The sequence below is a fragment of the Pseudomonas sp. NPDC079367 genome (assembly GCF_044542195.1).
GTDB lineage: Bacteria > Pseudomonadota > Gammaproteobacteria > Pseudomonadales > Pseudomonadaceae > Aquipseudomonas.
Genome location: NZ_JBITTW010000022.1, coordinates 1 through 84,620, shown reverse-complemented (window position 1 = coordinate 84,620; position 84,620 = coordinate 1). Strand labels below are relative to the sequence as shown.

73 protein-coding genes and 2 pseudogenes are annotated in these 84,620 nt (G+C 60.1%); 42 read left to right on the top strand and 33 right to left on the bottom strand.

The window, feature by feature from the left end:
* Together ACIGDJ_RS17760 and ACIGDJ_RS17755 are read right to left on the bottom strand one after the other, a co-directional pair.
* Positions 1-1,043, bottom strand: a 1,043-nt coding sequence (locus ACIGDJ_RS17760) for a PhoH family protein (RefSeq protein ID WP_397504580.1), incomplete at its 3' end; no start/stop codon positions are given.
* Positions 1,044-1,379: 336 nt separating this feature from the next.
* Entirely contained in the window at positions 1,380-2,504 is a 1,125-nt protein-coding gene (locus tag ACIGDJ_RS17755; protein WP_312995327.1) for a polysaccharide deacetylase family protein, read from the bottom strand.
* 267 nt (positions 2,505-2,771) lie between these two features.
* On the opposite strand from ACIGDJ_RS17755, the gene yaaA reads away from it, so the two are divergent.
* The 15 genes from yaaA to ACIGDJ_RS17680 all read left to right on the top strand — a co-directional run bounded on the left by yaaA (position 2,772) and on the right by ACIGDJ_RS17680 (position 22,627).
* Positions 2,772-3,551 carry a peroxide stress protein YaaA gene (gene yaaA / locus ACIGDJ_RS17750; RefSeq protein ID WP_101159314.1) on the top strand — a complete coding sequence of 260 codons (780 nt, stop codon included), beginning with the start codon at positions 2,772-2,774 and terminating at the stop codon, positions 3,549-3,551.
* Between the two features lie 809 nt (positions 3,552-4,360).
* Positions 4,361-5,677: a nucleotide sugar dehydrogenase gene (locus tag ACIGDJ_RS17745; RefSeq protein WP_016771595.1), complete on the top strand. Its 1,317-nt coding sequence runs from the start codon at positions 4,361-4,363 to the stop codon at positions 5,675-5,677.
* A gap of 230 nt (positions 5,678-5,907) precedes the next feature.
* Entirely contained in the window at positions 5,908-7,389 is a 1,482-nt protein-coding gene (alg8, locus tag ACIGDJ_RS17740; RefSeq protein ID WP_371918389.1) for a mannuronan synthase, read from the top strand.
* A 35-nt stretch (positions 7,390-7,424) separates the two neighbouring features.
* Positions 7,425-8,594, top strand: coding sequence for an alginate biosynthesis protein Alg44 (locus ACIGDJ_RS17735; RefSeq protein WP_090281864.1), 1,170 nt, complete (start codon positions 7,425-7,427; stop codon positions 8,592-8,594).
* A 15-nt stretch (positions 8,595-8,609) separates the two neighbouring features.
* Positions 8,610-10,115, top strand: coding sequence for an alginate biosynthesis TPR repeat lipoprotein AlgK (gene algK / locus ACIGDJ_RS17730; protein ID WP_178081200.1), 1,506 nt, complete (start codon positions 8,610-8,612; stop codon positions 10,113-10,115).
* Positions 10,112-11,593: an alginate export family protein gene (locus tag ACIGDJ_RS17725; protein ID WP_101159312.1), complete on the top strand. Its 1,482-nt coding sequence runs from the start codon at positions 10,112-10,114 to the stop codon at positions 11,591-11,593. The genes algK and ACIGDJ_RS17725 overlap by 4 nt, the downstream gene beginning before the upstream one ends.
* Positions 11,594-11,619: 26 nt before the next feature.
* Positions 11,620-13,191, top strand: coding sequence for a mannuronan 5-epimerase AlgG (algG, locus tag ACIGDJ_RS17720; RefSeq protein ID WP_101159386.1), 1,572 nt, complete (start codon positions 11,620-11,622; stop codon positions 13,189-13,191).
* Positions 13,192-13,202: 11 nt separating this feature from the next.
* Entirely contained in the window at positions 13,203-14,669 is a 1,467-nt protein-coding gene (locus tag ACIGDJ_RS17715) for an alginate O-acetyltransferase (RefSeq protein ID WP_312995313.1), read from the top strand.
* A gap of 8 nt (positions 14,670-14,677) precedes the next feature.
* Entirely contained in the window at positions 14,678-15,802 is a 1,125-nt protein-coding gene (locus ACIGDJ_RS17710; protein WP_101159310.1) for a mannuronate-specific alginate lyase, read from the top strand.
* 209 nt (positions 15,803-16,011) lie between these two features.
* Positions 16,012-17,577: an MBOAT family O-acyltransferase gene (locus ACIGDJ_RS17705; protein ID WP_397504579.1), complete on the top strand. Its 1,566-nt coding sequence runs from the start codon at positions 16,012-16,014 to the stop codon at positions 17,575-17,577.
* 10 nt (positions 17,578-17,587) lie between these two features.
* A complete protein-coding gene (locus tag ACIGDJ_RS17700) occupies positions 17,588-18,760 on the top strand; it encodes an alginate O-acetyltransferase (protein ID WP_397504578.1) in 1,173 nt (390 codons plus the stop codon).
* A 14-nt stretch (positions 18,761-18,774) separates the two neighbouring features.
* Positions 18,775-19,431 carry an alginate O-acetyltransferase AlgF gene (locus ACIGDJ_RS17695; protein WP_101159307.1) on the top strand — a complete coding sequence of 219 codons (657 nt, stop codon included), beginning with the start codon at positions 18,775-18,777 and terminating at the stop codon, positions 19,429-19,431.
* A 210-nt stretch (positions 19,432-19,641) separates the two neighbouring features.
* Positions 19,642-21,093, top strand: coding sequence for a mannose-1-phosphate guanylyltransferase/mannose-6-phosphate isomerase (locus ACIGDJ_RS17690; RefSeq protein WP_101159306.1), 1,452 nt, complete (start codon positions 19,642-19,644; stop codon positions 21,091-21,093).
* Between the two features lie 209 nt (positions 21,094-21,302).
* Positions 21,303-21,767 (top strand): multidrug transporter, encoded by a 465-nt coding sequence (locus tag ACIGDJ_RS17685; RefSeq protein ID WP_397479361.1) that lies wholly within the window; start codon positions 21,303-21,305, stop codon positions 21,765-21,767.
* 35 nt (positions 21,768-21,802) lie between these two features.
* Complete coding sequence (locus ACIGDJ_RS17680) at positions 21,803-22,627, top strand: SDR family oxidoreductase (RefSeq protein ID WP_101159304.1); 825 nt, start codon at positions 21,803-21,805, stop codon at positions 22,625-22,627.
* A 180-nt stretch (positions 22,628-22,807) separates the two neighbouring features.
* On the opposite strand, the gene ACIGDJ_RS17675 is transcribed toward ACIGDJ_RS17680, so the two are convergent.
* From ACIGDJ_RS17675 to ACIGDJ_RS17660, 4 genes are all read right to left on the bottom strand, one after another.
* Positions 22,808-23,674: an efflux RND transporter periplasmic adaptor subunit gene (locus ACIGDJ_RS17675; protein ID WP_397479360.1), complete on the bottom strand. Its 867-nt coding sequence runs from the start codon at positions 23,672-23,674 to the stop codon at positions 22,808-22,810.
* 25 nt (positions 23,675-23,699) lie between these two features.
* On the bottom strand, positions 23,700-23,900 hold the full coding sequence (locus tag ACIGDJ_RS17670; RefSeq protein WP_041479478.1) for a DUF1656 domain-containing protein: 201 nt from the start codon (positions 23,898-23,900) through the stop codon (positions 23,700-23,702).
* Positions 23,890-26,082, bottom strand: coding sequence for an FUSC family protein (locus tag ACIGDJ_RS17665; RefSeq protein WP_312995291.1), 2,193 nt, complete (start codon positions 26,080-26,082; stop codon positions 23,890-23,892). The genes ACIGDJ_RS17670 and ACIGDJ_RS17665 overlap by 11 nt, the downstream gene beginning before the upstream one ends.
* Before the next feature lie 139 nt (positions 26,083-26,221).
* The gene (locus ACIGDJ_RS17660; protein ID WP_397479359.1) at positions 26,222-27,721 is read right to left on the bottom strand and encodes an efflux transporter outer membrane subunit; all 1,500 of its coding nucleotides are present in this window, start codon (positions 27,719-27,721) and stop codon (positions 26,222-26,224) included.
* 275 nt (positions 27,722-27,996) lie between these two features.
* Here ACIGDJ_RS17660 and ACIGDJ_RS17655 point away from each other — a divergent pair, with 275 nt between their 5' ends.
* The 4 genes from ACIGDJ_RS17655 (at position 27,997) to ACIGDJ_RS17640 (ending at position 32,045) form a co-directional block, all read left to right on the top strand.
* Positions 27,997-28,965: a LysR family transcriptional regulator gene (locus ACIGDJ_RS17655; protein ID WP_039759257.1), complete on the top strand. Its 969-nt coding sequence runs from the start codon at positions 27,997-27,999 to the stop codon at positions 28,963-28,965.
* Positions 28,966-29,356: 391 nt separating this feature from the next.
* Positions 29,357-29,731, top strand: a complete 375-nt coding sequence (locus ACIGDJ_RS17650) for a DUF6124 family protein (RefSeq protein WP_312995283.1) — start codon at positions 29,357-29,359, stop codon at positions 29,729-29,731.
* A gap of 681 nt (positions 29,732-30,412) precedes the next feature.
* The gene (locus ACIGDJ_RS17645) at positions 30,413-31,387 is read left to right on the top strand and encodes a D-glycerate dehydrogenase (protein ID WP_101159298.1); all 975 of its coding nucleotides are present in this window, start codon (positions 30,413-30,415) and stop codon (positions 31,385-31,387) included.
* A gap of 148 nt (positions 31,388-31,535) precedes the next feature.
* Positions 31,536-32,045: a DUF2165 domain-containing protein gene (locus ACIGDJ_RS17640; RefSeq protein WP_101159297.1), complete on the top strand. Its 510-nt coding sequence runs from the start codon at positions 31,536-31,538 to the stop codon at positions 32,043-32,045.
* A gap of 17 nt (positions 32,046-32,062) precedes the next feature.
* Here ACIGDJ_RS17640 and ACIGDJ_RS17635 read toward each other — a convergent pair whose 3' ends face one another.
* Positions 32,063-32,965, bottom strand: a complete 903-nt coding sequence (locus ACIGDJ_RS17635) for a DMT family transporter (RefSeq protein WP_397479358.1) — start codon at positions 32,963-32,965, stop codon at positions 32,063-32,065.
* A gap of 136 nt (positions 32,966-33,101) precedes the next feature.
* On the opposite strand from ACIGDJ_RS17635, the gene ACIGDJ_RS17630 reads away from it, so the two are divergent.
* The gene (locus tag ACIGDJ_RS17630) at positions 33,102-33,977 is read left to right on the top strand and encodes a helix-turn-helix domain-containing protein (protein WP_101159295.1); all 876 of its coding nucleotides are present in this window, start codon (positions 33,102-33,104) and stop codon (positions 33,975-33,977) included.
* Between the two features lie 117 nt (positions 33,978-34,094).
* Here the strand turns inward: ACIGDJ_RS17630 and ACIGDJ_RS17625 are convergent, their stop codons facing one another.
* From ACIGDJ_RS17625 to ACIGDJ_RS17600, 6 genes are all read right to left on the bottom strand, one after another.
* Positions 34,095-36,524 (bottom strand): TonB-dependent siderophore receptor, encoded by a 2,430-nt coding sequence (locus tag ACIGDJ_RS17625; RefSeq protein ID WP_397479357.1) that lies wholly within the window; start codon positions 36,522-36,524, stop codon positions 34,095-34,097.
* Positions 36,525-36,732: 208 nt separating this feature from the next.
* Positions 36,733-37,722, bottom strand: a complete 990-nt coding sequence (locus ACIGDJ_RS17620) for a FecR family protein (RefSeq protein ID WP_397479356.1) — start codon at positions 37,720-37,722, stop codon at positions 36,733-36,735.
* Complete coding sequence (locus ACIGDJ_RS17615) at positions 37,719-38,285, bottom strand: RNA polymerase sigma factor (protein WP_371918388.1); 567 nt, start codon at positions 38,283-38,285, stop codon at positions 37,719-37,721. The genes ACIGDJ_RS17620 and ACIGDJ_RS17615 overlap by 4 nt, the downstream gene beginning before the upstream one ends.
* A gap of 1 nt (position 38,286) precedes the next feature.
* The gene (locus tag ACIGDJ_RS17610; protein WP_397479355.1) at positions 38,287-38,613 is read right to left on the bottom strand and encodes a DUF3325 domain-containing protein; all 327 of its coding nucleotides are present in this window, start codon (positions 38,611-38,613) and stop codon (positions 38,287-38,289) included.
* Entirely contained in the window at positions 38,613-40,196 is a 1,584-nt protein-coding gene (locus ACIGDJ_RS17605; protein WP_397479354.1) for a PepSY-associated TM helix domain-containing protein, read from the bottom strand. Before ACIGDJ_RS17605 ends, ACIGDJ_RS17610 begins: the two co-directional genes overlap by 1 nt.
* Positions 40,193-40,498, bottom strand: a complete 306-nt coding sequence (locus ACIGDJ_RS17600; protein ID WP_101159384.1) for a DUF3649 domain-containing protein — start codon at positions 40,496-40,498, stop codon at positions 40,193-40,195. Before ACIGDJ_RS17600 ends, ACIGDJ_RS17605 begins: the two co-directional genes overlap by 4 nt.
* Before the next feature lie 188 nt (positions 40,499-40,686).
* Here ACIGDJ_RS17600 and ACIGDJ_RS17595 point away from each other — a divergent pair, with 188 nt between their 5' ends.
* The 3 genes and pseudogenes from ACIGDJ_RS17595 (at position 40,687) to fecA (ending at position 44,584) form a co-directional block, all read left to right on the top strand.
* Entirely contained in the window at positions 40,687-41,175 is a 489-nt protein-coding gene (locus ACIGDJ_RS17595; RefSeq protein ID WP_397479353.1) for a sigma-70 family RNA polymerase sigma factor, read from the top strand.
* Positions 41,172-42,104 carry a FecR domain-containing protein gene (locus tag ACIGDJ_RS17590; protein WP_397479352.1) on the top strand — a complete coding sequence of 311 codons (933 nt, stop codon included), beginning with the start codon at positions 41,172-41,174 and terminating at the stop codon, positions 42,102-42,104. The genes ACIGDJ_RS17595 and ACIGDJ_RS17590 overlap by 4 nt, the downstream gene beginning before the upstream one ends.
* A 146-nt stretch (positions 42,105-42,250) precedes the next feature.
* A pseudogene (gene fecA, locus ACIGDJ_RS17585) lies at positions 42,251-44,584 on the top strand (TonB-dependent Fe(3+) dicitrate receptor FecA).
* A gap of 88 nt (positions 44,585-44,672) precedes the next feature.
* Here fecA and ACIGDJ_RS17580 read toward each other — a convergent pair.
* Both ACIGDJ_RS17580 and ACIGDJ_RS17575 read right to left on the bottom strand, forming a co-directional pair.
* Entirely contained in the window at positions 44,673-45,080 is a 408-nt protein-coding gene (locus ACIGDJ_RS17580) for an HPF/RaiA family ribosome-associated protein (protein ID WP_016771629.1), read from the bottom strand.
* A 200-nt stretch (positions 45,081-45,280) separates the two neighbouring features.
* Positions 45,281-46,228 carry a LysR substrate-binding domain-containing protein gene (locus ACIGDJ_RS17575; RefSeq protein WP_397479351.1) on the bottom strand — a complete coding sequence of 316 codons (948 nt, stop codon included), beginning with the start codon at positions 46,226-46,228 and terminating at the stop codon, positions 45,281-45,283.
* A 135-nt stretch (positions 46,229-46,363) separates the two neighbouring features.
* On the opposite strand from ACIGDJ_RS17575, the gene ACIGDJ_RS17570 reads away from it, so the two are divergent.
* Together ACIGDJ_RS17570 and ACIGDJ_RS17565 are read left to right on the top strand one after the other, a co-directional pair.
* Entirely contained in the window at positions 46,364-47,740 is a 1,377-nt protein-coding gene (locus tag ACIGDJ_RS17570; protein WP_397479350.1) for an L-serine ammonia-lyase, read from the top strand.
* A 263-nt stretch (positions 47,741-48,003) separates the two neighbouring features.
* Positions 48,004-48,321: a DUF3509 domain-containing protein gene (locus tag ACIGDJ_RS17565; RefSeq protein ID WP_016771632.1), complete on the top strand. Its 318-nt coding sequence runs from the start codon at positions 48,004-48,006 to the stop codon at positions 48,319-48,321.
* On the opposite strand, the gene ACIGDJ_RS17560 is transcribed toward ACIGDJ_RS17565, so the two are convergent.
* Positions 48,318-48,818: a phosphate-starvation-inducible protein PsiE gene (locus tag ACIGDJ_RS17560; RefSeq protein ID WP_101159285.1), complete on the bottom strand. Its 501-nt coding sequence runs from the start codon at positions 48,816-48,818 to the stop codon at positions 48,318-48,320. The genes ACIGDJ_RS17565 and ACIGDJ_RS17560 overlap by 4 nt on opposite strands.
* Before the next feature lie 347 nt (positions 48,819-49,165).
* On the opposite strand from ACIGDJ_RS17560, the pseudogene ACIGDJ_RS17555 reads away from it, so the two are divergent.
* Positions 49,166-49,405: pseudogene (locus ACIGDJ_RS17555) on the top strand (YebG family protein); the annotation flags it as partial.
* Between the two features lie 172 nt (positions 49,406-49,577).
* Here ACIGDJ_RS17555 and ACIGDJ_RS17550 read toward each other — a convergent pair.
* On the bottom strand, positions 49,578-50,597 hold the full coding sequence (locus ACIGDJ_RS17550; RefSeq protein WP_397479349.1) for a Glu/Leu/Phe/Val dehydrogenase dimerization domain-containing protein: 1,020 nt from the start codon (positions 50,595-50,597) through the stop codon (positions 49,578-49,580).
* A gap of 185 nt (positions 50,598-50,782) precedes the next feature.
* On the opposite strand from ACIGDJ_RS17550, the gene ACIGDJ_RS17545 reads away from it, so the two are divergent.
* On the top strand, positions 50,783-51,586 hold the full coding sequence (locus tag ACIGDJ_RS17545) for a SirB1 family protein (RefSeq protein WP_101159283.1): 804 nt from the start codon (positions 50,783-50,785) through the stop codon (positions 51,584-51,586).
* Positions 51,587-51,659: 73 nt separating this feature from the next.
* On the opposite strand, the gene maiA is transcribed toward ACIGDJ_RS17545, so the two are convergent.
* Genes maiA through hmgA form a run of 3 tightly spaced genes read right to left on the bottom strand, consistent with a single transcriptional unit; the run spans position 51,660 to position 54,920 of the window.
* Positions 51,660-52,295: a maleylacetoacetate isomerase gene (gene maiA / locus ACIGDJ_RS17540; protein WP_101159282.1), complete on the bottom strand. Its 636-nt coding sequence runs from the start codon at positions 52,293-52,295 to the stop codon at positions 51,660-51,662.
* 12 nt (positions 52,296-52,307) lie between these two features.
* On the bottom strand, positions 52,308-53,612 hold the full coding sequence (gene fahA, locus ACIGDJ_RS17535; protein ID WP_397479348.1) for a fumarylacetoacetase: 1,305 nt from the start codon (positions 53,610-53,612) through the stop codon (positions 52,308-52,310).
* A 3-nt stretch (positions 53,613-53,615) separates the two neighbouring features.
* The gene (hmgA, locus tag ACIGDJ_RS17530; RefSeq protein ID WP_101159280.1) at positions 53,616-54,920 is read right to left on the bottom strand and encodes a homogentisate 1,2-dioxygenase; all 1,305 of its coding nucleotides are present in this window, start codon (positions 54,918-54,920) and stop codon (positions 53,616-53,618) included.
* 164 nt (positions 54,921-55,084) lie between these two features.
* Here hmgA and ACIGDJ_RS17525 point away from each other — a divergent pair, with 164 nt between their 5' ends.
* Positions 55,085-55,864: an IclR family transcriptional regulator gene (locus ACIGDJ_RS17525; RefSeq protein ID WP_312995238.1), complete on the top strand. Its 780-nt coding sequence runs from the start codon at positions 55,085-55,087 to the stop codon at positions 55,862-55,864.
* Positions 55,865-55,990: 126 nt separating this feature from the next.
* Here ACIGDJ_RS17525 and ACIGDJ_RS17520 read toward each other — a convergent pair whose 3' ends face one another.
* The 3 genes from ACIGDJ_RS17520 to ACIGDJ_RS17510 form a co-directional block, all read right to left on the bottom strand.
* The gene (locus ACIGDJ_RS17520) at positions 55,991-58,546 is read right to left on the bottom strand and encodes a LuxR C-terminal-related transcriptional regulator (RefSeq protein WP_397479347.1); all 2,556 of its coding nucleotides are present in this window, start codon (positions 58,544-58,546) and stop codon (positions 55,991-55,993) included.
* Between the two features lie 138 nt (positions 58,547-58,684).
* Positions 58,685-60,052, bottom strand: a complete 1,368-nt coding sequence (locus tag ACIGDJ_RS17515; RefSeq protein ID WP_397479346.1) for a DUF1329 domain-containing protein — start codon at positions 60,050-60,052, stop codon at positions 58,685-58,687.
* Positions 60,053-60,075: 23 nt separating this feature from the next.
* Positions 60,076-61,869, bottom strand: a complete 1,794-nt coding sequence (locus ACIGDJ_RS17510; protein WP_101159277.1) for a DUF1302 domain-containing protein — start codon at positions 61,867-61,869, stop codon at positions 60,076-60,078.
* Between the two features lie 785 nt (positions 61,870-62,654).
* On the opposite strand from ACIGDJ_RS17510, the gene ACIGDJ_RS17505 reads away from it, so the two are divergent.
* Entirely contained in the window at positions 62,655-64,652 is a 1,998-nt protein-coding gene (locus ACIGDJ_RS17505) for an S-type pyocin domain-containing protein (RefSeq protein WP_397479345.1), read from the top strand.
* Positions 64,649-64,909: a hypothetical protein gene (locus ACIGDJ_RS17500; protein ID WP_101159276.1), complete on the top strand. Its 261-nt coding sequence runs from the start codon at positions 64,649-64,651 to the stop codon at positions 64,907-64,909. The genes ACIGDJ_RS17505 and ACIGDJ_RS17500 overlap by 4 nt, the downstream gene beginning before the upstream one ends.
* Positions 64,910-64,952: 43 nt before the next feature.
* Here ACIGDJ_RS17500 and ACIGDJ_RS17495 read toward each other — a convergent pair whose 3' ends face one another.
* The 4 genes from ACIGDJ_RS17495 to ACIGDJ_RS17480 all read right to left on the bottom strand — a co-directional run bounded on the left by ACIGDJ_RS17495 (position 64,953) and on the right by ACIGDJ_RS17480 (position 68,335).
* Positions 64,953-65,864 (bottom strand): SDR family oxidoreductase, encoded by a 912-nt coding sequence (locus ACIGDJ_RS17495; RefSeq protein WP_101159275.1) that lies wholly within the window; start codon positions 65,862-65,864, stop codon positions 64,953-64,955.
* A gap of 155 nt (positions 65,865-66,019) precedes the next feature.
* Complete coding sequence (locus ACIGDJ_RS17490; protein WP_101159274.1) at positions 66,020-66,922, bottom strand: alpha/beta fold hydrolase; 903 nt, start codon at positions 66,920-66,922, stop codon at positions 66,020-66,022.
* Positions 66,922-67,704, bottom strand: a complete 783-nt coding sequence (locus tag ACIGDJ_RS17485) for a class II aldolase/adducin family protein (protein WP_397479344.1) — start codon at positions 67,702-67,704, stop codon at positions 66,922-66,924. Before ACIGDJ_RS17485 ends, ACIGDJ_RS17490 begins: the two co-directional genes overlap by 1 nt.
* Before the next feature lie 175 nt (positions 67,705-67,879).
* Positions 67,880-68,335 (bottom strand): flavodoxin, encoded by a 456-nt coding sequence (locus tag ACIGDJ_RS17480; protein ID WP_397479343.1) that lies wholly within the window; start codon positions 68,333-68,335, stop codon positions 67,880-67,882.
* Positions 68,336-68,488: 153 nt separating this feature from the next.
* Between ACIGDJ_RS17480 and ACIGDJ_RS17475 the strand changes: the two genes are divergently transcribed.
* On the top strand, positions 68,489-68,965 hold the full coding sequence (locus ACIGDJ_RS17475) for a PAS domain-containing protein (RefSeq protein ID WP_101159271.1): 477 nt from the start codon (positions 68,489-68,491) through the stop codon (positions 68,963-68,965).
* A gap of 54 nt (positions 68,966-69,019) precedes the next feature.
* The gene (locus tag ACIGDJ_RS17470; protein WP_101159270.1) at positions 69,020-69,625 is read left to right on the top strand and encodes a hypothetical protein; all 606 of its coding nucleotides are present in this window, start codon (positions 69,020-69,022) and stop codon (positions 69,623-69,625) included.
* Positions 69,626-69,628: 3 nt separating this feature from the next.
* On the opposite strand, the gene ACIGDJ_RS17465 is transcribed toward ACIGDJ_RS17470, so the two are convergent.
* Positions 69,629-70,588 (bottom strand): MerR family transcriptional regulator, encoded by a 960-nt coding sequence (locus tag ACIGDJ_RS17465; protein ID WP_397479342.1) that lies wholly within the window; start codon positions 70,586-70,588, stop codon positions 69,629-69,631.
* Positions 70,589-70,799: 211 nt separating this feature from the next.
* Between ACIGDJ_RS17465 and ACIGDJ_RS17460 the strand changes: the two genes are divergently transcribed.
* The 5 genes from ACIGDJ_RS17460 to ACIGDJ_RS17440 all read left to right on the top strand — a co-directional run bounded on the left by ACIGDJ_RS17460 (position 70,800) and on the right by ACIGDJ_RS17440 (position 73,309).
* Complete coding sequence (locus ACIGDJ_RS17460; RefSeq protein ID WP_101159269.1) at positions 70,800-71,369, top strand: antibiotic biosynthesis monooxygenase; 570 nt, start codon at positions 70,800-70,802, stop codon at positions 71,367-71,369.
* Positions 71,370-71,427: 58 nt separating this feature from the next.
* On the top strand, positions 71,428-72,138 hold the full coding sequence (folM, locus tag ACIGDJ_RS17455; protein ID WP_101159268.1) for a dihydromonapterin reductase: 711 nt from the start codon (positions 71,428-71,430) through the stop codon (positions 72,136-72,138).
* 72 nt (positions 72,139-72,210) lie between these two features.
* On the top strand, positions 72,211-72,582 hold the full coding sequence (gene folX / locus ACIGDJ_RS17450; RefSeq protein ID WP_101159267.1) for a dihydroneopterin triphosphate 2'-epimerase: 372 nt from the start codon (positions 72,211-72,213) through the stop codon (positions 72,580-72,582).
* Between the two features lie 99 nt (positions 72,583-72,681).
* A complete protein-coding gene (locus ACIGDJ_RS17445; RefSeq protein WP_056782977.1) occupies positions 72,682-72,978 on the top strand; it encodes a DUF1244 domain-containing protein in 297 nt (98 codons plus the stop codon).
* The gene (locus ACIGDJ_RS17440; RefSeq protein ID WP_101159266.1) at positions 72,971-73,309 is read left to right on the top strand and encodes a HopJ type III effector protein; all 339 of its coding nucleotides are present in this window, start codon (positions 72,971-72,973) and stop codon (positions 73,307-73,309) included. Before ACIGDJ_RS17445 ends, ACIGDJ_RS17440 begins: the two co-directional genes overlap by 8 nt.
* A 189-nt stretch (positions 73,310-73,498) precedes the next feature.
* Here ACIGDJ_RS17440 and trxB read toward each other — a convergent pair whose 3' ends face one another.
* Positions 73,499-74,461: a thioredoxin-disulfide reductase gene (gene trxB, locus ACIGDJ_RS17435; protein WP_016771656.1), complete on the bottom strand. Its 963-nt coding sequence runs from the start codon at positions 74,459-74,461 to the stop codon at positions 73,499-73,501.
* A 312-nt stretch (positions 74,462-74,773) separates the two neighbouring features.
* On the opposite strand from trxB, the gene cysZ reads away from it, so the two are divergent.
* Complete coding sequence (gene cysZ, locus ACIGDJ_RS17430; RefSeq protein WP_101159265.1) at positions 74,774-75,526, top strand: sulfate transporter CysZ; 753 nt, start codon at positions 74,774-74,776, stop codon at positions 75,524-75,526.
* Positions 75,527-75,566: 40 nt separating this feature from the next.
* Positions 75,567-76,766 carry a glycosyltransferase family 1 protein gene (locus tag ACIGDJ_RS17425; protein WP_312995206.1) on the top strand — a complete coding sequence of 400 codons (1,200 nt, stop codon included), beginning with the start codon at positions 75,567-75,569 and terminating at the stop codon, positions 76,764-76,766.
* A gap of 64 nt (positions 76,767-76,830) precedes the next feature.
* Here the strand turns inward: ACIGDJ_RS17425 and ACIGDJ_RS17420 are convergent, their stop codons facing one another.
* The 3 genes from ACIGDJ_RS17420 to ACIGDJ_RS17410 all read right to left on the bottom strand — a co-directional run bounded on the left by ACIGDJ_RS17420 (position 76,831) and on the right by ACIGDJ_RS17410 (position 79,237).
* Positions 76,831-77,934: an NADH:flavin oxidoreductase gene (locus tag ACIGDJ_RS17420; protein WP_397479341.1), complete on the bottom strand. Its 1,104-nt coding sequence runs from the start codon at positions 77,932-77,934 to the stop codon at positions 76,831-76,833.
* A 211-nt stretch (positions 77,935-78,145) separates the two neighbouring features.
* Positions 78,146-78,628 carry a glutathione peroxidase gene (locus ACIGDJ_RS17415; RefSeq protein WP_101159262.1) on the bottom strand — a complete coding sequence of 161 codons (483 nt, stop codon included), beginning with the start codon at positions 78,626-78,628 and terminating at the stop codon, positions 78,146-78,148.
* 123 nt (positions 78,629-78,751) lie between these two features.
* Positions 78,752-79,237: a peptidylprolyl isomerase gene (locus ACIGDJ_RS17410; RefSeq protein WP_101159261.1), complete on the bottom strand. Its 486-nt coding sequence runs from the start codon at positions 79,235-79,237 to the stop codon at positions 78,752-78,754.
* Between ACIGDJ_RS17410 and ACIGDJ_RS17405 the strand changes: the two genes are divergently transcribed.
* From ACIGDJ_RS17405 to ACIGDJ_RS17395, 3 genes are read left to right on the top strand one after another with little or no spacing between them, the layout of a single operon-like run.
* Entirely contained in the window at positions 79,206-79,532 is a 327-nt protein-coding gene (locus tag ACIGDJ_RS17405; protein ID WP_073473919.1) for a DUF3565 domain-containing protein, read from the top strand. The two genes, ACIGDJ_RS17410 and ACIGDJ_RS17405, sit on opposite strands and share 32 nt — an antisense overlap.
* A gap of 51 nt (positions 79,533-79,583) precedes the next feature.
* Positions 79,584-81,683 carry a phosphate acetyltransferase gene (gene pta / locus ACIGDJ_RS17400; RefSeq protein ID WP_397479340.1) on the top strand — a complete coding sequence of 700 codons (2,100 nt, stop codon included), beginning with the start codon at positions 79,584-79,586 and terminating at the stop codon, positions 81,681-81,683.
* Positions 81,684-82,589, top strand: coding sequence for an acyltransferase (locus tag ACIGDJ_RS17395; protein WP_101159259.1), 906 nt, complete (start codon positions 81,684-81,686; stop codon positions 82,587-82,589).
* 180 nt (positions 82,590-82,769) lie between these two features.
* On the opposite strand, the gene cysN is transcribed toward ACIGDJ_RS17395, so the two are convergent.
* Positions 82,770-84,620 (bottom strand): sulfate adenylyltransferase subunit CysN (cysN, locus tag ACIGDJ_RS17390; protein WP_397504577.1); only part of this gene is annotated, 1,851 nt, incomplete at its 5' end.

Genomic DNA, 84,620 nt, shown 5'->3' with positions numbered 1-84,620 from the left:
AAAAATACCAAATAATAGATAATGACACTTATGTCGACAAGACAAGGCTCCATTTTTTCCGCTTCGGTGCCGGGCAGGAAACCGATTTCCTGGTCCAGGCCCTGCACGCTGCGGGTGGCGATGATGCGGCGATAACGTTTGCTGACCATGGTCTGCTCGATCGCCGCGGCCAGCGCCAGAATGGTTTTGCCGGAACCGGCGGCGCCGGACAGGTTGACCAGATGAATGTCCGGATCAAGCAGCGCGTACAGCGCCAGACTCTGATAGATGTCGCGCGGCTTCAGCCCCCACGCCTCCTGATGCAGCAGCGGTTCCTGATGCAGGTCGAGGATCAGCAGCCTGTCTTCCTGGATTTCCTTGATCCAGCCGACAAAGCCCTGCTCGTCAATGATGAACTCGTTGATGTGCACGGCCGGCAGGTTGTCGATCAGTTGCACCTGATGCCAGGTGCGGCCGTGGTCCTGCCGGGTTTCGACCTTGCTCACGCGGTCCCAGAAGGAGCCGGTCATGTTGTGGTAGCCGTTGGGCAGCAGGGATACGTCATCGACCAGTTGGTCGGTGCTGTAGTCCTCGGCGTCGATGCCACAGGCGCGCGCCTTCAGGCGCATGTTGATGTCTTTGGTGACCAGCACTACCGGTTTCTGCGGGTCGCGGGTGTGCAGATCAATCAGTTGGTTGATGATTTTGTTGTCGTTCAGGTGCTCGGGCAGAATCAGGTTCGACTCGGCCTGCTTGCTCATCAGAATTGACAGCAAGCCCTTCGGCCCGCCCTTGCCGCGCTGGATCGGCACGCCCAGTTCGACGTCCTCGGGGGACGCATCGCCCAGGGTCTTATCGATCAGGCGGATCGCCTGGCGGCATTCGGCGGCCACGCTGTGGTGGCCGCTCTTGAGCTTGTCCAGCTCTTCCAGCACGGTCATCGGGATGGCGACGTGGTGTTCTTCGAAATTCAGCAGGGCATTTGGATCGTGAATCAATACGTTGGTATCGAGTACATACAGGATTGGCTGGTTGGAGGAAGGGCTGCGTCCGTGATCATCCATACTCGGTCACCTTTGTGGGAGCCATTCGACGCAATACCTTGACAGTGCTGCGCCTCGAGGTGACTGCCGATTCATCCACGAGGGCCTGGATGAACTGCACACAGTAGGAGTCTGGGAAGACGCCACCTGTGTTGCAGGTTTCGGCGGTCTGTCTTCGTAATACTCCAAAACCGATGACATAAAAAAGCACTTTGACGGTTTTTTTAAGTTTATTTTGCAGAGTGACGAAAAGCCCTTGGCGGACTCCCCGGACACCGCTAAAGTCGGAAGTCCGCCTGCATCGAACCCCCTACAAAAATCACCCCAAACCCAATGTTTTCGGGCCTTTCGTCTTTCTCAACGAAAGGCGTCCTGACAGTCTTCCCACCCAATGCCGCTCTGCGCAGTCTGGGTGATCAGCCACGGCAGCGACGTCTTCACTGCATCCTGTTTCATGTTGAAATTGATCACCCCGTGCCGCCACAGCAGCATCAGGGTCAACACCCGCTGCGCGCTTGCCGGGCCCTTGAGCTTGCCGGCACCGTCCTGGGCATCGATGTCCCACAGCGCTACTTGCAAGCCCTGGCTATTGAAGAAACCTTGTGCGTCACTGCGGCGCTGGCCATCCGGTGGACGGAACAGCGGCACGTAGTTTTCCGGCAACTTGTTCTTCACCAGATCGGCACTGCGCCGTACCGAATCCTGCCAGTCCTGCCAATGGCTGTGGGAGCGGAACTCCCAGCCCTGGACGCCAACGCACTGCCGGGAAAAGCTCGCCTGCAGACTGCTGACCGAACGGCCAGCGAGTCGTCCCTGAATATCCTTGCCCAGCACAAAGAACGTTGCGCTCAGATTGGACTTGCGCAGGTACTCGGTCAGCCAGTCAGTATTGTCCGGTTGCACGTTGGCGCCGCTGTCGAAGGTCAGCAGAAACAGTCGGTCGTGCATCTCGTCGCCGTTACGCTCGTAGTCGCCGAAACGATCGAACTCATTACTCGTTTGCGGTGACAGCGCGGCCTTGCGCATCAACTCGTCGAGGTACTGCAAATGGAAGATCCGGCTCGGCTCGGCCCACTTGGTGTAATAGCTGTCGTCGCTGACCACGAACTTGGCCGCTTGCTCACGCAGGGTCGGCAGGTCTTCGACGAGGAAGCAGAACGAGGCGTCCTGATCGCAGCTTTGCTGGGCGTAGTTGTAGTTGGCCAGCAAGCGCTGCCAGAGACGTTGGCGCAGCTGATTGACCGCATCGATATTGACCGTACGCAGCCCCAGGCGCTGGGCCAGTGCGGCCTCGTCGATGGATTCGGTACCGAGCAGGCCGCGAGCGAACATGAGGATTTCCGCTCGCGATGCGACGTCGAACAGGGTCGGATTGCCGAGCTGCTCCGGCCAGGTTGTGCGATCCAGCGTCGCCGCCTCACCGGGCGCCGCCACGGCCCCGAAGCTCAGCAGCCACGCGGTAAATAAAAGAACAATGCGCAAAGGGATGTCTCCATAACAAAACCCGCGCGGCACTATATCGCGGGTGGATCAAAAGAAAGATCAAAAGATCGCAGCCTTCGGCAGCTCCTACCTGTCCCCCATTGGATTCATTGCGGTTTCATGTCGTGCGCAATCTGTAGGAGCTGTCGAGCCCCGGCGAGGCTGCGATCTTGTTCCATGGCACCACCGATCACCTATCATGCTCATAGCTGGAGTCAACAAGAACAACCCCCTAGAATCGCCCCCACGATTAAAGGAGACGACTTCATGCTGATGGTGATTTCCCCCGCCAAGACCCTCGACTACGAAACACCGCCGGCGACCCAACGCTTTACCCAGCCGCAGTACCTCGACCATTCGCAGGAACTGATCCAGCAACTGCGCGAACTGAGCCCGGCGCAGATCAGCGAGTTGATGCACGTGTCCGACAAGATCGGTGGCCTCAACGCCGCGCGTTTTGGCAGTTGGACACCCGCTTTCACCCCGGAAAACGCCAAGCAGGCCCTGCTCGCATTCAAGGGCGATGTGTACACCGGCCTGGACGCGCAGTCCTTCAGCGAAGCGCAATTCGATTACGCGCAAAAGCATCTGCGTATGCTCTCCGGCCTTTATGGACTGCTGCGCCCGCTGGACCTGATGCAACCTTATCGTCTGGAGATGGGCACCAAACTGGCCAACGGCCGTGGCAAGGATTTGTACGCGTTCTGGGGCACACGCATCAGCGAATGGCTGAATGAGGCGCTGGCTGAGCAAGGCGATGATGTGCTGCTCAATCTGGCTTCCAACGAGTACTTTTCTGCGGTCAAGCGCAGCGCGTTGAATGCGCGAATCATCAACACGGAGTTCAAGGATCAGAAAAACGGCCAATATAAAATCATCAGTTTCTATGCGAAGAAAGCACGCGGTCTGATGAGTCGTTTTGTGATTCAGGAGCGCATCAACGACCCCGTTCAGCTCAAGCAATTTGACGTGCAGGGCTATCGCTACAGCGCCGAGCAATCGAAACCTGACAATCTTGTGTTTTTGCGCGACCACGCCCCGGAATAAAGCATGCCCAATGCACGACTCTTTCCATACAGAGTCGTGCACCTCGCACGATGTCAGAAATCCCCCGCCACATTTCGCCAGTTTAATGGCGCCAAAAAAATACCCCTGTCTTTTCTAAGATTTCTTTCACTCGACACTCGTCAGTTTTTTCAGTAGTGGCACCTAAATTTTTTTGCAGTAGTGGCACAAAACTATCGAGCACGCTTTTAGCCCCAGAACTAAAGGGCGAAATAGCAAGTGCTATCAATTTGCATCCAGTGCCATCTTTATCAATATTTCAAAAAATTTCGGCTGGCACGATGAGCGGGCTGGAACTATGTCCAAATGCGTTGCTCATACCACCGGTAACGATTCTCGCCGAGTTTGTACGAGATAACTTACGCAGAGCTGATAGCCATGTAACCAAGTTGTCACAGCAACTTGCCTGAGTGACTAACGAGTCTCAAAACAATCGAAGGACAGGAGATACGCACCATTAATATCCCCTACAAAGGCCAAGGCCGCGCCCCTATAAACGTGCTCGCCTGAGCACCTAACTGCTTGATTTAACGGCTCCCTACCGGACGTCGAGCAGGCTACACGACAGCACTAGAGTCTTCCCGCACGGAAGATCGGCTGCATAACAGGGCAAGTCATAACAACAAGGCCTAGTTGCGCACATCTTGAGTGCACTTATTAGACACTCGGAACTTTGTATGCCTGCACACGGCATTGTGGCGCCTGTAAGCCGCACTTCCGAGTGCACTAGTGACCGCTGAACACCATTAACTCCGGCCTTCTAAGGCCTGATATATACAGAGGTAATTGCGATGCGCATCAGCATATTTGGTTTGGGTTACGTTGGCGCAGTATGTGCCGGTTGCCTGTCTGCACGGGGCCATGACGTAGTTGGCGTCGATGTTGCCAAAGACAAGATCGACATGATTAACGCCGGCAAATCGCCGATCGTTGAACCAGGCCTGGGCGAACTGCTGCAGCAGGGTATCCAGACCGGTCGTCTGCGCGGCACGACCAACTTCGCCGAGGCGATTCGTGATACCGACCTGTCGATGATCTGCGTCGGCACGCCGAGCAAAAAGAACGGCGATCTGGAACTGAACTACATCGAGGCCGTGTGCCGCGAGATCGGTTTCGTCCTGCGTGAAAAAACCACCCGCCACACCATCGTCGTGCGCAGCACCGTGTTGCCAGGCACCGTGGCCAACGTGGTCATCCCGATTCTGGAAGACTGCTCCGGCAAGAAAGCCGGCGTCGATTTCGGCGTTGCGGTCAACCCTGAATTCCTGCGTGAATCCACCGCCATCGCTGACTACGATCAGCCACCGATGACCGTTATCGGCGAGTTCGATACCGCGTCGGGCGACGTTCTGCAATCGCTGTACGAAGAACTCGACGCACCGATCATCCGCAAGGACATCGCTGTTGCCGAAATGATCAAGTACACCTGCAACGTCTGGCACGCGACCAAAGTGACCTTCGCCAACGAGATCGGCAACATCGCCAAAGCGGTCGGCGTCGATGGCCGTGAAGTGATGGAAGTGGTCTGCCAGGACAAGACCCTCAACCTGTCCCAGTACTACATGCGCCCAGGCTTCGCCTTCGGCGGCTCGTGCCTGCCAAAAGACGTCCGCGCCCTGACCTACCGCGCCGGTTCGCTGGACGTCGAAGCGCCGCTGCTCAACTCGCTGATGCGCAGTAACGAATCGCAAGTGCAGAACGCTTTCGACATCGTTGAAAGCCATGAAAAGCGCAAAGTCGCCCTGCTCGGTCTGAGCTTCAAGGCCGGCACCGACGACCTGCGCGAAAGCCCGCTGGTCGAACTGGCCGAAATGCTGATCGGCAAGGGTTACGACCTGAGCATCTACGACAGCAACGTCGAGTACGCCCGTGTTCACGGCGCTAACAAAGACTACATCGAGTCGAAAATCCCGCACGTATCGTCCCTGCTCAATTCGGACTTCGATTCGGTGATCGACAACTCCGACGTGATCATCCTCGGCAACCGCGACGAGAAATTCCGTTCGCTGGCTCAGGAAGCGCCGCAGGGCAAGCAAGTCATCGACCTGGTGGGCTTCATGTCCAAGGCCACCAGCGCCGGTAGCCGCACCGAAGGGATCTGCTGGTAAGCAGACATTGCGCGGCACCGCATACCGCGTCGCCGCGCACTGACTGTGTGAACCCGTGGTAGGAGCTGACGAGTGAAACGAGGCTGCGATCTTTACCGGGGTCACTTGAGTCGTGAGTGAACACCCAGAAGATCAAAAGATCGCAGCCTTCGGCAGCTCCTACAGTGGGCCATTGATGAGCCTGCCTTAACCCCATCGGGCCCAGCCCGAGATAGAGACGGATGCAGATTATGCACAGGCTAAAACACGGCCTACTTCAGGCCGCCGGTTGGCTGTTTTACCTAAGTTTGTTGATGGGCCTGGCCTTGATGCTGCCCACGTCCACATTCGACTCCGAGTCGAAGGACTTCATTTTCCTGATTGGCGCCGTGGGTATCTGGCGCTACTCGATGGGTGCAACGCACTTTGTGCGCGGCATGATTTTTCTCTACATCGTCTACCCGCACCTGCGTCGCAAAGTACGCAAGCTGGGTAAAGCGGCCGACCCGTCGCATGTATTTCTGATGGTCACGAGCTTTCGTATTGACGCGCTGACCACCGCGCAGGTCTACAGCTCGGTGATCCGCGAAGCCATCGACTGCGAACTGCCGACCACCATTGTCTGCTCGATCGTGGAAATGTCCGACGAGCTGCTGGTCAAGGCGCTGTGGGCGCGGATGAATCCGCCGGAGCGGGTCAAGCTCGACTTCGTGCGTATTCCCGGTACCGGCAAGCGCGATGGTCTGGCCTTCGGTTTCCGCGCGATCTCCCGTCACCTGCCGGACGACCGTGCAGTAGTGGCCGTGATCGACGGCGACACCGTGCTCGGCGAAGGCGTCGTGCGCAAGACCGTGCCGTGGTTCCAGCTGTTCGGCAACGTCGGCGGCCTGACCACCAACGAATTCTGCGAAGTACGCGGCGGCTACATCATGAGCGAATGGCACAAGCTGCGTTTCGCCCAGCGCCACATCAACATGTGCTCGATGGCCCTGTCCAAGCGCGTACTGACCATGACCGGTCGGATGTCGGTGTTCAAAGCGTCCGTGGTGACCAACCCGGAATTCATCGCCGACGTTGAAAGCGACTCGCTGCAGCACTGGCGTCTGGGCCGCTTCAAGTTCCTGACCGGTGACGACAAGTCGAGCTGGTTCAGCCTGATGCGCCTGGGTTACGACACCTTCTACGTGCCGGACGCCGCGATCAACACCGTTGAGCATCCGCCGGAAAAGAGCTTCATCAAGGCCAGCCGCAAGCTGATGTTCCGCTGGTACGGCAACAACCTGCGCCAGAACTCCCGTGCACTGGGTCTGGGTATCCGCCGCCTCGGCGTATTCACTTCGGTGGTGCTGTTCGACCAGCGCGTGTCGATGTGGACCTCGCTGCTCGGCCTGACCGTCGCACTGATCGCCAGCTTCAAGTACGGCACCGCGTTCATCCTCGTGTACCTGCTGTGGATCGGCATCACCCGCCTGATCCTGACGCTGTTGCTGTCGTGTTCCGGTCACCGTATCGGCCCTGCTTACCCGGCGATTCTGTATTACAACCAGATCGTTGGCGCCCTGGTGAAGATCTACGTGTTCTTCCGCCTCGACCAACAATCCTGGACTCGCCAGCCCACATCCCTGACCCGTGATCTCGCCAGCTTTCAACGTTGGTTCAACACCTGGTCGTCTCGGACCATGACCTTCTCCGCCGGCAGCATTTTTGTCGCCGTGCTGCTGATGATGGTCTGACCCGCTCCTATTGAATTAACAAGGAAATCGCCCCTATGAATACCGCCGTCAACGTCAACGTAGTGCATGAATCCGAAGCCCAGCGCCAGCACGCTCGCGTGAAAATCCCGGCCAAGCTGCGTTTCTTCGGCCCTGACCGGACTCCGGTCGAAGCGCGGGTATTGGACCTGTCGGCTGGCGGTCTGGCGTTCAACGCCGGGCAGATGCCGCTGACCATCGGCGAGGTGTATAAGGCGCGTCTGCAATTTGTCATCGACAACCTCGGCCTGGCCATGGACGTTGAACTGCAGGTGCGTTCCTTCGATCGCGCCACTGGCCGCGCCGGTTGCCAGTTCCAGAACCTCGAGCCGCAGGACATTTCCACCCTGCGCCACTTGATCACCTCGCACCTGGCCGGCGACATCGTCAGCATCGGCGAAGTGCTGGCGACCCTGCAGCGCGACAACTTCACCAAGGCGCGCAAGAACAAGAGCAACGACACCGGCATGACCGCGTTCGGCCGTCTGAAAGCCGTGACGTTCAGCGCCGGCATCTTTGCTGTTGGCCTGGTCGCTGCCGGTTTCATCTTCAAGTCGGTGTACGGCATGTACTTCGTCAGCCACGCGCAGGCCGGTCTGGTCAGCGTGCCGGGGATGAACATCACCATGCCGCGCGATGGCACCGTGCAGAGCCTGGTCAAGTCCGACGGTGTTGCCGCCAAAGGCGCCCCGCTGGCGACTTTCAGCACCAGCATGCTCGACGTGCTCAAGGGTCATCTGGCCGAAGACCAACTGGCCCCGGCCAAGGTTGAAGAACTGTTCGGCAAGCAAATGACCGGCACCCTGACCTCGCCGTGCGACTGCACCGTGGCCCAGCAACTGGTCGCCGACGGTCAGTACGCGAGCAAGGGTGACGTGATCTTCCAATTGGTGCCGCGCAACACCCAGGCCACCGTTGATGCACGCTTCTCCTATCGCCAGTTCGGCGATGTGCGTCCGGGTACGCCAGTGAGCTTCCAGATCGCCGGCGAAGACAAGACCCGCACCGGCAAGATCGTCAGCAGCACCAGCCTGAAGAGCGCCGACCTGTCCTCCGACATCCGCGTGCAGATCCAGCCTGACGAGCCGCTGGACAGCAGCTTCGCCGGCCGCCCGGTGGAAGTGAACAGCGACCGTGGCCCGAACCTGAACTGGCTGATCGACAAAGCCATGGCTGCCGGTCTTTAAGTCGAGGACATGCCTGTGACTACTCCAACTGTCTCGAACACGCCGCAGCCCTTGTGGGAGCGGGCTTGCTCGCGAATGCGGTTCAACATTCAAAATCAGTATGGGCTGACACACCGCCTTCGCGAGCACGCCCGCTCCCACATGGGGCCTCTGTGTGCAGTTGCATTGGCAGTTTCTCTGGCCGGTTGCGCCGGGCTGCCCGATCAACGTCTGGCCAATGAAGCGCTCAAGCGTGGCGACACCGCCACCGCTGCGCAGAATTACCAGCAACTGGCCGATCTGGGTTACAGCGAGGCGCAAGTCGGCCTGGCCGATATCCAGGTCGACAGCCGCGACCCGGCGCAGATGAAACAGGCCGAAGCGACCTATCGCGCAGCGGCCAGCGTGTCGCCGCGCGCCCAGGCCCGTCTTGGTCGTCTTCTGGTGGCCAAACCAGGCTCCACCGAAGCCGAGCATCACGAAGCCGAAACCCTGCTGAAAAAAGCCGCCGCCAATGGCGAAGGCAACACGTTGATCCCGCTGGCGATGCTGTACCTGCAATACCCGCACAGCTTTCCGAACATCAACGCCCAGCAGCAGATCGATCAGTGGCGCAAATCCGGCTACCCGGAAGCCGGTCTGGCGCAGGTGCTGCTGTATCGCACCCAGGGCACTTACGACCAGCATCTGGATGACGTGGAAAAGATCTGCAAGGCCGCGCTCAACACCACCGACATCTGCTACGTCGAGCTGGCCACCGTTTACCAGAAACGCGGCCAGCCGGAACTACAAGCCGAGCTGATCAAGCAGATGCAGGCCGGTTACAGCCGTGGCACCGTCACCGCACAGCGCGTTGATTCGGTCGCCCGTGTGCTGGCCGACTCGACCCTGGGCAAGACTGACGAGAAAACCGCGCAGTCGCTGCTCGAGCCGATCGCTCCGGGCTACCCGGCGGCGTGGGTCAGCCTTGCACAACTGCTCTACGACTTCCCGGAACTGGGCGACGTCGATCAGATGATGAAGTACCTGGACAACGGCCGCGCCGCCGACCAGCCACGCGCCGAGCTTTTGCTGGGCAAGGTCTACTACGAAGGCAAACTGGTCCCGGCCGACGCGAAAGTCGCCGAGGAACATTTCCAGAAAGCCGTTGGTCGTGAAGTCGCCGCCGATTACTACCTCGGCCAGATCTATCGCCGTGGCTACCTGGGCAAGGTCTATCCGCAGAAGGCCCTCGACCATTTGCTGACCGCTGCGCGCAACGGTCAGAACAGTGCCGACTTCGCCATCGCCCAACTGTTCTCCCAAGGCAAGGGCACCAAGCCCGATCCGCTGAACGCTTACGTATTCAGCCAACTGGCCAAGGCCCAGAACACTCCGCAAGCCGACGAACTGGCAGCGACCCTCGAGGCGCAATTGCCGCCCGAGCGTCTGCCCGAAGCCCGCCGCCTGTTGCAACAGGAACAGGCCAGCCGTGGCGCCCTGAACTCGAACACGCTGCAACTGCACGCCCTGCAAGAAGAAGACGGCGAGGAAAAACTATGAAGCTGAACCCATTCGTGAAGGCCGGTATTGGCCTCACCTTCGCGCTGCTCTGGTCTTGCCCGACACTGGCTGCGATGACTGAAAGCAAGAACTTCGGTCTGGATGTCAAACTCACCGGCCAGTCCGAAGACGACCGTGACCTCGGCACCGCCGGTGGCGGCGACGTCAACGGCGTGGGCCTCGACCTGCGTCCGTGGATCTACGGCGAAAGCGGCGCGTGGAGCGCTTATGCGATGGGTCAGGCCGTAACCTCGACCGATATCATCGAGACCGACACCCTGCAGCAATCGGACGGCGAACAGACCACCGACAGCGGCGATCGCGAAACCAAGAAAAACTACCTGGCGATGCGTGAATTCTGGGTCGGCTACAGCGGCTTCACGCCCTACCCTGGCGAGATTCTCAAGTTCGGTCGTCAGCGTCTGCGCAATGACGATGGTCAATGGCGCGACACCAACATCGAAGCGTTGAACTGGACCTTCGACACTACCCTGCTGCGGGCCAATGCCGGTGTTGCCGAGCGCTTCAGCGAATACCGCACCGACCTGAAAGAGCTGGCGCCCAAAGACAAGGATCGCCTGCACGCCTACGCCGACGCCGCTTACCAGTGGACGCCGGGCCAGTGGGTCGGCATTCGCGGTCATCACACCCACGATGACGGCAAACTCGATTACGCCGAGCCGGGTGTTCCGCGCGACTCGCTGGACAAGACCGAGAACGGTGACATCAGCTGGATCGGCCTGACCGCCGACAGCGACGCCTACAACTGGCGCAACACCAACACCGTCAACTACTGGGGCAGCATCACCGGCATGAGCGGCGACCGCGACACGGTCAACGCGCTGAATGCCGATGGCACGCGCCCGACACAAGCCAAACGCAGCGATGACATCAGCGGCTGGGCAGCCGATATCGGCGTGCGTCTGCGCCTCGATCCGCAATGGCAGGTCGGCGGTGCCTACGCCCGCGCCAGTGCCGATTACGAGCAGAACGGTCTGGAGAGCAACCGCTCCAACTACACCGGTACCCGCTCGCGCGTGCACCGTTTCGGTGAAGCGTTCCGTGGCGAAATGAACAACATGCAGACCGCCACACTCTTCGGCTCATGGATGGTCAACGACGAGTACGACGCCAGCCTGATCTACCACAAGTTCTGGCGTGTCGACGGCAACAAGCCGGTCGGCAGCAACGGTATCAACGCGGTGGAAAACAACACCGACGACGTCACCGGCGCCATCCTCTCCAGCACCTCACTGCCGCTTGAAGATGGCAACAAGGACCTGGGTCAGGAAATGGACCTGGTCGTCACCAAGTACTTCAAGCAAGGCCTGTTGCCGGCGGCATTGAGCCAGTCGATCGACGAGCCTTCGGCACTGGTGCGTTTCCGTGGCGGTGTGTTCAAACCGGGCGATGCCTATGGCAGCCAGGTTGATTCGTACATGCACCGCGCATTCATCGACGTGATCTGGCGCTTCTGATGCAAACCGCCAAGGGAGTGCCCGACATGATCAGCACCAGAACAGGCTCACTCAGCCTGCTGGCCGGCGCGATGCTGCTGGCCAGCGCCGGCGCCTTCGCCAATGTTGAACCGGCGAAACCTGCGACCGTAGCCAAGGAACTGCAACAGGCCAAGACCTACACCGTCAGCAGCGCGCCAACCGACGCGCTGCAACTGGCCAAGCCGACACTGCCCGACCTGTCCGGCTTCACCGCCGAAGCCGCTGCCGCGAAGATCGTGCGCAGCAAGCCGGGCAAGATCAGCGTGCGCCGGATGATGCAGGAAAACGCCCTGAAGGACTTCATCGGCGGCGATAACAAGATGGCCGAATGGGTGGTGCGTCAGCACGGCATTCCGCAAGCGATCTTCATCGACGACGGCTACATGAACCTCAAGGATCTGGCGAAGAAACTGCCCAAGCAGTATTTCAGCGAGACCGCTCCGGGCGTGTACCTAGCTAAATTGCCGATCGTGGTCGGCGAGAAAGGCACCCTCGAAATCGACGGTCAGACCCAGGAACTGCGCCTGTCGCAAGAGGCCGGTTCGTTCCTGGTCAACGACGGCAAACTGTTCGTGCGTGACACCAAAGTCACTGGCTGGCGCGAGAAGGACAACGGCCCGGCAACCTTCCGTTCGCCGAAGGAATTCCGTCCGTTCCTGCTCGCCTGGGGTGGCACCGAGACCTACATCGTCAACAGCAAAATGGCCAGTTTCGGTTACGCCAACAGTAAGTCGTACGGGGTGAGTATTTCCCAGTACACGCCGAACATGGCGAAGGTGCTCAAGCGTCCTGAGCCGACCGGCTGGATCGTCGGCTCCGAGTTCTCGGACATGTGGTACGGCTTCTACTGCTACGAAACCAGCGACTTTGTGGTCAAGGGCAACACCTACAAAGACAACATCGTCTACGGCATCGACCCGCATGACCGTTCGCATCGGCTGATCATTGCCGAGAACACCGTGTACGGCACGAAGAAGAAGCACGGGATCATTATTTCCCGTGAGGTCAACGACAGCTTCATCTTCAACAACAAGAGTTTCGACAACAAGTTGTCGGGCCTGGTGATCGACCGGAACAGCATCAACAACATCATTGCCTACAACGAGATCTACAAGAACCACACCGACGGCATCACGCTCTATGAGTCTGCCGACAACCTGTTGTGGGGCAACAAGGTCATCAGCAACCGGCGCCACGGCATTCGTATTCGTAACAGCGTAAACATCCGCCTCTACGAAAACGTTGCCATGACCAACGGCCTGACCGGCATTTACGGCCACATCAAAGACCTGACCGACACCGACCGCGACATAAAGCTCGACCCGTTCGACGCGCAGGTCTCGCTGATCGTCGTCGGCGGCGAACTGGCAGCCAATGGCAGCGGCCCGCTGTCGATCGACTCGCCGTTGAGTGTCGAGCTGTATCGCGTGTCGATGCTGGCGCCGACCAAGTCCAGCGGCATCAGCTTCAACGGCATCCTCGGCGAGCGCCAGGATGAAATTCTCGATCTGTTGGTGCGCCAGCAGAAAGCCGTGCTGATCGACCCTGTCGAACGCCAGACCGAAATGCAGGACTGAGGATAATTTTTATGCACCCACACATGATCAAACTGCTCAGCCTCTCGGCCCTGACCCTCGGCATTCTCGCTGCCGGCAACGCCCGCGCCGACGCTGAAGGCGCAAGCGCCACGCCACCGAAGTTCACCGCCGAGCCATGCTGCAACCTGTGCCCGGCTGCGCATGACGCGAAGAACTACACCACGCGTTATCAGCAGAACTTCACCACGCTGGTGCAGGCTCAGGGCGACTGGCTGTTCCGTACCCAGGAAGACCTGCGCACCGAGTTCAACACCACACCGGCCGGCTACAAGCGCTTGCAGCAGTTGCACGATGCGTTCAAGAGCAAAGGCGTGGAACTTGTGATCGTTTACCAGCCGACCCGTGGCCTGGTGAACCGCAACAAGCTCAACCCGCAGGAAAAAGCCGCGTTCGATTACGAGAAAGCGCTGGGCAACTACAAGACCATGCTCGGCCGTTTCGCCAAGATGGGTTACGTGGTCCCGGATCTGTCGCCACTGACCAACGAATCGCTGCCGGACACCCTGCCCGCCCACGATTTCTACTTCCGTGGCGACCAGCACTGGACGCCGTACGGTGCCCAGCGCACGGCCAAAATTGTTGCCGAGAAGGTCAAGCAGATCCCGGCCTTTGCCGACATTCCCAAGCGTGAATTCGAGACCAAGCGCTCCGGACGCATGGGCAAGACCGGCACCCTGCACAACATGGCCGGGCAGCTGTGCGGCACCAGCTACGCGATCCAGTACATGGACCAGTTCACCACCGAGCCGAAAGGCGAAGCTGGCGACGGCGACCTGTTCGGCGACTCCGGCAATCCGCAGATCACTCTGGTCGGCACCTCGCACAGCGGCAAGAACTACAACTTCGCCGGTTTCCTCGAAGAAGCCATCGGCGCCGACATTCTCAACGTGGCCTTCCCCGGCGGCGGTTTCGAAGGTTCGATGCTGCAATATCTGGGCAGCGAAGAATTCCAGAAGACCCCGCCGAAGATTCTCATCTGGGAATTCTCGCCGCTGTATCGCCTCGACCAGGAAACCATCTATCGCCAGATGATGGCGCTGCTCGATAACGGCTGCGAAGGCAAAGACGCGCAGATGACCGGCAGCGCCACGCTGAAGCCGGGCAGCAAACAGGAACTGCTGGTCAACAGCAAGAACCTGAACCTGCAGAACGCCAACCATCAGGTCGACATCCGCTTCGCCGACACCTCGGTGAAAACCCTGCAAGCCACCCTCTGGTACATGAACGGTCGCCACGAGGACATCAAGATAGAGAAACCGGAAACCTCCGACACCGACGGTCGTTTCGCCTTTGAGCTGCGCACGGACGAAGACTGGGCCTCGCAAAATTTGCTGGCCGTGGAAGTCCAAGGCCCCGAAGCCGGTCCTGGCGCCGCGCCACAAAAAGTCGAAGCGAAAATCTGCAAACGCAACGTATTCCCGGGCGCCGGTCAACAGACCGCGCAGCTTGGGCAATGAGGTCTGCTATGCGAAATCGAACGATCAAACACCTGCTCGCGCCTTCCCTGCTGACCCTGGCGATGTTCGCCGGGGCGACTCAGGCCGCCGCGCCACTGCGTCCGCCACAGGGCTACTTCGCCCCGGTGGATAAATTCAAGAGCGGCGACAAAAGCGACGGTTGCGATGCGATGCCGGCGCCGTACACCGGCCCGCTGCAATTTCGCAGCAAATACGAAGGTTCGGACAAGGCCCGCGCGACACTGAACGTCAAGTCGGAACAAGCCTTTCGCGACACCACCAAAGACATCACCACGCTGGAACGCGGCACCGCCAAGCGCGTCATGCAGTTCATGCGCGACGGTCGTGCGGAGCAGCTCGAATGCACGCTCAACTGGCTGACCGCGTGGGCCAAGGCCGATGCGTTGATGTCCAAAGACTTCAACCACACCGGCAAGTCGATGCGCAAATGGGCGCTGGGCAGCATGGCGTCTTCGTACATTCGCCTGAAGTTCTCCGACTCGCATCCACTCGCGCAGCATCAGCAGGAAGCGCAGTTGATCGAGGCGTGGTTCAGCAAAATGGCCGATCAGGTGGTCAGCGACTGGGACAACCTGCCGCTGGAAAAAACCAACAACCACTCGTACTGGGCCGCCTGGTCGGTGATGGCCACCGCCGTCGCCACCAACCGCCGCGACCTGTTCGACTGGGCCGTGAAGGAATACAAGGTCGGCGTCAATCAAGTCGATGCCGACGGTTTCCTGCCTAACGAACTCAAGCGCCAGCAACGCGCCCTCGCCTATCACAACTACGCCCTGCCGCCGCTGGCGATGATCGCCAGTTTCGCCCAGGTCAACGGTGTCGATCTGCGTCAGGAAAACAACGGCGCGCTCAAGCGTCTCGGTGATCGTGTGTTGTCCGGGGTGAAAGACCCGGATGAATTCGAGGAAAAGAACGGCAAAGAGCAGGACATGACCGATCTGAAAGAGGACATGAAATTCGCCTGGCTCGAACCGTTTTGCACGCTCTACACCTGCGCTCCTGATGTGATTGAGAAGAAGCGCGACATGCAACCGTTCAAGACTTTCCGTCTTGGCGGCGACCTGACCAAGGTCTACGACCCGTCGCATGAAAAGGGCAATAAAGGTTCGTAAGGCCAGACGCAAAACCCTGTAGGAGCTGCCGAAGGCTGCGATCTTTTGATCTGGCTTTTGAAGATCAGGATCAAAAGATCGCAGCCTTCGGCAGCTCCTACAGGGATCGGTGTCAGGTTTGAGATTTTTGAGTTGACCCTCCGGTTTTACGTGGGGGGTTTGGGGGGGCTTTGGCCCTTGACTGTTGGTTCAAACATGGAGAGATCGGGATGGTATTTTCATCCAACGTGTTCCTGTTTCTGTTCTTGCCGATCTTTCTCGGCTTGTACTACTTGAGCGGGCAACGCTATCGCAACCTGCTGCTGCTGATCGCCAGCTACGTGTTCTACGCCTGGTGGCGTGTGGACTTCCTCGCGCTGTTCGCAGCCGTCACGCTGTGGAACTACTGGATCGGCCTGAAAGTCGGTGCCGCCGGCGTCAGGACCAAACCGGCCCAGCGCTGGCTGCTGCTCGGCGTGGCCGTCGACCTGTGCATCCTGGGCTACTTCAAGTACGCCAACTTCGGTGTCGACAGCATCAACGCGATGATGACGTCGGTGGGTCTTGAGCCGTTCATCCTCACGCACGTGCTGCTGCCGATCGGTATTTCGTTCTACATCTTCGAATCGATCAGCTACATCATCGACGTTTACCGTGGTGACACCCCGGCGACGCGTAACCTGATCGACTTCGCAGCGTTCGTGGCGATCTTCCCGCACCTGATTGCCGGCCCGGTGCTGCGCTTCCGCGACCTGGCCGACCAGTTCAACAACCGCACGCACACCCTCGACAAGTTCTCCGAGGGCTGCACGCGGTTCATGCAGGGTTTCATCAAGAAAGTCTTCATCGCCGACACCCTCGCCGTTGTTGCGGACCACTGCTTCGCCCTGCAAAACCCGACCACGGGCGATGCCTGGCTCGGCGCGCTGGCGTACACCGCGCAGCTGTACTTCGACTTCTCCGGTTACAGCGACATGGCCATCGGCCTGGGCTTGATGATGGGTTTCCGCTTCATGGAAAACTTCAAGCAGCCGTACATCAGCCAGTCGATCACCGAGTTCTGGCGCCGCTGGCACATCAGCCTCTCCACCTGGCTGCGTGACTATCTGTACATCACCCTCGGCGGTAACCGTAAAGGCACGCTGATGACCTATCGCAACCTGTTCCTGACCATGCTCCTGGGTGGTCTGTGGCACGGCGCGAACATCACTTACATCATCTGGGGCGCCTGGCACGGCATGTGGCTGGCGATCGAAAAAATGCTCGGCCTGAACACTTCGCCGCGCAGCCTCAACCCGATCCGCTGGGCACTGACTTTCCTGCTGGTAGTGATGGGCTGGGTGATCTTCCGTGCCGAGAACCTGCACGTTGCCGGGCGCATGTACGGCGCGATGTTCAGCTTCGGTGACTGGTCGCTGTCGGAACTCAATCAGGCCAGCCTCACCGGTCTGCAAGTGGCGACTCTGGTGGTGGCTTACGTGACCCTGGCGTTCTTCGGCCTGCGTGATCTGTACACCAATCAGCCGCCAGCCAAGACCAAACCGGAAGTCAACGTCGAGGCCGATGGTCCTGCCACGGCGACGCCGGGAATGATCAAGGCAGCACCTGGGGAAAATCCGGCGAGCATCCACGAACCTGGCTACACCGTCGGCGTCGAAGCCCAGGTGCAACCGGCTTACTGGACCGCTGACTGGTCGCGCTACGTGATGCGCGGGCTGATCCTGCTGCTGTTCATCGCCTCGATTCTCAAACTCTCGGCGCAAAGCTTCTCGCCGTTCCTTTACTTCCAGTTCTGAGGGATCTGACATGACCCGCTCATTACGCATCTTCTACATCGCCCTGTTCCTGGTGACGTTGTTGGTCCTCGGTCTGTGGTCGATTCGCAGCTTCTTCGGCTTCAGCACCAACGCCGACGCGACGGTGCTCAATGGCCGCTGGACCAAGGCGGTGGAAACCCACTACGACGATGAATTCCCGATCAAGCGTCTGGGCACCAACCTCTGGGCCGCGCTGGATTTCAAACTGTTCAACGAAGGTCGTCCGGGCGTCGTGCTCGGCCGCGACCAGTGGCTGTACAGCGACGAGGAATTCAACCCGATCGTCAATGAAGAGCAGAACCTGCAAGGCAACTACGCGCTGGTCGAAGGCGTGCGCCAGACCCTGAAAGAAAAAGGCGTGAAACTGGTCATGGCGATCGTTCCAGCCAAGGTGCGTCTGTACCCGGAGCATCTGGATGAAGTGAAGCCTTCGAGCATTCACCAGAACCTGTATCAGGATTTCCACGCCCGTGTCGCGGCCGACAAGATCCTCGCCCCTGACCTGCTCGGCCCGCTGCAACAGGCCAAGCAGAACGGTCAGCAAGTGTTCCTGCGCACCGACACCCACTGGACGCCGGAAGGCGCCGAAATCGCCGCCAACACCCTGGCCAAAACCATTGCCGAGAAATTCCCGCTCAGCGGCGAGCCACAGCGCTTCGTTACCACGCCAGCAGAGAAGGTCACGCACAAGGGCGATCTGCGTCTGTTCCTGCCGCTCGATCCGCTGTTCGAAAACATGATGCCGGCGCCTGAGCCACTGCTCAAACGCAACACCGTGGCCGCCGAGCAACCTGCCGGTGACGACGCCCTGTTCGCCAACAGCGAAGTACCGGTCGCACTGATCGGCACCAGCTACAGCGCCAACCCGAACTGGAACTTCGTCGGTGCGCTCAAACAAGCGCTGCACAGCGACGTGGTCAATTACGCCGAAGACGGCCATGGCCCGATCCTGCCGATGCTCAGCTACCTGAAAAGCGATGACTTCAAGAACAGCCCGCCACAGGTGCTGATCTGGGAGTTTCCTGAACGATATCTGCCTGTGAACAACGAAATCGGCGACGCCGACCCGCAGTGGGTCGCAGAGCTCAAACAAGCCGGCGCCCGCCAACAAAACGTAGCCATCAACACTAAATCCGAGACGCCCGATCGGGCGCAAAACTGAAAGAGAGGTACACCATGACTTTCACTACTACTCCTCGTCGTCTCGCAAAACGCATTGCACTGGTTGCAGGTCTGAGCGTGCTGTCGGTTCAAGCTTTCGCCGGTGGCGACGCTGCGCTGTACGGTCCGACCGCACCGAAAGGCTCGACCTTCGTGCGCGTCTATAACGCCAGCAACGCTGAAGTCAGCGCCACCGTCGGCAGCACCAACCTGAGCGACATCGCGCCACTGGCCAGCAGCGATTTCAGCTTCATGCCGGGCGGCGACTACAGCGCCAAAGTCGGCAGCCAGACCCTGCCGGTGAAACTGGCTGGTGACCACTACTACACCCTGGTCAACAACGCTTCCGGCGCGCCACAACTGATCGAAGAGCCGCCGTTCAAGAACAAGCAGAAGTCCCTGGTTCGTGTACAGAACCTCAGCGACAAACCGCTGACCCTGAAGACCGCTGACGGCAAGACCGAAGTGGTGCCGAACGTGGCCGCCAAGGGCCGTGGCGAACGTGAAATCAACCCGGTGAAAGTCAGCCTGGCACTGTACGAAGGCGACAAGAAAGTCGGCGACGTGAAACCAGTCGCCCTGGAGCGCGGTGAGGCAGCGGTGCTGTACGTCACCGGCAACGGCAGCAACCTGTCGCCAGTCTGGGTGAAACGCCCAGTGTCGACTCGCTAACCAATTTTCCACAGAGACGCTGATCCCTGTAGGAGCTGTCGAGTGAAACGAGGCTGCGATCTTTTGATTTTGAAGATCAAGATCAACAGATCGCAGCCTTCGGCAGCTCCTACAGGTGACCCCACCCGCCTCTGGGTACGAGACAAAAACAAGAGTGAAACGACACAACGTTCGTTGCTCTAACCAAATTGATTTTATGGAGTAAACATTATGATTCCGGTGATCTTGTCAGGTGGTAGCGGTTCGCGTCTGTGGCCTCTTTCGCGCAAGCAATTCCCCAAGCAATTCCTCGCTCTGACCGGCGAACACACCCTGTTCCAACAAACCCTCGAACGCCTGGTGTTCGAAGGCATGGACACGCCGATCGTGGTCTGCAACAAAGAGCACCGTTTCATCGTCAACGAGCAACTGGCCGCTCGCAAACTCGAATGCCAGCGCATCCTGATGGAACCTTTTGGTCGCAACACCGCGCCGGCCGTGGCGCTGACCGCGATGATGCTGGTCAATGAAGGCCGTGACGAGTTGATGCTGGTGCTGCCGGCCGACCACGTGCTGGAAGACCAGAAAGCCCTGCAACGCGCCCTCGCCCTGGCCACCGTTGCCGCTGAAAATGGCGAAATGGTGCTGTTCGGCGTGCCGGCGACCAAACCGGAAACCGGTTACGGCTACATCAAATCCACGGGCGATTCGCTGCTGCCGGAAGGCGTCAGCCGCGTCTCGCACTTCGTCGAAAAACCTGACGTCAAGCGCGCCACCGAATACGTCGAGTCCGGCGGTTACTACTGGAACAGCGGCATGTTCCTGTTCCGCGCCAGCCGCTTCCTCGAAGAGCTGAAAAAGCACGATCCGGACATCTATGACACTTGCCTGTTGACCCTTGAGCGCAGCCAGCAGGATGCCGACACCGTCACTCTGGACGAAGCCACTTTCGCCTGCTGCCCGGACAACTCCATCGATTACTCGGTGATGGAAAAAACCCAGCGCGCCTGCGTCGTGCCACTGAGCGCCGGCTGGAGCGATGTCGGCTGCTGGTCGTCGCTGTGGGAAGTCAACGAGAAAGACGCCAACGGCAACGTCAGCAAAGGCGACGTGGTCATTCAGGACAGCAAGAACTGCATGATCCACGGCAACGGCAAACTGGTCTCGGTGATCGGTCTGGAAAACATCGTCGTGGTCGAAACCAAAGACGCCATGATGATCGCTCACAAGGACAAGGTTCAGGGCGTCAAGCAGATGGTCAACACGCTCAACGAGCAGGGCCGCAGCGAAACCCAGAACCATTGCGAAGTCTATCGTCCGTGGGGCTCCTACGATTCGGTGGACATGGGCGGGCGCTTCCAGGTCAAGCACATCTCGGTCAAGCCGGGCGCATGCCTGTCGCTGCAGATGCACCACCACCGCGCCGAACACTGGATCGTGGTCAGCGGCACCGCTGAAGTGACCTGCGACGAGAACGTGTTCCTGCTCACCGAAAACCAGTCGACCTACATCCCGATCGCCTCGGTGCATCGCCTGCGCAACCCGGGCAAGATCCCGCTGGAAATCATCGAAGTGCAATCGGGTTCGTACCTGGGTGAAGACGATATCGAACGCTTTGAAGATATCTACGGCCGCTCCACCCCGATCGAACGCGGCGTATCAGTGAAAACCATCGCGCAGTGATCGCTCGCTGAAACAAGAAGCCCTCGTCCAGCCCGTTGCGTCCCCTATCCGCAGCGGGTTGGGCGGGGGCTTTTTTTGTCCTGATTCTGTATTGCCTGTAATGGCCTGCTCGCGAAAAGGCCGGGTCAGCTCCCCAAGTCCCGATGCCCATCGCCAACCTCCCCCACGCTTAGGTAGGATGCCTCTCTGTCTCTGCGAGGTTATCCGACATGTTCATCGGCATTCTGCTGGTCATCACCTGGCTGATCCTGCTGCTGCGCTACCCGGCCAAAGCGCTGCCGGTATCGGTGGCCGCTGCCATCGGCCTGGGCTTCGTGGCCATGTGGGTGGTGTGGCTGGACAATCGCGAGATCAAGCAACTGGCGCGTCTGGAACTGCGCATTGCCTACGCTCCCGAACACTGCCCGGCCGATCGTCCGCTGCAATTGAAAATGAACAACGGCAACGATGTGCCGCTGACCGAGCTGCGCTGGCGCATCGCCGCCTACGCGCCGGGCGATACGGTCAACCTGGCCGACAATCAATACACTGCCCCTCGCTATCGTGGCCCCGGCGAACTGCAGGCCGGCGCGACCTGGGAAGATTGCCTGCCACTGCCGCCGCTGCGCCCCGGTTATCGCCCGCAAACCCTGGAGTTTCGCGCCGAGCACTTGCAGGGCAGTTTCTCTGACTGATCCCCTCCCCCTACTTTTTGCACAAGGAATGCGCCATGCCCGTTGCGTTGATTACCGGTTGTTCCAGCGGCATCGGCCGCGCCCTCGCCGATGCGTTCAAAGCAGCCGGCTACGAAGTCTGGGCCAGCGCACGCAAAACTGAAGACGTCGCTGCGCTCAGCGCCGCCGGTTTCACCGCGATTCAGCTGGACGTCAACAATGGCGCCGCGCTAGAGCAACTCGCCGAGCGCCTGAACCAGCAACACGGCGGCCTCGATGTGCTGATCAACAACGCCGGTTACGGCGCGATGGGGCCGTTGCTCGATGGCGGTGTCGCGGCCATGCAGCGCCAGTTCGAAACCAATGTGTTTTCGATCGTCGGTGTCACCCGCGCGCTGTTCCCGGTGCTGCGGCGGGCCAAAGGATTGGTCGTGAATATTGGCAGCGTGTCCGGTGTTTTGGTCACGCCCTTTGCCGGTGCCTATTGCGCGTCGAAAGCGGCGGTGCATGCCTTGAGCGATGCACTGCGCATGGAACTGGCACCGTTTGGCATTCGTGTGATGGAAGTGCAGCCGGGGGCGATTCAATCAAGCTTCGCCAAAAATGCCGGGCATGAAGCCGAGCAACTGATCAACGAGCAATCGCCGTGGTTTCCCCTGCGTGAAGGCATTCGCGCACGGGCCAAGGCCTCGCAGGACAAGCCGACCCCTGCCGTAGAGTTTGCCGCTGAGCTGCTGAAGGCCGTGCAGCAGAGCAAACCGCCGCGGTTGATCCGCGTCGGCAACGGCAGCCGGGCGTTGCCGTTGTTGGCGACGTTGTTGCCCAAAGGACTACTTGAATGGACCTTGACGAAACGCTTCGGCCTGCGCGCAAAGCTCTAGGAAAAGATCGCTCCCACGCTCTGCGTGGTAGCGCGATGCCCGGGACGCTCTGCGTCCCAATTCGTGACGCAGAGCGTCACAGGCTGCATTCCCACGCGGAGCGTGGGAACGATCAATCTTCAGCGCGCCGGAGATTCAGCTTAGGAGCGAGCCTGCTCGCGATTCAGGCGACCCGGTCTTTCAGAGATCCGCAGTAGCCTGATTCACCACCACCGTACAAGTAATCCCCGCCGCCAGCAAAACGCCCTCTGGCACTTCATCAATGTGAATCCTTACCGGCACCCGCTGCGCCAACCGCACCCAGTTGAACGTCGGGTTCACATCCGCAATCAGTTCGCGGCTTTCCGGGTTGTCGCGGTCGTAAATACCGCGCGAAATACTTTCGACATGGCCCCTGAGCACTTCGCCGCTCATCAATTGCATGTCGGCTTTGTCACCGACTTTGACGTGAGGCAGTTTGGTCTCTTCGAAGAAGCCGTATACCCAGAACGAGTTCATGTCGACCACCGCCATTTTCGCCTCGCCGATGCGCGCGTAGTCGCCGCGATGCACGTTGAGGTTGGTCACATAACCGTCCACCGCGGCGCGCACTTCGGTGCGTTTGAGGTTGAGCTCGGCCGCTTCCAGTTGCGCCTGGGCATGTTGGTAGTCGGCCAGCGCGGCGTCGGCGATGTTGCTGGCGTCGTCGCGGTTTTCCCTGGAGATCACCAGATTGTCGAGGTCGGCGCGGCGATGGGCGTTGAGCTTGCGCATCTCCCAGGTCGACTTGCGCGAAGCCACCAGCGACTGCGCCTGTTTGACCGCAATGCGATAGTGCTCGGGGTCAATGCGCATCAGCAGATCGCCCCTCTTCACCAACTGATTGTCACGCACCGGCACTTCGACCACTTCGCCGGTGACGTCGGCGGCGACGTTGATGATGTCGGCACGCACGCGGCCATCGCGGGTCCAGGGCGTGTTCATGTAGTGCTCCCACAAGGTGCGGCCGATCCACAGCGCCAGAGCCAGTACCAACAGGGTCGCGAGCAGGCTGAAAAACTTTTTCATCAGAGCCTTCTATAGAGACAGAGAGTCAACGGTAGACAGTCAGCGCCATGGCGCCGAACAGACAGGTAAACAGGCTCAGACGCAGCAACGCCGGGTGCCAGAAAAAGCGGTACAGATCGAACCCCGAGAGAAAACGGTCCAGCGCCCAGGCCAACCCCGCAGCGACAAAGAACATCAGGGTCATGGTCGGCATGTACACGCCGTGGAAGGCGATTTCACGAGGCATGGGCAAGTCCTTCGGAGCTGGCAGAAGCGAATTCGGCGAGCGGTGATTGCGGGTCGAGCAGCGAGGTGCGGATGAAGTGCAAATAGCTTTTCACCCGCCGCAACGCAGAGGTATCGAAGTGCGGAGCGAACGGCTCATCGGTGGCGGCGACGCGGCTGATCGCGTGATCGACCGCGACCAGTGCGCGCTCCAGATTGCTCGCGTTCGGCTGCAGGAACAGGCGCACCAGCGCGCGGCCCATCACCCGAATGGCCTGGCGCCACGGCTGCGATTCGGCATACGCCGGGTGTACCGGCAGGATCGCCTGCTCCTTGCGCAATTCGATGATCGCGTGGCCGACCTCAAGCACCACAAACATCCAGCGCAACAAGCGCTTCTGCACTTTGGGTTGTCCGGCGGCGAGGCCGTACGCCTGATGCAGCAGATCGCGGGTGCGGCTCTCGAAACGCGAGGCCAGGCCTTTGAGCTTGCCGCTGATCGCATAGACCACTTGCCCGCGCAGATCCTGCTCCAGCCGCTGCCATAACCAGCGGCTGTTCGGCGGCAGAATGATCGCCCCCGCCGCAGCACACACAAGCATGCCCATGACCATTGCGATGTAGTCGTTGATGAAGGTGTAGGGGTTGTAGATCGTGAGGTTGTCCGGCACTGAACCGGTACTGAAAAAAATTAGCAGGCCCAGACCCACCCCGGCGTATTGCGGCCGCGAAGCGAGGAACGAACCGAGCACGATCACTGGCGCAAGCATCACACAAAGCAACGGGAAACCGTCGATCCACGGGAAGATGAAAAACATCTCGACGAAGCCGATCAACGCACCGAGAAAGGTCCCGCAGGCCATTTGGAATGCCATGCGTTTCGGGTTCGGCGTGGCGGCGGACAGGCCGACGGTGGCGGCGGCGATCAGGGTCATGGTCGCTCCGCTCGGCCACGCGGTGGCGACCCAGTAACTGCCCAGCACGACGAGGATGAACGAGGCGCGAATCCCCGAGGCTGCGGCCGCCCACCAGTTGGTTTGCGGCGTGAACGGCTCGTCCCAGCGTTCACGTTCGTGGCGGTGATCGGCCAGGGACGCGTGAGTCTGCGCGTAGCTGTGCAGGTCATCGACGAAGCGATAGAGCAGTTCGTAAGCGGTGTGAAAATCCAGTTGTTCGGCGTCGCTTGGACCGGTTTCCTGAAAGATCCCGCGCAGGGTGCGCACCCGCGTCGGCAAGCCTTCCTTGTAGGTCGCGAGCGCGCTGGCCAAACGTGCAGCGTCGGGGCTGGTCAAGGCGCGACCGCTGAAGCCGTCGAGCACTTCGGCGAGGTCCTGCAAACCCGGTTTGATCGCTGCCACGACATGTTCTTCGCCATTGCCGCGCAAGCGTTCAAGCAACTGATGCAAGGCGTTGAAGCGCGTGGTGATGCCCATGAACTCACTGTTCAAACGACTCAGACGACCGTTGCGCCGGCGCATGTGCGGATCTTCGAACACGGTCACGCTGCGCAAGCCTTCCAGACCGACGGCTTCGGCAATGAAGCGCACGTTGCTGGCTTCGAACGCCTCGGCTTTGCTGCGCCCGCGCAGGCCGTCGGTGACGAACAGGGCGAACACACCGAAGCGCTGATACAAGGCGTTGCGCATCGCCGCACTGGCGGTCTGCGGCAGGATCGCGGCGCTGATCAGCGTCGAACAGACAATCCCCAGCGAGATCTCCAGCACTCGCCAGACTGCCGCCATAAAGGCGCCGTCGGGATGGGCCAGCGCCGGTAATCCGACCATCGCAGCGGTGTAACCGGCGAGGACAAAACCGTAGGCGCGAAAGTTGCGGCAACGCGCGGCACCGGCCGAGCAGATGCCGACCCAGATCGCCAGCGAGCCGAGAAACAGTTCAGTGTTCTGCGCAAACAAGGCGATCAGCGTGACCATCATCGCCGACCCGGCCAGCGTGCCAAGGAAACGATAGAAGCTCTTGGCAAACACCTGGCCGCTCTGCGGCTGCATGACGATGAACACGGTGATCATCGCCGTGCGCGGTTGCGGCAGTTCCAGACGCATGGCCAGCCACAGCGTGAGGAATGCGGCGAGCAATACCTTGAAGATATACACCCAGGTCACGCCATCGCTGCGTGCCCAGTCGAAAAAACCGCGACGCCATTCCAGGGAGTGGAGCCAGCGTATTGGGGCGGGCAAGGGAGTCATGAATTTTGCTCAGAAAAGTCGGCGTGACCCGGATCCTGTGGGAGCGGGCTTGCTCGCGAAGGCGTTTTCATAGTCAACATTGACGTCGACTGATCCGCCGCTTTCGCGGGCACGCCCCCTCCCACATTGGGTCTTGCGTTCACCGTAAAAGGGCCGGGGTTTTCGGGACTGCGGTCTGTTCAGAAGTCGGCACGTCATCACCCGCACCGAGGCCACCGCCCAATGCCGTCACCAGCTCGGCATGCGCACTCAACCGCGCTGCCTGCACCTGCTGTTGCACTTGCTGTTGCTTGAACAGCAACGTCTGTGCATTCAGTACGTTGAGGTAATCGGTGAGCCCGCGTTGATAGGCGATCATTGCGATGTCGTAAGTCCTTTGCGCTGCGGCCACGGATTCGGCGGCGAATTCCTGCTGCTTGTCCATCGACTCGCGGCGGATCAACTGATCGGAGATGTTCTTCAGTGCGTTGATCAGGGTCTGGTTGTAGTGCGCCACGGCGATGTCATAACCGGCCGCCGCTTCGCCCAATTCGCCACGCAGTCGACCGCCGTCGAAGATCGGCAACGAGATCGCCGGGCCGACGTTGTAGTTGAGTTTCTTGCCGGTCAAAAACTCCAGCGCTCCGCCGCCGGTAGCCATGTAGCCGAGGCTGCCGACCAGATCGACATTGGGGTAAAACCCGGCGTGGGCGACATCAATACCGCGCGCCTGCGCCGCCACCTGCCAGCGACTGGCGACCACGTCCGGGCGCTGGCCGAGCAGTTCGGCAGGCAACGCCGAGGGCAACTTCAACGGCGCCGCGAGGGACAACGTCGGCCGTCGCAGTTGCGCAGCCGCGCCCGGGCCTTTGCCGGCCAGCGCAGCGATCTGGTTGCGGCTCAGGGCAATTTCCTCGTCCAGCGCATCGAGTTGGCGATGAGTCTCCGGCAGCGGCGTTTCGGCCTGGCTGACTTCGAAATGCGTGCCGATGCCGCCGCTCAGGCGTTTCTGCGCCAGATCAAGAATCTGCTGTTGCTGCTGGAGCGTCGCCGCGACGATGTCGCGCTGGGCGTAATGCAGCGACAACTCGATGTAGGCGCGGACGATGTTGTTCTGCAGTTCCAGTTGCGCCAGCCGTGCCTCGGCCACGCTCACATGCGCCATATCCACCGCCCGTTCGCTGGCATTGCGCTCGCGGCCCCAGAGGTCGAGGGCGTAGCTGAAGCCAAGCGCAGCGTTGTTGTCCCACGTAGTGGTGTTGGCCAGTTCGCCGGGGCCGTAGAACTGATCGGTCGGCCAATTGTGGCGCTTGAGGCTCGATTCGCCGCTTACCTGTAATGATTCGGCAGCTTCGGCTACACCTGCCATCGCCCTGGCCTGGCGCACCCGCGCGGCGGCCATGGCCATGCTCGGGCTGCCTTGCACGGCGAGGTCGATCCAGCGATCGAGTTGCGCATCGCCAAACGCCCGCCACCATTGTGCGCTGGGCCAGTGCGCGTCTTTGGCGGCCTCGGCAATGGCTGCATCGGTGGTCAGTGAATCGGCCGCAAGCGTCTCGCCGTGAGGGGCAATGCCTTGAGTAGAGATGCAGCCGCCGAGAGCCAGGGTTAAAGCCAGAACACTGAGCGGCAAAAGCGCTCTGTTGATGCGACGCGGCACAGCTGCGAATTCCTGAGAGAGGGATAGATCGAGGACCGTGTAGGTACTGCCGCAGGCTGCGATTTTTTGATCTTGATTCCCTTAAAACAAAATCAAAAGATCGCAGCCTTCGGCAGCTCCTACAGGGAACGGCGCAATTCTATGGAGCTGCCTTGACGGCGATAAGCTGGGATTTCTGTGAATCTTTGTTACGGTTAACGAGATAATCCCTTGGTCGGGGGTCTCAGCCCCTGAAACTTCGTGTCACAATTTGCCATCTCCCTTGAGAGCACCCCATGGACACTTTGCAAAACATGCGCGCCTTCAGTTGTGTTGCCGAAGCGGGCAGCTTTACCGCCGCCGCCGTGCAACTCGACACCACTACCGCGAACGTCTCGCGCGCGGTTTCCAACCTCGAAGCCCATCTGCAAACCCGTCTGCTCAATCGCACGACCCGGCGCATCGCTCTGACCGAGGCTGGCAAGCGCTACCTGTTGCGCTGTGAACAGATCCTCGCCTATGTCGAAGAAGCCGAAGCGGAAGCCAGCGATGCCCATGCACGCCCGGCCGGCCAGTTGAAAGTGCACACCATGACCGGCATCGGTCAGCATTTCGTCATTGACGCCATCGCCCGCTACCGCAAGACCCACCCTGACGTGACCTTCGACCTGACCCTGGCCAACCGCGTGCCGGACCTGCTCGATGAGGGCTATGACGTCTCGATCGTGCTGGCCAGCGAACTGCCCGATTCCGGCTTCGTCTCGCAACGCCTGGGCATCACCTACAGCATCGTCTGCGCCTCGCCGGCCTACGTGAAAGCCAACGGCGCCGCACAGAAACCCAGCGACCTGCTCAACCACGCCTGCCTGCGTCTGGTCAGCCCGGTGATCCCGCTGGAGAAATGGGCCTTCGACGGCCCGGACGGCCAGGAGACGGTCACCATCAACAGTTCGCCATTTCTGGTGAACTCCGCCGACGCCATGAAAACCGCGATCACCAGCGGCATGGGCGTCGGCGTGCTGCCGGTGTACGCCGCCATCGAAGGCCTGCGCAACGGCACCCTGGTGCGCGTGATGCCGAACTACCGCTCGCAGGAACTCAACCTCTACGCGATCTACCCGTCGCGCCAATATCTGGATGCGAAGATCAAGACCTGGGTGGAATATTTGCGCGGATCGTTGCCGGAGATACTGGCAGCGCATCAGGCGGAATTGGTCGCGTATGAATTGACCGGAAGCCTGGCCGGCGTTCGCGTTGCCACCTAAGTTTTAAACACTCGAAGGTTTCGTGTAGGAGCTGACGAGTGCAACGAGGCTGCGATCTTTTGATCCTGCTGTTTAAAAATCAAAAGATCGCAGCCTACGGCAGCTCCTACATGGTGGTGTTTTCACGGAAGTTTCCGACAGGTTTTGCAGGTTGTCCGTCGGACGTGCGCTGGCTAGGATCTGGCGGTTGCTGACGAATCAGCGACCGGGCTTGGTCGTCCGGGTTTAGAATGGCGCACATTTTTAAGCATGCTTAATGGCGAGCTGTGCGTGGGAGGGCCTCGGCCCTGCCGGGTTTCCATTCCCTGGTCGACCAACCCGCGTACGGTTCGCCACCCGATTGCTTGGTCGCAATCAGTGGCGAACTCCACTTCCCGAATGGAGTTTCACCATGTTCAAACCCACACCCAATCCCCCCGGATCAGAAAGCACCTCCCCCTACCAATCCCCCGACTCGAAAAAACTCCACGACGCCGCCGAGCGCGCGCTGGATCACTACCTCAAACCGTCCGCCACCGCGCAGCAAAGCCACAGACCCAGCACCATGTTCCAGGTAGCACCGGACCAGGACAACGAAAGCCTGCTGGCCCACGCCTGCGAATCGCTCGCGTCGGCGAGCATCATGAGCAGCGACATCGCCGCCTACATCGACAGCCCACAGCGGCACACGATATTGGCCATCCAGCAGGTGATCATGCTGGCGGAACTGGCAGTGAATCGGGTATTGGACAATTACGAAATCCACCAGCCCCCTACACGCAGCTGACCTTCCGGGAGCGAGCCCGACCGCGAGGGCTTCGGCACATTCACCATTCGAGGTGTCAGATAAACCGCTTTCGCGAGCAGGCTCGCTCCCACAGAAAAGCAAAAACAAAAATCAAAAGATCGCAGCCTTCGGCAGCTCCTACAATTGGATCGCGTGAATTCGATAGTAATTTGTTGACTAGCGGGCCGCCTTCGCGAGCCCGCTCCCACAGAAAGGCCAAGCAGCGCAGCTGCCCGCGGCGAAGCCGCCCCACTCAACAATGAGCGCAAGCTCGAGTGCTTTTGATCTTGATCCACGGGCGACGTCGGAAGGCTGAGTGGAGGGATTGATCCGGGTGTGGGAGCGCAGCGACCGTTCGACGAATTCGAACACAGCGCAAGGAGGTGCAGCGGAGCAAACCGTAGCCGCTACGCCCGGATCAATCCCGCAGCGAAGGGACCCGGGCCTGCGAGGGCCGAATGCAGGAGCTAGCGTTTTTTGCTTACTTTTTTACTGGGCCGGCATTCCGGGCGCTTGTAAAAAAGTAAGTCGCCGTCAGGCGAAACCGCCAGCCGCCGCACCGATACCATCGGATATGCATACCAGACAAACCAAGGCATGGTCGGCCCAGAGGCCGCCAAGACAACCTGAGCGAGAAAATGTTAGCGTGCTTGCAATCAAGCCCCGACGAGCTCAAATCCAATGAAAAAAACAGTCCTGGCCTTCAGCCGCATCACCCCGCCCATGATCGAGCGCCTGCAAGAAGAATTCGACGTCATCGTCCCCAACCCCAAGACCGGTGACATCAACGCCCAGTTCAACGAAGCCCTGCCCCACGCCCACGGCTTGATCGGCGTCGGTCGCAAACTCGGCAAAGCCCAACTGGAAAACGCAACAAAACTCGAAGTGGTCTCGAGCGTCTCGGTCGGCTACGACAACTACGACCTGGACTACTTCAACGAGCGCGGGATCATGCTCACCAACACCCCCGACGTGCTCACCGAAAGCACCGCCGACCTCGCCTTCGCCCTGATCATGAGCAGCGCCCGCCGCGTTGCCGAACTCGACGCCTGGACCAAGGCCGGCCAATGGCAAGCCAGCGTCGGGGCCCCGCTGTTCGGCAGTGATGTGCATGGCAAGACCCTGGGCATCGTCGGCATGGGCAACATCGGCGCCGCCGTTGCCCGCCGTGGCCGCTTCGGCTTCAACATGCCGATCATCTACAGCGGCAACAGCCGCAAGACCGAACTGGAAAAAGAACTCGGCGCGCAATTTCGCAGCCTTGAGCAACTGCTCGCCGAAGCCGACTTCGTCTGCCTGGTGGTGCCGCTCAGCGACAAGACCCGCCACCTCATCAGCCATCGCGAACTGGCACTGATGAAGCCTGGCGCCATCCTCGTCAATATCTCGCGCGGCCCGGTCGTCGACGAACCGGCGCTGATCGAAGCCCTGCAAAACAACCGCATCCGTGGCGCCGGGCTGGACGTCTATGAGAAGGAACCGCTGGCCGAATCGCCGCTGTTCCAGTTGAAGAACGCCGTCACCCTGCCGCACATCGGCTCAGCCACCACCGAGACCCGCGAAGCCATGGCCAATCGCGCACTGGCCAACCTGCGCAGTGCCCTGCTTGGCGAACGGCCGCAGGATCTGGTCAACCCGCAAGTCTGGCGCGGCTGAAAAAAAGGGCCAGCGCACGGTTGCGCTGGCCCTTGATTACTCCTGATACATAACTCGCAACTGAACAACCCATCCCAACCCAGTAACTGCACTATAAGCTCTCGCCACCTATCAACTCATTGATGGGTTGCCATGGAGAGCATATTTTTTGAACACCCTGACCACCGACAAACTCATTCGTTACAGCAAAGTCATCCTGATGGCTTATATAAGTTTCTTCGGCGTGCTGGTGATAATTCATAACATCATCGACTATGAATCCAACTATAACTATGTCGCGCATATCCTGAGCATGGATACCACCACGGCCGGCGAAAACATCCTGTACCGCGCCATTGAATCGCCGATGATCCACCACCGGATCTACTGGTTCATCATCACCCTGGAAGTCACCTACACAGTGCTCTGCCTGATCGGCACGTACCAGTTATATCGCTACGTTGATGCTTCGGCAGCGGCATTTCACGAAGCCAAGAAGTTTTCGATCATGGGCATACTGGTCGCCATCTTCATTTATTACGTGTGCCTGCAAACTGTCGGTGTCGAATGGTTTGACATGGACACTTCGCAATCATGGAATGCCAAAGACTGGGCAAGACATATTGTCGACTTCATTTTCCCGGTGATGATTTACATCAGCTTGAAAGTGGAGGGTTGAACAGCAGCGCTCGTTTATCAAGCCAACGTCCTCTGCCCGGCAGACAACAGCTTTTTCGGTTTACGGAACACCAATACGTTGCCCAGCATCACCAACACCAGCCCCGCCAGTGCCGGCGTGGTCCATTGATAACCTTCGGCAAACGCCGACACGTTCAGCGCCACCACCGGGAACAGCACCGTGCAATAAGCCGCACGCTCCGGGCCCATGCGCCCGACCAGCGTCAGGTACGCGGTGAAGCCGATCACCGAGCCGGGAATCACCAGATACAGCAAGGCGCCGACATAACGCGGCGACCAGTCCATGTCGAAGGGTATGCCGTTGAACAGACACCACACCGACAGCATCACCGCGCCATAAGCCATGCCCCAGGCATTGGTCGTCAGCGGCCTCAATCCCGCTTTCTGTTGCAGGCTTGAGAGCGTATTGCCCGCCGAAAAACACAAGGTGCCGCACAACGCCAGACCAAGCCCCAGCAGCGTTTGCGGGCTGGCCTGATGCCCGGCCAATTGCGGCCAGAACAGCAGCCCCAGACCGAACAGCCCCAGCGCGCCGCCCATCAGCACATTGCGTGCAATGCGCTGGCCGAAGAACACCCGCGCATTGAGCGCGTTCCACAGCGTGGCAGTGGAAAACACCACCGCCACCAGTCCGCTGGGAATCCATTGGCTGGCCGTCAGAAAACACATGAAGTTGACACAGAACAGGCACACCCCCTGAGCCACACAGATCAAGTGCCCACGGCGGTTCATCGGTTGCAGGCGCCGGCTGAGCAACAGCAGCGCAAACAACACCAATGCAGCCAGGCCGAAGCGGTAGACGATCGACACTGGAATTTCGACCACGCCCAATTGCCATTTCAAGGCAATCCAGGTGGTGCCCCAAATCAGCACGGTCAGCAGGTACAACGACAGGTTCATGGCAGGCACTCCTCAAACAGGTCTTGAGTGTCTGCCCGTGCGTCCTTCGACGCTTGCACAATCTTGCGCTTTTGTCTGGCTGCGGCTGGCAGCGCGCGGTCTACGGAGTAGGATGCAAGGCGTTGGAGAACCGCACATGGCCGCTATCGATACCCTGCAAGTGTTTCAAGCCCTCAATCGCTCGCCGAATGCACGTCTGGTGCACAGCGCCGAGCTCGGTGACGGCTTGTCTGCGGCTTTGTGGACCAACCACCACGATGCCCAGGAATATGAAGCGCCAAGTCATCACACGCTGTCCTGCTACATCGCCGGCGGCACCGGCACTTTTCGTCGTGGCCAGCCGGGCCGCAAGGGCGGGCCGGACAAGCTGTGCATCCTGCCGGCGGAACATGAGTCGGGCTGGGTGATCAACGGCGATATCCGTCTGGCGCACCTGTATCTCAGCGCCGAACAGTTCGCCCTCGGTTGCGTCACTTTGCTGGATCGCGAGCCGCGCGAGATGCAATTACGCGAACAGACCTTTCTTGAAGATCCGCAGCAGGCGCAGCGCTTCAGGCAATTGCTGAACCTGAACTGGCAAGAGCCGGCCGAGCGCTTGCTGACCAGCAGCCTCGCCCATGAGTTGATCAGCCACACGTTGCTCAGTCAGGTCGGTGCGCGTCAGGGCTTGCGCTTGAAGGGCGGACTGGCGCCGCATCAGCGGCGGCAACTGGTTGAGTACATCGACAACCAGTTGGCCGAACCGATCAGCCTGGGTCAACTGGCGGGGTTGTGTGCGCTCTCTGAATATCACTTTGCGCGGATGTTTCGCGCAAGCTTCGGACTGCCGCCGCACCAATATGTGCTGGCGCGGCGCTTGAACCGCGCACGGGAGCTGCTGCGCGGGACGGCGTTGCCGCTGGGCGAGATTGCGCTGGCCTGCGGGTTTGCCAGCGCCAGTCATTTCACTAATCGCTTCAAGCAGGTTCTGGGCGGGACACCGGGCGAATATCGACAGGCATTTTTGCGTTAGAGCCAAAATCTGTTTCACCGATACGGGCCTCTTCGCGAGCAAGCCCGCTCCCACATTTGCAATGCAGTCCCCTGTGGGAGCGGGCTTGCTCGCGAAGAACGATGACGCGGTTTGCGATCAGAACTCCAACGTGCTGGACAAAGAAACCTGCCGCGAATCCCCCATCGACACAAAGAAGCGGCTTGCCGACGAGGTGTAATAGGTGCGATCAAACAGGTTCTTTACGTTCAACTGAAACTTGACCTTCTGCCCCTCGACCGTGGTGTCGTAAGTGGCAAACGCATCCGCCACGGTATAGCTCGGCAGATCAAAATCATTCACCGCGTTGCCGGCACGCTCGCCGACATAACGCGCCCCCGCACCGACACGCAATTGGTCGCCGCCAAACACATTGCCGAAGTCATAGACCGCCGACAGCGAGCCGGAATTCTTCGCTACGTTCTGTAGGCGCTTGCCCTTGTATTGCGGGTCTTCGGTGACTTCGGCATCGGTGTAGGCGTAACTGCCGATCAGGTTCCAGTGCTCGCTGAGTTGCCCGCTCAGGTCAACTTCCAGCCCGCGTGAACGCACCTCGCCCGCCGCGCTGTAAATCGTCGTCGGGCCTTCGGAGTTGGCCACCAGCACGTTGCGTTTCTTGATGTCGAACAAGGCGATATTGCCGGTGATGCTGCCGGGCATATCCAGTCGCGCCCCCAACTCCCACGACTTGGCTTGTTCCGGCGCAATACTGCCGTCGAGCACGGTGCTGCTGCCGCTCAGCGGGGCGATGGTCGAATTGGGTTTGAAGGATTCGGTGTAGCTGCCGTAGAACGACACGGCGTTGGTGTAGCGATACACAAGCCCTGCGCGTGGCACCCACTTCTGGCCGTTGCTGTCGGTGTTGGCCTTGAACGGCACGCCTTTGCCGGCGTACTGGTCGTACTCCTGAAAACGTCCACCGGCGACGAGAATCCATTGCTCGTTGAGGTGAATCGAGTCCTGCAGGAACAGCGAATCGCTGCGCAGTTTATCGGTCTGTGCGCTGTCGGGCGCACTCACGGTGGTGCCCATCACTTCGCGGCCATACACCGGATTGAGATAGCTGAAAGTGCTCAGGCTTTTCTGCCGGATCAGGTCCTCGCGGTAGATCTTGCGGTATTCGTCATCAACGCCGAACACCAGATCATGCTGCAGGCCCAGCACATTCATTTTGCCTTCGAGGCTGGCGGTGGTGAAACGATCGGTGCTGATCGCGTTTTGCGTGCCGTCCATGCTCCGCGTCAGTGTGCCTTTGTTGGTGTCGATCGCAGTCACACGCACCTGGCTGGCGTCGTAGGTTTCGCGGTTCCAGCTGTAGCCGAAGTGGGCTTTCCAGTCGTCGTTGAGTTCATGGTCGGCTTCGAAATGGTAGAGGTCCGAGCGCCCTTCCATGTCGTTGAACGGCTCGTCGAGACGCTGTTTGCGCAAGATATCCAGCGGATGGTTGGTGCGTGGATCAATCAAGGTGCCACGGTCGAACGGGGTGAGAAATTCGCGATGTTCGTAGGCGAACAACAGCTTGGTGCGCTCGCCGTACCAGGCCAGCGACGGTGCGATCAGCGTCTCGCGGTGGGTGCCGAAGTTGCGCCAGTAATCTTCGTCTTCATGATCGACAACCATGCGATAGGCGAAGCCGGAATCGCCCAGCGCGCCGGTGCTATCGAAGGCGCCACCGCTGCCGTTCTTGCCGTCTCCGTAGGTCGAACCGCGCACGGTCACGGCGTTGTACTGGGTCAGTTCGGGCTTCTTGCTGACCAGGTTGACCACACCGCCCGGGTCCTGAATCCCGTAGAGCAACGAGGCCGGGCCCTTGAGCACTTCGACGCGATCCACGGTCGCGTTCATGCCGCGGCCCTGCACCAGCGGCATGCCGTCGCGCATGATCGAGCCGTTGCGGTTGTCGCCGAAACCGCGAGTCATCACCGAATCCTGTGTACTGCCCAAGGTGTTGCCCTGGGTGATGCCGCTGACATTGGCCAGCGCATCATCGAGATTGCGCGGCGCCTGATCGCGAATGACCTGCGCCGGGATGACATTGACGGTCTGTGGAATCTCTTGCAGCGACGCCGATGAGCGCATCACCGAACTGGTTGCCGGCGGCTGATAACTCATTGACTCGTCGCGAGTGGACGTGATGGTGGTGGCGCCGAGATTAAGCGCGCCTTCGGTCGGCATCGACTCCAGAGCCAACGTGTGGCTGTCAGTGCGGCGAAAGCTCAGGCCGGAGCTGGCGAGCAGGCGTTGCAGAGCCTGTTCGGCGCTCATCTGGCCGTTGACTGCCGGAGCATTGAGGCCGTAGGGCGCCTCTACGGTGTAGACCACGCTTTGCCCGGTCACGCGGCTGAAGTCGCTCAGGGCTTGCGGCAACGGTTTGGCGACGAGGGCAAATTTGAACTGCTGTTGCGCCTGAGTACTCACCGCTTCTGCCGCCAGCGCGATACTCATAGGCAGCGATGCCAACGCGCAAACACTCAACGCCGACACGCTTAACCACTGTTTGACCGAACCGGATTTTGCCCTGGACTTCATTGCTCAATGACCTGTGTAGAACCGCAACGGATGCGAATGGCTCGCAGTTTCAGTCACTACACGGATGGGGCTCGGCGTTACCTCACCACAGAAATGAAAATAATTTTGAAGATCAAAAGATCGCAGCCTTCGGCAGCTCCTACATTGGAATGCGCTCCCCTGAGCTGCCGAAGGCACGGGCCGCGTTCGGATGATCTTTTGCTTTGCCTCAGCGCAAAATAATCAACTGCCCCAACACCCGATGCTGCTCAAACCCCATCACCCCTTGCAGCGAATTGAGCACCGCTTGTGGATCCTTGCTCGGAAAACTGCCGCTGACCTTGCGCGCCGCAAGCGTATCGTTGAGCAGCACAATTCGCCCCGGGTAATAGCGGCGCAGATCCTCGACGACATCGGCCAGCGTGGTCTTGTAGTAAGTCAGCCAACCCTGACGCCAGGCCAGTTGCGCCTCACTGTCCACGGCATGCAGTTTTTCCGCCGTGCCGTCGGCATAAGCGACCTGCTGGCCGGCCGTGAGAATCTGCTGTTGACCATGCTCGTGCGCCGTCACCGCGACACGTCCGGACAACACCGTCACTCGTGCGCCGTGAGGTTGCCGGCGCACTTCGAACTGCGTACCCAGCACCCGCGCCTCGCCCTGCTCCGCCGCCACCACAAACGGATCGCCAGTGTGGGTGACGCTGAAGAAAGCAGCGCCACGGATCAATTGCACGCGGCGTTGACCGTGGCTGAATTCAACAGCAATCGCGCTGTCGGCATCCAGCGTGACTTGCGACTGATCGGCCAGTTTCACCGTGCGGATTTCACCGGGCGCCGAGACATGATCGGCGCGCAGATCGTCGAGCCAGCGCTGCGCTTGCCAGCCCGTGCCGAGGCTGACCATCAGCAGCAGACACGCGGCCATCGCCAACGCTCCAGACCAACGCAACAACCGCGAACGACGCGGGGTATCCATCGCCTGCAAATACCCTTGCAACGCGAGGGCATCTTCACCGGCCAACGTGCGCGCCGGGGCTTCACTGAGTTCCCAGATCACCTGCGCCTGCGCATACGCCTGGGCATGAGCGGGGTCAGCGCGCAGCCATTCGCTGAAGGTCAGTTGATCGCCAGTACTCGGGCGATCGTGCAACAGGCTCAGCCAGGCCAGCGCGGCCTGCTCCTGGGCCGGTGTCGGTGTGATCGGATTGGATGGCTTCACGGTGCTTTCCCTGGCAGACGTGGCGCGGGATCGCGCAGGCTGGCCTTGCAGGCCTCGAGGGCGCGCATCATATGTTTTTCCACGGCACTTTGGGACAGCCCCATGGCCTTGGCGATGTCGGCGTACTTGCGCCCGTGAATGCGATTAAGCAGAAAAATCTGCCGGGTACGCTCGGGCAACGCGCGCAATGCCGCTTCGACATGGCGCAGATCATTGCCGGCTTCGAGCGCGGCCTGGGGTTCAGTGCCGTGGCTGTCGGGTTCGTCCGGCTGCCAGCCTTCGTTGACCCGCGCGCGCGTTCCTTCGCTGCGCAAATGATCGATGGCAATGTTGCCGGCGCAGCGCAGCAGATAAGTGCTGAGTTCTTCGACCTGCACCAGCGGCCGGCGCCAGAAGCGCAAAAACAGATCCTGAACCAGATCCGCCGCCGTCGCCCGGCAACCGACGCGCCGGTTCACCAGTGCTTCCATCTGCGCACGCTGGGACAGAAACACCTGGAGAAAATGCGCCCGCGCGCCACGTGCTTCGTCATCGCCCGATTCCGGCGGCAGACCGATCAACACTTCAGCACTGCGCCCATGCGGCAACCGGGCTGGCCAGCAGGCTCAACCCGGCCAGTGCCAGGGCCAGACGCGGGCGATACGGCAGCAAGAGCACCAGTGCCAAAGCGCTAAGCATCAGCACCGCGAACCAGTCGACCAGACCGAAACTCCAGCCATTGGCCGCAACTGCCGCCCACAGCGACAGCGCCAGCAACAGCCATCCCGCCAACGCCAAACCCTGACGGCGGCGAGCCGACGGTTTGGCGCCGAGCAATTCGGCGTGATGGCGTGGCATCGACAGGCACAAAGCGCTGAAGCCGGCATAGCTGAGTAACAGCGCCAGCAGCATCAGCTGGCACCTTGTTCGACAGTGATCGGCCGAGGCGAAGCACTTGCTTTGCGAACGCTCACGCAATTGCCCGTACGCTGCATCTTGCGCGCAGCCCAGCCGAGGAAAATCCCTGTCGCAAGGCACGTCAGATCGAATCCGGCCAGTGCCCAGTCGCGCTGCATCAGGCTGGCGCCAAGATTCCACCGCGTGGTCAGCGCATTGATCAGCGGCACCGCGATAAACAGCGCTGCGCCAAGCGTCAGCTGTTCGATCCAGGCCTTGCGTCCCCGACGCAACAGCGCGTGCACCAAGGTCAGCGCCCAGGCCATGAAGAACGCATTCACTTCCCAATCGGCCCGCCCCGCCAGACTCACCGGCAACAACCGATTGGCCAGAAAGAACACCGCCACCGCCGACACCAGCCCGGCCATGCTGGCGATATTCAGCACCTCGACCACGCGCAATTCGAAGGGCAGCGCTGCGCTTTTTGCGTGCCTGAGCTGCCGTTTGCCCAGCCAGATCACCAGCCCGGTGCCGATCATTGCCGTGCCGGCCAGACCGCAGATGAAATACAACCAGCGCAACAGCGGTCCGGCGAAATGGCCCATGTGCAAGCCATAGAACGCGCCACCCACGGCCATCGCTGCTGGCTGTTCAGGTGTGCTGCCGACAAGCTCCCCGGTGACACCATTGAAAGTCACCGCCCGGCCGAAATCATGCACCACGCGATCGCCCGCGCGGGACAGCACCACCGTGGCACCGGCATCGCCCGGATTGCTCACCGACAGGCGCGCGGTGTGGCCGCCCGACCATTGCGCGCTGGCCTTGGCCAGCAAAGGCGCCATGGCAGTCAGCGGCGCGGCGAGATTAGCGCGCTCGGGTGTTTTAGAGGCGGGGAAGACTTCATCGTAGAACTTGCGCACGTCGCTCCCGTAAGAGGCGACGATGCTGGCGGGCATGACCATCGACATGAAAATCACCAGGCTGCTGTAGGTGATCATCAAGTGAAACGGCAGCACCAGCACGCCCACGGCGTTATGCCCGTCGAGCCAGGAACGCTGGCCCTTGCGCGGGCGAAAGGTAAAGAAATCCTTGAAGATTTTCTTGTGGGTGATGATGCCGCTGATCAAAGCGACGAACATCACCATCGCAGCGATGGTCGCCAGCCAGCGTCCCCACGGATAAGGCATCTGCAACTGGAAGTGGAAACGGTAAAAGAACTCGCCGCCCATGCTTTCGCGGCCCTGCACCTCGGCCCCGGTCTGAGCGTCGAGGGTTCTGGATTCGAAACGACCGCGCTCGCCGGGTTTGCCCGGCGCCTGCTGCCAGCGCACCGTCAGGCCCGGATCGCGGGCATCGGGCAAATCGATCAGCCAGCGCGAGGCACCGGCGGCGTGTTGCTGCAGATAGTTTTGCGCCTGCGTCAGGCTCGCTTCGGCATCCAGCGGATGCGCAGCAATTTCCGGCTGCATCCAGTGGCTGATTTCGTCTTTGAAGTACGCGAGGGTGCCGGTGAGGAAAATCGCGAACAGCAACCAGCCGAACACCAGCCCGGCCCAGGTGTGCAGCCAGGCCATCGCCTGGCGAAAGCCCTCTTTCATGCCAGCCCCAGACCGCGTGCGGCACCGGAAATCGTGGCGAGAATCACGCTCGGTACCAGCAAGCCGACCCACGCCGACCACGCGCTGCGGCAGGCGAAACACCAGAGCACCGCGACCAGATAGACCACAAAGGACACCGTCATGCCGGTGACCACCGCTTCTGCGCGGTTCAGCGGCAGCCACAACGTCAGGGTGACACTGGCCAGCGCCGCGACCAGATAGCCGCCGAAAACCGCCGCCAGCACTCGGGAAGTGACGGCCAGACGATAGGACATGGGAAGGGTTGCGAGTTTGCCTTTCATGTTTCGACCCTGAAACGAAAAACGTTCGGCCGACAAGCCGAATCTACAGGCGAGCAATATTAATGATAAATATTCTCATACGCAAAAGCATCTGATTGCCGGGCACCGCCTCCAGCCCCTACAATGCGAACCGTTCTTGTTCTCTAACGCACGTTCTCTACGCAAGCATTGCGTCCGGAGTCATTTCGTTGCCGCCCGCCCATCCTGTCGAATCGCTCTATCACGCTCATCACAGCTGGCTCACCGGCTGGCTGCGGCGCAAGCTCGGCTGCCCGGACAGCGCGGCGGACCTGGCTCAGGACACGTTCATCAAGGTGCTGACCGCACGCGAGCCACCGCTGATCATCGAACCGCGTGCCTTTCTCACCACGCTGGCCAAGCGAGTGCTGTTCAACCATTACCGGCGTCAGGATGTGGAACGCGCCTACCTCGAGACGCTGGCGCAAATGCCCGAGATGGTCGAGCCGTCGGAAGAGCACAAAGCGATCATCCTGCAGACGTTGATCGAACTCGATGAGCTGCTCGACGGTTTGCCGCGCCAGATCAAAGGCGCTTTCCTGCTCGCTCAGGTCGATGGCCTGACTTATCCACAGATCGCCGCAGAACTGGGTATTTCGGTGGCTACGGTCAAACGCCATTTGAACAAGGCGGCCATGCGCTGCTATTTCGCTTTATGAATCGTGTGCCGGAATTCTCCGCGCAGGTCGCCGAACAGGCGGTGCAATGGCTGCTGGAAATGCAGCAGGGCACGCTGACGCAGCGCCAGCAACAGGCCTGGCAACAATGGCTGGATGCGCACAGCGAACACCGTCGGGCGTGGGAACACATGCAACGGGTCAACCAACGCTTGCGTGGTGTGTCATCGCCATTGGCCCACGCCGCGTTGAACGGACCGAAGTCCGGCAGCCGCCGTCAGGCGCTGAAAATGTTGCTGATTCTCGGTGCCGGCTCAGCGGCGACCTGGGGCCTGCGCGAGCACACGCCGCTGCCGTCGCTGCTCGCCGACTACCGCACGCCGGTCGGGCAGCGGCGCGAGATCGCCTTGGGCGGTGCCGATTCGGTGCAGCTCAATACCGCCAGCTCGGTCGATGTCGATCGTGCGCAGCGGTTGATTCGCCTGCTCGAGGGCGAAATGCTGCTGAGCGCTGCGAGTCCGTTCGAAATACGCACGGCGCAAGGGCTGCTGAAAACCCACGGCGCACGCCTCAATGTGCGGCAGTTTGCCGATCGCACGCAGATCGCGTTGTTCGAAGGACGAGTCGAACTCACCGCCGAGCACCGCGCGCCTCTGCTACTGCCGGTCGCGCGGCAGCTGAGTTTCACTGCGAGCTCCGTCAGCGAGGCAACATCGCTGGATGCCAACAGCGGCGCCTGGACTGACGGCATGCTGGTCGCCGCTCATATGCGCCTCGGTGATTTCCTCGAAGAGCTTGGCCGTTATCGTCGTGGGCAGTTGAGCTGCGACAGCCGGGTTGCCGATCTGCTGATTTCCGGGACGTATCCACTGGATGACAGCGAGCGGATTCTTGACCTGTTGCAGATCAGTCTGCCGGTCAGAGTGAAGCGCTTTACCCGTTATTGGGTGAGCGTCGAAGCGCGGGTTTGAACAGCAAGATCAAAGATCGCAGCCTTCGGCGGCTCCTACAAAAGGCTGCGATCTTTTGATTCTGAAAAAATAAATGAGCCGTTTTTCAGATCTGGCGTGACAGAGAAGGAAAGCCACCTTGATTCCACCTTCTCAGGATCATCCCCATGCAGCCCACCCGTCTCACGCCACTGGCCCGCAGCCTGCGCAATCTGCTGCTCGGCGCCAGCCTTAGTTTCACCGCCCTGCCCGCCGCGCTGGGCGCCGAAGCCAGGGTTTATCACATCGCCCCGGCGTCACTTGAAACCGCGCTCAACCAGTTTGGCCGTGAAGCCGGCGTGCTGATCTCCTTCGGCTCGCAAGTCACCAGCGGTGTGCAGAGCCAGGGGTTGGAAGGCAACTACACCGCGCAACAAGGCCTCGATGCCCTGCTTGAAGGCACCGGCCTGCAGGCCCGCGCCGAAGGTGACAATGCTTTCAGCCTGCAACCACTGGGTGATGCGGCGCTGGAGTTGGGCACGTCGACCGTGGTCGGCGACTGGCTCGGCGATGCTGCGCAGATCAACGTTTTCGAACACCCCGGCGCGCGTGATGTGATCCGCCGCGAAGAGTTTGAACGCCAAGGCGCAACGCAGGCCCGCGATGTGCTCAACCGCATCCCCGGCGTCAATGCGCCGGAAAACAATGGCACCGGCAGCCATGACATGGCGCTGAATTTCGGCATTCGTGGTTTGAATCCGCGCCTGGCCGCGCGCTCGACAGTATTGATGGACGGCATCCCGGTACCGTTTGCGCCGTATGGGCAGCCGCAGTTGTCGTTCGCGCCGATCAGTATGGGCAACATGGATGCCGTGGATGTGGTGCGCGGCGGCGGCGCGGTGCGTTACGGCCCGCAGAACGTCGGAGGTGTAGTCAACTTCGTGACTCGGGCGATTCCCGACGAGCCAACGGTCAAGGGTGGCTTGCAGACTGAAACCAGCCCATCGTCGAGCCACGACGGCTTCAAGACCAGCGCCAATCTGCTGGCCGGCGGCACCAATGCCAACGGCCTCGGTGGTGCGCTGTTGTACTCCGGCACCCGTGGTGGTGACTGGCGTGAACACAGCGATAGCGAAATCGACGACCTGATCCTTAAAGGCAAATACCAGCTCGACGAAGCCAACAGCTTCAACGCCATGGCCCAGTATTACGAAGGCAAGGCCGACATGCCCGGTGGTCTGAACGTCGCCGACTATGATGCCGATCCCTATCAGTCAACGCGGCCTAAAGACCAGTTCTGGGGGCGCCGGACGATGTTCAACTTCGGCTATCGCTATCAGGAAGATCGCCGCGAGTTCACCGCCAACACCTTCTTCACCAAGACCCTGCGCAGCGGTTATCTGGATCAGGGCACCTTCCTTTCGCTGTCGCCGCGCGAGTACTGGGTACGTGGGCTGGAAACCCGTTTCGCCCAAGGCTTCGATCTGGGCTCGAGCAGCCACGAAGTCGGCGTCGGCTACCGCTACATCAATGAGGCCGGCCACGAACTGCGCTATCGCACGCCGATCAGCGCCAACGAATACCCGACCACCAGCAACCGCAACGACCGTGACACCCGAGGCGGCACCGAGGCCAACGCGTTCTTCGTCGACGACCGCATCGACATCGGCAAATGAACCGTCACCCCGGGCATACGCTACGAGATGATCGAGTCGCAGCAGACCAACAATTTGACCAACGTCAAATACAAGGGCGACTACAACACCGCACTGCCGGCGCTCAACGTGCTCTATCACCTGACCGACAGCTGGAATCTGTACGCCAACACCGAGGGCTCGTTCGGCAGCGTGCAATACAGTCAGATGCCCAACCGGGTGAGCAGCGGCGAAGTAAAACCGGAAAAGGCCCGCACCTGGGAGCTCGGCACGCGATATGACAGCGGCGCCCTGCGCGCGGAAATCGGCGCGTTCCTGATCAACTTCGACAACCAGTACGAAAGCAACCAGACCAATGACTCGGTGATCGCCCGCGGCGAAACCCGTCACCAGGGCATCGAGACCCGCGTCAACTACGCTTTGGATGACCTGAATCCAGCGCTCGCCGGTTTCGATGTTTACGCCAGTTATGCGTATGTCGACGCAACCATCCGCGAGGACGGGCCGAACAAAGGCAACCGCGTGCCGTTTTCTTCCAAACACAAAGGCACGATTGGCGTCGGTTATACCGAAGGGCCATGGAAGCTGAATCTGGACAGCAGCTTCCAGAGCGACCAGTTTGCCGACAACGCCAATACCTCGAAGGAAAGTGCCGATGGCAGCACCGGCAAGATTCCCGGTTACATGCTGTTCAGCAGCCGCGCCGGTTATGACTTCGGGCCGCAACTGTCGGATTTGAATGTAGCGGTGGGGATAAAGAACATTTTCAACACGCAGTACTTCACGCGCTCGTTCGATGACAACAACAAGGGCAAGTACGTGGGAGAGCCGCGGACGGTTTACCTGCAGACTTCGGTGGCGTTTTGAAGAAGTTTTGAAATCCCCCCACGTCGCGTAAAAAAAACGGGCCTGCATCAGCAGGCCCGTTCTCCTTGTGACTTGTGAAATCAGCGCATCAACTGTTGATCGCTGCCTGTTCGTTCTCGTCGAATTCCTCTGCCAACAGTTTGTCATTGGCTTTGCCGGTAAATGGCACTACGGCGGCGCGTGGTTTACCTCGCAGTTTGCCGAACAGGTGATCCAGTTTGTGCTCGAGTTTCTCGGCAGCACCGTCGATCGCCTGTTCCAGCGAATCGGCTTTGTGGGTCACGGAAATCGGTTGGTGGCCTTTTGGCCGCGCTTCCAGTTGGCAGCGCAAGTCATGGGGACCTGGTTTCTCGCCGTTCTCGTCGCTCAGGTGGACTTCGACACGGGTCAGGTCTTCTTCATAACGGTCGAGCGTGCTCTCAATAGTTGTACGTACCCACTCCTCCAGTCGCTTACTGCTTTGAATATGGTTATCGCTGTTGACTTGGATTTGCATAGTTCATCCCTTATTTCAGCTAGCTCGCTGGAGGCCGTGAGTTGAATTTCCTGACCTCCTGGTTACAACAATCGGCCCGACCGTCGAACATTTCAACCCCTGAAAAAAGAAAAATATTCATTCGCAAAAAAAGCCGGACAACCAAGCGAAGCGCTGTTAATGTCGGGAGTTGATTCGCCTCGCCTGTTGGCAAAATCTGCTCACAATTGCCCGTCGTTCAGCGGGTGCAGACCGCGAAAAATCCCCGCCTCCTCCACCAGCCAATCATGCACAGCGCGCACGCCCGGATGGCTCAATGCCCCCGGCGCATAGAGCAGCACGTAGCGTTTATGGTTGGGCACCGACAAGCCGAACGGCACAATCAACGTGCCGCGCTCCAGCTCATCGTTGAGCAACGTGCGCCGGGCAATCGCCACGCCCATGCCGGCAATCGCCGCTTCGATGGTCAGGTGATTGCGATTGAAGGTATGTCCGCGTCGCACATCGGCGCCTTCGAAGCCGATCGCATTCAAATAAAACTCCCATTCCGCGTATTCGTAACTGCCACGCCAGGCGGTGATGTCGTGCAGCAGCGGGAAATGCACCAGATCCGCCGGCCCGTGCAGCGGCGGCCGCCCGCGCAGCAAGCCTGGTGCGCACACCGGAAAAATCTGCTCGTCGAGCAAGGCTGTGGATAACAATCCGGGGTAGCTGCCATCGTTGAGGTCGATGGCCAGATCGAAATCGCCCTCATGCAGCGGCACGCTGCTGTCCTCGGCCACCAGGCGCAACTGGATGTCCGGAAAGCGTTGCTGCAAGCGCGGCAGGCGCGGAGTCAGCCACTTGCCGAGAAACGACGGGATCGAGCGCAACCGTAACGTCCCGCTGATCATCCCGGCGTCCAGTCGGCGCAATTCGGCGTCGATGCTGCCATACGCTTCATTGACGGTAATCGCCAGCCGCTGCCCTTCTGCGCTCAACTCAACGCCGCGCGCGCGCCGATGAAACAGGCGAAAGCCGAGGCGCTCTTCCAGTTGGCGAATCTGCTGGCTGACCGCGCCCGGGGTGATGTGCAGCTCTTCGGCACAACGGGTGAACGACAAGTGCCGCGCGGCACAGGCAAATACCTGCAGCCAGACGTAGGTCTGAGCATGCAATTGACGAGTCATTGTTTAGTCCTGCTAAAGGCTGTCTTAGGAGGTTTCGTTGGTCACCTCGAACGGAGGCAGGCAGTATCGCCGACATTGCGCTTGTCCGACAAAAAATGGCAGCGATTCCTACTCCATTGCTTGTAAGGGTTTAGCATGGCTATCAGTGTTTTCGATCTATTCAAAGTGGGCATCGGCCCGTCCAGTTCCCATACCGTCGGTCCGATGCGCGCAGCGGCGACATTTGCCCAGGCCCTGATCAATCAGCATCTGCTCAATGACGTGCGACGAGTGGAAATCCGCCTGTACGGCTCGCTGTCGGCCACCGGTGTTGGCCACGCCACCGACCGCGCGACGGTCATGGGCCTGATGGGCGAGTGGCCGGACAGCATCGATCCTTCGACCATCGATCCACGCATCCAGCAATTACGCGAAACCGGGCAATTGTCGCTTGCCGGTCAGCGTTCGATCGCTTTCGACTGGCAGAACGATCTGCTGCTGCTCGACGAAAGCCTGCCCTATCACCCCAACGCCATGTCGCTGACGGCCTTTGGCGAAAGCGCCGAGCTGTTCGCGCAAACCTATTACTCGGTGGGGGGCGGTTTCATCGTCGAAGCGGCTGAAGCCGAATCTGGCGCGGCGCCGGCGAGCGACGTGGTGTTGCCGTACGATTTTTCCAGCGCCGCCGAACTGCTCGCCCTGTGCAAACAACACAATCTGCGCGTATCCGAACTGATGATGGCCAACGAGCGCGCCTGGCGCAGCGACGCCGAGATCCGTCAGGGCCTGTTGCACATCTGGTCGGTGATGCGCGAGTGCGTCGAACAAGGCCTGCGCCACGAAGGCATCCTGCCCGGCGGGCTGAAAGTGCCGCGTCGCGCGGCGAAACTGCACCGCAGTCTGCTCGAAATCGGCAAACCGAATGTGATCAGTTCAACCCTGTCGGCAATGGAATGGGTCAACCTGTTCGCTCTCGCCGTCAACGAAGAAAACGCCGCCGGCGGGCGCATGGTCACCGCGCCGACCAACGGTGCCGCCGGAATCATTCCGGCCGTTCTGCATTACTACATGAAATTCAATCCGGACGCGTCTGACGATGACGTCGTCGCGTTCTTTCTCGGCGCAGCCGCCGTCGGCATTCTGTGCAAGAAAAACGCCTCCATCTCCGGCGCCGAAGTTGGCTGTCAGGGCGAAGTTGGTTCGGCTTGCGCAATGGCCGCCGCCGGCCTGGCCGACGTCCTCGGCGCGACACCTGAGCAACTGGAAAACGCCGCCGAGATCGGCCTGGAACACAACCTCGGCCTGACCTGCGATCCGGTCGGCGGTCTGGTGCAAGTGCCGTGCATCGAGCGCAACGCCATCGCTGCGGTGAAGGCGATCAACGCCACACAAATGGCCCTGCGCGGCGACGGCAACCACTTCATTTCCCTCGACCGGGTGATCCGCACCATGCGTGACACCGGCGCCGACATGCATGACAAATACAAGGAAACGTCGCGGGGCGGGCTGGCGGTGAATTGGGTGGAATGCTGATCCGCCTGATTGCACCGTCCGCGATCATCGACTCATTCCTGCCCTGAAAACGCGCCATAAAAAACGGCGAGCCCGAAAGCTCGCCGTTTTTTATGGCGTGTTTATTGTTCGACAATTTTTCCGGCATGCCCCTTGCTACATCGCCCTTGAGGCAAACGGAGATTGCGAACCTCAGCGAACGAGATGCCAGTGGTCTGGTGTTGCGAACCAAATCGGATCATGGCCGGTCAACAACTGCACGTTCAATCAGGCGGTGACGCATCATGGACAACCCATTTCAAATCATTACCGATGCCTTCGCGCCGGACTATCAGATCAATCTGAGCATTCAGGGGCTGGACGGCAGCATCATGCTGACCCTGTCCAACGCCGGCCGCATTGTGGCCAAACGCATGATCAGCGCCGAACAGCGCAACGATCCCGAGCGTTTGAAACGCCTGGTGCAAAGCATCCAGTTCGGCATCGCCATCGAACAGGGCCACAGCGCCATGTCGATCCTCGAAGCCATGACCAGCGGCGCCGGGCTGACCCCGCCACCGCCACGCGTCAAAGGCCAGCCCGGCCAGGCGGCGGGCCTTTAAAGCTCGCCCTTTTCCACTTCTGGATGCTCGCCGGAACCCGTGCCGATCTTGCGCTGCGGGTTCTCGATCTTCACCGAGGGAAATTGCGACGAAGCATAACGCACCACCAGAATCGCGAACGCCAGCAACAGGATGCCGCCGCACAGGTAGATGATGCCCATGTCCGGCGGGTTGTGGTGCGAGACATTGGAAATCAGCAGCCGCGTCAGCGCAGTGATTGCCACGTAGATCAGAAAGCGCACCGGCATGTGGTTGGTCTTGAAATAAATCCCGACCATCGCGCCCAGTTCCAGATAGATGAACAGCAACAGGATGTCATCAATCTTGATGTGCCCGACTTCGAGCATCCCGAGAAACTCCATCACCGCCGCCCACGCCGTCACCGCGCCAATGGCGAAAAGCGCCAGGTAGTGAAAGGTCTCGACGAACAGGTTGCCCAGGGACTCGGCCAGTTGATGCACGTTACGCCGCAGTTTCTCGGCCCAGTTGATTTTCACGATGAGTTTCCTTAGCCCGTTTCGGGCGGATGATGCGTATCGCACGTGACGTTTTTGCGCGCGCGCCTTGTTGCAATGAGTTTCATGCAGGTTCAGGGCCACGCATCATGGCGATCCGCCGCAAATCCCGCGCCGTGGCGTTTGGTCGCAGGCTCGCCGCTTTGCACACATAGCTGTGGGAGCACATCTGCTCGCGAATGGCAGCGACAAGGCCCCCTGACAAACGCCAAATCCGGTCTACATTGAAAAGCCACTACCCATGGCGCAGGGATTCGCTTATCCTTTTCGCTGTATATGGATACAGTAGTCGTCAAGACAACTTAACGTGAAGGCATGTGAGGTGGTGAATGGCCGTCGAAGTGGTATACCGCAGCAGCCGAGATCTGGAGCGCTTGTTCATGGATAAAGCCGAAGCTGATCGTCATGACAAAATGCTCGAACTGGCCGAATATCTGGCCGATGTGCTGCAAAAAGCCGTTCCGTCCCTGACCGAACAGCAAGTCGAAGAAGCCGGGATCTACATGGCGAAGAATCGCGATGTGTTCGCCCGGGCGTTCAAGAGCCAGCCCGATGCGTTGTCGGAGCTGATCAACGCGCCGACCGAGCCCGTCGAAAAAGCTGAAGCGGCAGAGCCTGACGAGGCGCCGGCGAAGCCCGCCAAAGCAGCTAAAACGCCGAAGTAATCAGAAAGATCGCAGCCTTCGGCAGCTCCTACACTCGGAATGTAGGTGCTGCCGAAGGCTGCGATCTTTTGCTTTTTCAGCGATACAAAACCTTCTCCGCCAACTCATCCGCCACCCGCGCCGGCGAGCGTTTTTCCGCCTGGGCGTGAGCAAAGACTTCGGTCAGCCGCGAACTGATTTTCGACAGATGCGCCGTGATGATCGGCAATTCCTCGCCACGATGCTTCAGCGAAACGTAGATCAGCCCGCCGGCATTGATCACATAATCGGGCGCATAAAGAATCCCGCGCCGTTCCAGTTGATTCGCCACATCAAGGTGCGAAAGTTGATTGTTCGCCGAGCCGGCAACTGCCGAACAACGTAGCTGTGACACCGAATGACTGTTGAGCACACCGCCCAATCCGCAAGGCGCAAGAATATCGCAAGGCGTGCTGAGCAATGCATCGTTGGCGATCGGGTGGGCATTGAGTTGTTCCATCGCCAGTTGCACCTTGCCGTGATCGATGTCACTGACCAGCAATTCGGCGCCCGCAGCATGCAGTTGCTCGGCCAGCGCAAAGCCGACATTGCCAAGCCCCTGGATGGCGATGCGCAGGCCTTCCAGGTTGTCGCTACCCAGACGCGCCATCGCCGTCGCGCGAATGCCGGTGAACACGCCCATGGCCGCGTGCGGCGCCGGGTCGCCTGCTGAAGTCGTGCTGGTGACATGCCGGGTCTGCTGGGCGATGCAGTCCATATCCGCCACTGAAGTGCCGCTGTCGATGGCGGTGATGTAGCGGCCGGCGAGTTGCTCGATACAGCGGCCGAAAGCCTCGAACAACGCACCGCGATTTTCTACGTGGACCGGACGCACGATCACCGCCACCCCGCCCCCCTGCGCAAGGCCGGCCAGTGCTGCTTTGTAGCTCATGTTTTGTGCCAGGCGAATGGCGTCCTCGACCGCAGATTCGTCGTTGGGATAGGCAAGGTAACGGCAACCGCCCAAGGCTGGACCCAGGCGGCTGTTATGAATGGCAATGACCGCCTTTAACCCGGTGCCCGGGTCAACGCTCAGATGCAGCGATTCCAGGCGAGTGCTTTGCATGAGAGCGAACATCGACAGGCTCCCGAATCACTTCTGGTAGAACGCCAGTATAGGCTTGCCCTTGGAAATTGCTGCCGCGCGCTGGCATCAGCCGCCGAGCGGACACTGTCAGGCTGCTATAACCTGCGCTCAAGGAGCCAGCCACTGGACGAACCACCCGGACGGGGCTAAAACGAGGCATTGGAGGAAGTTTTTTGATGAGTCCGCGCCAACGCTTTTTCGACTGCCTGCACCGCTCGCCGCCAGCCCTGCTGGAAGCTGCGCTGTGGATAAGCGCTGAGCACGACAAAACTCTCGAACCCGAGGCGCTGCTGCGCTCCTTCAATGATCTGCAACAACGAATCAGCTACGGCTTGCCGATGCTGCCGGTCAGCGAACTGGCGCAACCGCTGTTGCGCCGCATGGTCGACCTGGGTTTTGCGCAGGATGATTTCCTGCCGCTGCGCCCGCAAGCGGCACTGCTGCATCGTGTATTACAGACCCAACGCGGTCAGCCGCTGGCACTGGCGTTGATCGCGCTGGAACTCGCGCATGGGCTCGAGATTCCTTTGGTCGGGGTCAACTTCCCCGGACATTTTCTGCTGCGGGTTCCCGGCGCCGACCACTTGCTGGACCCATGCGGCGGGCGACGGCTGTATCCCAATGACTGTCGCGAACTGTTACAACGACAATACGGGCCGAACATGCAGCTCAGCGCCGAGCATCTGCTGACGGCAACGCCGGTGCAGATGCTGCAGCGCCTGTCACGCAACCTGCGTCAATTGCACCTGACCCATGACGACTTTATCGCCGCGCTCATTGATGCTGAGCGGGTACTCGAACTGGGTGGCGCCAAGGCCGCCGACTACATGGCTCGCGCCAGTCTGTATCAACGGCTGGATTGCCCGAACGCAGAACGATTCGACCTTGAGCATGCGTTATTGCTCAGCGAAGACCCGATCCAGCGTCTGCGCCTGACCGAACGCCTCGGGCATCTGCCACCCAACTCCGTCGTTCATTGACCGCTTTGTGCAGGCTCGCTCCCCTTGAACCCGATACAAACCTCTGTGGGGCGGGCAAGCCCGCCCCACAAGGTTACGGTGTGTCCGGCTGATTGGCTGGATGCGCTGTGATAAACGCCGGATGTTCAGCCGCTAGCGCAGCTACGCGGCGGATTTTCGGATACGCCTCAAGGCTGACGCTGAACCGCTCTGCCGCATACAACTGCGGAATCAGATACACATCCGCCACACACGGCCATTCGCCAAAACAGAATCCGCTGTCGCCGATCAACTGCTCCACCGTGGCCAGCCCTTGGGTGATCCAGTGACTGATCCACTCCACCACCTGCGCCTCATCCTGCCCCGACTGCCGCAGGCGATTGAGTACGCTGACGTTATGCAACGGATGCACATCGCAGCCGATCACCGCCGCAACACCGCGAACCTGTGCGCGCGCCACCAGATCATCCGGCAGCAACGGCACCTGTGGATAACGCTCCTCCAGAAACTCAATGATCGCCGGCGACTGAATCAGCACCGCTCCGTCGTCAGTGCGCAAGGCAGGCACCCGGCCCTGGGGATTGATCGCCAGAAATCCTGCTTGCCGGTGTTCACCCCCCGACGGTGCGATGAGGTTGACCGGCAGCGCCTGGTAATCAAGACCCTTCAACGCCAGCGCAATTCGCACCCGGTACGACGAAGTGGAGCGGTAATAGCCATAGAGATCCATGAGCCGCTCCTGTCAGCGTGCAGCGATCACGGTGCCGCGGCACTCGCCGAAGCCGATCGAGGCAAAACCTTCGCGGGCGCAGCGGGCGCGCAGGATGATTTCGTCACCGTCCTCAAGGAACTTGCGCACTTCGCCGGAGGCCAGTTCGATCGGTTTCTTACCGCCCTCAGTGATCTCCAGCAGACTGCCGAACTGACCGTTTTCCGGGCCGGACAATGTGCCCGAACCGAACAGGTCACCGGCCTGCAACTGGCAACCGTTGACGCTGTGGTGCGCAACCATTTGCGCAACAGTCCAATACATGTAGCGAGTGTTGCTCAGGGTCAGGCGATGGGCCGGCAGGTTCTGCTCGCGCATGGCTTCGGTACGCAGCAGCACTTCCAGCTCGATGTCGAAGGCGCCGCCGTCCTGATCACGCTTGTCGAGCAGATACGGCAGCGGCTGCGGATCACCTTCAGGGCGAGCCGGTTGCGCCGTGCGGAACGGCGCCAATGCTTCGGCCGTCACTACCCAGGGCGAGACACTGGTGATGAAGCTTTTCGACAGAAATGGCCCTAACGGCTGGTATTCCCAAGCCTGGATATCCCGTGCCGACCAGTCGTTGAGCAGGCAGAACCCGGCGATATGCTCGGCGGCGTCACCGATGGCAATCGGCTCGCCCATCTCGTTGCCCTGCCCGATCCAGATACCCAACTCCAGTTCGTAATCCAGACGCGCGCATGGGCCGAATACCGGTTCGGTCTGCCCGGCCGGCAGCGTCTGGCCCTTTGGCCGGCGCACGTCGGTGCCGGACGCTCGCACCGTGGAAGCGCGACCGTGATAGCCGATCGGCACATGCTTGTAGTTCGGCAGCAGCGGGTTATCGGGGCGGAACAGTTTGCCGACATTCTGCGCGTGCTCGATGCCGACATAGAAATCGGTGTAATCGCTGATCCGGGCCGGCAGATGCATCTGGCAATCGGCAGCCAACGGCAAGACTTTCGCGCCTTGCGCTTCGATGTTGCCGCGCAGGGTGCTGCCTTCACTGAACAGCTCGATCAGGCGTTCGCGCAGAGCAACCCGCGCCTCACGGCCGAGCTCAAAGAACGCGTTCAACTGCCCGCCGTGCATGGCTTGCACCGCACTGCGTGCGAGACCATCAAACAGCCCCCCCTCAAGCCCGACTTGCAAATCGAAGATGTGCTCGCCGATCGCCACGCCTGCGCGAGGCGTCGAACCGTTCAGGCTGAACACGCCCAGCGGCAGATTCTGCAACGGGAAATCGCTGTGACCGTTGGCCGAAGCGACCCAGCTGCGGGGGATGGAATTCTGTGTCATGGGTTATCTCCGGGTCGGGTCGAATGTGGCGGGCAGCGTCGCCCAGCAGGCGTCGTAACTCGATTGCAATTGTGGGCAGTCGAGGGCAAAGCGGGTTGGACGCAGCACTTGGCTGGTCTCGAACATGAAGGCCATGGTGTTGTCGATTTTTGCCGGTGCCAGCTGGGCGTTGATCGCCCTGGTGCAGGTCTCGCCGTCCGGGCCATGGGCGCTCATGCAGCTGTGCAGCGACGCGCCGCCGGGCACGAAGCCTTCGGCTTTGGCGTCGTATTCGCCCTGGATCAGCCCCATGAATTCATTCATCAGGTTGCGGTGGAACCACGGTGGCCGAAAGGTGTTTTCGGCAACCATCCAGCGCGGCGGGAAGATCACGAAATCAAGGTTGGCCAGACCGTGCACACTGGTCGGAGAGGTCAACACGGTGAAAATCGACGGATCGGGGTGATCAAAGCTCACCGTGCCGATGGTGTTGAAACGGCGCAGGTCATATTTGTACGGCACGTTGTTGCCGTGCCAGGCGACCACGTTCAGCGGTGAATGATTGAGTTCGGTGGCCCACAACTGGCCAAGAAATTTCTGCACCAGAGTGGTCGGTTGCTGGAGGTTTTCGTAGGCGGCGACCGGAGTGAGGAAATCCCGTGGATTGGCCAGACCGTTGCTGCCGATCGGCCCCAGATCCGGCAGGCGCAGCGGCGCGCCATGGTTCTCGGCGAGGTAACCGCGTGCCTGCGGGTCGAGCAATTCGACGCGGAATTTCAGGCCACGCGGCAGTACGACAATTTCCAGCGGCGCCACATCAAGCACGCCCAGTTCGGTGGCGATGCGCAGGCGACCGAGTTGCGGCACCAGCAGCATCTCCCCATCGGCGTTGAAGAACACGCGCTCCATCGAACGGTTGGCGACGTAGTTATAAATGCTGATGCCGGACGGTTTCTCAGCGCCAGCGTTGGCGGCCATGCTGATCAGTCCGTCGATGAAATCGGTCGGTTCGGCCGGAATATCCAGCGGGTTCCAGCGCAGACGATTGGGTGTCACTTCACCCAACGATCCGCCTGCCAGTTGCCGTTCCAGTTTGACGAACGCCGGGTGATTGGCCGATGGCTGAATCCGGTACATCCAGGTACGCCGCGCTTCACTGCGCGGCATGGTGAAGGCGGTGCCGGAGAACAGTTCGGTATACAGGCCGTACGGGGCTTTTTGGGGGGAATTCTGGCCAACAGGCAGCGCGCCGGACAAAGCTTCTGTGCTGAATTCGTTGCCGAACCCGGACTGATACGCCAAGGCCTGAGCGGTTGAATCGGAGTTCATGGAGCCTCCTGAACAGGGAGTCGGCAGTGGCCCATCGCTCTGGTTCAGAGGTCTCGGCACGCCGGGGTTGTTATTATCGTAATCTGATTACGCATAACGTAATTTGCTCGCTATCCAGCGTCAAGCTATAAAGACGCCCATTCGAACCGGAACCGCCAGCCCCCATGGAAAAAACCAGCGACAGCAACGGCAAACAGAAAGTCCGCTCCGCCGAGGTCGGCACCGACATCCTCAAGGCCCTGGCCGAGTTGTCGCCGTCGACTTCGCTGTCGCGTCTGGCCGAACACGTGCAAATGCCGGCGAGCAAGGTGCATCGCTATCTGCAGGCGTTGATTGCCTCCGGATTTGCCGAACAGAATGCCGCGACCAACCATTACGGCCTCGGTCGCGAAGCGCTGCGCGTGGGCCTGGCCGCACTCAACAGCATGGACGTATTGAAAGTCGCCGCCCTGCCGCTGTCCGAGTTGCGCGATGAACTCAATGAAACCTGCTTCCTCGCGGTATGGGGCAATCAGGGCGCAACCGTGGTGCACATCGAACCGGCCGTGCGCGCAGTGACAGTCGTGACTCAATTGGGTTCGGTGCTGCCGCTACTCAGCTCGTCCACCGGGCTGGTGTTCAGCGCCTACCTGCCGCACCGGGAAACCGCTGAGTTGCGCCAACAGGAAATCGCTGTCGCGAAGCATCCACTCAAGGACGAAGCAGTTTATGCAGCGCTGTGCGAACAGATCCGCGAACGCGGTCTGCATCATGTGCACGGTTTGTTGATGCCGGGCGTGGACGCGCTCTCAGCGCCAGTATTCAACGCAGTCGGGCAAATCGCTGCGGTGCTGACCATCGTCGGTCCGACTTCGTTGTTTCACGCCGACGAAAACGGCCCGGCGGCGCAGCGGTTGTTGGCTGCGACGCGGGCCGTGAGTTGGCGGATGGGGTATGAAAGATAAGGGCGAACCATGAGCGTTCGAAACAGCTCAACGAACCGTGGTTTTGCTCTACGCGGCGTCAGCCTCTTTCATCAGTGACTTGAAGAAACCGATCAGTTGATGCACAGCGCGCTCGCTCAAATCCCGCTAAACAAGTATCCCCATTACTTGGGCTTTGGCCACAGCCTGGGTTCTACGTTCCACACCCAGTTTGCCATTGATGCGCCGTGCGTGAGTCTTGACCGTATGTAACGAAATAAACAGTTGTTCAGCAACTTGCTGATTCGACGCTCCTTGAGCAATCAGCATCAGCACTTCGCGTTCACGCCGACTCAACCCCGGCGCAGGCTCGCCCGGCTCGGAGTGCAGGGCCGGCACTTGCGTGCCGATCAACCTGCCCGAACCTCCTCGGCGCAATTCCCATTCGCGCAGCGCCTGCTGTAGCTGGCAGCGTTCCACCAGCACACCGGCTCGCTGGAAAGCTTGATGTGCCGCTGCCGTGTCACCGTTTGATTCGGCCAACTCGGCGCAGGCCAGCAGCAGCTCCGTTTGCGCCGTCAACATGCCCCGGGCCTGAGCCTGTTCCAGCAACTGCTCGATGGCTGCAAGACAGCTTCCATCTGGATGCAATCGCGTGTGCGCGCAGGCCAGCAAATATTCCACGCGGATAATCAGCTCGAACGTTGCGGGCGGCGCCTGCAGCGCAGAGGGACCGCGATAATGCCGCAACAGCCGGCCCAACGCTTCTTGCGCCAGTTGCGGTCGGCCCTGCTGCAACCAGAACTGACTGCTGACCTGCAGCACGACACCGCGATAGACCGTATCGGGAATCTGGCGCTGCTGCATGACTCTTTCGGCCTCGCGCAAACGCTCAAAGGCGCAAGCATAATCACCGCGATTGCCGGCCAGTTGCGCTTGCCCCAGGTAGCCGTACAAGACCCGTTTGTCGGCACTGCGCAAGCAATCTTCAAGGCCCCGGCTGAACAGATCCGCAGCCTGCTCTTCGAGGCCCATGCACAGCGCCAGCCGTCCGCGTCGCAGGGCAATCCGGCCCAGCAGCGGCACGGGCACCATGGCGCGCTGGCGCAGCAAGTGCTCGATGTCCACCAGCAGTTGCTCTGCACGCAGCGGCGCTCCTCGATGTTCGAGCCATTGTGCATGGTCAAGCTCAAGCAACCCTTCGAACAGCAACGAGCCGTGGGCGCGCGCCAGGCACAACGCCTCCCGATTGAGGGCATGAGCCTGATCGAGTTCACCGCCCAGTAACGCTTGCTGGGTCAGTCCCGACAGGCACATCAATCGCGCCTGCCAGGCATCCCCAGCCAGCCCTGACAACGCCTCCTGAAAGCTGGCGCGTGCGGACTCCATCTGCCCCTGCAGATGGCTGAGCCAACCTTGATGCGCCAGCCAACGTGCCAGCAGTTGCTGCTCCTGATGGGCTGTCGGCTGCGGCATGAAGCGGGCGAGATGGGCCAGGCATTGCCCGGCCTGTTCGAATCGACCGGCGAACATCAAGGCCCCGGTGACCAGCCCGATGACCTGCGGTGTCATCAGGGTCAGCTCCTGAGTGTGTTGCTCATGCAAGCGCAACAACAGGACGACGATCTGGTCTTCGAGCAAATCCTCGACGCTCAAATGCTGCAACAGGCTGACGGCAGTTTCGTACTCATCGGCCATCAACGCTTGCTCGAACGCTGCTCGCCAATCCTGCGTCGCGGTGTACCACTGGCAGGCGCGCCGGTGCCAGGAGCGCGCGCACGGCCAATGCGACGCCTGCACGATTCGCGACAGCGGTGGGAAGACCTGTAGCCAGTCAGCGGAGTGCTGCCACGGCTCGATAAAGCAGCCCAGCACTTGCAGGTCTTGCAGCAGTTGTGCGCCTTCGCCGGAGCCGAACAAATGCTCACATAACAGCGCGTTGAACCGTGGCAGGTGAGCCAGAACACGCCATGCCTCGTCCTGTTCCGGCGTCAGGTGGCTGAAGAGTTCGTGCTGCAGGTAGTCGAGCAAAGTGTCGACGCGCTGCTGCGGCTGCGGGTTTTGCGACCAGTCGCACTTTTGCAGAATCACCATGCGCGCCCCCGCGCACCACCCACCGGTACGCTGCATGATACGGGCGGCGACACGGTCCGCCTGGTCTGGCGGCAAATGGCGCAACACCGATACAACCTCACCGTGAGTCAGCGCCAGGCTGGCGCGCTCGGATTCGTAGAGTTCGTCATCGAGCAACAGGCGCGGCCAGTTGCACTGCGGTCGACGGCGAGTACTGATCCACCAGGTCAGCGCCGGGCTGCTGACTGCCAGCAATCGATCCAGCAGAGCATCCAGCGCCGGGTCCGGCAAACGGCTGTAGTCGTCGATAAACAGCGAAGTCGGCCTCGACCAGTGAGCCAATTCTGCCAACAACTGCGAAACGTCAAGGCCTTCGACCAGCCCGAGCGCCCGAGTCAGACGCAGGCAAAAGGCCTCGGCGCTGAGCGCTGCGCCCGCCAGCGGCAACCAGATTGCCTCGCAGTCTGCGCGCATCTGCAAAAGGCATTCGGTCAGCAGTGCGGTTTTGCCGCTACCTGCGGGCGCACACAACAGCCTGACCCGCGCGCTCGATGCCAGCAGCGGTTCACTCAAGCGAGGGCGAGGTTGATGATGCGAAGAAAGCCTGGGCAAAAATCCGGGTCGATCCAGGCACGGGGTCATGGCGGTCATCGGGTGAGCCTTCTTATCGTTGTGCGCTCACCCTAGCCCTCTCCTGCGTGCTTGTTGACGAGTATTCAGCACGCTGATTGATGGCCATAAAAAAGGCGACCGTACGGTCGCCTTTTGCCCAGCGGTGCAGCAGCCCCGTTACCGTACGCCCTCGGCGCGCAGAGCCGACGGGGTGTAATCCGCAGCCTTGGCTTCGAAGCCGAATTCGAAGCTGTGCTTCTCTTCGTTTTTCATGCCCAAGGCAATATAGCGGCCGGCGATGATGTCGTAGAGCGCTTCCAGCGTGTAGGCCTGCGCTTGGTGATCGTAATAGTACTGCGCGTGACCTTCGGCGACGCGCCACAGTTGCCCGCGACCGTCATAGTGATCAGCCAGCGCCACTTGCCAGCTGTCCTCGTCGATGTACATGTGGCGTTTGGCGTAAATGTGTCGCTCGTTCGGTTTCACCGTGCCGATGACTTCCCAGACGCGATGCAGTTCGTAACGGGTCAGGTCCTGATTGATGTGGCCTGCCTTGACGATGTCGTCGTACTTGAGTTTCGGCGAGTCGAGTTTGTAACTGTTGTAGGGAATGTACATTTCCTTCTTGCCGACCAGTTTCCAGTCGTAGCGATCCGGGGCGCCGGAGAACATGTCGAAGTTGTCGGACGTGCGCAGGCCGTCGGCCGCTGTACCCGGCCCGTCATAGGCCACTTGCGGGGCACGCCGCACACGGCGCTGACCGGCGTTGTAGATCCACGCCAGGCGCGGCTCCTTCACCTGATCAAGAGTCTCGTGCACCAGCAGCACGTTACCCGCCAACCGCGCCGGGGCGGTCACCGATTGCTTGAAAAAGGTCAGCACGTTGGCGGCTTTTTCCGGGTCGATGTCTTTCATCAGTTGCGGCACGGCGATCTCTTCTTCGAAGCGGATCGGCGTGTAGCTGCCGTTGGTTTGTGGCGTGACCTGGGTGATGATCCGCCGCAGATTGCCACCGTGATAACGGGTGATGTGGTTCCACAGCACCTCGACGCCGTTCTTCGGAATCGGGAACGCGTAGTAGCGGTTGCCGGTGAAATTGGCCAGACCGTTGCCGTCGTTGATCGCGTTGACGTTGAGCGCGCTGCGCTTGGCCGACTCATAGATTTCCGCTGGCGCACCCACGGTGCGGTGGGTCGGGTAGACCGGGATCTTGTAGGTTTGCGGGTAACGTTTGAACATCGCCACCTGGCCATCGGAGAGCTTGCTTTTGTATTGCTCGACGTTCGCGGCGGTGATGGTGAACAGCGGTTTTTCGTTGGCAAACGGGTCGGCGAGGAAGCCCTTGCTGTCCACCGCACCGGCGTTTTTCGGGATGCCGCCGGTCCAGGCCGGAATCGAACCGTCCGCATTGCCGGCCTTCTCGGCGCCGAGCGGGGTCAGGCTGGTGCCGAGTTTGTTCGCTTCATCCGGCGACACCGCCGCCATCACGTTGGCGGCCAGCAGACTCAGGGCCAGCACGCCACATTGCAGAATCGTTTTGCGCATTGCAGTCATCCTTCTCGGGCAGATCAGAAGTTCACGCCGAAGCTCAGGGCCACGAAGTCACGGTCTTCGAGGACGTTGTAATCGCCACCGAAAAAGTCGGTGTAACTCAGGCTTGCGGTGTAGGTGTTGCGGTAGTCGGCATCGACGCCAACGCTGATGGCTTTCGCGCCTTCGTTGAACAGGCCGTTGGGGCCGTACCCCGCGACGTCATGCGACCACGAGAGGTTGGGCTTGAGGTTGATCCCGCCAATGACGTTGGCGTAATCGAGAATCGCCCGGGCGCGATAGCCCCACGAAGTCGAGGTGACGAAACCGTCGGTATCGCCGCCGAATCCGTACTGGCCGTAGACCGAATCACGGCCGTAACGCAGCTCACTGCGTGACTCCAGACCACCGACATGCACCACTGCCGCTTCGCCGACCACTGTCAGGCGCTCGGCGCCCAGTACCTGATCGAAGAAGTGCGTAAGAGTGCTCTGAACCTGCGTGACTTCCTTGCGTCGGTAGCCTTTGTTGTCCGCGCCCGGCGAGGTGGCGAGTGGCGATGCGGTACCGCCGGCAATCGGGTTGACCAGGGCCAGGGTCAAGTCGTTGGTATTGACCTGCACCGGCGCGTTCGGCCGATAGCTGATCTCGCCGGTCCATGCGGTGCCGGTGGGCAGAGTGGTGGAGAAACTGGCGCCGTACAGGCGAATGTCTTCCGGATATTCGAGGTAGTACTGACCGCGTCCGAGCATCACGCTTTGCGCCAGCCCCGCACCGCTGCCAGGCGCCAGGCCATTGGCGATGCCGACCATGCCCGGCAATGCCGCCAGTGTCGACAGCCCCGCCGTGGTGGTGCCGACCGTCGGCGTACGGCTGTGGTAATTCATGAAGTACAGGCCATATTCGGTGTCTTCGCCGAGCCAGCGCAGCGCCGTACCCCACTGCCCCGAATCGCGCGCATCACGATCGCCACCGCGGGGGATCACCACGCCTTCGCGGGTCACTTGTATACCTTGGCCGAACGCAGTGGTCAGCGGCACCAGCGGCGCCACCGCCGGACTGCCGACGGTGTAGCCGTTGGTGCAACCGTCCGCCGCTACGTCGACGCCGAAAAACGTGCCGCAGTTGTCGAGAACGGTCTGATCCCACTCCAGTTGGTAGAAGCCTTCGACCGAGAGTTTGTCGGTCAGACTTTGTGAACCGAACAGCATGTTCACCGGGATCAGGCCTTCCTTGATCTCGGCACCGGGACGCCGAAATGCCGAAACGTCGACCGGGTTGATGCTGTTGATCGAGTTGCCGATGAAGGTACTTTCGCCCCAGCTCACCACCTGCTTGCCGGCGCGCACGGTGCCCGGCAAATCGGCGATGGCGTAGTTGTGATAGACGAAGGCATCGAGGATCTGCGCGCCGGAAGACTTGGCGCCTTCCTTGCGGCCGCTGTCGCTGATCTGTTTGAACTCGCGGTCTTCGTCCTTGAGCTCGAAGTCGTACCAGTATTTGCCCCGCACGAACACGCCAGTGTCGCCGTACTTCAGCTCGAGGTCGTGGATGCCCTTGAAGATCTTCGAGAAGGTTTCGCCCTTCTTGAAATTCAGACGCCCGTCATCACCAGTGGAAGATTGTCCGCTGCCTCCATTGACCGTGCCCACCAGCGAGTTGTCGGCATCACGAAGGCCCCAGCTCGCGCCGATCGATAGGGACGAGTCGAAGGTGCCTTCGATTTCGCCGATGTTGAACGCAACCGCTTGCGCCTGGGCGCAGCAACCCAAAGCCACCGCTGCGGCCAGCGCGTGCGGCGTGAAGATGGCGCGCATTGTTGTTTTTGTCATGCGTCTTCCCCGGTGAGTGACAGAAGGCCCCACCCTACTGTCGGGTGAAGCGGTCGATAAGCGCACCAAGGAGGTATTTGCGTTGTCGCCCGAAAGGATGAATCGCCTTGCACGGCGGTGCCTGGAGCAGTTCATGGACTGGCTGGATGGCCCATCATCAGCGCCATCCATGTGCACGCCACTGTTGCGCGCCCCGTAACAGTGCATGTCCGGAATCGGTATTTTTCCTACAGCCTCAAGCCCGTATTCTGAGACCGCTTTCCCGCATACGTGAAAGCGCCGAGCTCGCTGCGCTGAACGCGCGAGCAATTGGCTTCAGATTTCGGATGAATCGATTTTCGGTTTATCGCCCCGCTGTTCACTGACGTTGATTTGTAGCTCCTTGATCCAACGTCTTACCTTGGCCGCTGCGTCTGCAGCGGCCTTTTTTATGGGCGTTCAAAAAGGCTGGATAGCGGTTCGGCAACGCTTCCGATCAGCGCGTCAGACATTTCTTCGAAGCCTGGACGAATTCCTTCTGCATCGATGAAAACCAGCGAAAACCCTTTCGACATAACGCCCTGTTACTGACGGGCTTCTCGGATTTGATTACCGCCACTCTGAGGTAACTTGAAACACCTCCACCATTCGCTGGTGACACGGATGTCATCGCCACCCGTGCGCACTTTCGATCGAGTGAAAACGCACATTCAAAAGGATATGAATATGCCAAAGCCTCCACCGTTGGAACTGGATCCAGTCGGGAGTTCGGTCCTGATGGCTTCGAACCGTTCAAAGAACGTGACATGAATTACTCCTACAGCGGCATGTTCGACCCTGCCGGCGCCAATCCGCAGACGCGTGAATTGATGCATGAAACGCAAGTCGCCGTGGAACAGGAATTCAACGCAAGAACCGCCTCGATTCCACAAACCATTGAGGTCGAACTGGCGGCGACCAGGCTGGAAGGGCCGACGAATCCTCTGCCACCTGCCGCAGCACTGGCCCGCGAAGTGGGCGTCAGGAACACGTTGATTCAACGCAAGAGCGCCGAGTTTCAACGGCAGACCGCGATTGCCAATCGCTTTTATGGCAGCGATCCACTGGGAAAAACCTTCAAGGATTACCTGAATCAGGCATCGGCCAATCGGCGCGCGCATGGCGCAGCGGTCCGCAGCAGAGCGTGGTGGAGCGAGTCGTTTCGGGCCGCCCACGAAGCGCGGCTGCTGGGCCAGACATTGGCGCTGCTCAACCAGCAACAGGCTGGCGTACTCAATTGGCTGGCCACCGTACAAGCCCAGGATCAGGCACAGGCGGCAGCGGCAGAGGCGCAACGCCAAGCTGCAGAACGTGCTCGCATTGCCGCGGAGCAACAGCGCCAGCGTGACATTGCCGAAGCGGTGCGCCGTGAGCGGGAAGAAACCCGCGTACGCGAACAGGCGCGTCTGGCCGCGTTGGCGCAGAAACAGCGTCGGCATGCCGAACAGGCTCGATTGGCGGCTGAGACCGCGCGCCTGAATGCCGAGGCTGAAGCTCGGGAGAAAGAGCGGCTGGCTGAGTTGAAAATCGCCCGGGCCGAGGCACAAGCCAAAGCTGAAGCAGCGGCGCTGGCCCATGCGGCAGATCAGGCTCGGTTACAGGAGGACAGGAAGCATGTCTTTCCAGCCTCTGGAGCAATGGCCAGCAACGGCCCGGCCGTTTCTTTCGCTTCGACAGCCGTCCCGCTCAGCCCGGCTACCTCGGCGGGAATACTCAATGCGCTACGTACGGCAAAAGCGACCCTGACAGCGACGGGCACGGCGCTGTTCGGCAGTCCGGTATTGATGGGGTTCGCAGCGCTATTGATGCCGTCACCTCTGGGCAACGGGGAACGCTTTGCGATGAGCGTTCCACTGGCCGAGTTGTCGTCCGAGCCGGCCGAGACACTGCGTGAAATCGCAGACCGGCAAGGTACTTTGGAGATGCAGGTCGGGCTAGGCATCAGGCGACTCGGGGCTGGCACGCAAGTGTTCGTCGCTACGAGTGATGACTTCCATATTCGCTCAAGTGTGCTGGTTCTCAATGCCGCATACGATTTGCTCACCGACGTATACCAGATCGCGCTATCGGACTCGCCCACCGACGTGCTGACCTGGACACCCGCTATCTCACCGGGTGAGCAATCGACCGCTTTGCCAATAGTGGATACCGGTTCTCCCGCCTATCCCGGCGCTTCCATTGTTCCGCTTGAGGGGCGGCTGGATCTGAACCCGATCCTGGTCGAAGGCTGGGATCGATTCATCATCGTGTTTCCGGCTGATTCGGGGATAGAGCCGCTTTATGTGGTGTTCAGCGGTCCGTATGAGGGGGCGACCGAAGAGGGGAAGCACAGCGGACGTGGTTTCAACCCTGACGAGATCGGAGATGAAATAGCAGATCTGCAGTGGACAACAGCCATTGTTTCACCGGAAGGAACGGACATAGTGAAGTTACACATTTCGAAGTTTCCGCAATCAGCTGCCAATGACGTAATGCTTGAACGCCTGGAGCGAATCGCTCGTGGAGAACTCGAAGCTACCGACACTGACAAACGTTTCTACACTCACGAGATAAGGGAGTTCGAAAGATTCAGAGCTTTAGGCTTTGGTGATACCGAGATGCCTGAGATCGGGTCACCGATCTGGAATAACGTGCATACGGCAACGTTGGAAGATTTCCAGTTGAAAGACGATCCCAAACTTCTTTACACGCCCGAAGCACTGGCTGCTGCAACGGAGCAGGAAGAACGTGATTACCAGAAATTGCTGAAGGAGGTGTGGCAATGAGCACCGTTGAGATGATCGTTAAAAATGAACCTCTGGATGACATAGTCACGGTGTTCGCGTTACTTCAGGCAACGCCACATCTGGACATGACGATCAGACGCCACAATCGAGACCTGATCAACGAGTATGGGGCCCTGGAAGCATCGTACTCTCGGCTCTTCGCTGCCGGAATCTTGCTGGAGGGAGAAAAGGGCCTCGCTATCAAAGGACCTAACTGGAAGCCCCCCAAGTTCATGACAGAAAAAAGATACATCTGAAAGCTGGAGCCACCAGGCAAGAAGGCTGGTGGCTCCGATACTTTCAAATCGAATACTTCTGCAAATTCGCCATCATTTCCTTCAACGCTTCAATATTGTCCTTCGGGTGCGCCGCGCCCTCGAAATCACAAATCTGCTGCCAGTGCGCCGCCACATCCTCCGGCGAGAACCCTTCGCGCGGGTCGAAGCCGGCGCCGAGGCTACGTTCCCAGCGCACCTTGCCCATCCAGCCGCCGCCGACTTCGAACAGGCCGGACGTTTCCTGACACTGCTCACTGGCCAGATACACCACCAGCGGGCTGACCAGTTCCGGCTTCAGCTGCTCGAAGACTTGCGGCGGGATCAGGCCTTCGGTCATGCGTGTGCCGCCGGTCGGGGCGATGGCGTTGACCAGAATGTTGTTCTTGCGTCCCTCGATCGCCAGCGTTCGGGTCAACCCGTAAAGCCCGAGTTTGGCCATGCCGTAGTTGGACTGCCCGAAATTGCCATAGATGCCCGAAGTCGATGCCGTGAAAATCACCCGACCGTAGTTTTGCTCGCGCAGATGCGGCCAGGCAGCACGAGTCACCTTGTAGGCGCCTTCGACGTGGACGCGATAAACCAGATCCCAGTCGGCGTCGTCCATCTTGTGAAACGATTTGTCGCGCAGAATCCCGGCGTTGTTGACCACCACGTCGACGCGGCCAAAGACGTCGAGGGCGTTTTGCACCAGTTTGTCGCCGTCGGTGACCGAGTCATGGTTGGCTTCGGCGATACCACCAGCCTCGCGAATTTCCGCCACCACGCGGTCGGCGGCCGAGGCATTGGCGCCCTCGCCCTGCGTCGAGCCACCGAGATCGTTGACCAATACCCTGGCGCCCTGTCTGGCGAACAGCAGCGCATGCGCACGACCGAGGCCGCCACCGGCGCCGGTGACAATCACGACTTTATCTTCGAAACGCACAGGCTCATTCATTGCAGCAACTCCAGCAGGCCAAGGGATAGTGGTCCCGAGTGTCAGGCACGGCGCTTTGGGTCACAACGAACACGGCTGGGGCTGAATGGTGCGCGATAAGGCTGGGGGATGATCGAGACTGCCAGCTCGCCTAGAGCCTCTGCTCTCGATGAAAATCAGGAGTAAGCCACCTTGCGCGGAGGCAATACCAGACGATCACGAAACGCCAGATAGTGCTTGAGCACCTGCACCGGGGCTTCGGTCTGCGGATAGTGGCCGATGCCCGGCAACAAAATGGTGTCCGCATCAGGGATGAGTTCGCGATAACGCTCGACCATGTGCACGCCGGAGATCGGATCGAATGCGCCGTCGATCACCCGCAAGGGAATGTCCCCCCGCTGCATGGCAGCCACCCAGCGGTCGCGCTGCACCCGGCGCTCCGGAATGTAGGTGATCAATTTGTGCAGGATGCGCGGGCCATGGTTGCTGTCGACCAGACTCCAGTAATCATCCAGTTCGCTTTCAGTCGGCTGGGTCTGCGGGCCGAAGATCTGCCGAAATCCTTTGACCAGCGCTTCACGGCTGAAGGCGCGGCCGAGCAGCCAGCCAATCGGGCTGAGCAGCAGTTTTTGCATCAGTAAAGGCCGGTGGGTCTCCGGAAACAGACCGCCATTGAGGAACACGCAACTGGCAACTTCGATGCGTTTTTCGTAATGCCGCGCGAGTAATTCCTGAGCGACGCTGTCGCCATAGTCATGAGCGAAAATATGCACGGCTTGTTCAACCTGCAGATGGGCGAGCAGCGCCTGTTGCAGATCGGCCTGTTCCAGCAGGCTGTAGGTGTGATTGCGCGGTTTCGCCGAATCGCCGAAGCCGAGCATGTCGCAGGCGATCACCCGATAACGCTGAGCCAGTGGCTGCCACAGGTAATGCCAATCCCAGCTGGCGGTCGGGAAACCGTGGATCAACAGCAGCGGCTCACCCTGCCCGACCGTCCAGTAACGAATCGTCTGACCACGGAAAACGAACGTCCGGCTGCGCTTGCGCCAGACACTCAGCGGAATCTCGGCGAGCGGCATTAGAATTTATACCCCGGATCCTGGAGATCGAGTTTGCGCAGCAGCGCCGGCCACGCCAGCGCGCCGCCCATGCCCTGCGCGCTCTTGGTCACGCCGGCAATCATCGCCTTGGCGCCGGCGAGAATCTGCGATTCGATGGCGATCAGTTCCGCCCCACCCGTTTGTGCCATGACCTGAATATCGCAGGCACGCTGGAAGGTGAACATCATCAGAAAGGTATCGGCGATGGTGCCGCCGCAGGTCAGCAAACCGTGGTTGTGCAGCATGAGAAAGTTGTTGTCGCCGAGATCGGCCTGCAGACGCGCCTTCTCTTCATGGTTCAGCGCCACACCTTCATAGGCGTGATAAGCCAGGCTCGACAACACGAACAACGACTGCTGACTGATCGGCAGCACCCCCTGCTTTTGCGCCGACACCGCCACGCCCGACGCAGTGTGCGTATGCAGCACGCAAACCACATCGTGGCGCACCTCGTGGACGGCGCTGTGGATGGTGTAACCGGCCGGGTTGATCTCGTAAGGGCTGTCCATGAGTTTATTGCCGGCCTGATCGACTTTCACCAGGCTTGAAGCGGTAATTTCATGGAACATCAAGCCAAACGGATTGATCAGAAAATCTTCGGTGCCGGGCACCTTGGCGGAAATATGCGTGAAGATCAGATCGTCCCAGCCATGCAGCGCGACCAGGCGATAACAGGCGGCAAGGTCGACGCGAGTCTGCCACTCGGCAGCGCTGACCTGGTCTTTGACATTCGGCGACGACTGGACGGGGGCTACGCTCACTGTATGCACCTCTGCGTTCTTCTTGTTCTGCTCGTGTCAGCAGTCTAGTCAGGCGCAGGGCATCGCGTAGTTGCATTGGCAGCCAGCTTGATGACTGAACGAGTCAGTCAGGCAGACAGCCTGTATCACTGCCGACACAACGACGCTTGCAAGGTGCAGCGAAAATCCTGGCCGATCAGCCCTTGAGCGCTTCGATCAGTTGCGCCAGCCACGGCTCGGCATCGGTTTCCGGCGTCACGCTTTCGCAGGCGTCGATGCGCAGCATTTCCTGCACCTCATTCACGCCCAATTCGGCAAACAACTCGCGCATCTGCTCGCCACCGCCGCAAAAGGTGTCGCCATAGCTGGCATCACCGAGGGCGATCACCGCGCCGGGCAGGCCGCGCAATGTGGCAGGCAACTGATCGCGCAGGGTCGAATACAACGGTTGCAGGTTGTCCGGCAACTCGCCCATGCCAGTGGTCGAAGTGACGGCAAGAAGGGCCTCAGGGCCGGACGCCAGAAGATCGGCCAGCGTGGCGCGCGAGTTGTAAAAGGTATCAAAGCCGGCGGCTTTCAGCAGGTTCTGGGCGTGGCGGGCGACTTCTTCGGCGGTGCCATAGACCGAACCGGAGAGAATGGCGACTTTCATCAATCTGATCCTGAAACTGAAAAAAAGAGCCGCGATAGTAACAGCCCATGTGCCGTAGCTGCGATCAGCCCTCACTGCGCGCTGATGGCCTATAGACAGTCCGTGCCTTTCTTCTAGAATGCCAGCCACTGACACAACGGGAGGGGTTCTGGGATGATCAACGCAAGTCTGCTGCAAATGGTGATCAACGCCTCGAATGACGGGATCGTGGTCGCTGAAAAGGAAGGCGAGCAGGACAACATCCTGATTTACGTAAACCCCGCTTTTGAACGGCTGACCGGCTACAGCAGTGAAGAGATTCTCTACCAGGACTGTCGCTTCCTGCAGGCTGGCGACCGCGACCAACAGAGTCTGCAACTGATTCGCGAGACGTTGCGAACGGGTGGTTCGTGCCGCGAAATCCTGCGCAACTATCGCAAGGATGGCACACCGTTCTGGAATGAGTTGTCGCTGTCGACAGTAAAGAACGCCGATGACGGCCAGACATATTTCATCGGTGTGCAAAAGGATGTGACCGTTCAGGTCAGGGCGCAGCAGCGGGTAGCGCAGCTGGAAGCACAAGTGGCTGCATTGCAGGACGAGCTGGCGGCTATCAAAGCGACGAACGGCGCAAACAAAAGCGCGAACTGATGGTCATTAACTACAATCACCAATGACTTTGTAACTATCCACTTCGAGTTAGCCATGCAGCGCGACGCACTTCTCACTCAGGATGAGCTGGATTTCATCCAGACCATGCAGCACAACCCGCAACTGAATGTGCGGGATGCAACGTCGAGTCTGCTGGTTAATGGCGGTTCGCAGATTCGCGATTTGCTGACGCGCCTGGCAGCGCATGAGCAAGTGACGATCCAGGCCAACTTCGAAAATCAGCAGATGACTTTTCCGCTGCATCTGGTGGAAGACGAGTTCCACGCGTTGCACCTGCGTCTCGGTGTCCCGAGCATTTACGAAGACGGCCCGATGGTGCGCCCGTGGCGCTTGGTACTTGAAGAGCCAGTGGCACTGGAAAACGCCAAGGGCCAACCCGGCATGTTGTGGGTGCATGAAGTGTCCCACAAAGGTGTATTGCTGGAAGTACGCAACAAAACCAAACCCCCGAAACATTTCGCCCTGTGGTTCAGCCCTTCCGGTTATGAGCGCATCTCGTTGCGCGGCCATTTCGAGCGTGAAACCGAGCAAGGCTTCTTCGCTTACGAACTGAGCCAGACCGATGCCGACGAAACCGAGCGCCTGCGCCAGTTCATCCTGCAACAGCATCGCCTGACCCACCCTGCCCTGCACGCCTGAGTTTCAGGTATCAAGCTTGCCTGCGAGGAATTGCTTCATGCGCTGACGCATCGTCGCGCCCTCGCTACCCAGGCATGCCACTGCCGAGCCGGCCAGGCTGTCTTCGGCCAGTTCGCAGGCATCGCCGGCCAGCATCAACTGACAATCCAGGCTTAGCGCCAGGCGATTAAGACGCCGGGGCAAGTCCGGCCCGGGGGCATGATTGGAAAACAGCACAAGCGCGTCAGGCTTGATCTTTTCGCAGACCAGCGTCAATTCATCGAAAGGCTGGCCCGTCGTCAGCACCCGCACGTATGAGTCGTTGCCGCTGAGAAACAGCGCCGCGACCAGCAATTCAAGCTCTCTGCACTGACCTGCGAGTGCGCTGACGATCACCCGACGCGGCTGCGCGCCCCGCAACATGACGATGCGCTGCAACACGCGCACCCTGAGAAAGCTGTCGAAAAACAACCACTCACTGGTTTGCCCGAAGGCGTCCTGGCGCTGCAGCAGCTGCCGCCACAACGGCATGATGATGGCTTCAAATACCACCGCTAGCGTGTACGACGAGAAAACCTGCCCGTAGACGCGATCCAGCTGCTGGTCGTCGAATTCACTGACCGCCTGCTGAATCTGCTCCTGCCATTGCCTGTAATCGGCCTGCACATGATCGTCGGAAATGAAGTTTGCCAAAACCTTGAGAGGCTCTGTCTTCGCCAGGATCTTGCCAACTTTGCTCACCGCCACGCCGCGATCGATCCAGTCGACAATAACGCGAACGCGCTCGATATCGTGCATTGAATACAGACGATGGCCGCTTTCGGTGCGGGTTGGCTGGATCAATCCGTACCGACGCTCCCAGGCCCGCAGGGTCACTGGGTTAACCCCGGTCAGGCGCGCCACTTCACGAATGGGAAACAGCTCTTCGCGATCGAGTGTGCCGGGAGATGTCGAAGCCGGGCGAGGTTCCATGATTACAGGCATCTGGCGATCAGCTTCTAAGTCGGTTCGTCGTTCGCCATTCTAACCATGATGAGCCGCAAAGGTTCAAGTAGCGATCTGCGACGAAAGTAACTGGTTTAATCGACAAAATCAGGAATAATCTTTGCTTGTTGTATAGCGCAGGCCTTCACCCTGGTCTGCGTCAGGCGATGCTCTTACCCGGAGCGAAGCACTCGAAATGCGGAGATACACAATGTCTACTTCCCCCGTCACGCTGATGGTAGCGCGTCGCGTTGCCGATGGCCGGTATCACGATCTGATCGCCTGGCTGCGCGAAGGCGAACAATTGGCGACCGATTTCCCCGGCTACTTGGGCTCCGGCGTCCTTGCGCCACCGCCCGGTGATAACGAATTCCAGATCATTTTTCGCTTTGTTGATGAGCAAACCCTGCATGCGTGGGAATACTCTGCATCGCGCATGGCCTGGTTGAACCGGGGCAGCGACCTGTTCGCACATCCCAAGGAACATCGGGTCAGCGGCATCGAGGGCTGGTTTGGCGCTGCCGGACAACGTCCGCCGCGCTGGAAACAGGCCGTGGCGATCTGGCTGGCGTTTTTTCCGGTGTCGCTGATATTCAATTTTGTTCTCGGCCCGCTGCTCGCTGAGTTGAGCCTGTTGCCGCGCATATTGATCGGCACGGCCTGCCTGACACCGCTGATGGTGTACTTCTTCATTCCGTTGTCGACGCGCCTGCTGGCGAACTGGCTGAACAGCACGCCGACGAGGCCACTGCCTGCCACACCTTCGGCGCAGAATCGCTGATCTCCACAGGGCGGCGAGCCTGTTATAGTTTTCGCTTCAGCCGCGATACGAGCCGCCCATGCCAGATTCCGTAGCCCCGATCCTCATCACCGGCGCCGGCCAGCGTGTCGGCCTGCACTGCGCGCAGCGTCTACTCGAGGATGGCCATCGAGTCATCTTCACGTACCGGACCGAGCGTCCGGGCGTGCAGCGATTGCGCGATCTGGGCGCGACAGCCTTGTTCGCGGACTTTTCCAGCGAGGCCGCCATCCTGGCTTTCATCGACGCACTGAAAGCTCACACCGACAGCCTGCGTGCGATCGTGCACAACGCCTCCGAATGGTTGGCGGAAACTCCGGGCAGTGAAGCTGAAGCCTTCAATCGTATGTTCAACATTCACATGCTCGCGCCCTATCTGATCAACCTGCACTGCGCCGAGTTGCTGCAGCGCTCGGCGCCTGCCGACATCATCCACGTCAGCGACGACGTCACCCGCAAAGGCAGCAGCAAGCACATCGGCTATTGCGCCAGCAAGGCCGGTCTCGACAGTCTGACGTTGTCGTTCGCCGCACGCTTCGCACCCGCAATCAAAGTCAACGGCATCGCACCGGCGCTGTTGCTGTTCAACCCCGACGATGACGCTGCGTATCGCGCCAAGGCGCTGGCCAAGTCCGCGCTGGGCATCGAGCCCGGCAGCGAAGTGATCTACCAGAGCCTGCGCTATCTGCTCGACAATCCCTATGTCACCGGCACGACCCTGACTGTAAACGGCGGCCGGCACGTCAAATAGGCCGTCCCGCTTCGACCACGAGTCGAGTAATATCCACCAGAACGCCTGCAATAGACTGGACGGAGCAAATCAATGCCACAACTTCAACCGGGAATGGCGCGCATCCGGGTCAAGGATCTGCGTCTGCGCACCTTTATCGGCATCAACGAGGACGAAATCCTCAACAAGCAGGATGTGCTGATCAACCTGTCCATCCTGTACGCGGCTCAAGAAGCCGTGCGCGACAACGATATCGACCACGCGCTGAATTACCGCACCATCACCAAGGCGATCATCGCCCACGTTGAAGGCAACCGTTTCGCGCTGCTAGAGCGCCTGACGCAAGAATTGCTCGATCTGGTGATGACCAATGCATCGGTGCTGTACGCCGAAGTTGAAGTCGACAAACCTCACGCGCTGCGCTTCGCCGAGTCGGTATCGATTACGCTCGCGGCAAGCCGCTGAGCTACAAGCGTCAGGCTTCAAGCGGTAAGCTAACGACCGACCCCGATCCAATCTTGCAGCTTGAAGCTTGCCGCTCAAAGCTGTCCCGCAGAGAACCCCATGACTGATCAACAACGCCTGGAACTCGAAGCCGCCGCCTTCCGCCGACTGGTCGCTCACCTCGACAGCCGCAAGGACGTGCAGAACATCGACCTGATGAACCTCGCCGGGTTCTGCCGCAACTGCCTGTCCAAGTGGTACAAGGCCGAAGCCGACCAACGCCAGATCGAGGTCAGCCTCGATGATGCCCGCGAAGTGGTTTACGGTATGCCGTACGCCGAATGGAAAGCCCAATACCAGCAGGAAGCCAGCGCCGAGCAGCAAGCAGCGTTTGCCAAAGGAAAACCCAATGACTGATTTGAACACCCTTCGCGCCAGCCTCAAAAGCGGCGAACATGCCTTCGCTGATACCCTGGCGTTCATTGCCGCCGGTTACGACTATCAACCGCAGGCGTTCAATAACGGCGGCGTGGAAAACGCTGCCGGGCAAAACGAAGGCTCATGCAAGACGCTCGGTCTGGCCCTGCTGGAAGGCTTGAGCGACGAAGAAGCGCTGCTGGCGTTCGGCGAGCATTACCGCTCGGTGCTGGCGACCCCAGAGGGCAGCGATCACGGCAATATTCGTGCGCTGATCAAGCACGGTCTGGCCGGTGTGAAGTTCGCCGCGCAGCCGCTGACGCGCCGCTGATCTCTGCAGCCACACATCCCCCTTGTGGGAGCGGGCTTGCTCGCGAATGCGATTTCACATCCGGCACACAAGTGACCTGACACACCGCTTTCGAGCAAGCTCGCTGCCACATTGGATGTACAGCGGCGGTGAATAGCGGACACAAAAAAACCGGCCAATCTCTGGCCGGTTTTTTTCTGCCCTGCGGTCTTAGAATGTGGCGTTCTGAAGGCCGTCCAGATATCGCTCGGTGTCGAGTGCCGCCATGCAGCCGGCGCCGGCCGAGGTGATGGCCTGACGATAGACGTGGTCAGCCACGTCACCGGCAGCGAAGATACCTTCGACGCTGGTGGCCGTCGCGTTGCCTTCACGGCCGCCTTGTACAACCAGATAACCGTCCTTCAGCGTCAACTGGCCTTCGAACAGCGAAGTGTTCGGGGTGTGACCGATGGCAATGAATACGCCGTCGACTTTGATCTCATCAAAGCTGCCATCGTTGTTGCGCAGACGCGCACCGGTCACGCCCATGTTGTCGCCGAGGACTTCGTCCAGGTTAGCGTTCAACTTGAGGATGATCTTGCCTTCGGCCACACGGGCGTTGAGCTTGTCGATCAGGATCTTCTCGGCGCGGAAGGTTTCGCGACGGTGGATGAGGGTCACGGTGCTGGCGATGTTGGCCAGGTACAGCGCTTCCTCAACCGCCGTGTTGCCACCGCCAACCACGGCGACCGGCTTGTTGCGATAGAAGAAACCGTCGCAGGTCGCGCAGGCCGACACGCCTTTGCCCATGAACGCTTCTTCCGACGGCAGGCCCAGGTAGCGGGCGCTGGCACCGGTGGCGATGATCAGCGCATCGCAGGTGTAGACCGCGCTGTCGCCGGTCAGGGTGTACGGCTTGGCAGCGAAGTCGACGGCGTTGATGTGATCGAAGACGATCTCGGTCTCAAAACGCTCGGCGTGCTCGCGCATGCGCTCCATCAGCACCGGACCGGTCAGGCCATGTACATCGCCAGGCCAGTTGTCGACTTCGGTGGTGGTGGTCAGTTGACCGCCGGCCTGCATGCCGGTGATCAGCAGTGGCTTGAGGTTGGCGCGGGCGGCGTAGACCGCAGCGCTGTAACCGGCAGGGCCGGAACCGAGAATGATCACTCGCGAATGACGGACTTCAGACATGAATCTGCTCCTGTTGGCCGGCCATGAAGAATCAGGCGCGGACGCCGGACGGCCGGCGGAATAAAAAAGGACCGTGGACACCTTGGGGAAGGCTTGAACTCGACAGTCCTGTAAAAAGTTGGGTGCAGCGTATCGAGGGGGGCAAGATTAAGGAAATACGGTTTAACAATCCAGCTCATAGGTGGTCTCTATGCGCAGACGCTGACGAGATAGACCTCTTTGTTACAGTGGATGTCGATCACTCTCCCGTGCTTTCGCGGTACTGACAAAGCCGGTAACGTCGGCGCGTTTTCCCTTGCTTCGGAGCACCTTATGCCCGCCCCTGTTCTATCCGGCCCGCAATACCTGCGCGAAGGCCTTCGATTGGTCTTGAGCCCTGGCTTGCGCCTGTTTGTATTGCTGCCGCTGGCGATCAACCTGGTGTTGTTCGTCGGATTGATCTATCTGGCCGGCCACCAGTTCAGCCTGTGGGTCGACACGCTGATGCCATCGCTACCTGAATGGCTGAGTTTCCTCAGCTATATCCTCTGGCCGCTGTTTGTAGTGCTGGTGGCGCTGATGGTGTTCTTCACCTTCACCATGCTTGCCAACATTATCGCCGCGCCGTTCAACGGTTTCCTGGCCGAGAAAGTCGAAGTAGTGGTGCGCGGCACCGATGATTTCCCGGCGTTCAGCTGGGGCGAACTGATCGCGATGATCCCGCGCACCCTGGCCCGCGAAATGCGCAAGCTCGGCTACTTCCTGCCGCGCGCCATCGGCCTGTTCATCCTTTCGTTCATTCCGGTAGTCAATATCATCGCCGCGCCGCTGTGGCTGTTGTTCGGCGTGTGGATGATGGCCATCCAGTACATCGACTACCCGGCGGACAACCACAAACTGGGCTGGAACGAAATGCTCGCCTGGCTGCGGCAGAAGCGCTGGCAGAGCATGAGTTTTGGCGGGATCGTTTATCTGGTGCTGCTGATTCCGGTGGTCAACATCCTGATGATGCCGGCCGCCGTGGCCGGGGCGACGTTGTTCTGGGTGCGCGAGCGTGGCGCCGAAAATCTGGTGATACAACACTGACCGCGTCACAAATCCATCATCCGAACGTCACAACGTCGACATGGCCTCAGCCGACACTGAGGTCATGACGACAGCTCTACATATCACCCTGATCAGCGAAACCTTCCCACCCGAAATCAACGGCGTGGCCAACACCCTTGGCCGCTTGTGCGAAGGTTTGCGTGCGCGAGGGCATCAGGTGGAACTGGTGCGTCCGCGCCAGGCCAGCGATCCGCAACGCAGCGAAGACGATGCGCTGTTGCTGTGTCGCGGATGGCCGTTACCGGGCTATCCCGGGCTGCAGTGGGGCCAATCGTCGATGCATAAATTGCTGCGGCGCTGGAAACGACAGCGCCCGGATGTGCTGTACATCGCCACGGAAGGCCCGCTCGGGTTATCGGCCTTGCGTGCGGCACGGCGCCTGGGGATTGCGGTGGTGAGTGGCTTTCACACCAACTTTCAGCAGTACACCAGCCAGTACGGCCTGGGTCTGCTGACGCGGATGCTCACCCATTACTTGCGCTGGTTTCACAATCGTTCGGCAATGACCCTGGTGCCAAGCGTCAGTCAGCGCCTGGAGCTGGAACGACGGCACTTCGAGCGCCTGGCGTTGCTGTCGCGGGGTGTGGACAGCCAGTTGTTTCACCCCAGCAAACGTCAGAGTGCGTTGCGTGAAAAATGGGGGCTGACCGAGCAGGACATTGCCGTGATTCATGTCGGACGGCTCGCCCCGGAGAAAAATCTGGGTCTGCTTAAACGTTGTTTTGAAACCCTGCGGCAGGCTTATCCACAGCGCCATCTGAAGCTGATCGTGATCGGAGATGGCCCGCAGCGTTCGGCGCTGGAAAAAGACCTGCCTGAAGCGATCTTCTGCGGCGCGCAGCGTGGGGAAACCCTGGCTGCGCACTATGCCTGCGGGGATCTGTTCGTGTTTCCCAGCCTGACCGAAACCTTCGGCAATGTGGTGCTCGAAGCCCTGGCTTCGGGACTTGGCGTGGTGGCGTATGACCAGGCAGCGGCGGCGCAGCATATTCGCCACGGCTACAACGGCGTGTCAGCCATGCCCGGCGATGAGCAGGCCTTTTGCGAAGCGGCGGCGTGGTTGCTGGAGGAGGATGAGCGGTTGCGCTGTGTGCGGCTGAATGCGCGGCAACATGGCAGTCGCCAGAGCTGGGGGGCGATTATCGAGCAGTTCGAAGGGTATTTGCGTGGCGCTTGTGTGGAGGAGCAAGTGATCCCCGATGCGCAAACACTTCCTTGAATCGATGCTGACTGCGAAGCCGCTATCGCTGGCAAGCCAGCGATAGCGCCAGTGAGAACGCCGCTTAAACCAGCGTCATTAATGCCTCACGGCTGAACGGCAAGATATCCTGTTCACGCCCATCGCGAACCTTCTGCGCCCAGTCCGGATCGACCAGCAGCGCGCGACCCACTGCTACCAGATCGAATTCTTCTTTGTTCAGACGCTCCAGCAGATTTTCCAGGCTGGCCGGTTGCGCGACCTTGTCGGTGTTGACCATGAACTGCAGGAACTCGCCGTCCAGGCCTACGCTGCCCACGGTGATGGTCGGTTTGCCGGTCAGCTTGCGCGTCCAGCCAGCAAGGTTCAGATCGGAACCGTCGAATTCCGGTTCCCAGAAGCGGCGGGTCGAGCAGTGGAAAATGTCTACACCAGCATCAGACAGCGGCTTGAGAAACTCGCCCAGCGCTTCGGGGGTTTGCACCAGACGGGCGGCGTAATCCTGCTGCTTCCATTGCGAGAAGCGGAAGATGATCGGGAAGCCTTCACCGACCGCCGCGCGCACCGCTTGAATCAATTCGATGGCGAAACGCGAACGATTGGCCAGGCTGCCGCCGTATTCGTCGGTGCGCTGGTTACTGCCCTCCCAGAAGAACTGATCGACCAGATAACCGTGGGCGCCGTGAATTTCCACGCCGTCCATGCCGATGCTCTGCGCATCTTTGGCAGCCTGGGCGAACGCCGCGATCACCTCGTGAATGTCCTGTTTGGTCATGCCGTGAACCACGACCTGACCGTCCTTGAGTTTTTCCGACGGACCGTAGCCCGGCACGCTGGCGTCCGGCTCGGTGCCGAGGCGCCGTACGCTGCCGACGTGCCACAGTTGCGGAACAATCTTGCCGCCCTCGGCGTGCACGGCGTCGACGACCTTTTTCCAGCCGGCCAGCGGCGCCTCACCGAAGAATTGCGGGACATTCGGATAACCGTTGGAAGCGATGTGGCCGACCGTCGTGCCTTCGGTGATGATCAAACCAACGCCTGCGGCCGCGCGCCGGCGGTAGTACTCAATGACTTTGGAATTGGGTACGCCACCCGGTGAGAACGAACGGGTCATCGGCGCCATGACCACGCGGGTTGGCAGTTCGAGGGCACCAAGATGGAACGGTTTGAACAGGGCTTGAACGGGCATCGAGAGGCTCCACGAAACGTTGGCGACAGACATTAATCGATATGACGGCGATAATATGAAGCACCGACCCTGATGAACAGCATTATTGATTTTGGTGATTAAGGATTAAAAGATTGAAAAGCAAAAGATCGCAGCCTCCGGCAGCTCCTACACGGGGTTTATGGTTCCCCTGTAGGAGCTGCCGAAGGCTGCGATCTTTTGATTGTGCTTGTCAGCTCAGCGCTTTTTCAATCGCATGCACGATGGTCGGATCATCCGGCGCCGTGCGCGGCGAAAACCGCGCCAGCACCCGGCCGTCCTTGCCGAGCAGAAACTTCTCGAAATTCCAGGTGATGTCGCCGGGAAACTCGGCGCCCTCTCCCGCCAACAGGCGATACAACTGATGCCGTTCGTGGCCATTGACTTCGAGCTTGCTCGACAACGGGAACGTCACGCCATAGTTGAGACTGCAAAAATCCTGAATTTCCTGCTCGGTACCCGGCTCCTGGCCGGCAAATTGATTGCACGGCAGGCCCAGCACACTGAAGCCTTTGCCTTTGTATTGTTGGTAGAGGTTTTCCAGTGCCGCGTACTGGGGGGTCAAGCCGCATTTGGAGGCCACGTTGACCACCAGCACGACTTGGCCCTTGAACGGCGCCAGCGGTAGCTCCTGACCATCCAGGGCTGTCAACTTAAGGTCGTGAAAAGCACTCATGCCGAACTCCAGGATTCTCGTGTTCTACTCGAAACAGCCACTTGGCGTGACCACCAAGGACAGCCGCGGACTAAAAAGGCGCCCGCAGGCGCCTCTCCAGTACTCGAAGCTTAGCGCAGAAAATCAGTGGTGATGGCCACCTTCGCCATGGACGTGACCATGAGCGATTTCTTCCTGGCTGGCGTCACGGATGTCGACGATCTTCACCTGGAAGTTCAGGCGCTGACCGGCCAGAGGGTGGTTGCCATCAACGGTGACGTCGTCGCCGTCCAGATCACGGATGGTGACGATCTGCATCTGGCCGTCCGGTGCCGAAGCGTGAAACTGCATGCCGACTTCCAGCTCGTCAACGCCTTCAAACATGCTGCGGCTCAGGGTGCTGACCAGCTCGGCGGCGTATTCGCCGTAAGCGTCTTCCGGCTCGACGGCTACTTGCAGTTCGTCGCCGACCGCTTTGCCTTCGAGGGCTTTTTCCAGGCCAGGGATGATGTTGCCTGCGCCTTGCAGGTAAACCAGCGGAGCGCCGCCGGCGGAGCTGTCGATGACCTCACCAGCGTCGTTGGTCAGGGTATAGTCGATGGAGACAGCCTTATTGGCGGCGATCAGCATGGGGCGAGACCTTTTGCATAAGAATATAGAAAGGCCAAGTTTAGCGAAGCAATCGCGTGAAAGCGACCACAACCCGGACAAACGGGTTTCGACGATCACCGGTTTTCATCAGGACGAAGACGGCCATTGGGTGGTCGAGCTTTCCTGTGGTCACACCCAGCACCTGCGCCACCAGCCGCCGTGGCAAACCCGCGCATGGGTCCTGGATCCGGCGCAACGTATTGAAAAAACAGGTCAACCCTTTGCCTGCGGTTGGTGTGCACAGGGCTCGGTTAGCGCTAACCTTGGCGACTGAATTTCGGTAGTCGGCCAGACATAGGCTGACACCCTTGCATAGAGAATTCCCATGCAAACTTTTTTTATCGCCCCCACCGATTTTGGCGTGGGTCTGACCTCCATCAGCCTCGGGCTGGTGCGTACGCTTGAGCGCGCCGGTCTCAAAGTCGGCTTCTTCAAACCGATCGCCCAGCCGCACCCCGGCGACACCGGCCCTGAACGATCCACCGAACTGGTGGCGCGCACCCACGGCCTGAAACCGCCGCAACCGTTGGGCCTGGCGCACGTCGAGCGCATGCTCGGCGACGGTCAGCTCGACGAGTTGCTCGAAGAAATCATCGCCCTGTATCAGCAAGCGGCGGTCGGCAAGGACGTGCTGGTGGTCGAAGGCATGGTGCCGACCCGCAGCGCCAGTTATGCCGCGCGGGTCAATCTGCACTTGGCGAAGAGCCTCGATGCCGAAGTGATTCTGGTCTCGGCGCCGGAAAACGAAGTGCTCGCCGAGCTGTCTGGCCGCGTCGAGCTTCAAGCGCAATTGTTCGGCGGCCCGAAAGATCCGAAGGTCCTCGGGGTGATCCTCAACAAGGTCAAGACCGACGAAAGCATGGACGCCTTCGCCATGCGTCTGAAGGAGCATTCGCCCTTGCTGCGCAGCGGTGATTTCCGCTTGCTCGGCTGCATCCCGTTTCAACCGGAACTCAACGCGCCGCGCACCCGCGACGTCGCCGATCTGATGGGCGCGCAGGTACTCAACGCTGGCGACTACGAAACCCGGCGCATGAGCAAAATCATCATTTGCGCACGAACCATGCGCAACACCGTCGAGCTGCTCAAGCCCGGCGTGCTGGTGGTAACACCGGGCGATCGCGACGACATCATCCTCGCCGTCAGCCTTGCGGCGATCAACGGCGTGCCGCTGGCCGGCCTGCTGTTGACCAGCGACACCCTGCCCGACCCGCGCATCATGGACCTGTGCCGGGGCGCGTTGCAGGCCGGTTTGCCGGTGTTGTCGGTGAGCACTGGCTCTTACGACACCGCCAATTTGCTCAATGGCCTGAACAAGGAAATCCCCATCGATGACCGCGAGCGCGCGGAGATCATCACCGATTTCGTCGCCAGCCATCTCGACGCCAACTGGCTGCATCAGCGCTGCGGTACGCCAAGGGAAATGCGCCTGTCGCCAGCGGTGTTCCGTTATCAGTTGATCCAACGTGCGCAAGCGGCGAACAAGCGCATCGTCCTGCCCGAAGGCAGCGAGCCGTTCACCGTGCAAGCGGCGGCGATCTGTCAGGAACGCGGGATCGCCCGCTGCGTGCTGCTGGCCAAACCCGAAGACGTCGAAGCGGTCGCCCGGGCGCAGGGCATCGTGCTGCCGCCGGGTCTGGAAATTCTCGACCCGGATCACATCCGCGAGCGCTACGTCGAGCCGATGGTCGCCCTGCGCAAGAGCAAAAGCCTCAACGCACCGATGGCCGAGCAACAACTGGAAGACACCGTGGTGATCGGCACCATGATGCTTGCGCTGGACGAGGTCGATGGGCTGGTGTCCGGGGTAATCAACACCACCGCCAACACCATCCGCCCCGCCCTGCAACTGATCAAGACCGCACCGGGCTGCACGCTGGTGTCGTCGGTGTTCTTCATGCTCTTTCCGGAAGAAGTGCTGGTTTACGGCGACTGCGTGATGAACCCGCATCCGAGCGCCAGCGAACTGGCCGAGATCGCCCTGCAAAGCGCTGACTCGGCGGCCGCATTCGGCATTACCCCGCGTGTGGCGATGATCAGCTATTCGAGCGGCGAATCGGCCCGCGGTGAAGAAGTCGAGAAAGTCCGCGAGGCGACCCTGCTCGCCCATGAGCAACAAAACTCGCTGTTGATCGACGGCCCGTTGCAGTACGACGCTGCCGCCAACGCTGACGTCGCCCGGCAACTGGCGCCGAACAGTCAGGTCGCGGGACGCGCCACGGTGTTCGTGTTCCCCGATCTGAACACCGGTAACACCACGCATAAAGCCGTGCAACGCAGCGCCGATTGCGTCAGCCTCGGGCCGATGCTGCAAGGCCTGCGCAAACCGGTGAATGACCTGCCGCGCGGCGCGCAAGTCGATGACATCGTCTACACCATCGCGCTCACCGCGATTCAAGCCGCCAACCGACCTATGGATGTGTAAATGCTGGACTTTCTCCCTGCACCCGTGCGCGGCGTGATCGCTTCGCTGCTGTTGGCGCTGAACACGATTCTGCTCTGCTCCTTTCTGTTCTGTGTGGCGCTGATAAAAGCCCTGCCGTTTGCCTTGACCCAGCGCATTGCCGGCTGGCTGATGAGCCACACCCACGAAGCGTGGATCAGCAACAACAAGGGCTGGATGAACCTGGTGCGCCGCACCCGCTGGCACATCAGCGGTCTGCAAGGTCTGGACTATCAGCACTCATATCTGATCACCAGCAACCACCAGAGCTGGGTCGATATTCTGGTGCTGCAATACGTGCTCAACCGCAGGATTCAGCCGCTGAAATTCTTCCTCAAGCAGGAGCTGATCTGGGTCCCGGTGATCGGTCTGGCGTGGTGGGCGCTGGGTTTTCCGTTCATGAAGCGCTACTCCAAGGCATACCTGGAAAAGCACCCGGAGAAGAAAGGCAAAGACCTGGAAACCACGCGCAAGACCTGCGCGAAATTCCGGCATAACCCGGTGGGGATTTTCAACTTCGTCGAAGGCACACGCTTCACCGAAGGCAAGCATGCGCAGCAGCAATCACCGTTCAAGTACCTGCTCAAGCCCAAGGCCGGCGGGATTGCCTTCGTGCTGGATGCGATGGGTGAACAGCTGGAGTCGATCGTCAACGTGACGATTCATTACCCGGCCGGGCGTCCGGGGTTCTGGGACTTGCTCTGCGGCAATGTGCGCGATGTGGTGGTGCACTTTGAAGAGATCAAAATCCCGCCTGCCTTCATCGGCAAGAACTATGACCAGGATGGCGAGTACCGATTGCAGTTTCAGGGCTGGATCAATCAGCTGTGGCTAGACAAGGATGCGTTGCTGGAGCAGATGCACCTCGATTATCCATCCAGACACTGATCCTGTGGGTGCGGGCTTGCTCGCGAATGCGGTGGATCAGTCAGCTTCAATGTGAACTGACACACCGCATTCGCGAGCAAGCCCGCTCCCACAGTTGACCGAGTTGAAATAAAAAACCCGCCGATGATCACTCATCGGCGGGCTTTTTCTTGCAGCTAGAAGCTTGTCGCTGCTTCTGCCTTAGATGGCGCCACGTTGACGCAGCAGCTCCAGCACTTGCTTGACGCTTTCTTCCAGACTCAGCGACTGCGTGTCGATCACCAGGTCAGCGTCCAGCGGCACATCGTACGGGAAGGATTCGCCCGGGATGTTATCGCCGCCAGCGGCGTACAACCCTTGCGGATCACGTTCGGCGCACACGGTCGGTGAAGCCTGCACGTAGACTGTCAACAGACGATCCTTGCCGATCAGATCCTTCGCCTGCTCGCGGCCTTCGGCACTCGGCGCAACGAACGCGGCCAGTGTCAGCAGACCCGCCTCGTTGAACTGGCGCGCCACATGCGCGGCACGCCGCCAGTTCTCGGTACGCCCGGCACGATCCTGTGGCAGTCCTTTGTTGAGGTCGTGACGCAGGTTCTGCCCATCCAGCACGAACACCGCACGGCCCATGTCGAACAGCTTGCGCTCCACCGCGTAAGCCAGCGTGCTCTTGCCCGCACCGGACAGACCGCTGAACAATACGGTGGCCGGTTGCTGGCCGAAGCGCTGGGCACGTTCTTCAGTCGCCACGTGGGCCAGTTTGCCGTGGTGCGTGGCGGTGCCGTGCGTCACTGGCTGAGCGACGATCATGCCGGCGCCGACGGTGCCGTTGGTCAACCGGTCAATGACGATGAACGCGCCGGTGGTGCGGTTGCTTTCGTAACCGTCGAGGGCGATCGGCGCGTCGAGCGCGATCTTCACCTTGCCGATTTCGTTGAGCTGCAACGCGCTCGCCGGGCCTTCTTCCAACGTGTTGACGTCGACCTTGTTGACGATGCTGGCGATCGAGCCCGGCACGTAACTGGTGGCGCGCTTGATGTCGTATTTCTTGCCCGGCAGCATCGGCTCTTCAGCCATCCACACCAGCATCGCTTCGAAGCTGTCGGTGACCGGCGGCACGTTGTCGGCATGCACCAACAGGTCGCCACGGGAGATGTCGATTTCGTCTTCCATGGTCAGCGTCACGGCCTGACCTGGGCCTGCGTGTTCCAGCTCACCTTCGAAGGTAACGATGGATTTGACCCGGCTGCTCTTGCCCGACGGCAGCACCACGACTTCGTCGCCCTTGTGCACGATCCCGCTGGCCAGCGTCCCGGCGAAACCACGGAAGTTCAGGTTCGGACGGTTGACGTACTGCACCGGGAAACGCAGATCGGTGAAGTTGCGATCGCCCGCCACTTCCACAGTCTCGAGGATTTCCATCAGCGACTGGCCGGTGTACCACGGCGAGCGCTCGGACTTGTTCACGACGTTGTCGCCCTTGAGGGCCGACATCGGCACGAAGTGCATGCTGGTCGGCTTCATCTTCAAGCCTTCGGCAAACTTCAGGTAGTCGGCCTTGATCGACTCGAACACGCCTTCGTCGAAGTCCTTCAAGTCCATCTTGTTGATGGCGACGACAATGTGCTTGATGCCCAGCAGGGAGGCGATAAAGCTGTGGCGACGGGTCTGGGTCTGCACGCCGTAACGGGCGTCGACGAGAATGATCGCCAGGTCACAGGTGGACGCACCGGTGGCCATATTGCGGGTGTACTGCTCATGGCCGGGGGTGTCGGCGATGATGAATTTGCGCTTGGCGGTGGAGAAATAGCGGTAAGCGACATCAATGGTAATGCCCTGCTCGCGCTCGGCCTGCAGGCCGTCGACCAGCAACGCCAGATCGATGTCATCACCGGTGGTGCCGGATTTCTTCGAGTCGCGGGTGATTGCTTCGAGGTGATCTTCATAGATCATCTTCGAGTCGTGCAGCAGGCGCCCGATCAGGGTGCTCTTGCCGTCATCGACGTTACCGCAAGTCAAAAAGCGCAGCAGTTCTTTACGTTCGTGCTGGCC

Excerpts from the sequence above, each read along its gene's own strand:
- yaaA (WP_101159314.1), top strand. The coding sequence starts at position 2,772 with ATGCTGATGGTGATTTCCCCCGCCAAGACCCTCGACTACGAAACACCG.
- ACIGDJ_RS17745 (WP_016771595.1), top strand. The coding sequence starts at position 4,361 with ATGCGCATCAGCATATTTGGTTTGGGTTACGTTGGCGCAGTATGTGCC.
- alg8 (WP_371918389.1), top strand. The coding sequence starts at position 5,908 with ATGCACAGGCTAAAACACGGCCTACTTCAGGCCGCCGGTTGGCTGTTT.
- ACIGDJ_RS17735 (WP_090281864.1), top strand. The coding sequence starts at position 7,425 with ATGAATACCGCCGTCAACGTCAACGTAGTGCATGAATCCGAAGCCCAG.
- ACIGDJ_RS17725 (WP_101159312.1), top strand. The coding sequence starts at position 10,112 with ATGAAGCTGAACCCATTCGTGAAGGCCGGTATTGGCCTCACCTTCGCG.
- algG (WP_101159386.1), top strand. The coding sequence starts at position 11,620 with ATGATCAGCACCAGAACAGGCTCACTCAGCCTGCTGGCCGGCGCGATG.
- ACIGDJ_RS17715 (WP_312995313.1), top strand. The coding sequence starts at position 13,203 with ATGCACCCACACATGATCAAACTGCTCAGCCTCTCGGCCCTGACCCTC.
- ACIGDJ_RS17710 (WP_101159310.1), top strand. The coding sequence starts at position 14,678 with ATGCGAAATCGAACGATCAAACACCTGCTCGCGCCTTCCCTGCTGACC.
- ACIGDJ_RS17705 (WP_397504579.1), top strand. The coding sequence starts at position 16,012 with ATGGTATTTTCATCCAACGTGTTCCTGTTTCTGTTCTTGCCGATCTTT.
- ACIGDJ_RS17700 (WP_397504578.1), top strand. The coding sequence starts at position 17,588 with ATGACCCGCTCATTACGCATCTTCTACATCGCCCTGTTCCTGGTGACG.
- ACIGDJ_RS17695 (WP_101159307.1), top strand. The coding sequence starts at position 18,775 with ATGACTTTCACTACTACTCCTCGTCGTCTCGCAAAACGCATTGCACTG.
- ACIGDJ_RS17690 (WP_101159306.1), top strand. The coding sequence starts at position 19,642 with ATGATTCCGGTGATCTTGTCAGGTGGTAGCGGTTCGCGTCTGTGGCCT.
- ACIGDJ_RS17685 (WP_397479361.1), top strand. The coding sequence starts at position 21,303 with ATGTTCATCGGCATTCTGCTGGTCATCACCTGGCTGATCCTGCTGCTG.
- ACIGDJ_RS17680 (WP_101159304.1), top strand. The coding sequence starts at position 21,803 with ATGCCCGTTGCGTTGATTACCGGTTGTTCCAGCGGCATCGGCCGCGCC.
- ACIGDJ_RS17675 (WP_397479360.1), bottom strand. The coding sequence starts at position 23,674 with ATGAAAAAGTTTTTCAGCCTGCTCGCGACCCTGTTGGTACTGGCTCTG.
- ACIGDJ_RS17670 (WP_041479478.1), bottom strand. The coding sequence starts at position 23,900 with ATGCCTCGTGAAATCGCCTTCCACGGCGTGTACATGCCGACCATGACC.
- ACIGDJ_RS17665 (WP_312995291.1), bottom strand. The coding sequence starts at position 26,082 with ATGACTCCCTTGCCCGCCCCAATACGCTGGCTCCACTCCCTGGAATGG.
- ACIGDJ_RS17655 (WP_039759257.1), top strand. The coding sequence starts at position 27,997 with ATGGACACTTTGCAAAACATGCGCGCCTTCAGTTGTGTTGCCGAAGCG.
- ACIGDJ_RS17650 (WP_312995283.1), top strand. The coding sequence starts at position 29,357 with ATGTTCAAACCCACACCCAATCCCCCCGGATCAGAAAGCACCTCCCCC.
- ACIGDJ_RS17645 (WP_101159298.1), top strand. The coding sequence starts at position 30,413 with ATGAAAAAAACAGTCCTGGCCTTCAGCCGCATCACCCCGCCCATGATC.
- ACIGDJ_RS17635 (WP_397479358.1), bottom strand. The coding sequence starts at position 32,965 with ATGAACCTGTCGTTGTACCTGCTGACCGTGCTGATTTGGGGCACCACC.
- ACIGDJ_RS17630 (WP_101159295.1), top strand. The coding sequence starts at position 33,102 with ATGGCCGCTATCGATACCCTGCAAGTGTTTCAAGCCCTCAATCGCTCG.
- ACIGDJ_RS17625 (WP_397479357.1), bottom strand. The coding sequence starts at position 36,524 with ATGAAGTCCAGGGCAAAATCCGGTTCGGTCAAACAGTGGTTAAGCGTG.
- ACIGDJ_RS17610 (WP_397479355.1), bottom strand. The coding sequence starts at position 38,613 with ATGCTGCTGGCGCTGTTACTCAGCTATGCCGGCTTCAGCGCTTTGTGC.
- ACIGDJ_RS17605 (WP_397479354.1), bottom strand. The coding sequence starts at position 40,196 with ATGAAAGAGGGCTTTCGCCAGGCGATGGCCTGGCTGCACACCTGGGCC.
- ACIGDJ_RS17600 (WP_101159384.1), bottom strand. The coding sequence starts at position 40,498 with ATGAAAGGCAAACTCGCAACCCTTCCCATGTCCTATCGTCTGGCCGTC.
- ACIGDJ_RS17590 (WP_397479352.1), top strand. The coding sequence starts at position 41,172 with ATGAATCGTGTGCCGGAATTCTCCGCGCAGGTCGCCGAACAGGCGGTG.
- ACIGDJ_RS17580 (WP_016771629.1), bottom strand. The coding sequence starts at position 45,080 with ATGCAAATCCAAGTCAACAGCGATAACCATATTCAAAGCAGTAAGCGA.
- ACIGDJ_RS17575 (WP_397479351.1), bottom strand. The coding sequence starts at position 46,228 with ATGACTCGTCAATTGCATGCTCAGACCTACGTCTGGCTGCAGGTATTT.
- ACIGDJ_RS17570 (WP_397479350.1), top strand. The coding sequence starts at position 46,364 with ATGGCTATCAGTGTTTTCGATCTATTCAAAGTGGGCATCGGCCCGTCC.
- ACIGDJ_RS17565 (WP_016771632.1), top strand. The coding sequence starts at position 48,004 with ATGGACAACCCATTTCAAATCATTACCGATGCCTTCGCGCCGGACTAT.
- ACIGDJ_RS17550 (WP_397479349.1), bottom strand. The coding sequence starts at position 50,597 with ATGTTCGCTCTCATGCAAAGCACTCGCCTGGAATCGCTGCATCTGAGC.
- ACIGDJ_RS17545 (WP_101159283.1), top strand. The coding sequence starts at position 50,783 with ATGAGTCCGCGCCAACGCTTTTTCGACTGCCTGCACCGCTCGCCGCCA.
- maiA (WP_101159282.1), bottom strand. The coding sequence starts at position 52,295 with ATGGATCTCTATGGCTATTACCGCTCCACTTCGTCGTACCGGGTGCGA.
- fahA (WP_397479348.1), bottom strand. The coding sequence starts at position 53,612 with ATGACACAGAATTCCATCCCCCGCAGCTGGGTCGCTTCGGCCAACGGT.
- hmgA (WP_101159280.1), bottom strand. The coding sequence starts at position 54,920 with ATGAACTCCGATTCAACCGCTCAGGCCTTGGCGTATCAGTCCGGGTTC.
- ACIGDJ_RS17525 (WP_312995238.1), top strand. The coding sequence starts at position 55,085 with ATGGAAAAAACCAGCGACAGCAACGGCAAACAGAAAGTCCGCTCCGCC.
- ACIGDJ_RS17520 (WP_397479347.1), bottom strand. The coding sequence starts at position 58,546 with ATGACCGCCATGACCCCGTGCCTGGATCGACCCGGATTTTTGCCCAGG.
- ACIGDJ_RS17515 (WP_397479346.1), bottom strand. The coding sequence starts at position 60,052 with ATGCGCAAAACGATTCTGCAATGTGGCGTGCTGGCCCTGAGTCTGCTG.
- ACIGDJ_RS17510 (WP_101159277.1), bottom strand. The coding sequence starts at position 61,869 with ATGACAAAAACAACAATGCGCGCCATCTTCACGCCGCACGCGCTGGCC.
- ACIGDJ_RS17505 (WP_397479345.1), top strand. The coding sequence starts at position 62,655 with ATGAATTACTCCTACAGCGGCATGTTCGACCCTGCCGGCGCCAATCCG.
- ACIGDJ_RS17500 (WP_101159276.1), top strand. The coding sequence starts at position 64,649 with ATGAGCACCGTTGAGATGATCGTTAAAAATGAACCTCTGGATGACATA.
- ACIGDJ_RS17495 (WP_101159275.1), bottom strand. The coding sequence starts at position 65,864 with ATGAATGAGCCTGTGCGTTTCGAAGATAAAGTCGTGATTGTCACCGGC.
- ACIGDJ_RS17490 (WP_101159274.1), bottom strand. The coding sequence starts at position 66,922 with ATGCCGCTCGCCGAGATTCCGCTGAGTGTCTGGCGCAAGCGCAGCCGG.
- ACIGDJ_RS17480 (WP_397479343.1), bottom strand. The coding sequence starts at position 68,335 with ATGAAAGTCGCCATTCTCTCCGGTTCGGTCTATGGCACCGCCGAAGAA.
- ACIGDJ_RS17475 (WP_101159271.1), top strand. The coding sequence starts at position 68,489 with ATGATCAACGCAAGTCTGCTGCAAATGGTGATCAACGCCTCGAATGAC.
- ACIGDJ_RS17470 (WP_101159270.1), top strand. The coding sequence starts at position 69,020 with ATGCAGCGCGACGCACTTCTCACTCAGGATGAGCTGGATTTCATCCAG.
- ACIGDJ_RS17465 (WP_397479342.1), bottom strand. The coding sequence starts at position 70,588 with ATGCCTGTAATCATGGAACCTCGCCCGGCTTCGACATCTCCCGGCACA.
- ACIGDJ_RS17460 (WP_101159269.1), top strand. The coding sequence starts at position 70,800 with ATGTCTACTTCCCCCGTCACGCTGATGGTAGCGCGTCGCGTTGCCGAT.
- folM (WP_101159268.1), top strand. The coding sequence starts at position 71,428 with ATGCCAGATTCCGTAGCCCCGATCCTCATCACCGGCGCCGGCCAGCGT.
- folX (WP_101159267.1), top strand. The coding sequence starts at position 72,211 with ATGCCACAACTTCAACCGGGAATGGCGCGCATCCGGGTCAAGGATCTG.
- ACIGDJ_RS17445 (WP_056782977.1), top strand. The coding sequence starts at position 72,682 with ATGACTGATCAACAACGCCTGGAACTCGAAGCCGCCGCCTTCCGCCGA.
- ACIGDJ_RS17440 (WP_101159266.1), top strand. The coding sequence starts at position 72,971 with ATGACTGATTTGAACACCCTTCGCGCCAGCCTCAAAAGCGGCGAACAT.
- trxB (WP_016771656.1), bottom strand. The coding sequence starts at position 74,461 with ATGTCTGAAGTCCGTCATTCGCGAGTGATCATTCTCGGTTCCGGCCCT.
- cysZ (WP_101159265.1), top strand. The coding sequence starts at position 74,774 with ATGCCCGCCCCTGTTCTATCCGGCCCGCAATACCTGCGCGAAGGCCTT.
- ACIGDJ_RS17425 (WP_312995206.1), top strand. The coding sequence starts at position 75,567 with ATGGCCTCAGCCGACACTGAGGTCATGACGACAGCTCTACATATCACC.
- ACIGDJ_RS17420 (WP_397479341.1), bottom strand. The coding sequence starts at position 77,934 with ATGCCCGTTCAAGCCCTGTTCAAACCGTTCCATCTTGGTGCCCTCGAA.
- ACIGDJ_RS17415 (WP_101159262.1), bottom strand. The coding sequence starts at position 78,628 with ATGAGTGCTTTTCACGACCTTAAGTTGACAGCCCTGGATGGTCAGGAG.
- ACIGDJ_RS17405 (WP_073473919.1), top strand. The coding sequence starts at position 79,206 with ATGGAGACAGCCTTATTGGCGGCGATCAGCATGGGGCGAGACCTTTTG.
- ACIGDJ_RS17410 (WP_101159261.1), bottom strand. The coding sequence starts at position 79,237 with ATGCTGATCGCCGCCAATAAGGCTGTCTCCATCGACTATACCCTGACC.
- pta (WP_397479340.1), top strand. The coding sequence starts at position 79,584 with ATGCAAACTTTTTTTATCGCCCCCACCGATTTTGGCGTGGGTCTGACC.
- ACIGDJ_RS17395 (WP_101159259.1), top strand. The coding sequence starts at position 81,684 with ATGCTGGACTTTCTCCCTGCACCCGTGCGCGGCGTGATCGCTTCGCTG.